The 115343-nt window shown below is 66.9% G+C and carries 110 protein-coding genes (2 of these 110 running past the window's edge); 56 read left to right on the top strand and 54 right to left on the bottom strand.

Features of this window, described 5'->3' with window-relative positions; all coding sequences use genetic code 11:
- On the top strand, window positions 1-119 hold the final stretch of the coding sequence (locus tag G154_RS19535; protein WP_019512920.1) for a cell wall metabolism sensor histidine kinase WalK. The gene continues 1285 nt to the left of window position 1, outside the view; the window shows 119 of its 1404 coding nt (coding positions 1286-1404); its start codon lies off the left edge, out of view; it ends in the stop codon at window positions 117-119.
- On the opposite strand, the gene G154_RS19540 is transcribed toward G154_RS19535, so the two are convergent.
- Window positions 92-769: a response regulator transcription factor gene (locus tag G154_RS19540; RefSeq protein WP_023985775.1), complete on the bottom strand. Its 678-nt coding sequence runs from the start codon at window positions 767-769 to the stop codon at window positions 92-94. The two genes, G154_RS19535 and G154_RS19540, sit on opposite strands and share 28 nt — an antisense overlap.
- A 501-nt stretch (window positions 770-1270) precedes the next feature.
- On the opposite strand from G154_RS19540, the gene ectA reads away from it, so the two are divergent.
- The 15 genes from ectA to G154_RS19615 all read left to right on the top strand — a co-directional run bounded on the left by ectA (window position 1271) and on the right by G154_RS19615 (window position 16323).
- Complete coding sequence (gene ectA, locus G154_RS19545; protein WP_019512923.1) at window positions 1271-1831, top strand: diaminobutyrate acetyltransferase; 561 nt, start codon at window positions 1271-1273, stop codon at window positions 1829-1831.
- 81 nt (window positions 1832-1912) lie between these two features.
- On the top strand, window positions 1913-3211 hold the full coding sequence (ectB, locus tag G154_RS19550) for a diaminobutyrate--2-oxoglutarate transaminase (protein WP_234713087.1): 1299 nt from the start codon (window positions 1913-1915) through the stop codon (window positions 3209-3211).
- Window positions 3212-3248: 37 nt separating this feature from the next.
- Window positions 3249-3647, top strand: coding sequence for an ectoine synthase (locus tag G154_RS19555; RefSeq protein ID WP_019512925.1), 399 nt, complete (start codon window positions 3249-3251; stop codon window positions 3645-3647).
- Window positions 3644-4552 carry an ectoine hydroxylase gene (gene thpD, locus G154_RS19560; RefSeq protein WP_019512926.1) on the top strand — a complete coding sequence of 303 codons (909 nt, stop codon included), beginning with the start codon at window positions 3644-3646 and terminating at the stop codon, window positions 4550-4552. Before G154_RS19555 ends, thpD begins: the two co-directional genes overlap by 4 nt.
- A gap of 43 nt (window positions 4553-4595) precedes the next feature.
- Complete coding sequence (dop, locus tag G154_RS19565) at window positions 4596-6104, top strand: depupylase/deamidase Dop (protein ID WP_019512927.1); 1509 nt, start codon at window positions 4596-4598, stop codon at window positions 6102-6104.
- An 84-nt stretch (window positions 6105-6188) separates the two neighbouring features.
- Entirely contained in the window at window positions 6189-6383 is a 195-nt protein-coding gene (locus G154_RS19570; RefSeq protein ID WP_019512928.1) for a ubiquitin-like protein Pup, read from the top strand.
- A gap of 53 nt (window positions 6384-6436) precedes the next feature.
- Entirely contained in the window at window positions 6437-7228 is a 792-nt protein-coding gene (gene prcB, locus G154_RS19575) for a proteasome subunit beta (RefSeq protein ID WP_023985778.1), read from the top strand.
- Window positions 7228-8001 (top strand): proteasome subunit alpha, encoded by a 774-nt coding sequence (gene prcA, locus G154_RS19580; RefSeq protein ID WP_019512930.1) that lies wholly within the window; start codon window positions 7228-7230, stop codon window positions 7999-8001. The genes prcB and prcA overlap by 1 nt, the downstream gene beginning before the upstream one ends.
- 93 nt (window positions 8002-8094) lie before the next feature.
- On the top strand, window positions 8095-9453 hold the full coding sequence (pafA, locus tag G154_RS19585) for a Pup--protein ligase (protein ID WP_019512931.1): 1359 nt from the start codon (window positions 8095-8097) through the stop codon (window positions 9451-9453).
- 51 nt (window positions 9454-9504) lie between these two features.
- On the top strand, window positions 9505-10509 hold the full coding sequence (locus tag G154_RS19590; protein WP_019512932.1) for a YafY family protein: 1005 nt from the start codon (window positions 9505-9507) through the stop codon (window positions 10507-10509).
- Window positions 10506-11456 (top strand): YafY family protein, encoded by a 951-nt coding sequence (locus G154_RS19595; RefSeq protein WP_019512933.1) that lies wholly within the window; start codon window positions 10506-10508, stop codon window positions 11454-11456. Before G154_RS19590 ends, G154_RS19595 begins: the two co-directional genes overlap by 4 nt.
- A gap of 30 nt (window positions 11457-11486) precedes the next feature.
- Window positions 11487-11741 (top strand): Sec-independent protein translocase subunit TatA, encoded by a 255-nt coding sequence (gene tatA / locus G154_RS19600; RefSeq protein WP_023985779.1) that lies wholly within the window; start codon window positions 11487-11489, stop codon window positions 11739-11741.
- A gap of 84 nt (window positions 11742-11825) precedes the next feature.
- Complete coding sequence (gene tatC, locus G154_RS19605) at window positions 11826-12782, top strand: twin-arginine translocase subunit TatC (RefSeq protein WP_019512935.1); 957 nt, start codon at window positions 11826-11828, stop codon at window positions 12780-12782.
- Window positions 12766-15510, top strand: a complete 2745-nt coding sequence (locus G154_RS19610; protein ID WP_019512936.1) for an RNA helicase — start codon at window positions 12766-12768, stop codon at window positions 15508-15510. The genes tatC and G154_RS19610 overlap by 17 nt, the downstream gene beginning before the upstream one ends.
- A 66-nt stretch (window positions 15511-15576) precedes the next feature.
- Complete coding sequence (locus G154_RS19615) at window positions 15577-16323, top strand: DUF4333 domain-containing protein (RefSeq protein WP_023985780.1); 747 nt, start codon at window positions 15577-15579, stop codon at window positions 16321-16323.
- A gap of 19 nt (window positions 16324-16342) precedes the next feature.
- Here G154_RS19615 and G154_RS19620 read toward each other — a convergent pair whose 3' ends face one another.
- On the bottom strand, window positions 16343-17341 hold the full coding sequence (locus tag G154_RS19620; protein ID WP_019512938.1) for a 5'-3' exonuclease: 999 nt from the start codon (window positions 17339-17341) through the stop codon (window positions 16343-16345).
- Between the two features lie 17 nt (window positions 17342-17358).
- Between G154_RS19620 and G154_RS19625 the strand changes: the two genes are divergently transcribed.
- Entirely contained in the window at window positions 17359-18513 is a 1155-nt protein-coding gene (locus tag G154_RS19625) for a Xaa-Pro peptidase family protein (protein ID WP_031601500.1), read from the top strand.
- A gap of 15 nt (window positions 18514-18528) precedes the next feature.
- Here G154_RS19625 and G154_RS19630 read toward each other — a convergent pair whose 3' ends face one another.
- Window positions 18529-18942, bottom strand: a complete 414-nt coding sequence (locus G154_RS19630; RefSeq protein ID WP_019512940.1) for a F420-dependent biliverdin reductase — start codon at window positions 18940-18942, stop codon at window positions 18529-18531.
- A gap of 35 nt (window positions 18943-18977) precedes the next feature.
- Here G154_RS19630 and G154_RS19635 point away from each other — a divergent pair, with 35 nt between their 5' ends.
- Genes G154_RS19635 through G154_RS19650 form a run of 4 tightly spaced genes read left to right on the top strand, consistent with a single transcriptional unit; the run spans window position 18978 to window position 22373 of the window.
- Window positions 18978-19721, top strand: coding sequence for an SDR family NAD(P)-dependent oxidoreductase (locus G154_RS19635; protein WP_019512941.1), 744 nt, complete (start codon window positions 18978-18980; stop codon window positions 19719-19721).
- The gene (gene cbiE / locus G154_RS19640; protein ID WP_019512942.1) at window positions 19718-20890 is read left to right on the top strand and encodes a precorrin-6y C5,15-methyltransferase (decarboxylating) subunit CbiE; all 1173 of its coding nucleotides are present in this window, start codon (window positions 19718-19720) and stop codon (window positions 20888-20890) included. The genes G154_RS19635 and cbiE overlap by 4 nt, the downstream gene beginning before the upstream one ends.
- Complete coding sequence (gene cobM / locus G154_RS19645; RefSeq protein WP_019512943.1) at window positions 20887-21648, top strand: precorrin-4 C(11)-methyltransferase; 762 nt, start codon at window positions 20887-20889, stop codon at window positions 21646-21648. Before cbiE ends, cobM begins: the two co-directional genes overlap by 4 nt.
- Window positions 21648-22373 (top strand): cobalt-precorrin-6A reductase, encoded by a 726-nt coding sequence (locus G154_RS19650; protein ID WP_019512944.1) that lies wholly within the window; start codon window positions 21648-21650, stop codon window positions 22371-22373. Before cobM ends, G154_RS19650 begins: the two co-directional genes overlap by 1 nt.
- On the opposite strand, the gene G154_RS19655 is transcribed toward G154_RS19650, so the two are convergent.
- The 5 genes from G154_RS19655 to G154_RS19675 are packed head-to-tail and all read right to left on the bottom strand — an operon-like array spanning window position 22370 to window position 27673.
- Window positions 22370-23410, bottom strand: a complete 1041-nt coding sequence (locus tag G154_RS19655; RefSeq protein ID WP_019512945.1) for a phosphotransferase family protein — start codon at window positions 23408-23410, stop codon at window positions 22370-22372. The genes G154_RS19650 and G154_RS19655 overlap by 4 nt on opposite strands.
- A gap of 31 nt (window positions 23411-23441) precedes the next feature.
- Complete coding sequence (locus G154_RS19660) at window positions 23442-24920, bottom strand: precorrin-2 C(20)-methyltransferase (protein ID WP_019512946.1); 1479 nt, start codon at window positions 24918-24920, stop codon at window positions 23442-23444.
- A complete protein-coding gene (locus G154_RS19665) occupies window positions 24917-25543 on the bottom strand; it encodes a precorrin-8X methylmutase (protein ID WP_019512947.1) in 627 nt (208 codons plus the stop codon). The genes G154_RS19660 and G154_RS19665 overlap by 4 nt, the downstream gene beginning before the upstream one ends.
- A gap of 9 nt (window positions 25544-25552) precedes the next feature.
- Window positions 25553-26686 carry a precorrin-3B synthase gene (gene cobG / locus G154_RS19670; RefSeq protein WP_019512948.1) on the bottom strand — a complete coding sequence of 378 codons (1134 nt, stop codon included), beginning with the start codon at window positions 26684-26686 and terminating at the stop codon, window positions 25553-25555.
- Between the two features lie 30 nt (window positions 26687-26716).
- Window positions 26717-27673, bottom strand: a complete 957-nt coding sequence (locus G154_RS19675; protein ID WP_019512949.1) for a TauD/TfdA family dioxygenase — start codon at window positions 27671-27673, stop codon at window positions 26717-26719.
- Between the two features lie 395 nt (window positions 27674-28068).
- On the opposite strand from G154_RS19675, the gene cobN reads away from it, so the two are divergent.
- The 4 genes from cobN to G154_RS19695 are packed head-to-tail and all read left to right on the top strand — an operon-like array spanning window position 28069 to window position 33443.
- Complete coding sequence (cobN, locus tag G154_RS19680) at window positions 28069-31671, top strand: cobaltochelatase subunit CobN (protein ID WP_019512951.1); 3603 nt, start codon at window positions 28069-28071, stop codon at window positions 31669-31671.
- A 51-nt stretch (window positions 31672-31722) separates the two neighbouring features.
- Window positions 31723-32109: a PPOX class F420-dependent oxidoreductase gene (locus tag G154_RS19685; protein ID WP_019512952.1), complete on the top strand. Its 387-nt coding sequence runs from the start codon at window positions 31723-31725 to the stop codon at window positions 32107-32109.
- Window positions 32109-33005, top strand: a complete 897-nt coding sequence (gene purU / locus G154_RS19690; RefSeq protein WP_019512953.1) for a formyltetrahydrofolate deformylase — start codon at window positions 32109-32111, stop codon at window positions 33003-33005. The genes G154_RS19685 and purU overlap by 1 nt, the downstream gene beginning before the upstream one ends.
- 51 nt (window positions 33006-33056) lie before the next feature.
- Window positions 33057-33443, top strand: coding sequence for a PPOX class F420-dependent oxidoreductase (locus G154_RS19695; RefSeq protein ID WP_019512954.1), 387 nt, complete (start codon window positions 33057-33059; stop codon window positions 33441-33443).
- Here G154_RS19695 and G154_RS19700 read toward each other — a convergent pair.
- Entirely contained in the window at window positions 33440-34090 is a 651-nt protein-coding gene (locus G154_RS19700; protein WP_019512955.1) for a TetR/AcrR family transcriptional regulator, read from the bottom strand. The two genes, G154_RS19695 and G154_RS19700, sit on opposite strands and share 4 nt — an antisense overlap.
- A gap of 102 nt (window positions 34091-34192) precedes the next feature.
- On the opposite strand from G154_RS19700, the gene G154_RS19705 reads away from it, so the two are divergent.
- The 5 genes from G154_RS19705 to G154_RS19725 all read left to right on the top strand — a co-directional run bounded on the left by G154_RS19705 (window position 34193) and on the right by G154_RS19725 (window position 40108).
- Window positions 34193-35365, top strand: coding sequence for an aromatic ring-hydroxylating dioxygenase subunit alpha (locus G154_RS19705; RefSeq protein ID WP_019512956.1), 1173 nt, complete (start codon window positions 34193-34195; stop codon window positions 35363-35365).
- Between the two features lie 66 nt (window positions 35366-35431).
- Window positions 35432-35950, top strand: coding sequence for an FxsA family protein (locus G154_RS19710; RefSeq protein ID WP_023985784.1), 519 nt, complete (start codon window positions 35432-35434; stop codon window positions 35948-35950).
- Window positions 35951-35962: 12 nt separating this feature from the next.
- Window positions 35963-37561 (top strand): amidohydrolase, encoded by a 1599-nt coding sequence (locus G154_RS19715; protein WP_019512958.1) that lies wholly within the window; start codon window positions 35963-35965, stop codon window positions 37559-37561.
- A complete protein-coding gene (gene lnt, locus G154_RS19720) occupies window positions 37554-39308 on the top strand; it encodes an apolipoprotein N-acyltransferase (protein WP_019512959.1) in 1755 nt (584 codons plus the stop codon). Before G154_RS19715 ends, lnt begins: the two co-directional genes overlap by 8 nt.
- Window positions 39305-40108: a polyprenol monophosphomannose synthase gene (locus G154_RS19725; RefSeq protein WP_023985785.1), complete on the top strand. Its 804-nt coding sequence runs from the start codon at window positions 39305-39307 to the stop codon at window positions 40106-40108. Before lnt ends, G154_RS19725 begins: the two co-directional genes overlap by 4 nt.
- Before the next feature lie 47 nt (window positions 40109-40155).
- On the opposite strand, the gene rbpA is transcribed toward G154_RS19725, so the two are convergent.
- Window positions 40156-40491 carry an RNA polymerase-binding protein RbpA gene (gene rbpA / locus G154_RS19730; protein ID WP_019512961.1) on the bottom strand — a complete coding sequence of 112 codons (336 nt, stop codon included), beginning with the start codon at window positions 40489-40491 and terminating at the stop codon, window positions 40156-40158.
- A 144-nt stretch (window positions 40492-40635) separates the two neighbouring features.
- On the opposite strand from rbpA, the gene G154_RS19735 reads away from it, so the two are divergent.
- Window positions 40636-40995, top strand: coding sequence for a hypothetical protein (locus G154_RS19735; RefSeq protein WP_045546509.1), 360 nt, complete (start codon window positions 40636-40638; stop codon window positions 40993-40995).
- 4 nt (window positions 40996-40999) lie between these two features.
- Here G154_RS19735 and G154_RS19740 read toward each other — a convergent pair whose 3' ends face one another.
- Complete coding sequence (locus G154_RS19740) at window positions 41000-41704, bottom strand: hypothetical protein (RefSeq protein WP_023985786.1); 705 nt, start codon at window positions 41702-41704, stop codon at window positions 41000-41002.
- Between the two features lie 77 nt (window positions 41705-41781).
- On the opposite strand from G154_RS19740, the gene G154_RS19745 reads away from it, so the two are divergent.
- The 4 genes from G154_RS19745 to G154_RS19760 all read left to right on the top strand — a co-directional run bounded on the left by G154_RS19745 (window position 41782) and on the right by G154_RS19760 (window position 47703).
- Window positions 41782-43293, top strand: coding sequence for a carboxylesterase/lipase family protein (locus tag G154_RS19745; RefSeq protein ID WP_023985787.1), 1512 nt, complete (start codon window positions 41782-41784; stop codon window positions 43291-43293).
- 52 nt (window positions 43294-43345) lie between these two features.
- Window positions 43346-45259 carry a primary-amine oxidase gene (locus G154_RS19750; RefSeq protein ID WP_019512690.1) on the top strand — a complete coding sequence of 638 codons (1914 nt, stop codon included), beginning with the start codon at window positions 43346-43348 and terminating at the stop codon, window positions 45257-45259.
- A gap of 42 nt (window positions 45260-45301) precedes the next feature.
- Window positions 45302-47293: a phosphotransferase gene (locus tag G154_RS19755; protein ID WP_019512691.1), complete on the top strand. Its 1992-nt coding sequence runs from the start codon at window positions 45302-45304 to the stop codon at window positions 47291-47293.
- Window positions 47294-47376: 83 nt separating this feature from the next.
- Entirely contained in the window at window positions 47377-47703 is a 327-nt protein-coding gene (locus G154_RS19760; RefSeq protein ID WP_023985788.1) for a YnfA family protein, read from the top strand.
- Window positions 47704-47713: 10 nt separating this feature from the next.
- Here the strand turns inward: G154_RS19760 and G154_RS19765 are convergent, their stop codons facing one another.
- Both G154_RS19765 and G154_RS19770 read right to left on the bottom strand, forming a co-directional pair.
- Entirely contained in the window at window positions 47714-48586 is an 873-nt protein-coding gene (locus G154_RS19765; protein ID WP_019512693.1) for a hypothetical protein, read from the bottom strand.
- 13 nt (window positions 48587-48599) lie between these two features.
- Window positions 48600-49319, bottom strand: coding sequence for a FadR/GntR family transcriptional regulator (locus tag G154_RS19770; RefSeq protein WP_031601502.1), 720 nt, complete (start codon window positions 49317-49319; stop codon window positions 48600-48602).
- A 124-nt stretch (window positions 49320-49443) separates the two neighbouring features.
- On the opposite strand from G154_RS19770, the gene G154_RS19775 reads away from it, so the two are divergent.
- Together G154_RS19775 and G154_RS19780 are read left to right on the top strand one after the other, a co-directional pair.
- Entirely contained in the window at window positions 49444-49944 is a 501-nt protein-coding gene (locus G154_RS19775; protein ID WP_019512695.1) for a gluconokinase, read from the top strand.
- Window positions 49944-51332, top strand: a complete 1389-nt coding sequence (locus G154_RS19780; RefSeq protein WP_019512696.1) for a GntP family permease — start codon at window positions 49944-49946, stop codon at window positions 51330-51332. The genes G154_RS19775 and G154_RS19780 overlap by 1 nt, the downstream gene beginning before the upstream one ends.
- A 55-nt stretch (window positions 51333-51387) precedes the next feature.
- Here the strand turns inward: G154_RS19780 and G154_RS19785 are convergent, their stop codons facing one another.
- Window positions 51388-51858, bottom strand: coding sequence for an RDD family protein (locus tag G154_RS19785; protein ID WP_019512697.1), 471 nt, complete (start codon window positions 51856-51858; stop codon window positions 51388-51390).
- Window positions 51859-51974: 116 nt separating this feature from the next.
- Here G154_RS19785 and G154_RS19790 point away from each other — a divergent pair, with 116 nt between their 5' ends.
- Window positions 51975-52634, top strand: a complete 660-nt coding sequence (locus tag G154_RS19790) for a nitroreductase family protein (RefSeq protein ID WP_019512698.1) — start codon at window positions 51975-51977, stop codon at window positions 52632-52634.
- Window positions 52635-52676: 42 nt separating this feature from the next.
- Entirely contained in the window at window positions 52677-53489 is an 813-nt protein-coding gene (locus G154_RS19795) for an acyl-CoA thioesterase domain-containing protein (protein WP_019512699.1), read from the top strand.
- A 30-nt stretch (window positions 53490-53519) separates the two neighbouring features.
- Here the strand turns inward: G154_RS19795 and G154_RS19800 are convergent, their stop codons facing one another.
- The 4 genes from G154_RS19800 to G154_RS19815 are packed head-to-tail and all read right to left on the bottom strand — an operon-like array spanning window position 53520 to window position 57622.
- A complete protein-coding gene (locus G154_RS19800; RefSeq protein ID WP_019512700.1) occupies window positions 53520-54371 on the bottom strand; it encodes an ABC transporter permease in 852 nt (283 codons plus the stop codon).
- Complete coding sequence (locus tag G154_RS19805; RefSeq protein ID WP_019512701.1) at window positions 54368-55243, bottom strand: ABC transporter permease; 876 nt, start codon at window positions 55241-55243, stop codon at window positions 54368-54370. The genes G154_RS19800 and G154_RS19805 overlap by 4 nt, the downstream gene beginning before the upstream one ends.
- 34 nt (window positions 55244-55277) lie before the next feature.
- Window positions 55278-56462, bottom strand: coding sequence for a spermidine/putrescine ABC transporter substrate-binding protein (locus G154_RS19810; RefSeq protein ID WP_019512702.1), 1185 nt, complete (start codon window positions 56460-56462; stop codon window positions 55278-55280).
- 44 nt (window positions 56463-56506) lie between these two features.
- The gene (locus G154_RS19815; RefSeq protein ID WP_019512703.1) at window positions 56507-57622 is read right to left on the bottom strand and encodes an ABC transporter ATP-binding protein; all 1116 of its coding nucleotides are present in this window, start codon (window positions 57620-57622) and stop codon (window positions 56507-56509) included.
- 308 nt (window positions 57623-57930) lie between these two features.
- Between G154_RS19815 and G154_RS19820 the strand changes: the two genes are divergently transcribed.
- A complete protein-coding gene (locus tag G154_RS19820; RefSeq protein ID WP_019512704.1) occupies window positions 57931-59340 on the top strand; it encodes a cytosine permease in 1410 nt (469 codons plus the stop codon).
- Here G154_RS19820 and G154_RS19825 read toward each other — a convergent pair.
- Window positions 59321-60448 (bottom strand): epoxide hydrolase family protein, encoded by a 1128-nt coding sequence (locus G154_RS19825; RefSeq protein ID WP_031601505.1) that lies wholly within the window; start codon window positions 60446-60448, stop codon window positions 59321-59323. The two genes, G154_RS19820 and G154_RS19825, sit on opposite strands and share 20 nt — an antisense overlap.
- 40 nt (window positions 60449-60488) lie before the next feature.
- Window positions 60489-61094 (bottom strand): hypothetical protein, encoded by a 606-nt coding sequence (locus tag G154_RS19830; RefSeq protein WP_234713086.1) that lies wholly within the window; start codon window positions 61092-61094, stop codon window positions 60489-60491.
- A 77-nt stretch (window positions 61095-61171) separates the two neighbouring features.
- On the opposite strand from G154_RS19830, the gene G154_RS19835 reads away from it, so the two are divergent.
- Window positions 61172-62623 (top strand): LLM class flavin-dependent oxidoreductase, encoded by a 1452-nt coding sequence (locus G154_RS19835; protein WP_023985791.1) that lies wholly within the window; start codon window positions 61172-61174, stop codon window positions 62621-62623.
- A gap of 33 nt (window positions 62624-62656) precedes the next feature.
- On the opposite strand, the gene G154_RS19840 is transcribed toward G154_RS19835, so the two are convergent.
- From G154_RS19840 to G154_RS19850, 3 genes are read right to left on the bottom strand one after another with little or no spacing between them, the layout of a single operon-like run.
- Window positions 62657-63208 carry a YaeQ family protein gene (locus G154_RS19840; RefSeq protein WP_019512708.1) on the bottom strand — a complete coding sequence of 184 codons (552 nt, stop codon included), beginning with the start codon at window positions 63206-63208 and terminating at the stop codon, window positions 62657-62659.
- Window positions 63209-63236: 28 nt separating this feature from the next.
- Window positions 63237-63947 carry a methionine ABC transporter permease gene (locus G154_RS19845; protein ID WP_019512709.1) on the bottom strand — a complete coding sequence of 237 codons (711 nt, stop codon included), beginning with the start codon at window positions 63945-63947 and terminating at the stop codon, window positions 63237-63239.
- Entirely contained in the window at window positions 63944-64954 is a 1011-nt protein-coding gene (locus G154_RS19850; protein WP_019512710.1) for a methionine ABC transporter ATP-binding protein, read from the bottom strand. The genes G154_RS19845 and G154_RS19850 overlap by 4 nt, the downstream gene beginning before the upstream one ends.
- Window positions 64955-65092: 138 nt before the next feature.
- Here G154_RS19850 and G154_RS19855 point away from each other — a divergent pair, with 138 nt between their 5' ends.
- Together G154_RS19855 and G154_RS19860 are read left to right on the top strand one after the other, a co-directional pair.
- Window positions 65093-66007 carry a MetQ/NlpA family ABC transporter substrate-binding protein gene (locus G154_RS19855; protein WP_019512711.1) on the top strand — a complete coding sequence of 305 codons (915 nt, stop codon included), beginning with the start codon at window positions 65093-65095 and terminating at the stop codon, window positions 66005-66007.
- Window positions 66004-67365: an LLM class flavin-dependent oxidoreductase gene (locus G154_RS19860; protein ID WP_019512712.1), complete on the top strand. Its 1362-nt coding sequence runs from the start codon at window positions 66004-66006 to the stop codon at window positions 67363-67365. The genes G154_RS19855 and G154_RS19860 overlap by 4 nt, the downstream gene beginning before the upstream one ends.
- 30 nt (window positions 67366-67395) lie before the next feature.
- Here G154_RS19860 and G154_RS19865 read toward each other — a convergent pair whose 3' ends face one another.
- Together G154_RS19865 and G154_RS19870 are read right to left on the bottom strand one after the other, a co-directional pair.
- The gene (locus G154_RS19865) at window positions 67396-67821 is read right to left on the bottom strand and encodes a tautomerase family protein (RefSeq protein ID WP_019512713.1); all 426 of its coding nucleotides are present in this window, start codon (window positions 67819-67821) and stop codon (window positions 67396-67398) included.
- A 28-nt stretch (window positions 67822-67849) separates the two neighbouring features.
- Complete coding sequence (locus tag G154_RS19870) at window positions 67850-68551, bottom strand: SDR family oxidoreductase (RefSeq protein WP_019512714.1); 702 nt, start codon at window positions 68549-68551, stop codon at window positions 67850-67852.
- Window positions 68552-68646: 95 nt separating this feature from the next.
- On the opposite strand from G154_RS19870, the gene G154_RS19875 reads away from it, so the two are divergent.
- Together G154_RS19875 and G154_RS19880 are read left to right on the top strand one after the other, a co-directional pair.
- Window positions 68647-69123 (top strand): helix-turn-helix domain-containing protein, encoded by a 477-nt coding sequence (locus G154_RS19875; RefSeq protein ID WP_023985792.1) that lies wholly within the window; start codon window positions 68647-68649, stop codon window positions 69121-69123.
- A gap of 126 nt (window positions 69124-69249) precedes the next feature.
- Window positions 69250-70770, top strand: a complete 1521-nt coding sequence (locus G154_RS19880) for a hypothetical protein (protein ID WP_019512716.1) — start codon at window positions 69250-69252, stop codon at window positions 70768-70770.
- Here the strand turns inward: G154_RS19880 and G154_RS19885 are convergent.
- From G154_RS19885 to G154_RS19925, 9 genes are all read right to left on the bottom strand, one after another.
- Complete coding sequence (locus G154_RS19885) at window positions 70755-71678, bottom strand: universal stress protein (RefSeq protein ID WP_019512717.1); 924 nt, start codon at window positions 71676-71678, stop codon at window positions 70755-70757. The two genes, G154_RS19880 and G154_RS19885, sit on opposite strands and share 16 nt — an antisense overlap.
- An 80-nt stretch (window positions 71679-71758) precedes the next feature.
- Window positions 71759-73441 carry a GAF domain-containing sensor histidine kinase gene (locus tag G154_RS19890; RefSeq protein ID WP_023985794.1) on the bottom strand — a complete coding sequence of 561 codons (1683 nt, stop codon included), beginning with the start codon at window positions 73439-73441 and terminating at the stop codon, window positions 71759-71761.
- Between the two features lie 98 nt (window positions 73442-73539).
- Window positions 73540-73932 (bottom strand): hypothetical protein, encoded by a 393-nt coding sequence (locus G154_RS19895; RefSeq protein ID WP_019512719.1) that lies wholly within the window; start codon window positions 73930-73932, stop codon window positions 73540-73542.
- 8 nt (window positions 73933-73940) lie between these two features.
- Window positions 73941-74981, bottom strand: a complete 1041-nt coding sequence (locus G154_RS19900; RefSeq protein ID WP_023985796.1) for a nitronate monooxygenase — start codon at window positions 74979-74981, stop codon at window positions 73941-73943.
- 141 nt (window positions 74982-75122) lie between these two features.
- Window positions 75123-75815: a cutinase family protein gene (locus G154_RS19905; protein WP_019512722.1), complete on the bottom strand. Its 693-nt coding sequence runs from the start codon at window positions 75813-75815 to the stop codon at window positions 75123-75125.
- Window positions 75816-75976: 161 nt separating this feature from the next.
- On the bottom strand, window positions 75977-77584 hold the full coding sequence (locus G154_RS19910) for an alkaline phosphatase D family protein (RefSeq protein WP_051154399.1): 1608 nt from the start codon (window positions 77582-77584) through the stop codon (window positions 75977-75979).
- Window positions 77585-77696: 112 nt separating this feature from the next.
- Entirely contained in the window at window positions 77697-78794 is a 1098-nt protein-coding gene (locus tag G154_RS19915; protein ID WP_019512724.1) for a PrpF domain-containing protein, read from the bottom strand.
- Between the two features lie 225 nt (window positions 78795-79019).
- The gene (locus G154_RS19920) at window positions 79020-80384 is read right to left on the bottom strand and encodes an SLC13 family permease (RefSeq protein WP_019512725.1); all 1365 of its coding nucleotides are present in this window, start codon (window positions 80382-80384) and stop codon (window positions 79020-79022) included.
- 198 nt (window positions 80385-80582) lie between these two features.
- Window positions 80583-81521 (bottom strand): LysR family transcriptional regulator, encoded by a 939-nt coding sequence (locus G154_RS19925; RefSeq protein ID WP_023985798.1) that lies wholly within the window; start codon window positions 81519-81521, stop codon window positions 80583-80585.
- A 145-nt stretch (window positions 81522-81666) separates the two neighbouring features.
- Here G154_RS19925 and G154_RS19930 point away from each other — a divergent pair, with 145 nt between their 5' ends.
- The 5 genes from G154_RS19930 to G154_RS19950 all read left to right on the top strand — a co-directional run bounded on the left by G154_RS19930 (window position 81667) and on the right by G154_RS19950 (window position 88297).
- Window positions 81667-82812 carry a PrpF domain-containing protein gene (locus G154_RS19930; protein WP_019512727.1) on the top strand — a complete coding sequence of 382 codons (1146 nt, stop codon included), beginning with the start codon at window positions 81667-81669 and terminating at the stop codon, window positions 82810-82812.
- A gap of 8 nt (window positions 82813-82820) precedes the next feature.
- The gene (locus G154_RS19935) at window positions 82821-83936 is read left to right on the top strand and encodes an ABC transporter ATP-binding protein (protein WP_019512728.1); all 1116 of its coding nucleotides are present in this window, start codon (window positions 82821-82823) and stop codon (window positions 83934-83936) included.
- On the top strand, window positions 83933-85699 hold the full coding sequence (locus G154_RS19940) for an iron ABC transporter permease (protein ID WP_023985799.1): 1767 nt from the start codon (window positions 83933-83935) through the stop codon (window positions 85697-85699). The genes G154_RS19935 and G154_RS19940 overlap by 4 nt, the downstream gene beginning before the upstream one ends.
- Window positions 85696-86805: an ABC transporter substrate-binding protein gene (locus G154_RS19945; protein ID WP_019512730.1), complete on the top strand. Its 1110-nt coding sequence runs from the start codon at window positions 85696-85698 to the stop codon at window positions 86803-86805. The genes G154_RS19940 and G154_RS19945 overlap by 4 nt, the downstream gene beginning before the upstream one ends.
- Before the next feature lie 202 nt (window positions 86806-87007).
- A complete protein-coding gene (locus G154_RS19950; RefSeq protein ID WP_019512731.1) occupies window positions 87008-88297 on the top strand; it encodes an EAL domain-containing protein in 1290 nt (429 codons plus the stop codon).
- Between the two features lie 6 nt (window positions 88298-88303).
- On the opposite strand, the gene allB is transcribed toward G154_RS19950, so the two are convergent.
- Window positions 88304-89680 carry an allantoinase AllB gene (allB, locus tag G154_RS19955; protein WP_019512732.1) on the bottom strand — a complete coding sequence of 459 codons (1377 nt, stop codon included), beginning with the start codon at window positions 89678-89680 and terminating at the stop codon, window positions 88304-88306.
- A gap of 240 nt (window positions 89681-89920) precedes the next feature.
- On the opposite strand from allB, the gene G154_RS19960 reads away from it, so the two are divergent.
- On the top strand, window positions 89921-91429 hold the full coding sequence (locus tag G154_RS19960; RefSeq protein WP_019512733.1) for an NCS1 family nucleobase:cation symporter-1: 1509 nt from the start codon (window positions 89921-89923) through the stop codon (window positions 91427-91429).
- 7 nt (window positions 91430-91436) lie between these two features.
- Complete coding sequence (locus G154_RS19965; protein ID WP_023985802.1) at window positions 91437-92159, top strand: aspartate/glutamate racemase family protein; 723 nt, start codon at window positions 91437-91439, stop codon at window positions 92157-92159.
- 54 nt (window positions 92160-92213) lie between these two features.
- Here the strand turns inward: G154_RS19965 and G154_RS19970 are convergent, their stop codons facing one another.
- Window positions 92214-93029 (bottom strand): bifunctional allantoicase/(S)-ureidoglycine aminohydrolase, encoded by an 816-nt coding sequence (locus tag G154_RS19970; protein ID WP_023985803.1) that lies wholly within the window; start codon window positions 93027-93029, stop codon window positions 92214-92216.
- Between the two features lie 8 nt (window positions 93030-93037).
- The gene (locus tag G154_RS19975; RefSeq protein ID WP_019512736.1) at window positions 93038-94315 is read right to left on the bottom strand and encodes an aldolase/citrate lyase family protein; all 1278 of its coding nucleotides are present in this window, start codon (window positions 94313-94315) and stop codon (window positions 93038-93040) included.
- Window positions 94316-94493: 178 nt separating this feature from the next.
- On the opposite strand from G154_RS19975, the gene G154_RS19980 reads away from it, so the two are divergent.
- On the top strand, window positions 94494-95255 hold the full coding sequence (locus G154_RS19980) for an IclR family transcriptional regulator (RefSeq protein ID WP_023985804.1): 762 nt from the start codon (window positions 94494-94496) through the stop codon (window positions 95253-95255).
- Between the two features lie 12 nt (window positions 95256-95267).
- On the opposite strand, the gene G154_RS19985 is transcribed toward G154_RS19980, so the two are convergent.
- The 3 genes from G154_RS19985 to G154_RS19995 form a co-directional block, all read right to left on the bottom strand.
- The gene (locus G154_RS19985) at window positions 95268-95501 is read right to left on the bottom strand and encodes a hypothetical protein (protein WP_019510834.1); all 234 of its coding nucleotides are present in this window, start codon (window positions 95499-95501) and stop codon (window positions 95268-95270) included.
- 71 nt (window positions 95502-95572) lie between these two features.
- Window positions 95573-96169, bottom strand: coding sequence for a TetR/AcrR family transcriptional regulator (locus G154_RS19990; RefSeq protein ID WP_019510833.1), 597 nt, complete (start codon window positions 96167-96169; stop codon window positions 95573-95575).
- 12 nt (window positions 96170-96181) lie between these two features.
- Window positions 96182-97414 carry an MFS transporter gene (locus tag G154_RS19995; protein ID WP_023985805.1) on the bottom strand — a complete coding sequence of 411 codons (1233 nt, stop codon included), beginning with the start codon at window positions 97412-97414 and terminating at the stop codon, window positions 96182-96184.
- Window positions 97415-97599: 185 nt separating this feature from the next.
- Here G154_RS19995 and G154_RS20000 point away from each other — a divergent pair, with 185 nt between their 5' ends.
- Window positions 97600-97914: a hypothetical protein gene (locus G154_RS20000; protein WP_019510830.1), complete on the top strand. Its 315-nt coding sequence runs from the start codon at window positions 97600-97602 to the stop codon at window positions 97912-97914.
- Window positions 97915-97947: 33 nt separating this feature from the next.
- On the opposite strand, the gene G154_RS20005 is transcribed toward G154_RS20000, so the two are convergent.
- Genes G154_RS20005 through G154_RS20020 form a run of 4 tightly spaced genes read right to left on the bottom strand, consistent with a single transcriptional unit; the run spans window position 97948 to window position 102858 of the window.
- Entirely contained in the window at window positions 97948-98532 is a 585-nt protein-coding gene (locus G154_RS20005; protein WP_157884751.1) for a carbonic anhydrase, read from the bottom strand.
- 26 nt (window positions 98533-98558) lie between these two features.
- Entirely contained in the window at window positions 98559-98879 is a 321-nt protein-coding gene (locus tag G154_RS20010; protein ID WP_019510828.1) for a nitrogen regulatory protein P-II, read from the bottom strand.
- Window positions 98876-101437 (bottom strand): DUF2309 domain-containing protein, encoded by a 2562-nt coding sequence (locus G154_RS20015; protein ID WP_019510827.1) that lies wholly within the window; start codon window positions 101435-101437, stop codon window positions 98876-98878. Before G154_RS20015 ends, G154_RS20010 begins: the two co-directional genes overlap by 4 nt.
- On the bottom strand, window positions 101434-102858 hold the full coding sequence (locus tag G154_RS20020; RefSeq protein WP_019510826.1) for a proton-conducting transporter membrane subunit: 1425 nt from the start codon (window positions 102856-102858) through the stop codon (window positions 101434-101436). Before G154_RS20020 ends, G154_RS20015 begins: the two co-directional genes overlap by 4 nt.
- Before the next feature lie 160 nt (window positions 102859-103018).
- Between G154_RS20020 and G154_RS20025 the strand changes: the two genes are divergently transcribed.
- Window positions 103019-103375 (top strand): hypothetical protein, encoded by a 357-nt coding sequence (locus tag G154_RS20025; protein ID WP_019510825.1) that lies wholly within the window; start codon window positions 103019-103021, stop codon window positions 103373-103375.
- A gap of 27 nt (window positions 103376-103402) precedes the next feature.
- Here the strand turns inward: G154_RS20025 and G154_RS20030 are convergent, their stop codons facing one another.
- Complete coding sequence (locus G154_RS20030) at window positions 103403-104299, bottom strand: alpha/beta hydrolase (RefSeq protein WP_019510824.1); 897 nt, start codon at window positions 104297-104299, stop codon at window positions 103403-103405.
- Window positions 104300-104337: 38 nt separating this feature from the next.
- Window positions 104338-104958 carry a GAP family protein gene (locus G154_RS20035; protein WP_157889244.1) on the bottom strand — a complete coding sequence of 207 codons (621 nt, stop codon included), beginning with the start codon at window positions 104956-104958 and terminating at the stop codon, window positions 104338-104340.
- Between the two features lie 101 nt (window positions 104959-105059).
- Between G154_RS20035 and G154_RS20040 the strand changes: the two genes are divergently transcribed.
- Window positions 105060-105764, top strand: a complete 705-nt coding sequence (locus G154_RS20040; protein WP_019510822.1) for a TetR/AcrR family transcriptional regulator — start codon at window positions 105060-105062, stop codon at window positions 105762-105764.
- Window positions 105765-105774: 10 nt separating this feature from the next.
- On the opposite strand, the gene G154_RS20045 is transcribed toward G154_RS20040, so the two are convergent.
- From G154_RS20045 to G154_RS20080, 8 genes are all read right to left on the bottom strand, one after another.
- Entirely contained in the window at window positions 105775-107982 is a 2208-nt protein-coding gene (locus G154_RS20045) for an arylsulfatase (protein WP_200879130.1), read from the bottom strand.
- 88 nt (window positions 107983-108070) lie between these two features.
- Complete coding sequence (locus G154_RS20050) at window positions 108071-109561, bottom strand: ABC transporter ATP-binding protein (protein ID WP_019510820.1); 1491 nt, start codon at window positions 109559-109561, stop codon at window positions 108071-108073.
- Window positions 109551-110315: an ABC transporter permease gene (locus G154_RS20055; RefSeq protein ID WP_234713084.1), complete on the bottom strand. Its 765-nt coding sequence runs from the start codon at window positions 110313-110315 to the stop codon at window positions 109551-109553. Before G154_RS20055 ends, G154_RS20050 begins: the two co-directional genes overlap by 11 nt.
- 65 nt (window positions 110316-110380) lie before the next feature.
- Window positions 110381-111316, bottom strand: a complete 936-nt coding sequence (locus G154_RS20060; RefSeq protein ID WP_031601511.1) for an ABC transporter permease — start codon at window positions 111314-111316, stop codon at window positions 110381-110383.
- Window positions 111313-112899, bottom strand: coding sequence for an ABC transporter substrate-binding protein (locus G154_RS20065; protein WP_019510817.1), 1587 nt, complete (start codon window positions 112897-112899; stop codon window positions 111313-111315). Before G154_RS20065 ends, G154_RS20060 begins: the two co-directional genes overlap by 4 nt.
- A complete protein-coding gene (locus G154_RS20070) occupies window positions 112896-114284 on the bottom strand; it encodes an MFS transporter (protein WP_019510816.1) in 1389 nt (462 codons plus the stop codon). Before G154_RS20070 ends, G154_RS20065 begins: the two co-directional genes overlap by 4 nt.
- Window positions 114281-114985, bottom strand: a complete 705-nt coding sequence (locus tag G154_RS20075) for a hypothetical protein (protein WP_019510815.1) — start codon at window positions 114983-114985, stop codon at window positions 114281-114283. Before G154_RS20075 ends, G154_RS20070 begins: the two co-directional genes overlap by 4 nt.
- A gap of 1 nt (window position 114986) precedes the next feature.
- A protein-coding gene (locus tag G154_RS20080; RefSeq protein ID WP_019510814.1) for a 2OG-Fe(II) oxygenase crosses the window boundary here: on the bottom strand, window positions 114987-115343 show its final stretch. The gene runs 456 nt beyond the window's last position; the window shows 357 of its 813 coding nt (coding positions 457-813); its start codon lies beyond the right edge, outside the window; its stop codon occupies window positions 114987-114989.

The raw sequence follows: 115343 nt of genomic DNA on the forward strand, positions 1-115343 counted from the left end.
TCGGGCTGGCCATCGTCGCCGAGATCGTCGCGGCGCACCGCGGTCGGGTGAGCATCGAGGACCGCCCCGGCGGCGGTACCCGCGCGGTGGTTCAGTTGTCGTCGGCGGTCAACCGGTAGCCGACGCCGCGGATGGTTTCGATGGTGCTGGTGCCGAAGGGGATGTCGATCTTCCGTCGGACATAACCGATGTAGACCTCGACGACATTGTCCGGACCGTCGTAATGCGCGTCCCAGACGTTGTGCAGGATATCGGCCTTCGTGACCGCGACGTTCTTGTTGCGCATCAGGTACTCCAGTAGGCCGAACTCGCGTGGGGTGAGCGAGAGCGCCTTGTCGCCGCGCTGCACCGTGCGCCGACCCGGGTCGACCGACAGTGTTCCGGCGGTCAGCACAGGTGGCTGGTGGGGTGCGGCACGCCGAACCAGGGCCTTCAGCCGGGCGACCAGCACGATGAAGGAGAACGGCTTGGTCAGGTAGTCGTCGGCGCCGAGGTCAAAGGCGTCGGTCTGGTCGTACTCACCATCCTTGGCGGTCAGCATCAGCACCGGGGTCCAGACCGATTTGGCGCGCATCCGGCGCAGCACCTCGTAGCCGTTGAGGCCGGGCAGCATGATGTCGAGCACCACGACGTCGAAATCGTTCTCGGTGGCCTGCCACAGACCGTCGACGCCATTGGCGGCCTCGACGACGACGAACCCCTCGGCCCGCAGACCGATGGCCAGGGTGGAACTCAGCCGAGGTTCGTCCTCGACGATCAGCACTCTCATAGACCTCTATGTCTACCGGCTTGGTGGTCGGCCCGGGATGCGCGGGGCGCACCGGTCGAGCGCGAGGTCGGCGCGTCACGTGTGCACCGGCCCCCACGCCCCGCTGTCAACGATGAGCATGACGGTGTGGCCACGCGTGGCGCGCCGACGGTCTGGCGCGTCATGCGACGTCTCGACCAGCTGCTTTCTGCTATGGCTGCAGTCGACGATAGCCGTCGGCCGCGGCATGGGCGGCGGAATCGAACATACTGCCGGCCGACATCATCGGTGCACGTGAGCGCGGTCACAGCATCGAAACCAAGGTCACAATTCGGTAACGACACCCTCTGGTGTGCGGCGCTGGGGATTGTCAGGCTTTCCCCAGGTTGGGGTGATGTCACGGTCGACGCTTCGTGGGTGGTGGTGGTTGATCGCCGCGCAGCCTTCTGATTACGTTCATCTCACCGAAGATACGAAACTCCCCAATGATCGATAACTGCTCGGTGGTGACTTTTACTGAAGATGAACGGCACGACCAAAACCCCTGTCCCGCAAGATGGAAACGGCGAGATCCCGGCGCCCGTGCTGCGCCGGCCGCGCGGTAGCGATGCGATCGCCATCCGGCGCCTGGTCGCCGAAACCGATGTGCTGGACCTCAATTCGACATACGCGTATCTCTTGTTCGCCACCGACTTCGCCGACACCTCGGTCGTTGCCGAGGTCGACGGTCGGGTGACGGGAGTCATCACCGGCTACTCGCCGCCGAACCGGCGCGCGGTGTTGTTCGTCTGGCAGGTCGCCGTCGCAACGGCCATGCAGGGCAGGGGGATCGCCGCCGCGATGCTCGACAACCTGGTGCACCGCGTCGCACGAGACGGTGGTGGCCGACCGCTCATGGTGGAAGCCACCGTCGCCCCCGACAACGCGCCGTCGCGGGCGTTCTTCGCGGCATTTGCCCGACGCCACGGTGTGCCGATGGCGGAGCAACCGCATTTCACCGCTGCGCAACTCGACCCCGATCTGACCCATGCCGACGAACCGCTGCTGCGCATCGGACCCGTCGTCGCTCCGGCAACCACCTGATCACGCGCTCTTCCCCCGCAAAAACACAGTGCACCAAACCATCTCGTTGAAGATGGTCGATATCCAATGGAGGATAGTTTCTTGCTGCTCGAACCAACCCTGCTTCACGGTGCCTCATCGCTGAGCGAGGCCGACCTTCCCGCGGTGTACGCGTCGGTGGAGTCCGAGGTCCGCAGCTACTGTCGGGCCTGGCCGACCACCCTGGCAACGGCCCGTGACTCCTGGGTCACCGATACCGAGGGGCGCACCTTCCTCGACATGTTCGCCGGAGCGGGTGCGCTGAACTACGGACACAACAATCCGATCCTCAAGCGCGCCTTGCTGGACTACCTCGCCGCGGACGGGATCGTGCACTCACTGGATATCGCGACGACCGCCAAGCAGCAGTTCCTGGAGACATTCGAGCGCTTGATCCTCACCCCGCGCGGACTCGACTACAAGGTGCAGTTCCCCGGTCCCACCGGTGCGAACTCGGTCGAGGCGGCCTTGAAGCTGGCCAGGAAGGTCACCGGTCGCGAGTCGATCATCAGCTTCACCAATGCCTTTCACGGGATGACCCTCGGCGCACTGTCGGTCACCGGCAACTCCATGAAGCGCGCTGGTGCGGGCATCCCGCTGGTACATGCCACCCCGATGCCCTATGACAACTATTTCGGCGGCGTCACCGAGGACTTCGGCTGGTTCGAGCGCGTGCTCGACGACTCCGGCAGCGGCCTGAATCGCCCCGCCGCCGTGATCGTCGAGACCGTCCAGGGGGAGGGCGGACTCAACGTGGCGCGCGTGGAATGGCTACGCGCCCTTGCCGACCTCTGTCGCGACCGCGACATCCTGCTGATCGTCGACGATGTGCAGATGGGGTGCGGTCGCACCGGGGAGTTCTTCTCCTTCGAGGCCGCAGGCATCGTGCCCGATATCGTCACGCTGTCGAAATCCATCAGCGGTTACGGACTGCCCATGGCGCTGACCCTGTTGCGTCGGGATCTGGACGTGTGGGCGCCCGGTGAACACAACGGCACGTTCCGCGGCCACAACCCGGCCTTCGTGACGGCCGCCAAGGCGCTCGAAACATATTGGTCGAGTCAACAATTCGCCACCGAGACGGCCCAGAAGGGCGCGATGATGCGCGATGGGCTCGACCGTATCGCGGCGAATCACCACGGTGTGTCGGCCCGCGGCCGCGGCATGGCGCAGGGACTGCGTTTCGAGGAGGCCGAGGCGGCCGGACGGGTCTGCCGGGCCGCCTTCGACCGCGGTGCCTTGATCGAGACCAGCGGGCCGTCCGATGAGGTCGTCAAACTGCTTCCGCCGCTGACGACTTCGCGTGACGATCTGGAATCGGGACTGCAGATCCTCGCCGAATCGGTCACCGCCGCCGTCTGAGAAGAATCCACCGCACCCGCAACGAGGAGTTGATTTCATGATCGTGCGCACCACCGCCGAGATCACCGGCACCGAACGCGACGTGGCAGCAGGCGCCTGGCGATCCAAGCGGATCATCCTGGCCGGCGACGGGGTCGGATTTTCCTTCCACGAGACCGTCATCGAATCCGATTCGGTCAGCGAATTCCACTATCAGCATCATGTCGAGGCGGTCTGGGTGACCGAGGGCCGCGGCACCCTGACCAATCTGGAGACCGGGGAGGACCATCAGCTGGGACCGGGAACCATGTATCTGCTGAACGGGCACGAACGGCATCGCGTCACCTGTGTCGAGCAGTTGCGGATGCTCTGTGTGTTCAATCCGCCGGTGACCGGCGCCGAGGTCCACGACGCCACCGGCGCCTACCCGGCGCCGCAGCAGGTGGAGACGGCATGAGTTCCGCTGTTCTGCACGCACTGCACGATCCGTACCCGAGCCGGTTGGACCACGCGATCTCACCGATCGAGCGCCGAGATCCCGCCGTGTGGTGTGACCGGACGGGCGCATCGGGACCGTTGAGCGCCGACGATCTCGATCGCTTCGATGAGCGTGGCTACCTTATCCGCCCCGACACCATCGGCACCGAGGCAGTGGGGCCGATCGGTACCGAGATCGAGCGGCTGGCCGCCGATCTGGCACCCGGTGACCGGCGGCTGATCCGCGAACCGGGTGGTGCGATCCGGTCGATCTTCGCGCCCCATCTACTGAGCGGGTTGATCGCCGATGTGGTGCGCTCGGACACCGTGCTACCGATCGCCCGGCAGCTGCTCGGCGGCGATGTCTACATCCATCAGGCCCGGATCAATCTGATGCCCGGGTTCACCGGGTCCGGTTTCTATTGGCATTCCGATTTCGAGACCTGGCATGCCGAGGACGGGATGCCCCGCATGCGCGCGGTGTCCTGCTCGATCGCGCTGACGCCCAACTACCCCTACAACGGCTCGTTGATGGTGATCCCGGGATCGCACCACACCTTCTATCCCTGCGTGGGCGCCACGCCCGACAACCACCACGAGAAATCGTTGGTGGCCCAGCAGTTCGGTGTTCCCGACCGCGACACGCTGACCAAGGCCGTCGATGCATACGGCATCGACCAGTTCACCGGCGCGGCGGGCAGCGCACTGTGGTTCGACTGCAATCTGCTGCACGGTTCGGGTTCCAACATCACCCCGCTGCCGAGGTCGAATGTGTTCCTGGTGTTCAACTCCGTGGAGAACCGGCTCGTGGCGCCGTACGCCGCGCAGCGGTGCAGGCCCGAACACCTGGCCGCACGCGCCGCGACCGCACCCATCCGCCGATAGACGCGCCGACGTCGCGACGGGGCACGTCGCCTAGGCTCTGGTCATGCAACGGATTATCGGGACCGAGGTCGAATACGGCATCTCCTCGCCGTCGGACCCCACGGCGAATCCGATCCTGACCTCGACCCAGGCGGTGCTGGCCTACGCCGCGGCCGCCGGGTTACAGCGGGCCAAGCGCACGCGGTGGGACTACGAGGTGGAATCGCCGCTGCGCGATGCCCGCGGCTTCGACCTGTCCCGCGGCACCGGCCCGGCGCCCATCGTCGACGCCGACGAGGTCGGTGCCGCCAACATGATCCTGACCAACGGCGCTCGGCTCTATGTCGATCACGCCCACCCGGAGTACTCCGCGCCGGAGGTGACCGATCCGCTGGACGCGGTCATCTGGGACAAGGCCGGCGAACGGGTCATGGAGGCGGCGGCGCGCCATGTGGCCAGCGTGCCCGGGGCGGTGAAACTGCAGCTCTACAAGAACAATGTGGACGGCAAGGGCGCGTCCTACGGCACGCACGAGAACTATCTGATGTCCCGGCAGACGCCGTTCTCCTCGGTGATCGCCGGATTCACCCCGTTCCTGGTGTCCCGTCAGGTCGTCACCGGCTCCGGCCGGGTGGGGATCGGACCCTCCGGTGACGAGCCTGGCTTCCAGCTGTCCCAGCGTGCGGACTACATCGAGGTCGAGGTCGGCTTGGAGACCACGCTCAAGCGCGGCATCATCAACACCCGCGACGAGCCGCACGCCGACGCGGACAAGTACCGCCGCCTGCACGTCATCATCGGCGACGCGAACCTGGCCGAGACGTCGACCTATCTCAAGGTCGGCACCAGCTCACTGGTTCTCGACCTCATCGAGGAGGGGCCGGCGCACGGTATCGACCTGTCCGATCTCGCGTTGGCCCGGCCGGTGCACGCGGTCCATGTCATCAGCCGCGATCCCTCGCTGCGGGCGACGGTCGCACTCGCCGACGGGCGGGAGTTGACAGCGCTTGCGCTGCAACGCATCTACCTCGACCGGGTGGCCAAACTGGTCGACGCCCGCGAGCCAGACGCACGGGCCAGCCACGTCATCGACACCTGGGCGCATGTGCTGGACCTGCTGGAGCGCGATCCGATGGAATGCGCCGAGATCCTGGACTGGCCCGCCAAGCTCAGACTGCTCGAAGGCTTCCGTAACCGCGAGAACCTGACGTGGTCCGCGCCGCGCCTGCAGCTGGTGGATCTGCAGTATTCCGATGTCCGCCTGGACAAGGGCCTGTACAACCGCCTGGTCGCCCGTGGATCGATGCAACGGCTGGTCAGCGAGCAACAGGTGCTCGATGCCGTGGACAATCCGCCCACCGACACCAGGGCGTACTTCCGCGGCGAATGTCTGCGCCGGTTCGGTGCCGATATCGCGGCGGCCAGCTGGGACTCGGTGATCTTCGACCTCGGCGGGGATTCGCTGGTGCGCATCCCGACCCTGGAGCCGCTGCGCGGCAGCAAGGCGCACGTGGGTGCACTGCTGGATTCGGTGGACAGCGCCGCCGAACTGGTCGAGCAGCTCACGACGTGACGGCCGTTAACTCCGGCTAACCCGAGTAATACCGGTGCCGACCGGTAATGTGAAAGAACCGGACAGAGCAATCAGGAGGCAGCGATGGCTCAGGAGCAGACCAAGCGTGGCGGTGGCGGCGGTGAGGACGATGACGTCGCCGGCGCATCCGCGGCCGGGCAGGAGCGTCGCGAGAAGCTTGCCGAGGACACCGACGATCTGCTCGACGAGATCGACGATGTCCTCGAGGAGAACGCCGAGGATTTCGTGCGTGCCTATGTCCAAAAGGGCGGCCAGTGACGGCGTGGTCGAATAAGCCGGTTCCCACCAGTCTCGATATCACCGCTACGCATCTGAACCTGTCGTCGTTCTCGGATTTTCTGAGTCGGCAGGCACCGCAGCTGCTCCCGAGTGGACGCGAGGTGCCCGGCGGACCCGGGACGGATCTGCCGCACGGCACGACGATCGTGGCGATCAAGTACCCCGGTGGAGTGTTGATCGCGGGTGACCGGCGTGCCACCCAGGGCCACATGATCGCCAGCCGCGATGTCCAAAAGGTGCATATCGCCGACGATTACGCGGCTACCGGGATCGCCGGTACCGCGGCCATCGCGGTGGAGTTCGCCCGGCTCTATGCCGTCGAACTTGAGCATTACGAGAAGGTCGAGGGTGTCCCACTGACCTTCCGCGGCAAGGTGAACCGGCTGGCCACCATGGTGCGTGGCAACCTGGGTGCCGCGCTGCAGGGTTTCGTGGCGCTGCCGCTGCTGGTCGCCTTTGATGTGGACGCCGTCGATCCGACCCACGCCGGGCGCATCGTCTCTTTCGATGCCGCCGGCGGGTGGAACATCGAGGAGGAGGGCTTCCAGTCGGTGGGCTCGGGTTCGCTGTTCGCGAAATCCTCGATCAAGAAGCTCTACCCGCAGGTCAGCGATGCCGACTCGGCGTTGATGGCCGCCATCGAGGCGCTCTACGACGCCGCCGACGACGATTCGGCCACCGGTGGTCCGGATCTGGTGCGCGGCATCTATCCGACCGCGGTGCTGATCGGCGCCGACGGAGCTGAGGAAGTGGCCGAGGCCCGGATCGCCGATCTGGCCCGACAGGTCATCGACAAGAGGACACGCGCGGGCGGTAACGGCTGATGAGTTTTCCGTATTTCATCTCGCCCGAACAGGCGATGCGTGAGCGTTCCGAGCTTGCGCGCAAAGGTATTTCACGCGGACGCAGCGTGGTGGTGCTGACCTACGACAGTGGCGTGCTCTTCGTCGCCGAGAACCCGTCCCGCTCACTGCAGAAGGTCAGCGAGCTCTACGACCGGGTCGGGTTCGCCGCGGTCGGCCGGTTCAACGAATTCGACAAGCTGCGGGTGGCGGGCATCCAGTTCGCCGATACCCGCGGCTATGCCTATGACCGGCGCGATGTGACCGGCAGGCAGCTGGCCAACGTCTACGCCCAGGCGCTGGGCACCATCTTCACCGAGCAGGCCAAACCCTTCGAGGTGGAGCTGTGCGTGGCCGAGGTGGCCCATTTCGGTGAGACGAAAGCTCCTGAGCTGTACCGCATCACCTACGACGGATCGATCGCCGACGAACCGCATTTCGTGGTCATGGGCGGCACCACCGAGCCGATCGCCACGGCGCTGGGGGAGTCCTACATCGAGAACGCCACCCTCGCCGAGGCCGTCACGATCGCGGTGAACGCGCTGCGGGGCGGTGGCAACGGGGCCGAACCGCGGGTGTTGGAGCCGTCGACCATGGAGGTCGCGATCCTCGACGCCAACCGGCCTCGCCGGGCGTTCCGGCGGATCACCGGTGCGGCGCTGGAGGCGTTGGTGCCCAGTATCGGCGAGGAGCCCGCAGGGGACGCCGGTGGGGGCGAGCCCGGTGACGGGCAATCCGAACAGCCGGTCGGCTAGGCCGCAACTCGCGGGTCGGGCACGCACACCGAAAACGAACCGCTGGCCAGCCTTGCCCACCGATACCCGGACCCACCCCGTAAGCTCGATCGTGTGCAGCGACGGATCATGGGAATCGAGACCGAATTCGGCGTGACCTGCACCTTTCATGGTCACCGCCGGCTCAGCCCCGACGAGGTGGCACGCTATCTCTTCCGGCGGGTGGTGTCCTGGGGCCGCAGTTCCAACGTCTTTCTCCGCAACGGAGCCCGGTTGTACCTCGATGTCGGGTCGCATCCGGAGTACGCCACCGCCGAGTGTGACAACCTCGCCCAGCTGGTCACCCACGACCGCGCCGGTGAACGGGTGCTCGAGGACCTGCTCATCGACGCCGAGCAGCGCTTGGCCGACGAGGGCATCGGCGGCGACATCTACCTGTTCAAGAACAACACCGACTCGGCCGGGAACTCCTACGGCTGCCACGAGAACTATCTGATCGTGCGCGCCGGCGAGTTCTCCCGCATCTCCGATGTGCTCTTGCCGTTCCTGGTGACCCGGCAGCTGATCTGCGGCGCAGGCAAGGTGCTCCAGACCCCCAAGTCGGCCACCTTCTGCCTGTCCCAGCGCGCCGAGCACATCTGGGAGGGCGTCTCGAGTGCGACGACCCGTTCCCGGCCCATCATCAACACCCGTGACGAGCCGCATGCCGACGCCGAGAAGTACCGCAGGCTGCATGTGATCGTCGGCGATTCCAACATGAGCGAGTCGACCACCATGTTGAAGGTCGGTACCGCGTCATTGGTGTTGGAGATGATCGAGGCGGGGGTGGCATTCCGCGACTTCTCGCTGGACAACCCGATCCGTGCCATCCGCGAGGTGAGCCACGATCTGACCGGGCGCCGCCCGGTGCGCCTCGCCGGCGGTAGGCAGGCCAGCGCCCTGGACATCCAGCGCGAGTACTACGGCCGGGCGGTGGAGTATCTGCAGACCCGCGAGCCCAATACCCAGATCGAGCAGGTCGTCGACCTGTGGGGCCGACAGCTCGATGCGGTCGAGAGCCAGGACTTCGCCAAGGTCGACACCGAGATCGATTGGGTGATCAAGCGCAAACTGTTCCAGCGCTACCAGGATCGCTACAACATGGAGCTTTCCGATCCGAAGATCGCACAGCTGGATCTGGCGTACCACGACATCAAGCGCGGACGCGGTGTGTTCGACCTGCTGCAGCGCAAGGGGCTGGCGGCACGGATCACCACCGACGAGGACATCGATGCCGCGGTCAACACCCCGCCGCAGACCACCCGCGCCAAGTTGCGTGGCGAATTCATCACCGCCGCACAGGAAGCGGGCCGCGACTTCACCGTCGACTGGGTGCACCTCAAACTCAACGACCAGGCGCAGCGCACCGTGCTGTGCAAGGACCCGTTCCGGTCTGTCGACGAACGGGTCAAGCGACTCATCGCCAGCATGTGATGGGCACGTCGCGCACCGTCGCGGCGGGCGGTACCCCCTAAGCTGCTTGAGGTGGCGACGTCCAAGGTCGAGAGACTGATGAACCTGGTGATCGCGCTGCTGTCGACCAGTTCGTATCTGACGGCGGAGAAGATCCGCAAGAACGTGGCCGGATACTCCGACAGCCCGTCGGACGAGGCGTTCTCCCGGATGTTCGAACGGGACAAGAACGAACTGCGTGATCTGGGCATCCCGCTGGAGACGGGCAAGGTGTCGTCCTTCGACGCCACCGAGGGGTACCGGATCAACCGGCAGGCCTACGCGCTGCCGCCGGTCGAGTTGACGGCGGAGGAGTCGGCCGCGGTGGCGGTCGCGACGCAGCTGTGGCAGTCCCCGGAGTTGGTCACGGCGACCCAGAGCGCGCTGCTGAAGCTGCGGGCGGCCGGCGTCGAGGTGGACTCCGAGGATGTCGGCGTGGCGATCAGCTCGACTGCGACGCTGCCCGGCCTGCGCGGTTCGGAGGAGGCGCTCGGTGTGCTGCTCTCGGCCACGAACTCGGGGCGGGTGGTGCAGTTCGAGCATCGGCAGAGCCGCAACGACCCCTACCGGACCCGCACGCTGGAACCCTGGGGCGTGGTGACCCACCGTGGCCGCTGGTACGTCGTCGGCCACGACCGGGATCGCGCCGATACCCGGACGTTCCGGCTGTCACGCATCGGACCCGGCGCCAAGGCTGTCGGCCCTGCGGGTGCGGTCACCGTCCCCGACGGGGCGAACCTGCGTGAGATCGTGGCGCGGGCGGTCGCCGATGTCCCGACCGGCGAGCGGGCACGGGTGTGGATCGCGCAGGGGCGGGCCACGGCGCTGCGCAGGCAGGCCACCGCCGCTCGCCCCATGGCGTGGCGCGGGCGGGCGGGCGAGGAGATCACCGTCGATATCGGGATGTTCGACCGCCTCGGCCGTGAGATCGCCAGTTACGGCACCGATGCCGTCGCACTCGACCCGGCCTCGCTGCGCGAGGATGTGCTGGCCCGGTTGCGCGCCCATGCGGGCGCGCCGAGCGGGGAGGCGGTATGACGACGCAGGTGTCCACCCGGCTGGTCCGGCTGTTGAACATGGTCCCGTATTTCAAGGCCAACCCGCGGGTCACCCGCGATGAGGCGGCGGCGGCGTTGGGTGTCACCCGCAAACAACTCGACGCCGATCTCGAGCAGCTCTGGCTGTGCGGGCTGCCCGGGTACGGCCCCGGTGACCTCATCGATTTCGACTTCACCGGGGACACCATCGAGGTGACCTTCGCCGCCGGTGTCGACCACCCGTTGCGGCTGACCTCGACCGAGGCGACCGGCGTGCTGGTCGCACTGCGTGCCCTGCTCGATGTGCCGGGAATGGTCGACCCCCAAGCGGCCCGCAGCGCCATCGCCAAGATCGAATCGGCGGCCGGCGCGGCAGCCGCGACGGATACCGTCGCCCCCGCCGAACCCGAGAGTGCATCGGCAGCGGCGGTCCGGGAGGCGACCCGCGCCGGTCGGGCGCTGCAACTGGAGTATCACTCGGCTTCCCACGACACGGTGTCCAGCCGCACGGTGGATCCGATCCGCGTCGTGCTGATCAGTGATCGCAGCTATCTGGAGGCCTGGTGCCGCAGCGCCGAGGGGGTGCGGCTGTTCCGCTTCGACCGGATCGTCTCGGCGCGGGTTCTCGACGAACCGTCCAGGCCGCCGGCCCCGGCCGTCGCCGCGGGCCCCGACACCGCATTGTTCGACGCCGATCCGGCGCTGCCCTCGGCGACGCTGCTGATCGACAGGTCGGCGGGGTGGATGTTCGACTACTACCCGCTGCGCGTGCTGACCGAGCTTGCCGACGGTGCCTGCGAAGCGGCCATGACCTACGCTTCGCTGGAATGGATGGCCCGTTTCGTACTGGGCTTCGGGTCCGCGGTGCGCGTGCTGCACCCGCCCGAGCTCGCCGACCGGGTACGCCAGACTGCCGCAGCGGCGGTGCTCGCGTACGAAGACGAGTAGACTCGACCACAATCTCTGGAGGTGTTTGAATTGGGCGGTCTTCAACCGTGGCACTGGCTCATCGTGATTGCAGCGTTCATCCTGCTTTTCGGTGCCAAGAAGCTCCCGGACGCGGCGCGCTCGCTGGGTAAGTCGATGCGCATCTTCAAGTCCGAGATCAAGGAGATGCAGTCGGACGGCGACAAGCCGAGCACCCCGCTGCCCGAGAGCAGCGGCCCGGCCACCCCGGTCAGCTCGGAGCGGGTCGACACCGCCGAGCAGTCCAGCGACAAACGACCGGCCTAGACAGCTGCAGTACGTCCCACCCGCGGCGCGACGTCGCCATGATGTCGCGGGCGGATCTCGCCTGCACCGACGTTAAGGCTGCCCGTGCCGACCCCCGGATTCTTCTCAAGGCTCAACCCGCGCAACGGCCGCATGCCGGGGCGCAAGCGCGCCAACCCCGACGGCACGATGTCGTTGGTCGACCATCTCGCCGAGCTGCGTAACAGGCTCCTGATCGCGGTGGTCGCGGTGCTGCTGACCACCATCATCGGCTTCTTCTGGTACACCCACGGCGTCTTCGGATTCCACAGCCTCGGTGAATGGCTGCGTGGACCGTACTGTTCTCTGCCCGAATCCGCCCGCGCCACGATTGCCCCCGACGGGCAGTGCCGGCTGCTGGCGACCGGCCCCTTCGACCAGTTCATGCTGCGGTTGAAGGTGGCCTTGACCGCAGGCATCGTGCTGGCCTGCCCGGTCTGGCTCTACCAACTCTGGGCGTTCATCACCCCTGGTCTGTACAAGAAGGAACGCCGGTTCGGGATCGCCTTCGTCACCGTCGGCGGTGTGCTGTTCATCGGCGGGGCCGTGCTGGCCTATGTCGTGCTCTCCACCGCGTTGAGCTTCCTGTTGACGGTCGGCAGCGATGTCCAGGTGACGGCGTTGTCCGGTGAGCAATACTTCGGGTTCCTGATCAACCTGCTGTTGGTGTTCGGGATCAGTTTCGAGTTCCCGCTGCTGATCATCATGCTGAACCTGATCGGTGTCCTGACCTATGCGCGTCTGAAGGAATGGCGGCGCGGTCTGATCTTCGCGCTGTTCGTGTTCGCCGCCTTCGCCACCCCCGGCTCGGATCCGTTCTCGATGTTGGCGCTGGCGTTGGCGCTGTCGCTGCTGCTGGAGTTCGCCATCCAGGTCGCCCGCGTCCACGACAAGCGCAAGGCCAGGCGGGAAGCACTGGCCGACGTGCCCGAGGACGAGGCGGCACCCATCCCCGCGGCCGAGCCGATCGATCGGCCCGCACCCGTATCGGCACAGACGCTGATCGATGACGACGCCACCTGAGGCGGGACCGGAGCTGCGGGCCTTCGCCGCGCAGCTCCCGTTCGGTCTCGACGGATTCCAGGTGCGGGGCTGTGCCGCGCTGGAGGGCGGACATGGGGTTCTGGTGTGCGCCCCCACCGGCGCCGGCAAGACGGTGGTCGGGGAGTTCGCCGTGCACCTGGCGCTGGCCGCCGGCCGCAAATGCTTCTACACCACCCCGATCAAGGCGCTGAGCAACCAGAAACACGCCGACCTGGTGCGTCGCTATGGCCCGGAGAAGATCGGTCTGCTGACCGGTGACCAGTCCGTCAACGGTGACGCCCCCGTCGTGGTGATGACCACCGAGGTGTTGCGCAATATGCTCTATGCCGATTCCGATGCCCTGCATGGTCTTTCGCATGTGGTCATGGATGAGGTGCACTTCCTTGCCGACCGGATGCGTGGCGCGGTGTGGGAGGAGGTGATCCTGCACCTTCCGGAGGAGGTCCGGCTGGTCAGTCTGTCGGCCACGGTGAGCAATGCCGAGGAGTTCGGTGGTTGGATCCAGACCGTGCGCGGCGACACCACGGTGGTGGTCGACGAGCACCGCCCGGTGCCGCTGTCCCAGCACATGATGGTGGGCAAGCGGTTGTTCGACCTGTTCGCAGGTTCGGATCACACCCTGGTCGACAAGGATCTGGTACGCCACATCGCCCACCGGCGCGAAGCCGACCGACTGACCGACTTCTCCCCGCGCGGCCGCGGTCGCGGTCAGGGCAGGCCGAGGTTGAACCGGCCACCGTCCCGGCCCGATGTCATCACCACGCTCGATGCCGAAGGTCTGCTACCCGCCATCACCTTCGTCTTCTCGCGGGCGGGTTGTGATGCCGCGGTCAAGCAGTGCCTGCGCTCACCGCTGCGGTTGACCACCGACGAAGACCGCGCCCGGATCGCCGAGGTCATCGACCGGCGCTGCGCCGATCTGCAGGACTCGGATCTGTCGGTGCTCGGCTACTACGAATGGCGCGAGGGTCTGTTGCGCGGGCTGGCCGCACATCACGCCGGCATGCTGCCGGTGTTCCGGCACACCGTGGAGGAGCTGTTCACCGCAGGCTTGACCAAGGCGGTCTTCGCCACCGAGACACTGGCGCTGGGCATCAACATGCCGGCCCGCACCGTGGTGCTCGAGCGCCTGGTCAAGTACAACGGCGAGCAGCATGCTCCGTTGACTCCGGGGGAGTACACCCAGCTGACCGGCCGCGCGGGCCGGCGCGGGATCGACGTCGAGGGCCATGCGGTGGTGCTGTGGCATCCCGACGACGCGGCCGCCGACCCCGCCGAGGTGGCCGGGCTGGCCTCGACGCGGACATTCCCGCTCAAGAGCTCGTTCACCCCCACCTACAACATGACCATCAACCTGGTCGGACAGCTGGGACCCGATCAGGCGCGCAGCCTGTTGCAGCGATCCTTCGCCCAGTTCCAGGCCAATCGGTCGGTCGTCGGTCTGGTGCGCGGCCTGTCGCGCGGGGAGAAGATGCTGACCGACCTGGCCGCCGAGATGGGGGCCCGGCCGGGAACGAAGACCGAACCGCCGGTGCTCGAGTACGCCCGCCTGCGCGCGGCGATCTCGGCGCGTGAGCGCGCCCAGTCGAGGGCCTCGAGGATGCAGCGTCGGCGCGCCGCCGATGACGCCCTGACCGCATTGCGGCGCGGCGACATCATCAACATCACCAACGGGCGCCGCGGCGGGCTGGCCGTCGTGCTGGAACCGGCGCGCGACGAGGAAGATCCCCGGCCGCTGGTGCTGACCGAGCACCGCTGGGCCGGGCGCATCTCGTCGGCGGATTACTCCGGTGGCTCCGCCCCCCTGGGGTCGATGCAGCTGCCCAAACGTGTCGAGCACCGCCAACCCCGGGTGCGCCGCGACCTGGCCTCGGCGCTGTTGTCGGCGGCAGCCGGACTCGATGTGCCGAGCCGGCACCGGGCCGGTCGTGGTGAACCCGATGTCGACCCCGAACTGGTGACGCTGCGCGATCAGCTGCGCAGGCACCCACTGCACGGTGCCGGCGACCGCGAGGACAAGGTTCGGTTGGCCGAACGCTATCTGCGTATCGAGCGGGACAACGAACAGATCCGCCAGAAGGTCGCGGCCGCCACCAACTCGCTGGCCCGCACCTTCGACAGGATCCTGGTGCTGCTCTGCGAACGCGGTTTCGTCGACCGCACCGGCGACACGCCGAAGGTGACCGAGGACGGTCGGCTGCTGGCGCGGATCTACAGCGAGAGCGACCTTTTGGTGGCCGAGTGTCTACGCCGCGGGGCGTGGGACGGGCTCGGCCCCGCGGAGTTGGCCGGAGTCCTCTCGGCCGTGCAGTTCGAATCCCGTGGTGACGGGGCCGGGCCGCAGGGCATGCGCATCCCGACCGCGAACCTGCGCAAGGCGCTGGCAGCGACCCGCCGGTTGTCGGCCGATATCCGCAGTGATGAACAGCGCCAACGCATCACAGCGAGCCGCGAGCCCGACGATGGCTTCGTCGCGGCGATCCACCAGTGGGCCACCACCGGTGATCTGGCCTCCGCGCTGGCCGCCTCCGATGTCAACGGCAACGGATCGGTGTTGTCCGCCGGCGATTTCGTGCGGTGGTGCCGTCAGGTGCTCGATCTGCTCGACCAGGTTCGGATCACCGCACCGGAACCGGCCCTGCGGGCATCGGCGAAACGCGCCATCAACGACATTCGACGCGGCGTCGTTGCAGTTGATGCAGGGTAGTGTGGCGGCGTGGATCCGCGGCGGCGGGCCACGCAGACCAGTACGAGCTCGGATCAAGGAGACACGATGAGCGGACCGCAGGGATCTGACCCCACGCAGGCGTGGTCGGGTCAGCCGCCGCAGTCCGGCGGAAACCCGCCCTCCGGTGACCAACCCGCCTGGCAGCCGCCTCCCACCCCGGAACAATCCGGCCAGGACGCGCCGGCCTGGGGCCAACCGCCGGCTTACCAGCCGCCGCAGGGTTATCCGCAGTATCAGCAGCCCGGCCAGCCCGCTTACGGTCAGCCGCAGCAGTACCCGCAGCCCGATCAGTACGGCCAGCAGCCGACGGCATACGCGCCGCAGGGCTACCCGCAGCAGTACGGTCAACCCGGTCAGCCCTACGGCCAGCAGCCCCAGTACGGGCAGCCCGGCCAGTACGACCCCCAGCAGCAGTACCCGCCCTACGGCCAGCCCGGTTCCGAGGAGGGGTCGAAGAAGTCGCTGGCCGTCATCGGCAGCGTCCTCGGCGGTCTTGCGCTGGTGGTCGTCATCGCCGTGTTGGTGCTCGGATTCTGGAAGCCCGGATTCTTCGTGACCACCACGCTGGATGTGGACGCCGCCCAGACCGGCGTGCAGCAGATCCTCACCGACGAGGCCAACGGGTACGGCGCCAAGAACGTCAAGGACGTCAACTGCAACGGTGGTGTCAGCCCCGAGGTGCGCAAGGGTGACACCTTCACCTGCCAGGTCAGCATCGACGGCACCAAGCGCCAGGTGACCGTGACCTTCCAGGACGACAACGGCACCTATGAGGTCGGCCGCCCGAAGTAGACCTTCGGGCGGGGGCGACTCAGGAGGGCAGCTTGTCCAGCGCCTTCTGCAACCGCGCGATCGAGGACTGCACACCGAACTCCTCGGCCAGCGCGACCACCCGCGCCGGGTCGGCTGCGGCCAGCGGCAGCGCATCACTGTCCCCGGACAGCGTCACCGGGGCATCGAGCGCCACCCGGACCACCGGCTCGGCAGCGACGATGTAGTCGGAGGCAGCCAACAGCTTCTTGCGTTGTGCCGTCGGCACACTCGACGACGGATCAGCCGCCGCCCTGATGATGGACTCCAGCGACCCGTGCTGGGCCAACAACGTCGCGGCGGTCTTCTCACCGATACCGGCCACACCGGGTAACCCGTCGGAGGGGTCACCACGCAGCAGTGCCAATTCGGCGTAGGCGGGCCCGGCCCGGTCGACCGGCACGTGATAGGTCTCGGCGACCTCGGCAGGCCCGAACAGCACCGCCTTGGCCAAGCCGCGACCGATATAGAAGACCCGCACCGGCACCGGTTCATCACGAACCAGCTGGAGCAGATCGCGGTCACCGCTGACCACCACCACCGGGTCCTGCTTCTCGGCGGCGGCCAGCGTGCCCAGCACATCGTCGGCCTCGTATCCCGGGGCGCCGGCGGTGGCGATCCCGAACGCGTCGAGCATCGCCATGATCATGTCGACCTGCGGTGTCAGATCGTCGGGAACTTCCTCGACGTCGGGGGTGCCCGCGGGCAGCGCCTCCTCGACGCGGTGCGCCTTGTACGACGGAATCCGGTCCACGCGCCACTGCGGACGCCAGTCGAGGTCCAGGCACACCACCAGCCGACCCGGCCGGTGCGTGCCGACCAGCGCGGCGATGTTGTCGATGAACCCGCGCAACGCGTTGACCGGGCGTCCGTCGGGGGCGGTGATCGAGGACGGCACCCCGAAGAAGGACCGGAACCACATGCTGGCACCGTCGAGGAGCAGGACGGGGCGGTCCCCCTGGGTGAGCGTCGCGGCACGGTGAGATCCGGAGGCGGGCATCGCACTAGCCTATGGGTATGGCCACCGCCGAGGACACCGCCCGTTTCAGCACCGATGTCTACGCCCACCGTCTGCGTGAAGCCGCCGCGGGCGCCGCCGCGGCCGGACTTTCCGGTCTGATCATCACACCCGGCTACGACCTGCGGTATCTGACCGGATCACGGGCGCAGACCTTCGAACGACTGACTGCGCTGGTACTGCCTGCCGACGGGTCGACGCCGACGGTGGTGGTGCCACGCCTGGAGCTGGCCGCGCTGCGCGAGTCCGCCGTTCCCGAACTCGGTGTGACGGTACGGGACTGGGTCGACGGTGAGGACCCTTACGCGTTGGTCGCCGCGGCTCTCGGGGCAGGCGCAGTGACGGGTGACCGACCGGCGACGGCGGTCACCGACTCGATGCCGGCCCTGCACCTGCTGCCGCTGGCCGATGTCCTCGGCCGGGTCCCGGTGCTGGCCACCGAGGTGTTGCGTCGGCTGCGGATGATCAAGGATGAGAGCGAGATGGACGCGCTGCGCAAGGCAGGCGCAGCCATCGACCGGGTGCATGCCCGTGTACCGGGCTTCCTGGTGCCCGGTCGGACCGAGGCCGAGGTGGCCGCCGATATCGCCGAAGCCATTGTCGCCGAGGGGCATTCGGAGGTGGCATTCATCATCGTCGGCTCCGGGCCCAACGGTGCCGACCCGCATCACGAATGTTCCGATCGGGTGCTGTGCGCCGGCGATATCGTCGTCGTCGACATCGGCGGGCCCTACGCGCCCGGCTACAACTCCGATTCCACTCGCACCTACAGCCTCGGTGAGCCGGATGCCGAGGTGGCCCGGCAGTACGCGGTGCTGCAGCGCGCGCAGGCCGCCGCGGTCGCTGCGGTGCGTCCGGGCATCAGTGCCGAGTCGGTCGACGCCGTCGCCCGCGATGTGCTGGCCGCCGAGGGCCTTGCCGAGGTGTTCGTGCACCGCACCGGTCACGGCATCGGCCTGTCGGTGCACGAGGAGCCCTATATCGTCACGGGCAACGAGATCACCCTGGAACCCGGTATGGCGTTTTCGGTGGAGCCTGGCGTCTACTTCGCAGGGAAGTGGGGAGCCCGCATCGAGGACATCGTGATCGTCACCGAGGACGGGGTCGAGTCGGTGAACAACCGGCCGCACGAGCTCGTCATCGTGCCGGTGTAGCTCCCGGCGCGGTGCTCAGCTCTCGCTGCGATCCAGCAGGGTCGACGAGCCGAGCACCCGTTCGATGCGCACCGTGATGACCACTCGGCGCGGATTCACCCGCGGGGTCCGGTAGCGCTGCGCGTACCGCAACTCGGCATCCCGGACATCGTCGGGATCACCGCTGACGGTGGCCGTACCCTCCAGCGACAACCAGCGTGCACCGTCGACCTGACTCAGCACGGCCACGCCGCGTTCCTTGGCGTTGACGGCCTTCTGGGATCCGCCGGTGGTGATGACACGCGCCAGATGGGTCGTCGGGTCGAAGGTGAACCCGACGGCCACCACATGCGGCGAGTTGTCGCTTCGCAGGGTGGTCAGCATGGCCAGATGACGCTCGGTCAGGAATGCCAGCGCGTCATTGGTCAGTCGTGTCGTTGCCTTGCCCATCGGGGTCCACGCTAGCGCAGGACATAATCACAGCCATGAAGGACACGGGGCTCGTCGTGATTTTCGGCGGGCGCAGCGAGATCGGCCTCGAGATCGCGACGCGGTTGGCACCTGCCAGGACGGTGGTGCTGGCCGCCCGGCGGTCGGCCACCCTGACCGTGGAGGCCGACGCGGTGCGGGCGGCCGGGGCGGCACAGGTGCATACCGTCGAGTTCGATGCCGACGATCTCGGTTCGCACCCCGGGCTCATCGCGGCATTGGTCGCCGAACACGGGCCCATCGACGTCGCGGTGCTGGCTTTCGGCATCCTCGGCGATCAGCGCCGCGCCGAACGCGATTCCGCGCACGCGGCACAGATCGCCCACACCGATTACGTCGCCCAGGTCGGTCTGTTGACCGAACTCGCCACCACCATGCGCGCGGCCGGTGCGGGGACCATCGTGACCTTTTCCTCGATCGCCGGTGTCCGGGTGCGTCGCGCGAACTACGTCTACGGCTCGGCCAAGGCCGGCCTGGACGGCTTCTGCTCCGGCCTGGCGCAGGCATTACGCGGTTCGGGAGTCCGGCTGCTGGTCATCCGTCCCGGATTCGTCATCGGCCGGATGACCGAGGGGATGGCGCCGGCACCGTTCTCCAGCACCCCGGCGCAGGTCGCCGATGCCGCGGTCCGCGCACTGTCCGGCCGGCGCCCGCGGGTCTGGGTGCCCTGGCAGGTGGGCGGTATCGCCGCGGTCTTCCGCCTTCTTCCCGGCCCGATCTGGCGGAGGCTGCCACGATGAGCGCGCGCATCGTGGTGGTCGGCATCGGTGCCGATGGCATGGCCGGGCTCTCGCCCGCATCGACGGCCGAGTTGCGCAGGGCCACAGTCGTTTTCGGATCCGGACGGCAGCTCGATATGTTGGATTCGAGCATCGGCGCCCAGCGCAGGCAGTGGCCCTCGCCCCTGTTGGACGCGTTGCCCACGATGTTCGACGGTCTGGGCATCGTGCACGTGATCGCCTCGGGTGACCCGATGCTGCACGGCATCGGGGCGACGTTGATCCGGGTGTTCGGCACCGATGCCGTCCGGGTTCTGCCCCACGTGTCGTCGGTGACGCTGGCCTGCGCCCGGCTCGGCTGGCCTGCGCACGAGACCGAGGTGATCAGTCTGGTCACCGCAGACCCGGTGACCGCGGTGCGCCGGGGTGGTCAGGCAGTGGTGCTCAGCCGCGACGCAGGCACACCCGCCGCACTGGCCCGGTTGTTGACCGAATCCGGCCGCGGCGACTCCGAATTCACCGTGCTGGAAAATCTCGGTGGCGCGGACGAACGCATCACCCGGAGCACGGCGGGCACCTTCTGCACGCGGGTCGGCGACCTCAATGTGATCGCCGTGCGTTACCTACCCGATGTGCGGCGCGCACACGCGCTGCCCGATGAATCGTTCGCCCACGATGGGCAGATCACCAAGCAGTCCATCCGGGCGGTCACGCTGGCCACGCTCGGGCCGCGGCCCGGTGAGCTGCTCTGGGACGTGGGGTCGGGATCGGGTAGCGTCGCGGTCGAATGGTGCCGCAGCTCGCCGGGGTGCCGGGCGGTGTCCTTCGAACGAGATGCCGACCGCCGCAACCGGATCGCGATGAACGCCCGCGCATTCGGGGTCCGGATCGATGTGCGGTCCGCGGCTCCGGAGCCCTTCGGCGACGTGGCGCCCCCGGCGGCGGTCTTCGTCGGCGGCGGCGTGACGCAGCCCGGGCTCATCGAGGCGTGTGTCGACCGATTACCGCGCCAGGGCAGGCTGGTGGTCAATGCCGTCACGGTGGAGTCCGAAGCGGCACTGGCACAGTGGTACGCACAGAAGGGTGGCGAGTTGCGACGTTTTCAGCACTATCAGGGCGGGCCGGTGGGCGGGTTCACCGCATGGCGCCCGGCGCTGCCGGTCACCCAGTGGGCGTGGGTGAAACCGTGACTGTGTACTTCATCGGGGCCGGCCCTGGGGCGGCCGACCTGATCACCGTGCGCGGGCAGCGACTGCTCGGCCAGAGCCCGGTATGCCTGTATGCCGGCTCGATCATGCCGCCGGACCTGCTGGCGTTCTGCCCCGCGGGTGCGCGGGTGATCGACACCGGGCCGTTGACGCTGGACCAGATCATCGACGAGATCGCCGCCGCCGACGGCGCCGGCCACGATGTGGCCCGGCTGCATTCTGGCGATCCGTCGCTGTACTCGGCCATGGCCGAACAGTGCCGCAGACTGGATGCGCTCGGCATCGGCTACGAGGTCGTGCCGGGGGTGCCCGCGTTCGCTGCCGCCGCCGCGGCGCTCGGGCGGGAGTTGACGGTGCCCGGGGTGGCGCAGACGGTCACCTTGAGCCGGGTCGCCACGCTGTCGACCGCCATGCCCGAGGGTGAGTCGCTGGCCGCGCTGTCGGCGCCCGGTGCCACCCTGGTGCTCCATCTGGCCGCCGCCCAGGCCGAGGCCATCGTCGCCGAGCTCACCGGCCCCGGTGCCGGGTACACCGCCGAAACGCCATGTGCGGTGGTGGCATACGCCAGCTGGCCGGCCGAGCAGGTGGTGCGTTGCGAGCTCGGGGAGTTGGCCGAGGAGTTGCGTGCGGCAGGCATCACCAAGACCGCGGTGATCATCGTCGGAGATGTCCTCGGTGCGCAGGGGTTCACCGACAGCTACCTGTACTCGACGGGGCGGCGGCGGGGGAGTCGGCACTAGTGCGGGTTCTGTTGCTCGGTGGGACCGGGGAGGCCAGGGACCTGGCTGCGCGACTGCATCCCGGGATCACGGTCATCAGCTCGTTGGCCGGCCGGGTGCCCGACCCCGCGTTACCGGTGGGCGAGGTGCGCATCGGCGGATTCGGCGGTGCGGACGGATTGGCCGATTGGCTGACCGCCAACGCCATCACCGCCGTCGTGGACGCCACCCATCCGTTCGCGGCCACCATCACCGCGAATGCCGCGCGCGCCGCGGCACGGGTGGGTGTGCCGCATGTGGTCCTGGCCCGCCCCGCGTGGCCGCACGGTGATGCCATCGTCGTGCCCACCGACACCGCGGCGGCGCAGACGGTGTCCTCGCACGGATACCGGCGGGTGTTCCTCACCACCGGACGGTCGGGGACCGCAGCGTTCCGCGGCGTCGACGCGTGGTTCCTGATCCGCGCGGTCACCCCGCCCGAACCCGAGCTGCTCCCGGACCGGCACCTGCTGGTGCTATCGCGCGGGCCCTACCATCTCGCCGATGAACTGAAGCTTTTGCGCGACAACGGGATCGACGCATTGGTCACCAAGAACAGCGGCGGTGCGATGACGCAGGCCAAACTCGATGCCGCCGGGCAGGAGGGAGTGCCGGTGATCATGGTGGACCGACCGGCCCTGCCCGACGGGGTGGCCAGTGTGCACACCGTCGACGCGGCGGTCGACTGGGTGCGGAGCCGGCGCTAGATCAGCTCCAGGGTGTCCAGTTCGCGGATGGCGCGGCAGGACCGCTGGGCCATGGCCAGCATCATCTCGTCGCCGCGGTCGGTGGTCGTGGCGAAGGCGACCCCGAACGCGATGATCAGCGGTGCCTGCAGCATGCCCAGACGGTAATCACGCCAACAGGTTTCGACGTCGTACTCGGTCACCCCGAGCCCGGTCAGTGCGGCGTGGTATTCGGCGACCAGATCCTGCTCGGACGCCGCGCGCACCTCGGGATCCAGGCTGGTTCCGGTGAAGTACGCCAGATCGCGGGCGGGCAGTCCCACCGCGAGGGTCTGCCAGTCGACGATCGTGACGGTCGTGCGGGCGGGGTCGAAGAGCATGTTGTCCAGCCGGTAGTCGCCGTGCAACAACCCGAACCTGTGCGGTTCGGTCAGCAGCCACGGCGTCACCATCGACAGCGCCGCCGCCATGGTGGCGCGATCATCGGCGGTCATCCGGTCCCCGAGCCGTTCCAGGGTGGCCTCGGCGGCCATCGTGGCGATATCGCCCATACCCGCGGCCATCGCGTCGTCGGGCTTGGGCATCGGGATTCCTGGCAACCCCGTCAGCTCGGGATTGCACCAGGTCGGTGCGTGCAGGCCGGCCAGCGCGCGCACCCCCAGTATGGCCTCGGCCGCGCTGCAGCCGGCGATCTGGTCGCCCTGTTCTGCCGGTGCCAGGTCCGCCAGCAGGAGGACGAAATCGCCGCCGTCGGGGCCGATTTCGCAGTGGTAGTGGCGCGGGACCGGCACCCGCACCCGGTCGGCGATCCCGGTGTAGAACGCGTGCTCGGATCGATAGCCAAGGGCCACCCGATCGCGGACGGCATCGTCCTGTGCGGACAACTTGACGGCAAAGGTGGCCGGCAGCTCGGCGGCATCGGCGTAGCCCAGTTGCACGCGGTAGGTCGCACCGGTCTGGCCCGTACCGATCGGGCTGATGTCGACACTGTCGACGGGGGTGCCGAGCACACCGGTCAGCCAGTCCGCCGTCACGTCATCGGGAGTACGCGGGATCACCAGCGAAAACTAGACGTGATGCCAGGGGCTGTCAACGATGCTCGGCCGAGGTCAGCTCCGGGTAGGTGCGCGGGGTGAACACGATGTCACCGTGCACCCGGGTCTGCGAGGATCCGATGATCAGCAGGCACCGCATGTCGACCTCGTCGGGGTTCAACTCCCCGAGTGTCACCACCCGCACGTTTTCCTGCGGTCCGGCCACATCCCGTCCGATCACCACGGGCGTGTCGGGGGATCGGTGCTCGAGCAGAAGATCTCGCATGGCGCCGACCTGCCACGTCCGCGTCTTCGACGCCGGGTTGTACACCGCGATGGCCAGATCGGCGGCGGCGGCCGCGCTGATCCGTTTGGCGATGATGTCCCACGGCTTGAGCCGGTCGGACAACGAGATCACGGCATAGTCGTGTCCGAGCGGCGCACCGACGCGGCTGGCCACCGCATTGGCCGCGGTCATCGCCGGGATCACCCGGACCGGGACGTCGGGCCAGTGCACGGCCTCTTCCAGGACCGCGGTGGCCATCGCGAAGACGCCGGGGTCTCCCGAGGACACCACGACCACCGAGCGGCCCTGGCTGGCGAGCTCACAGGCCAGCCGAGCCCGTGCGGGCTCGTCGGTGTTGTCGCTGGCGTGGCGGGTCTGTCCGGTGCGCACACCGACCCGGTCCAGATACGGGAAGTAGCCGATCAGGTCGGTGGCCGCGGCCAGCTCGCGGCGCGCCTGCGGAGTGATCCAGTCCAGGTCGCCGGGACCGAGTCCCACCACCGCCACGCTGCCGCCGCTGCGCGCCACCGCCGCCTCGCCGGGGAGCATCACGATGGAGAAATAGGGCACCGAGTCCGCGTCGACATCGGCGGCGGCGAGCACCCGCTCCTGGTCGGTGCTGGCACGCTCCACATAGAAGGCCCGCTCGAGTCGTCCGGTCTCCGAGAGTGCCTGCCGCACTTCGGGATAGGACTTGCCCAACTTCATGATCACCGCGGCGTCGGTATCGGCCAGCCGACGGGCCAGCTCGGCGCCCGGCAGGGTTCCCGGCAGGATGGTCAACACCTCGTCGCCCTGCACCAGCGGCATACCGTTGGCGGCCGAGGCCGCGCTGACCGAGGTGACACCGGGCACGATCACGGCACGGAACTGTTCGGTCAACCGGGTGTGCATGTGCATGTAGGAGCTGTAGAACAGCGGATCGCCCTCGGCAAGCAGGGCGACATCGCGACCCGCCCGCAGATGAGTGGCGATACGCTCGGCCGACTCGGCGTAGAAGTCCTCCATGGCGCCGTCGTAGCCACCGGGATGCTCGGTGGTCTCGGTGGTCACCGGATACACCAGGTGTTCTTCGATCTGCCCCGCACGCAGATAGGGCTCGGCGATCCGGCGCGCGATACTGCGGCCGTGCCTGGCGCTGTGATAGGCCACCACGTCGGCCTCGCCGATCACCCGGGCCGCCTTGACCGTCACCAGCTCGGGGTCACCGGGACCCAACCCCACACCGTAGAGCGTTCCTTGACTCATTCGCGTTCACTCGCAATCGCATTCACCGCTGCCGCCGCCATCGCACTCCCGCCACGACGGCCTGTCACCACCAAGTAGTCCATCCCGCGCGGACGGGCTATCAGCTCATCCTTGGACTGCGCGGACCCGACGAAGCCGACCGGTCCGCCGAGCACCGCCGCCGGGACGGCGGCGCCGTCGTCGAGAAGCTCGAGAAGCCGGAACAGGGCCGTCGGTGCGTTACCGATCGCGAGCACCGCACCATCGAGGCGGTCGGCCCAGATGTCCACGCCCGCGGCCGAGCGCGTGCTGCCCAGCTGCGCCGCCACCTCAGGGGCGCGGGGATCGGCGACCAGCGATATCACCTCGTTGTCGGCGGGCAGTCGAGACCGGGTGATACCGGCCGCCACCATCGACGAGTCGCACAGCACCGGCGCGCCCGCGGCGAGCGCCGCGCTCGCCCTGGCCACGACGTCGGGACTGAAGGCCACGTGATCGGTGACATCGGTCTGCCCGCAGGTGTGGATCAGGCGGACGACAACCCGGGCGACGTCGTCGGGAAAGCGCGCCAGATCGGCTTCGGCACGGATCGTCGCGAAGGACTCACGGTAGATCTCCGCGGCGTCGCGGATGTATTCGAGCACCCGCTCACCCTACGTGTGGCGCGGTCGGTATCCGTCTGCGGAGGCAACCAACACCTGGGCGCCCGCCGGCGCGCCGCATCCGCGCTCGCAGCCCACGAAGTGCCGATGGGCGCCCGACGGTGCCGCGGGACCGGAGTTGACCGCGGCGAGCGCATCTGCGCGGACATCGGTCCTGGAGCGCTCACAGCCGGGGCTACCTGCGCAGGCGCTCACGGTCAGCCACGGTGAGGCCTCGTCGAAGACCAGCCCCAGCGGCGCGAGCACGCGCAGCGCGGTGTCCGCGACCTCCTCCCGCAGATCGCAGACGAGAATCGAACGCCACGGCGTCACCACCAGCGGTGCGCTGATTGCCGCCACGAATTCCGCGGTGCGGGCGGGCAGCACGCCGAGGGGCACGACGGCCGCCAGCGTGACGCGTGGATCGGCCCCGGTCTGTTCGATCCAGCCCACCGGGCCGCGGGTGGTATCGCCGACGAGCAGTCGTTGCCCGGGCGGCACCGATACCTGATATCCAGCGGTCAACGCCGAGGAATCGGCGAGTTCGGCTACCCGCCAACGCTTTCCGCGATCCTGCTGGAATCGCGACGCGATCTCGATGACGGTGGCTATCGCGCCGTCGGGGGACAGCCGCACACCGGTGTCCGAACCGGCCAGCAACAGTGCGACGCCATCGTCGGTGACCTGCAGGCCCACATCGGTGCGCAGTCCACTGACATCGCCGCGGCCATCGTCGATGGAGAACCAGAACCGGCCGGGCAGCTGGGACAGTGCGGCATCGGCCTGCAAGGCGGCGTCGAGGTCGCGGACCCACTCGCGCACATCGGCCAGACCACCGGAGCGGCCGGACAGGGGGGAGGAGACGATATTGCGGACTCGCTCGTGCGTCGGCGCGGGCAACAGGCCGGCGCCGGCGATGGCATCGGCAACGCGCGCCGTGTCGCTGACCGCGCGGATCTGTACGCTGCCGCGCGACGTCAGCTCCAGCGCACCGTTGCCGCATTCGATGGCCAGATGCGCGAGCGTCTCCAGCGCCGCGGCCTCGAGGTAACCGCCGGGCAGGCGCACCCGAACCAGGGCGCCGTCGGCGGCCTGATGCACCTGCAGGGCGCCGGGACAGGCGTCCTGATCGCGGGTTCGGCTCACCCGTCCACCGTACTGCCCGGCGCCTGATGCTCAGCCGGCCAGCGGAACCGGGGCGATCACCGCCGAGTACTTCCCGGCGTCACCGGCGATGACCCGGCTGGACGCGCCGTTGACATCGACGGGCACATCCCCGGCCAGCGTGACCCGGCTCAGTCGGCGGAACTGGTCGTCGTAGTCGGCGACCGCGTAGTGCTGTGTTGCCCGGTTGTCCCAGATGGCCAGGTCGCCGGGAGCCCAGTTCCACCGGACGGTGTTCTCCAACTTGGTGATTCGCGCCTGCAGCAGATTGAACAGGGTTGCCGACTCCGTCGCGCCGAGGCCGACCAGTCGCTTGACGAAGTGACCGAGCAGCAGGACCCGCTCGCCGGTCTCCGGGTGCACGCGCACCACCGGGTGCTCGGTCTCGAAGTACTCGGACTCGAATTCGGCCCGGTGTTCGCGCACGGTATCGGCCAGCACGTCGTGCCGCTGGTCACCGGCCGGGTGGTCGGCGGTGTAGTCATAGCGATTGGTGTGCACCGCCCAGAGGTTCTCGGCCAGTATGCGCAGCGGCCCCGGTAGCTGGGCGTAGGCGGTGGCCGTATTGGCCCACACCGTCGTCCCGCCGTAGTCGGGCAGGGTGACGGCTCGCAGCAGCGAGGCCTTCGGGATGCGATCGACGAAGGTCACGTCGGTGTGCCAGCTGTTGGCCTTGTCGTAGCGCGAGTCGATGGGCAGCACCCTGGTGCCCCGCGACAACACCGTCGGATGCGCTGCGGTGGTGGTGCCCAACCGCTGCGCGAATGCCAGTTGACCCTCGTCGTCGAGATGGTCCTGACCGCGGAAGAAGATCACCTTGTGCTCCAGCAGCGCGGTGTTGATGGCCGTGAGGGCGGTGGCGTCGAGGTCATCGGCAAGGCGCACACCGTCCACGCGGGCGCCGATGTGCGCGCCGAGCTTGACGACACGTATCGGGCGCCGCGGGTGCGATGGGTCGGAAGGTGTCATAGGAGTATTGGGCCAGCTCGGCCCACAGCTGCCCACGGTTTTACCGACGGCGATCCAAAGGCCGATATGCGCAGTTCAGCGCCCCACAGCCAATTCGATTGTGTGATGGGTCACATCAAGATCGACGGTGTCGGCTCACGCACAGATCGCACTTTTGCCAATGCGGTGGGGTTACGTTCTCGGTACCAACTGGTACCAGCCGGTACCCCTACCGAAAGGAGGCGACACATGGCGTCATTGATTGCCATCGGACTGGGCGTTGCCCTCGTCGTCGCCGCCATCGCAACTCCCTACCGGGACTCCTGGTACGCCCGCTGGGGCGGCTGAGAGGCCACCGGGGGAGGAAACACCGGGCGCGCCCCACGCCGGGGGTGCGGTGGGGCAGGATTGAGCGGGTGCCGACCGTACTGCTGCTCTCCACGTCCGATACCGACCTGATCACCGCGCGCGCCAGCGGAGCCCAGTACCGCTGGGCCAACCCGTCCCGGCTGCTCCAGGACGAACTCGACCGGGAGCTGGCCGAGCTGCTGACGGGCGTCGACATCGTCGTGGTGCGAATCCTCGGCGGCTATCGCGCCTGGCAGGACGGCATCGATGTGCTGGTCGCCAGCGGCGTGCCGACCGTGGTGCTCTCCGGCGAACAGGCACCCGATGCCGAGCTCATGAGGTACTCGACGGTGCCGGCGGGGGTGGCACTGGAGGCGCATGTCTATCTGGCCCAGGGCGGCGTCGAGAATCTGCGCGGGCTGCACGCCTTCCTGTCCGACACGCTGCTGATGACGGGCCAGGGGTTCGACCCACCCGTGCAGATCCCGACCTGGGGTGTCCTGGAACGCGCCGAGGCGGCGCGGCCCGACGCTCCCACCGTTGCCGTGCTGTACTACCGGGCCCAGCACCTGGCGGGCAACACCGGTTATATCGATGCACTGTGTGCGGCCATCGAGACGGCCGGCGGCCGGGCGTTGCCGGTGTACTGCGCTTCCCTGCGCACCGCCGAGGCCGACCTGCTGGAACTGCTCGGGACCGCCGACACGCTGATCACCACGGTGCTCGCCGCGGGGGGTGCGACCCCGGCCACCGTCACCGCCGGCGGCGCCGATGACGGCTGGAACGTGGCCCATCTGGCGGCGTTGGACGTCCCGATCCTGCAGGGGTTGTGCCTGACGAGCTCGCGTGCCACCTGGTCGGCCAACGACGACGGACTCTCGCCGCTCGATGTCGCGACCCAGGTCGCCGTGCCCGAATTCGACGGGCGCATCATCACCGTGCCGTTCTCGTTCAAGGAGATCGATGACGAGGGCCTGATCACCTACAACGCCGATCCCGAACGGTGCGCCCGGGTAGCAGGCCTTGCCGTGCGCCACGCCCGCCTGCGCCGCATCCCCGCCGCGGAGAAACAGGTCGCCCTGGTCTTCTCGGCCTATCCGACCAAACACGCCAGGATCGGCAACGCCGTGGGGCTGGACACTCCGGCCAGTGCGATCGCGCTGCTGCGTGCGCTGCGTGACCATGGCGTCGACATCGGCGAGGTGCCCGGCGTCGACGCCGGAGATGGTGACGCCCTGATCCACGCGCTGATCGAACGCGGTGGCCAGGACCCCGACTGGCTCACCGAAGAGACGCTGGCGCTCAACCCGATCCGGGTCAGTGCGGCCGAGTACCGGCGCTGGTTTGCGACCCTGCCCAGCGAACTCGCCGACGCCATGGTCGAACACTGGGGTCCACCCCCGGGAGAACTGTTCGTCGACCGCACCCACAACCCGGACGGCGATATCGTCATCGCGGCCATGCGCTCGGGCAATGTGGTGATCCTGGTTCAGCCGCCGCGCGGGTTCGGCGAGAACCCGGTGGCGATCTACCATGACCCCGACCTGCCGCCGAGCCACCACTACCTGGCCGCCTACCGCTGGCTCGACGGCCAATTCTCTACCGGACCCTCGTCATTCAAGGCCGATGTGGTCATCCACCTCGGCAAGCACGGCAACCTCGAATGGCTTCCCGGTAAGACGCTGGGGATGAGCAGCGCATGCGGGACCGACGCGGCGCTCGGCGATCTGCCGTTGATCTACCCGTTCCTGGTCAACGACCCTGGCGAGGGCACCCAGGCCAAGCGACGGGCGCATGCCACCCTGGTCGACCATCTGATCCCGCCGATGGCGCGCGCCGAAACGTATGGAGACATCGCGCGTCTGGAACAGCTGCTCGACGAGCACTCCAATGTGTCCGCGCTGGACCCGGCCAAGCTGCCCGCCATCCGCCAGCAGATCTGGACCCTGATGCGCGCGGCGAAGATGGATCACGACCTGGGTCTGGAGGATCGGCCCGACGAGGACTCCTTCGACGACATGCTGCTGCACGTCGACGGCTGGCTGTGCGAGATCAAGGACGTCCAGATTCGCGACGGTCTGCACATCCTGGGCCTCGCGCCCGAGGGGGACTCCGAACTGGACCTGGTGCTGGCGATCCTGCGGGCCCGCCAGCTGTTCGGTGGTGAGCAGACCGTACCCGGCCTGCGCCAGGCACTCGGGCTCGCCGAGGACGGCGCCGACGAACGCCACGCCGTCGATGCCGCCGAGGACGCGGCGCGGCAGTTGGTCGCCGGGCTGCAGAAGACCGGCTGGGACGCCGGCGCCGTCGACGAGCTGACCGACGACCCCGTGGTGGCCCAGATCCTGCGGTTCGCGGCCATCGAGGTGGTACCGCGCCTGCGCGCCACCTCCGGTGAAATCGACGCGGTGCTCAGGGCGATCGACGGCCATTACATCCCGGCAGGCCCCTCGGGATCCCCGCTGCGCGGTCTGGTGAACGTGCTGCCCACCGGACGCAACTTCTACTCGGTCGATCCCAAGGCCGTGCCGTCTCGGCTTGCCTGGGAAACCGGTGTGGCGCTGGCCGATTCACTGGTCGAGCGGTACCGCACCGATCACGGCGAGTGGCCGAAGTCGGTCGGGCTCTCGGTGTGGGGCACCTCGGCGATGCGCACCTCCGGCGACGATATCGCCGAGGTCCTCGCGCTGCTCGGCGTGCGGCCGATCTGGGACGACGCATCGCGGCGCGTCGTCGACCTGGAGGTCATCACACCGGCGGAGCTCGGCAGGCCCCGCATCGATGTGACGGTGCGCATCTCGGGATTCTTCCGCGATGCCTTTCCGCATGTGGTGACGATGCTCGACGACGCGGTGGCGCTGGTGGCCGCGCTGGACGAGGACCCGCAGGACAACTATGTGCGTGCCCACGCGCTGGCCGACCTGGCCGAGCACGGTGACCAGCGGCGCAGCACAACAAGGATTTTCGGATCCAAGCCGGGAACCTACGGGGCGGGCCTGTTGCAGCTTATCGACAGCCGCAACTGGCGCGACGACGCCGATCTCGCCGAGGTGTACACCGCCTGGGGCGGGTTCGCCTACGGCCGCGGCCTCGACGGCGCCCCGGCGTCGGAGGACATGAACCGCGCCTACCGCCGGATCGTGGTGGCGGCCAAGAACACCGACACCCGCGAACACGATATCGCCGACTCTGACGACTACTTCCAGTACCACGGCGGCATGATCGCCACCGTACGGTCGCTGACCGGCAAGGACCCGGCCGCCTATATCGGCGACAACACCCGGCCCGACGCCGTGCGCACCCGCACGCTCTCCGAAGAGACCACCCGCGTGTTCCGCGCGCGCGTGGTCAATCCGCGCTGGATCAACGCGATGCGCAGGCATGGCTACAAGGGTGCGTTCGAGATGGCGGCGACCGTCGATTACCTGTTCGGATACGACGCGACCGCGCACGTGATGTCGGACTGGATGTACGAGCAGCTCAGCCAGACCTACGTGCTGGACGCCGAGAACCGGAAATTCATGAACGAGTCCAATCCCTGGGCGCTGCACGGGATGGCCGAACGCCTGCTGGAGGCGGCGGGCCGGGGCATGTGGGCCCAGCCCGAGACGGCGACCCTCGACGGACTCAAGCAGGTGCTGCTGGAGACCGAGGGCGAGCTGGAGGGCTGAGCCGGCCGGCGTCGGACGGCGCAATCCGTACCGCGCACTAGGATTGCGCGCATGGCTCTCACCTTCGCCGATGTCGCCAAGGCCGACTATGTGCTGCTGACCACCTTCACCAAGGACGGGCGGGGAAAGCCCACCGCGATCTGGGCGGTGCCCGACGGGGATCGACTGCTGGTGGTGACCCAGGCAGGTTCGTGGAAGGTCAAGCGGATCCGCAACACCCCGCGGGTGACGGTGGCCGTATGCGACCGTCGTGGCAATCCGAAGAGTGAACCGGTCGAGGCGGTGGCGGCCATCCTGGACGAGGCGGCACTGCGCCGCACCTATGACGGGATCGGACGGCGCTACGGCATCGTGGGCAAGCTGTTCGGCCTGTTATCCAAACTCCGTGGCGGGATGAAGAACAACGTCGCGCTGGAGTTGCGCGCGGCCGACTCCTGATGACGTCGAATTATCCGACGGGCACATCGAAGTCCGCCCGGCACAAGGACATCGGCAGGCTCGTGTTGAGATGCCCGGATCGGGCCGGAATCGTGGCCGCGGTCTCGACCTTTCTCACCGAGGCCGGCGCGAACATCATTTCTCTCGACCAGCATTCCACCGAGGCCGAGGGCGGCACCTTCCTGCAGCGCACCGTGTTCCACCTCCCGGGACTTGCCGCTGCCCGGCCGGAACTGGAGGCCCGGTTCGCCGAGCGGATCGCGCCCGAGTTCGATATCGATCACCGGTTCACCGATGCCGCCACCCCCAAGCGGGTGGCCATCTTCGCCTCGACGGCCGACCACTGCCTGCTCGACCTGCTCTGGCGCAATCGTCGCGGTGAACTCGACATGTCGGTGGTCATGGTCATCGCCAATCACCCCGACCTCGCCGACCAGGTCCGCCCGTTCGGGGTGCCCTTCGTCTACATTCCTGCGACGCGTGACACACGCGCCGAGGCCGAGGCGCGCCAGCTGGAACTGCTGAAGGGCAACGTCGACCTCGTCGTACTGGCGCGCTATATGCAGATCGTCACGCCTGGGTTCCTGAATCAGATCGGCTGCCCGCTGATCAACATCCACCACTCGTTCCTGCCCGCGTTCATCGGCGCAAACACCTATCGACGGGCTAAGGAGCGCGGTGTGAAACTGGTCGGCGCCACCGCCCACTACGTGACCGAGGACCTCGACGAAGGCCCCATCATCGAGCAGGACGTGGTGCGCGTCGACCACACCCACACCGTCGAGGACCTGGTGCGCCTCGGGGCAGATGTCGAGCGCGCGGTGCTGTCCAGGGCGGTGCTGTGGCATTGCCAGGACCGGGTCGTCCGCCACCACGGTGAGACCGTCATCTTCTGAGTGCCCGTCATCTTCTGAGTGCCCGGCGTCCCGGCGTGGTGAACTGTTGCCATGGCTCCGACATTCGATGATGTCTACCGCGAGAAATACCTGCTACTGACCACGTTCACCAAGGACGGCAGGCCCAAGCCGACGCCGGTGTGGGGTGTACCGCATGAGGGCAAGTTGTTGATCAGCACCGATGACGGATCGTGGAAGACCAAGCGGATCAACAACACGCCGCGGGTGACCATCCAGAAGTGCGGAGTCCTCGGCAAGATCAAGGGTGAGCCCGTCGAGGCCGTTGCCCGCAACCTGCCGAAATCCGAGACCCGCCGGGTGTTCGACATGGTGACCCGGCGGTACTGGTGGCACGCCTGGTGGTGGATTCCGCAGGCGCTCATCCGCGGCGGGGTGGACAAGGTGCATGCCGCCATCGAGGTCAGCCCGGTGGGCTAGCGTCGCGGTGTCATCGGGCTCAGGTGTCTACGGGCTGGGCTGCGATCCGTACTCGATGCCGCGAGCACGGCGGGGGCGACCCACCGGTGCAGAAATCCGCGAAGTTCGGCCCCGCGCCGGCTCTGCCCCTCAGGATCGAGGATGAACGACTGAAGTACGCGCAGCATGAACTCGATGAGTTCATCGAAGCTCTCTGCGGTGAAACCCGAAGCGGCCCAGTCGACGTCGAAACGCTCGAGGATCGACCGCCCGAATGCGATCGCCACGTCGGCGGTGACGCCCACGGCGAACGCGCTGGCCCGCCCGGGATGCATGACCAGCCCGAGGTACCGATCGTGGGGTAGGTGTTCGAGGGTGTAGGCGATACCCTCCACGACCGCGACGGTCGGGTCGTCGATCGCGTGCAGATCCGCGGCGAGGCGGTCGAGGAAACCGCCGACGGAGGCCAAGGCGGTCGCCTGCAGCAGCGAATCCTGGGTCGCGAAATAGCGGTAGACCGTCTGGCGTGTGATTCCCAGGGCGGTCGCCACATCGGAGATGGTGACCGACCCGCGCTCATCGATGCAGGCGCGGGCGGCGTCGATGATCCGGCGGGCGGCCTCGTCGTCGTCGGCGGGGATGTCACCGCCCCATCCGTGTCTGCGCATGCAGGCATCGTGCCATCCCGACGCGCACAGGGAAGAGCTTCATCGTGGAATCAGATGTGGAATCAGAACATACAAATGGTCTCTGATGTATGTTCTGAATTCATGACCGCATCGATCGGAACACCGGTGAACAACCGGGACGAGGAACTGACTCGCCGCGCCCTCGCACACGCCATCGGCAAGACCACCGATATGGCCGAGCGTGAGCTGCGGGTGCCGCTGCACTACTACCGCGACCCCAAGGTCACCGAGGTCGAGGAGTCCCAGATCTTGCGCAGGGTGCCGCTGGCCATCGTGCCGAGCGCGCAGGTCGCGGGCGTCAATGACTACGTCGTACGGTCCGTGCTGGGTGATTCGCTGCTGGTCACCCGTGACCGGCACGGCCACAGCCACGTCTTGCTCAACTACTGCAGGCACCGCGGGGCGATGCCGGCGTGCGGGTCGGGCAAAGCGTCGCGTTTCGTCTGCCCGTACCACGCCTGGAGCTACCGCAACACCGGCGAGCTGTTCGTCGTCCCCGGCCAGGCCGGATTCGATTCGATGGACAAGGCCGACTACGGATTGGTCGAACTGCCCAGCCAGGAGCGGCACGGCTTCATCTGGGCCGTGCTGACCGCGGACGCCGATATCGATGTCGACACCCACCTCGGCACGCTCGGCCCCGAGCTCGAACTGCTGGACTACGCCTCCTACGGCTATCACGGCGAGAAGGAATTCCAATCCCAGGTGTCCTGGAAGGGCGCGCTGGAGGCCTTCGCCGAGGGGTATCACTTCCCGTTCGTGCACGGCGAGAGCGTCATCGGCCAGAACACACTGGCCAACACCGGTGTCTACGACGAGTTCGGTAGGCACCATCGAATCGGCTTCCCGTTCAACTGGATTCGCAACCTCGCCGAGGATCCTTCGGGGTCGTGGGATCCGCACATGAACATGGGGGTGATCTACTGGATCTATCCGAACCTGATTCTGGCCAACAGCCCGGTCGGCGTCGAGATCATCGATATGCTGCCCGCTGGTGAACCGACCCGGTGCACCGTGCGGCACAGCTGGATGAGCCGCGTGCCCGCCGAGAACGACGAGATGCGCGCCAACTACGACCTGATCTTCGAGGGCGTGCACGCGGCCGTGCGTGACGAGGATTTCGTCATGCTCCCGCAGTGCGGTGAGGGCGTTCGCCGCGCACAGCACGATCACATGATCATCGGCCGCAACGAGATCGGTGTGCAGCACATGATCACGGTGTTCGCCGCCGAGCTGGGCATCGCTTTGACCTGATCGCCTTGACCTGACCGCACAGTGGCGAACCAGGAACCCGCACGGCACCCCATACGTTGACCGGACATGGCAATGCGGATGTTCCTGATCTACGTCCTGGTCGAACTGGCCGTGGTGGTCGGGCTGGTCTCCGCCGTCGGGTTCGGCTGGACGGTACTGGCGATCATGGTCACCTTCGTGGTCGGTCTGGCGCTGGCCGGCTCCCAGGTCGCCCGCCACCTCGCCCGACTGCAATCCGCGCTGAACTCGCGTTCGGCCTCGGGTGCGCTGGCCACCGACAGCGCACTGGTGGCGCTCGGGGCGGTGCTTGTCGTGATCCCCGGCCTGGCCAGCTCGCTGCTCGGCGCGCTGCTGTTGCTGCCGCCGACCCGCCGCATCGCCCGGCCGGTCGCCATCGGGCTCGTCGGTCGTAAGCTTGCCGCGACCCCGGTCGTGACGGTCTACCCGGGCGGTTTCGGCCGCGGGCAGCGGCCCGCTCCCGACTACGTCGAGGGCGAGGTCATCGATGTCGTCGACGTCGACGGATCGCCGTCGATGCGTCCCGATCCGACCGCACTGGAGCATCGGGTCATCCGTAACGATTAACGTGTCACCTTCGTGACGACACTGTTGATCAACGGCCGGGTGCACAGTCCCGCCGCACCCGATGCCACCGCGATCGCCTTCGGCGACGGACCGGACGGTGCGGTGATGTGGCTGGGTGCCGACGACACCGCGCGTGCGGAGTTTCCCGACGCCGTGGTGGTCGATCTGGAGGGCGCCTTCGTCGCCCCGGCATTCGTCGACAGTCACGTCCACCTGACCGCGACCGGCCTGAGTCTGACCGGGCTGGATCTGCGCCAGGCCACGTCGCGGGCACACTGCCTGGCCCTGCTCGCCGAGCATGCCGCGGCGCATCCCGACGGCATAATCTGGGGTTCCGGCTGGGACGAGTCGGGATGGCCCGATCGCACGCCGCCGAGCACCGCCGAGATCGACGGCATCGTCGGTAACCGCCCCGCCTACCTCAGCCGTGTCGATGTGCACTCCGCGGTGACCTCCAGCGCGCTGCGGTCTGCCGCCACCGACCTCGGCTCGGCCGCGGGCTTCGATCCGCAGCGTCCGCTGACCGCCGCCGCCCACCACCTCGTCCGAGCCGTCGCGCGTCAGATGCTGACACCCCGGCAGCGGCGCGACGCCCAGCATGCCGCGCTCGACGCGGCCGCTGCGCGCGGCATCGCCGCCGTCCACGAGTGCGGTGGCCCCGATATCGGCGGTCGCGAGGACTGGGATTCGGTGCGCTCACTCGAGCACGGCGTGCAGATCACCGGCTACTGGGGCGAGGCGGTGGACAGCGCGGCCGCCGCCCGCGAGCTGATGGCGTCCACCGGCGCCGCGGGGTTGGCGGGCGACCTGTTCGTCGACGGCGCGCTGGGATCGCGCACGGCATGGCTGCACCAGCCCTACACCGATGCCGGTCATACCTGCGGTAATCGCTACCTCGACAGCGACCAGATCGCAGCCCACCTGCATGCCTGCACCGAGGCCGGCATCCCGGCGGGGTTCCACGTCATCGGTGACGCGGCGGTGAGCGCGGTCACCGCCGCGGTGCGGCAGACCGCCGAGCGGTTCGGCGGACCCGCCGTGGCCCGCTGCGGCCATCGGCTCGAGCATCTGGAGATGGTCACCGCCGAGCAGGCAGCCGACCTCGGGCGCTGGGGGGTGATCGCCAGTGTCCAGCCCGCCTTCGATGCGCTCTGGGGTGGTCCCGAGGGCATGTACGCGCAGCGCCTCGGCGCCGAACGCGCGGCGTTGCTGAATCCGTTCGCGCTGTTAGCATCCCAAGGCGTGCCCCTCGCCTTCGGCTCCGACAGTCCGGTGACTGGCCTGGATCCGTGGGAGACCGTCCGCGCGGCAGTCCGGCACCGCACGCCGGGTAGCGGAATCTCCGCCCGCGCGGCGTTCTCGGCGGCCACCCGCGGAGCATGGCGGGCCGGGGGAGCGCGGGACGGTGTCACCGGAACACTGGTTCCGGGTGCCCCTGCCAGCTACGCCATCTGGGAGACGGGCCCACTGGAGATCAGCACCCCCGCCAACGATGCCGCCGCTCGGTGGTCGACCGATCCGCGTTCCCGGGTGCCCGCGCTGCCGAACCTGGACGGCGCACTGCCCCGCTGCCTGCGGACGGTGCATCGAGGCGCGGTGCTGCATGGGTGACGGCGCCCCCGGCCGGTTCGCGCGCCACGCCGACACCATGCGGCGAGCGCTGATCGCGCGCTGGGCCCGATTGCTGGCGTCGGTGGCCGGCGGTGTGTTGCTGTATCTGAGTTTTCCACCCGTCGGCTGGTGGTGGACCGCGTTCCCGGCGCTGGCACTGCTCGGTTGGGTACTGACCCGCGCCCAGACGACGCGCGCCGGCGGGTTCGGCTACGGACTGGTGTTCGGACTCGCCTTTTCCCTGCCGCTGCTGCCGTGGATAGGGCTTTTCGTGGGCACCGGGCCGTGGCTGGCGCTGGCGCTGTTGGAGTCGCTGTTCCCGGCACTGTTCGGTCTGCTGGCGGTGCTGGTGCGCGGACTGCCCGGTTGGCCGGTGTGGTTCGCCGCGGAGTGGGCCGTCGGGGAGTGGCTCAAATCGACGGTGCCCTTCGGCGGGTTTCCGTGGGGTGTTGTCGGTTTCGGGCAGACCGACGGCCCGCTGCTACCGCTCGCGCAGGTGGGCGGGGCGCCGCTGGTGTCGGTGGCCACCGCGCTCGTCGGGTTCGGCCTCACGGCGCTGACGCTGGAGATCGTGCTCTGGTGGCGTCACGGCCATCCGAACCGACCACGGCGCGCCGGCAAAGTCGATGCCGCCCGTCCGGAAGCGGTGCTGCCAGGCATGTGCATCTGCGTGGTGCTGCTGGCCACCGCGCTGGTCTGGCCATCGGTCCGGCAGTCCGGTGTCGGCGCGGGCGATCACCCCGCGGTGACCGTCGCCGCGATCCAGGGCAATGTGCCTCGTCTCGGTCTGGACTTCAACGCCCAGCGACGCGCGGTGCTGGACAATCACGTGGCCGAGACACTGCGACTGGCCGACGAGGTGCGCGCCGGCCGGGCACCCCGGCCCATGGTCGTCATCTGGCCGGAGAACTCCTCCGATATCGACCCGCTGCGCAACACCGACGCCTCGGCGGCGATCTCGGAGGCCGCCCGTGCGATCGGGGCTCCGATCCTGGTCGGCACCGTCCTCGCCGCGCCCGATTACACGCCCACCCAGCCGGTGACCACCAACTCCGTCCTGGTCTGGGATCAGGACAATGGGCCGCAGGACCGCCACGACAAGCGCATCGTGCAACCCTTCGGCGAGTACCTGCCCTGGCGCGGCTTCTTCCGCAAGTTCTCGTCCTATGCCGACCGCGCCGGCTACTTCGTCCCCGGTACCGACAACGGCGTCGTGCAGGCGGCCGGAATACCGATCGGTGTCGCCACCTGCTGGGAGGTGATCTTCGACCGAGCGGTCCGCGAATCCGTCCTCGGCGGCGCGCAGTTCCTCGCGGTGCCGAGCAACAACGCGACCTTCGACGAGACCATGAGCCGCCAACAGTTGGCGTTCGCCCGGCTGCGGGCAGTCGAACACGACCGCTATGTGGTCGTCGCGGGAACCACTGGTATCAGTGCCGTGATAGCACCGGATGGTCAGGTGGTGGCACGCACGGAGTGGTTCGAACCCGCGTATCTGGATTCCGTGGTGAAGCTGCGGTCCGACATCACCTTCGCCACCCGCTGGGGCCCAGTGGTGCAGGCGGTGCTGGTGGGCATCGGCCTGGCCGCTGTGCTCGCCGCGATGCTGCATAATCGGAGATTCGCAAGCGGGAGACAGCCCGCTGCCGGCAACACCGGAAGCCGACGGCGGGAAGCCGACGCCGACGCATCCGGGCAGGTACGGGAGCAATCCGCCCAGAGCAGTGAGGATGAGAAGAGAGCATGAGCACGACCGATAACCAGGAGCAGGACTCCGGCTATCCCGCTTCTCCCAGTCGGCGGACGCTGGTGATCATCCCCACCTACAACGAGCGCGAGAACCTGCCGCTGATCGCGGCCAGGGTGCGCGCCGCCACACCGCACGTCCACATCCTCGTCGTCGACGACGGCAGCCCCGACGGCACCGGCCAGCTCGCCGATGAACTGGCCCTGGCCGATCCGGATCGGGTGCACGTGATGCACCGCGTCAGCAAGGACGGACTCGGTGCGGCCTACCTTGCGGGATTCGCCTGGGGCCTTGGCCGTGGATACTCGGTCCTTGTCGAGATGGACGCCGACGGCAGCCACGCACCGGAAGAACTCGGCACGCTGCTGGACGCGGTGGACGCCGGTGCGGACCTGGTGATCGGTTCGCGCTACGTGCCCGGCGGCGCCATCCGCAACTGGCCGCGGCGGCGGTTCGTGCTGTCCAAGACCGCCAACACCTATGCCAGGGTGCTGCTCGGGGTGAACATCAACGACATCACGGCCGGCTACCGCGCCTACCGCCGTGAGGTACTGGAGAAGATCGACCTCTCGGCCGTCGACTCCAAGGGCTATTGCTTCCAGATCGACCTGAGCTGGCGCGCCATCAACGCCGGATTCAAGGTCGTCGAGGTCCCGATCACGTTCACCGAGCGCGAGCTCGGGGTGTCGAAGATGAGCGGATCCAATATCCGCGAGGCCATGGTCAAGGTGGCCGAATGGGGTTTGCGCGGGCGGATCGACCGGGCCCGCGGTGTCACCAGCAAGCCGGCGCAGCTCTAGCGGACCGGCGCAGCTCTGGCGGAACTGTGCCGGCCCCTCCGGGCCGTCTAGCCGCGACGCTTGGTCTTGATGATGTCGAGGCGCTCCTTGAGCAGTTCCTCGAGTTCTTCGACCGAACGGCGCTCCAACAGCATGTCCCAGTGCGTACGCGGAGGCTTGACCTTCTTGGGCTCCGGGACGTCACCCTCGATCAGGGTGCCTTCCAGCCCGTTCCGGCACAGCCAGGTGCCCGGGATCTCGGCGTCATCGGCGAACGGAACGTCGAATTCCTCACCATTGTCGGTCCGGTAGCGCGCGACCTGACGCGGTGCCAGGTCGTGGTTGCGATCGGTTTCGTAGCTCACGGCACCGAGGCGGCTGCCCCGCAGGACTCGATCAGCCATCGTCAACTCTCCTTAGACACGCGCAATTGTTCCGCAGGATCAACGCAGCAGATACCTGATTGGTTCCCCGGCGTCCTCCGACTCGACTGACCAGGATACGGCAGATACTGCGATCACCCGGCCAGGCCGTCTACAGTCGCCCCCGTGACTTCAGCTACGCCGGGCAGTTCGGCCACCCGCCGGCGGGCGCGGCCCCAACCGTGCCGCTGGTGTGGCCGTGAGGTGCCCGACGCCGGGATGGGCCGACGCCGCCAGTACTGCAGGCAATCCTGTCGCCAGCGTGCCTATGAACAACGCGCGCAGGTCAAGGGCACCTCGGTGGCTCCGGACGCGGTGGTGCTGTCGGCAGAGGAAGCGGCCGATCTCTCCGACCGGCTCTACCAACTGCGATGTGCCGCCGAAGATGTCACCACCGCGGTCGAGGAGGGTGCCACGGCCGCCGAGCTGCTGGCGCTGTGCCAGGACCTGCTCGGAGCGGCGAAGGCGGCCGACGGCTGGCGCTGACCGGTCAGCAGGACAACCGGATACCGATGCCCGGCGGCGGGCGATCCTGGGCTAGGCAACCGAAGCCGGTGATGCCATCGGCGGCCATCCGCACCGCCGAACGCTGGGCGTAGTTCACGCACACCAGCGCTGCTGTGTCGGCGCGACACCGCATATCGCCGAATGTCAACGAGTCCCCGACGGGTAGGGCGGCACCCGCGCCGTCCCGGAAGGGACCGGGGTCGCCCCGAACCGATCCGATCTCCACCGCCGAGCCGTCGAAGTCGACCCAATCGCCCCGCCACACCGTGATCGCGTCGGGTGGTCGTGGCGGCGGGTCGTCGAGGTCGACGAGGCACGCGAGGGCCCCGGCTCGATACCGGGAGGTGCTGACGCAGTTGGTGACCGCGGTGGTGAACGCCACCCCGTCGACAGCCGCGGTGACCCCGGCACGGGCCATCGTGGCGTACCGGTCGGCGGGTGCGGCGGTACCCGCTTCGATCCAACCGATGACCTCGGTGAGGTCGGCGCCGGCCGATGGAACGCCCCGCTTCGTCGACGTGGTGGTCGTCGGCTTGGTGATCGTCGGTGTGGTGGTTCGCGGCGAGGATTGGGCGGATCCGGTGGTCTTCGGTGCGACGGTCAGCGGGGTTCGGCCGGTATCCGCACCGTGCCCCGCCGAACACCCCGCCACCAGCACAGATGTCGCCGCCACCAACATCCATCGCATGCGGTCAGGGTAGCTGGCGGCGTGGCGTGGGCCCGCAAGATGCGGAACGCACCCGTTTTTTCGATAACGTCGGCATCATGCACCAGCAGACGATCCGGGCCCGTATCAGCACGGGCACCGTCGAGGGGTTCACCAAAGACGGTGTGCACCGCTGGCGGTCCATCCCCTATGCCAAGGCCCCGGTGGGCCCGTTGCGATTCCGAGCGCCCGTACCTGCCGACCCCTGGCCCGGGGTGCGGTACTGCCACGGTTTCACCTATTGCGCGCCGCAACAGAAGATGTACACCCTGCTCGGCGTCGGCAAGTACCAGCCGATGAGCGAGGATTGCCTGACGCTGAACGTGGTGGCACCCGAGAATCCGGACAGCGACGAACCGCTGCCGGTGATGTTCTTCATCCACGGCGGCGGCTACATCCTCGGCAGCTCGGCCACACCGATCTACGACGGAGTCGCGCTGGCCAAACGGGGCTGCGTCTACGTCTCGGTGAACTACCGGCTCGGCCCGCTGGGGTGTCTGGATCTCTCGTCGCTGTCCACCCCGGAGCATCCGATCGACGACAATCTCTTCCTGCGCGATCTGGTGCTGGCCCTGCAGTGGGTGCGGGACAACGCCGCGGTGTTCGGCGGCGATCCCGACAACGTCACGATCTTCGGCGAGAGCGCCGGGGCGCACGCCGTCGCAACGCTGATGGCCACACCGGCGGCCGCCGGACTGTTCCGTCAGGCCATCGCCGAGAGCCCCGCCAGTGGCATGGCGGGCAGCGCCGAGGTGGCTGCGGCGTTCGCCGACGATTACGCGGCCCTGCTCGGTGTACGCCCGTCCGAGGGGGCGGCCGCGGTGATGGCGGCCAAGCCGGCACAGCTGATCGACGCCCTGGACCGGCTGATGGTCGACGGGATGAAGGCCATGCGGGGCGCGTTCCCGGTGGGGCCGACATATGGCACCAAGATGCTGCCGAAGGACCCGGTGGTGGCGATGCGCGACGGTGACGCGCATCAGGTGCCGCTCATCGTGGGTACCAATGCCGACGAGGGCAAGCTGTTCACCCGCTTCCTGCAATTGCTGCCGACCACCGAGCCGGCGATCGAGATGTTGCTCGCCGACAGCGATATCGAGGTCCGCGAGCGGATCACCGGTGCTTATCCCGGATATCCGAGCCCGTCGGCGTGTGTGCGGTTGGGCGGGGACTTCGCGTTCGGCACCGCGGCCTGGCAGATCGCCGCGGCGCACGGTGCACACAGCCCGACCTACGTCTACCGCTACGACTATGCACCGCGCACCTTTCGGTGGTCTGGTCTCGGCGCGACGCATGCCACCGAGCTGTTCGCCGTATTCGACATCTACCGAACGCGTTTCGGGTCGCTGCTGACAGCGGCCGGGGACCGCGTGTCGGCCGCCCGGGTGAGCAGGGATGTCCAACGGCGATGGGGCGAGTTCAGCCGCACCGGCAGACCTGGTGAGGGCTGGCCGCGCTATGACGAGGGCATGCGGGCCGTTCTGGTGTTCGACCGCCAGACCAGGCTCGAGTACGACCCGCACTCCGGCCGCCGCCAGGCGTGGGAGGGTTTCACGCTCGCCGCTCAGTAGCGATTGGCGACAACTGCGTGCGCGGCGGCGCCGGGTGTGATTGCGTGTGCCGATGACACATCCGCTTGACCCGCTGGGCCACGACGAATTCAATGCTGTCGCCGCGATCTTGGGGCGCGTTCACGGTGTCGGGGAGGGCTGGCGATTCGCGTCGATCGAGCTGGTCGAACCCGGCAAGGCCGAGTTGCGCGATTTCGAAGCCGGGGGAGCGCGACCCGCGCGTCGGGCGCAGGCGGTATGTCTGAATCGGGCCGCCAACAGCACTCATCGGGCCGTCGTCGCACTCGATGAGGACCGGGTGGAATCCTTCGACCTGGTTCCCGGCGTGCAGCCGAACTTCACCGTCGACGAGTTCAACGAATGCGACGAGCTGCTGCGCACCAACCCCGAACTGCTCGCGGCGTTGGCCCGCCGGGGCATCCACGACATCGACCTGGTGTTCTTCGATACCTGGACCTACGGAGAGGCCGTCGCCCCGGCGGAGTTCGCAGACCGCCGGTTGGGTTGGTCGGACACCTGGCTCAAGGACGGGCCCGGCATGAATCCGTATGCCCACCTGATCAGCGGGCTGCACTGCGTGATCGACGTCAACGCGATGGAGGTGCTGCGCGTCGAGGACGGCGAGCACATCGAGATCCCGGCGGTGATGGGTGAGTACGCCCCGCGGCACATCCCGGAACGACTTCGCGCAGCACAGCACCGGGAGCCGTTGGCGCCCTTGCACATCACCCAGCCCGACGGACCGTCCTTCAGTCTGGACGGAAACCTCTTGCGGTGGCAGAACTGGTCACTGCGCGTCGGGTTCAACTATCGCGAGGGCATGGTGCTGCACGCGGTGCGCTACCGCGACGGGGACCGCGAACGTTCGGTGGCCCACCGGTTGTCCTTTGCCGAGATGGTGGTGCCCTACCGGGATCCCTCGCCCGATCACTACCGGCGCACGGCATTCGACATCGGCGAGTGGGGACTGGGTTTCATGACCACCTCGCTGACACTGGGCTGCGACTGCCTCGGCGAGATCAGATATCTGGACGCAGTCCTGCACAACAGCAAGGGCGAGCCGTACACCATCGATAACGCCATCTGTATCCACGAGGAAGACAATGCGGTGCTGTGGAAGCACGTCGATCACCACGCCGGTGCCGAGGTGCGCCGCATGCGCAGGCTGACGATCTCGTTCCACGTCACCGTCGCGAACTACGAGTACCTCGTGTATTGGCGGTTGTATCAGGACGGCAACATCGAATGCGAGGTGCGTGCCACCGGCATCATGGTGACCACACCGTTGCCCGCCGGTGCGACGAGCCCCAACGGAACCCTCGTCGACGAGCGCACCTATGCGCCGTTCCACCAGCATTTCCTGGTGGCACGGCTCGACCTGGACGTCGACGGACCGGAAAACACGGTCTACATGTCCGAGTCCTTCGCCGAACCCATCGGTCCGGGCAACCCGCACGGGTTGTCGCTGGTGGCCCGAAATGTCGCGTTGCGCACCGAGGAGGAAGGCAAGCAGGACGTCGACTTCGGAACCCAGCGCGGCTGGAAGGTCGTCAACACCAACGTCCGCAACGGGCTGGGCACCCATCCTTCCTACAAGCTGGTGCCGACCGGGGCGATACCGGCGATGTTCGCCCCGTCCGCGCCGGTGTTACAGCGGGCCAATGTCATCGGGCACGCATTGTGGGTGACACCCAACCGCGCCGACGAGCGTTGGCCGGCAGGTGAATTCGTCAATCAGTCGGCAACCGATACCGGGCTGGGTGAATGGACCAAGGCAAACCGTTCGATCGAGAACACCGATGTGGTGCTGTGGTATGTCTTCGGTATCCATCACATCACCCGGCCGGAGGACTGGCCGGTCATGCCGGTGGACGTCGTGTCGTTCTGGCTGAAGCCGTTCGGTTTCTTCGATCGCAACCCGGCCTTGGATGTGCCCCCGACGCCGGCCGAATGTCATAACAGTTGACACCTGTCATATGTGATCGGGGCCACTGCTAGGTTCAGCTGTGTGCAGAGTCAACTCATCGAGCGCCCGACCGATCTGACCGACGAATGGCTCACCGACACCCTCGGTGTCGGCACCGTGACCGGACACGAATTCGAGCGCATCGGTACCGGACAGATGAGCGAGTGCTACCGCGTCACGCTGCGCTACGCCGACGGTGTTCGGGGGCCGGCCAGCGTGATACTCAAGGTCGCCGCAGCGGACCCGAACAGCAGGCAGACCGGGCTGGCGCTGGGCCTCTACGAGCGTGAGGTGCGGTTCTACGCGGAGATCGCGCCAGGTCTGATCGAGGATGGGACCGGCCCGTTCGCGCCGTGTCACCACCACGCCTACGACGCCGGAACCGGTGCCTTCGACCTGCTGTTGGGCGACGCGTCCCCGGCGACGGTGGGCGACGAGATCCGCGGCGCGACAGTCGAGCAGGCGATGCGGGCGCTCTCCGAGCTGGGCCGCGTGCACGGCCCGCTGCTCGGTGATGACGGCCTGGCCGGTGCCGAATGGCTCAACCGGGACGCGCCGGTGACGCAGGCGCTGCTGGCCACGCTGTGGGCCGGATTCGCCGAACGGTTCGCCGATCGCATCGACCCGCAGCACCGGATGGTGTGTGAACGTCTGGTCGCCGCGTTCGACAGTTACCTCGCCGACGAGGCGTCCACGCTGCAGGGTTTCGTGCACGGTGACTATCGGCTGGACAACATGCTCTTCGGCGGACCGGGTTCCGAGCGTCCCTTGACGGTGGTGGACTGGCAGACCGTCACCAGGGGACCGGCGCAGACCGATGTGGCCTACTTCCTGGGTTGCGCGCTGCCCAATGATCGACGCCGCGCACACTACGACGAGCTGCTGCGCGCCTATCACGAGGCGTTGGGCGCCGATCCTGTGCTGTCGCTGGACGAGGTCCGCGCCGGCGTCCGGCGGTCCAGTTTCTTCGGGGTGATGATGGCCATCGTCTCCTCGATGCTCGTGGAGCGCACCGAGCGCGGTGACGAGATGTTCATGACGATGCTCGACCGGCATTGCACCCATGTCCTGGACACCGGCGCGCTGGACCTGCTGCCCAGCGCAGAGCCCGCCGAACCGCTGCGTCCCGAGCCGGCCGACGAGGGGCCGCACCCACCTGCAGAGGATCCCCTGTGGAGCGAGAGCTGGTACTTCGATTTCGTCGATGCCGCACAGGGATTGGGTGGCTGGGTGCGGTTGGGCCTGATACCCAATCAGCAGACGGCCTGGATCCAGGCGTTCTTGTGCGGGCCGGGCCTGCCCACCATCGTGATCGACGACCAGGCTGCCGCCCTGCCCGCCGATCCCGGCGCGGTGCATACCGATCAGGTGACGCTGGAGCTGTCGGCGACGGTGCCGCTGCAGACCTATCGGCTCACCCTGCACGGACGTGCGCAGGCCTACGACGACCCGGCGGTGCTGTTGCAACCCGGGCACGGTCCCGGGCGTGCGGTGGACATCGCATTCGACCTCGAGTTCGCGTCGCTCAGCACGCCCTACCGGTACCGGATCACGCCCCGGTACGAGATCGCCTGCGCGGTATCGGGTTCGGTGTCCGCCGACGGTCGAATCCATGATCTGACCGGTGTGCCCGGCCAGCGCGATCACTCCTGGGGCGTACGGGACTGGTGGACGATGGACTGGGTGTGGAGTGCGGTGCATCTCGACGACGGCACCCACATTCACGGGCTGGATCTGCGGGTGCCCGGCATGGGACCGATCGGCATCGGGTACATCCAGCGCGAAGGCGAGCCGTTGATCGAGCTCGGTGGCGTGGTCGCCACCGAGGAGTTCGGCGCGGACGATCTGCCGATCTCGACCACCCTGGCGCTGTCGCCGACGGGAATCGAGGCGGCGGCCACGATCGTGGGGCAGGCACCGGTGCTGTTGACCGCCGCCGATGGCCGGATCAGCAGGTTCCCGCGGGCCTGGGCGTCGGTGCGGACGGCCGACGGCCGCACCGGTGTCGGCTGGTTGGAGTGGAACCGCAACTGAACCCGGCGAGCGTGCGTGCGTGTGGGGGACACGCCGACGGGCTACCGCATTTCGCGCACGTTCACGGCAGGGTGGTGGCCGTGTTGGTGCTCAAATCGATGGTGTTGTTCGTGCTCGCCGCGGTCCTGGAGATCGGTGGCGCGTGGTTGGTGTGGCAGGGAGTGCGCGAGCATCGCGGCTGGCTGTTCGTCGGCGCGGGGGTGATCGCGCTGGGCGCATACGGTTTTGTCGCCGCGTTCCAACCCGACGCCAACTTCGGGCGGGTGCTGGCGGCCTACGGCGGGGTGTTCGTCGCGGGATCGTTGGTGTGGGGCATGGTCGCCGACGGTTTCCGGCCGGATCGCTGGGACATCTCGGGCGCGCTGGTATGCCTGCTCGGGGTCGGCCTGATCATGTACGCGCCGCGCTGACCGATCCGGGTCAGTAGGCGTCGTTGTCCAGATCGGCGCGGTCGAGTCCCATCGGCGTCGCGGCGGGGACATCGCCGCCGTCGATCACCAGCCTGGTCAACGGGGTCAGCGCGCGAAAGAGCGTGTCGAGGTCGGTCTCGCCGAGGACGTCGAAGGCGGGCAGCGTCAACCGGTCGGTGGCGTCCTCGATCTCTGCCTTGAGATCACGCCCGGCGACCGTGAGCGCGCCGGTGCTGTCCAGCAGACCGCGCGCAGCGAGCCGGTCGACCTGCTCCTGCCAGAGTGCCTCGTCGTAATCGCGGCTGCGCTTGATCATGTCGGCCGGAACGCGGCCCGCCGCCGCGTGCAGCACGTTGGATTCGCGCCCGCTGATCCCGAGAACCTGGAGCACTGCGATGTGTCCGTCCCCGCGGTGTTCCCGCAGCAAGGTCGCGGCGTGCCACAACTGGGCCAGCGGTTCCTCCGGCCAGGGCAGCGCCAGGTTCGCCGCGAACAACGGCCGGCCCTCCGGAGCGGCGCTGCGCGCCGCGGCGCCCAGCAGCTCTGCCGCGGTGTCGATCCCGTCGGCGAGGCCATACCTGCGCAGCGCCGCGACCGCGGCGTTCTCCCGGGCGGCCAGGACCGCGTGCGGTGTCGCGACCTCCCAGGCTGCCGGCAGCGCCTTGGCCACCCGGTGTGCGGCGAAGTTGTAGAAGACCGCGGTGACGACCTCGGGGGACACCGGCCCCAGCGGGGCGGATCGGGCGGCGAAGTAGCCGCTCCAGAATCCGCGGAAGCCGAGGCCGTCGAGGGCGGTGCGGGCCTCCGGTGCGAAGTAGGTGACGGCGTGCACGGGCTCGAGGCGGTCGAACAGTCGGCGGGCGACGGTCGTGGATCTGCTCACCCTTGAGAGTCAATCACCTCACCGGATCGTCGGCGACGGCCGCACTGGCCTCGTCGATGATGGCGCGCATGGCGCGTTCGGCGCCGTCGGCGTCGCGTAATCGGATGGCGCGGGCGACCTCGTCGTGCAGTGCGATGGCTTCGGGCTCGGGTGCCGCAGGCATCATGCCGTGGTGGGTGCGCCCGGTGAGGACCTCGGCGACCACCGCGTTGAGTGCCCGGAACATCTCGTTTCCACTGGCTTCCAGCAGTGTCCGGTGAAATACCTTGTCCGCCTGGAGATATGAATCCAGGTCACCGGACCGGCCGTGCATCACCATGTCCGAGACCGCCGCGGCCATGATGCGGCAGTGGTGTGGATCGGCGCGCTGGGCGGCCAGCGCGGCGGCGGCGGGTTCGAACCCACGGCGCAGCTCCGACAGTGACACCAGCTGTGCGGCTCGATCGCCGGAGTCCAGCCGCCAGCGGATCAACCTGGGATCGAAGACGTTCCAGTGTTCGGGGGGCTGGATGGTGATGCCCACCCGGCGCCGGGAGGCGACCATTCCCATGGACTCGAGCACGCGGACGGCCTCGCGCGCCACGCTGCGAGACACGGCGTGCTCGGCACTGACTCGTTCGAGATTGATCACCTGTCCGGCGGGGTATGCGCCCGACACCACGGCGGTGCCGAGCGCGGTCAGCACGTTCTCGTGCAAAGCGCTGACTGCGCTGACCTTGGACGAGGTAACCACCTATACATCCTGTCATAGGCCCATGGCGGGACATAAGAACGGATTCTTCTCGTTATTTGCTTGCAATAATCAGACGATTGGTGCACGCTATGTGAGGCCAGACACAGCGAGATCGGTAGGGGACATGACGGCACCAATCGTGGTGATGGGCGTTTCGGGATCGGGTAAATCGACGGTCGGCGCCGCACTCGCGCAGCGCCTGCGGGTGCCCTTCGCCGACGCGGACGATTTCCATCCGCCGGCGAACATCGCCAAGATGACCGCCGGTGAGCCCCTCGACGACGCCGACCGCCATCCCTGGCTGGAGGCGATCGGTGACTGGCTGGAAGAGCGGTGCGGCACCGGTGGGGTGATGAGCTGCTCGGCGCTCAAGCATCGCTACCGCGACCAACTGCGCAACCACTGCCCAAGCCTGCGGTTCCTCCACCTCAGTGGCACACCGGAGGTCATCGGAGCCCGACAGGCCAGCAGGCCCGGACACTTCATGCCGGCATCGCTGTTGGCCTCCCAGTTCGACACCCTGGAACCACTCACCGCGGCTGAGCGCGGGGAGACCATCGACGTCGGCCAGAGCATCGATTCCATCGTCGACGAATACGTTTCCCGCACCGGACTGGAGGCCTGATGAACACCCTGTTGGCGGACGCGCCCAAACTCGTCGAACCCGTCGCCTCCACCCCACACCTGATGCTGGCCTTCCTTGCCGGTATCGCGGTCATCGTCGTGCTCATCACCGTGGTGAAGCTGAATCCGTTCTTGGGCCTGATCTTCGGCGCGGTGACGGTCGGGGTGGTGGCCGGCGAGGAATTCGCCACGGTGCTGACCTCGTTCTCCAACGGGTTCGGCAAGACAGCGGCCAGTGTCGGCATCCTCATCGCCCTCGGTGCCATGTTCGCCAAGCTGCTCGCCGACTCCGGTGGCGCCGACCAGATCGTCGACACCATCATCGGCCGGTCGTCACCGCGCATGTTGCCATGGGCGATGGCCCTGGTCGGCGCCATCATCGGGCTGCCGATGTTCTTCGAGATCGGCCTGGTGCTGCTGATGCCGGTCATCTATCTGGTGGCCCGCAGGTCCGGGCTGTCGCTGATCACCGTCGGAATCCCGGCGCTGGCCGGGCTTTCGGCCATGCACGGATTCGTTCCCCCGCACCCCGGCCCACTGGCGGCCATCGGCTACCTCGGCGCCGACCTCGGTCTGACCCTGGCCCTCGGCGTCGCTGTGGCCATCCCGACGATCGTCGTCGCGGGTCCGCTGTTCGGCAAGATCGCCGGCAAGTGGGTCGTGGTCGGCGCACCGGATACCTTCGATGCCGACGAATCCGCCGATCGCGATCAGAGTCGCCGGCCGTCCTTCGCGGTCACGCTGTTCAGCGTGCTGTTGCCGGTCGTGTTGATGTTGGGCAAGGCGTTGGTGGACATCTTCATCGCCGATGAGGGCCAGTGGTTCCGGCAGATCTTCGACACCCTCGGTACCCCGCTGATCGCATTGTTGATCGCGGTCATCGTCGGGATGGTGACGCTGGGGCGCGGTGGCGGGATGAGCCGGGCCGAGATCACCAAGTGCGTCGAATCCGGGCTGCCGCCGGTCGCCGGCATCATCCTCATCGTGGCCGCCGGCGGCGGCTTCAAGGAAGTGTTGGTCGATACCGGAATCGGTACCGCCCTGAAAAATCTCGCCGAGGGCACCAACATCTCGGTGGTGCTGCTGGCCTGGGGTCTCGCTGTGGCGATCAGGCTTGCCACCGGATCGGCAACGGTCGCCACGATCACCGCATCGTCGTTGATGATCGGATTGATCGAGGGAATGAGCTCGGGCGAGGTGTCTCTGGTCGTGCTGGCCGTCGGCGCAGGCTCGCTGTTCTTCTCGCACGTCAACGACGCCGGCTTCTGGCTGGTGAAGGAGTACTTCAAACTCAGCGTGGGACAGACCATCAAGTCCTGGTCGATCATGGAGACCGTGCTGTCGGTCTCCGGCCTGGCGGTGGTCTTGATCCTCGACCTGTTCATCTGACGCCGGTACGACGAAAGCGCCCGAATCCGACTGGATTCGGGCGCTTTCGTCGTTGTCAGTTCTTGACGACCTGGGTGCCGCCGGCGAGCTCGTCGTGCTTGCCCTGCTTGGTGGCGCTGCTGTTGATGGTCACCGCGATCACCAGAATGGCTATCACGCCGAGCAGTCCACCGATCAGCGGGATGATCGGCAGCAACGTGAACGCGTTGCGAATGGCCGATTGCCGCAAGGTCGGCTTGCCGCCGTCACCTGCGCCGTGCACGCTCAGGCCGAGCACCTTCTTGCCCGGCGTCCAGCCCTGGGTCACCTCGAAGGCGACGCAATAGACGAAGGTCAGCAGACCGGTGAACAGACCGGTTACCCAGATGCTGTCCAGTGAGTCGGTGACGAAGGCCAGCAGAACCGAGACGATGGCGATCAGGATGCCGTCGATGACCCGCGCGAGCCATCGAGCGAGCAGGCCGCCGGGAACGCGACCGGACGCGGCGTAATTGGTCGATAGGGGGTCGAATCCACCTGTGGTCATGTCGGTGAACCTACTCGGGTCCGCCCTCGTATGTGCCGCGCGGGCACATCAGCCGCGCCTGCGCCCGACCGCCGTACACCACCCTCCGGTAGGCGAGAGCAGGCTAGGGTGCGCAGATGGCCACAGCGAGCAGTGACGTCTGGGAGGTGCTCTCGACCGCGCGGACGATCCGCAGGTTCACCGACGAACCGGTCGACGACACCACCCTGACCCGGTGCCTGGAGGCCGCCACCTGGGCTCCGTCGGGTGCCAACGCCCAGGCCTGGCGGTTCATCGTATTGCGCTCGCCCGAGCAGCGGTCGGCGGTGGCCGATGCCGCGCGCCACGTCCTGGAAGTGATCGAGCCGGTCTACGGGATGACCCGCCCCACCGATCAGGAGACCGATCTGGTCGCCCGCAACAACAGGGCGACCTACGAGTTGCACGATCGTGCTGCAGAATTCACGTCGATCTTGTTCGCGCAGAAGCGTTTTCCGACCGCATCCGAATTGCTGCTCGGCGGATCGATCTTTCCGGCCATCCAGAACTTTCTGCTCGCCGCGCGGGCGCAGGGCCTGGGTGCCTGCCTGACGAGCTGGGCATCCCACGGCGGCGAGAAGATCCTGCGTGATGCCGTTGGCGTACCCAACGACTGGATGTTGGGTGGGCACGTCGTGGTGGGTTGGCCGAAAGGCCGGCACGGCAGGTTGCGGCGACGTCCACTCGCCCATGCGGTCAACCTGGACCACTGGGATGAACCGGCCGATCACGTCCTGGCCACGCGGACGACCCACTGAGCCGCTCGGTGGCGGTCGCAGCCGTCGTGCGACGATGCGAAAGTGACCGAACGACCGTTTCATTTCAGCAGGCGTGACCACGAGGCCTTCGTGCCCACCAGGTATGCGCAGAGCCATTGGGGCGACGACCACCTGAATGGGCCCGCTCTGGTCGGACTGGCGGCCGGGTGCCTGGAAACGCAGTTCGGTGACCCCGATTTCCTGCCCACCCGTCTGACGGTGGACCTGTTCAAGGCGGCCCGTGGGGTACCCACCGTCGTCAAGCTGGCCATGGTGCGCGACGGCAGGCGGGTGCGCAACGCCGAGTGCGAGCTGATCCAGGACGGCGTCACGGTGGTACGCGCGACGCTGGTCCAGTACCGGCTGTCCGCACCGCCGCACGGCCAGGAGTGGGTGGGCACGGCCGACTTCGAGATGCCCGTCGTGCGCGACGAGGAACGGGGCATCGGGGTGGGCAGCGATGCGTTGGGATGGACCGGCGCCATCGCCGATCACCAGAACACCTCGCGTAAACGGATGCTGAACAGGCCGATCGACGTCGTCGAGGGCGTCCGCAATTCGCCGTTCGTGCGGGCCGCGATGGTCTCGGAAGGGACGAGCCTGGTCACCAACCTCGGCACCGCCGGCGTCGGCTACATCAACGGTGATCTCACCGTGGCGTTGGCACGCTTACCGCGCGACGAGTGGATCGGTGTCCAGGCCGATTCGCATTGGGCCGCAGACGGAATAGCGGTCGGCACCTCGACGCTCTTCGACAGCCACGGGCCGTTCGGCTCCGGAATGGTCACCGCGATCAGCAACGCCGCAGCCCAGATCGACTTCCGCAATGATCGGTTTCCGGAGCGCACCCGCTGATCGGCGGGTGCCGACCGCGCTCGGTGGTGTCTACACCTTGACCTTGCGGCGATACAGCGTGCCGACGGCCAGCAGGACCAAGCTGATCACCAGAATCGCGGTGGCCAGCACGTTGATCTGCGGTGGCACGGCGGCCTTCACCGCGGCGTTGACGTAGAGCGGGTAGGTGACGGTCGACCCGCTGACGAAGTAGGTGACGATGAAATCGTCGAGGGACAGGGCGAACGACAGCATGCCCGCGGCGACGATACCTGGCACGATCAGCGGCAGGGTGACCTTGAAGAAGGTCCGCAACGGACCGGCACCGAGGTCCAGTGACGCGTCTTCGAGCGTCCAGTCGAAGCCGCGGACCCGCGCCCGAACCGTCATCGCGATGAAGCTCACCTCGAAGGCCACATGGGCGATCAGGATCGTCGTATAGCCGGCCGCCCACCCAAGGTCCAGGAACAGCGTCAACAGCGAGGCGCCCATCACGACCTCGGGGGCGGTCAGCGGCAGGATCACGAAGGTGTCCACCGCCCGGTACCCGCGAAAACGTTGCCGCACCAACGCAATCGCCAGCAGCGAACCGAGGACGAGGGCGATCAGCGTGGAGATGAGCGCAATCTCCAGGCTGAGCTTGAGCGCATCGGTGAGGGCGGGGTACTTGAACGGGTCGAGCCAATTGTCCAGGGTGAAACCCTGCCAGGTGTAGTTGAACTTTCCTGCCGGCTTGTTGAACGAGAAGGCCACGATGACCGCGATCGGCAGGAAGAGGTACACCAGCACCAGTCCGGCGACGATCCGCAGCGAGTAGTCACCCCACTTCGGGCGCGGCCGAACGGTTTTCGGTGGGTGCGCGTGGCCGGCTTCGGACGCCGACGGTCGCTGCACGGCGGTCATACCAGGTCCTCCGTTCCCAGCGCCCTCGTGTAGAGAATCACCCCGACCAGGATCAGGCCCATCAGACCCAGACTCAGCGCCGCGGCCGCCGGATAGTCCTTGACCACCAGGAACTGCTTCTGGATCACGTTGCCGATCATCGTGGTCTGGGTACTGCCCAGATAATCGGCGTTGATGAAGTCACCCACCGCGGGAATGAACACCAGCATGCTGCCGGCCAGCACACCCGGCAGTGACAGCGGCAGGATCACCTTCCGGAAGCTGCGTGTGCCACCGGAATACAGATCTCTGGATGCCTCGAGCAATCGTGGATCGATCTTCTCCAGGCTGACGTACAGCGGCAGGATCATGAAGATGATCCAGTTGTAGGTCAGGCCACCGATCACCGCCCAGCTGGTGGAGAGCAATCGCCCCTCATCGGGCAGCAGACCGATGGTCCCCAGCGCACTGACCACCCAGCCCTCGTCGGCCAGGATCGTCTTCCAGGCGATGGTGCGGATCAGGAACGTCACGAAGAACGGCAGGATGACCAGACCGAGGATCAGGTTCTTGAACCGGCCCGCCTTGAACGCGATGACATAGGCCAATGGGAAGGCCAGCAGCAGGCACAGCACGGTGGCTGCCGCCGCGTATCCGAAGGACCGCAGGATCGGGTCCTTGTAGAGCGTGAACGCGTCGACGAAATTGCCGAAATTCCAGTCGAAGGTCAGCGTCGGCAGATACACCGACCCACCGGACGAGGACAACGAGGTGCGGGCCAGGGTAACGAACGGCACCACGAAGAAGATGGCGAGATAGGCCAACGCCGGCAAGATCATCAGATACGGGGCGATCTTGCTGCGCTGCCTGCTGCTGGCGGCGACTCCTGCCATCTATGCTCCTCGCGTCCGCCGTGTCGTGGGGTGGTCAGCCACCGGTGACCGCGGCGTAGAGGGTGTTGAATTCCTGGGTCTGCTCGTCGGTCAATGCGGCCCACGACTTCAGGTTGGCCTGCACCTCGGGCGACGGGTTGATCAAGGGGTTCTTCGCCGCCGCCGGATCGACCTTCGCCAGCTCGTCGGTCATGTCCGAAAGCGCAGGCACGAACTGGGTGAAGGCGACCAGCTTCGCGTAGTTGGCCCGGTCGTAGACGTAGTTGATCCAGGCCTCGGCACCCTTCTGGTTCTGGGTGGTGTACGGAACGACCATGGTGTCGATGAACCAGTCACCGCCGGACTCCGGGACGATGAACTGGAGGTCCGGGTTGTCGGCCTGCAACTGCACGACGTCACCGGAATACGCCTGCGCCACGGCGATGTTGCCGGCCGCGAGGTCATCGGCGTAATCGTTGCCGGTGAAGCGGCGGATCTGTCCGCGGTCCTTCTGCTCCCGGACCAGGTCGACGGCCTTGGTGATCGATTCGGTGCTGGGATTCTCCGGCGAGTTGCCTTGGGAGAGCATGATCATCCCGAGGCCGTCCTGCACATCGGAGAACAGGCTGACCCGACCCTTGAAGGCGGGGTCCCACAGGTCGTCGATCGAGCGGATGTCGCGCCCGGTGGCGGCCCGGTTGTAGGCCAGGCCCACCATGCCGGTCATGTAGGGGGCGGTGAACTTTCGGCCCGGATCCACCTTGGAGTCCAGCAGGTCCTGACGCAGGTTCTTGCGATTGGGAACGCCGGCATCGCTGATCTCGTTGAGCCAGTTCAACCCCTTGACCCGGGCGGCCATGAACTCGGTCGGCACCACCAGGTCGGCACCGATGTCCTGTTTGCGCGACAACGGCTCCTTGACCTTGGCGAACCACTGCTCGTTGTCGTTGAAATCCTCTTTGTAGTCGACGGTCAGGCCGGAGGCGGTCTGGAAGGCCGCGATGAACCCGTCGGCCATGTACAAGGGCCAGTTCGAGATCCGCAGCGTATCGCTGGATGTCTCACCGGTATCCGATGATCCCGAGGACGAGCTGCCGCTGTCGGATCCGCACGCCGCCAGGAACGACGAGCCGAGGATCGCCGCCGCCGCGGTGGCAGCACTGCCACCGATGAACCGCCGCCGGCTGGTGCGGTTGGCCGCCAGTCGGGACAGCAGTCGGGGATCGATCTCGTTGGACATGCTTGGCCTTTCGTCGGGGAGGGGAGGACGGTGAACCCGCAGGTTCAGGATTCGTCGAGCATCTCTTCGAGATCCTCGGTGGTGGGGATGTCGGCCGCGGGCAGAACCAGGGACGCTTCCGGGGACCAGCTGACATACACCGGGTCTCCAGGGCGCAGCATCGGCAGATCCTGTTCGGGACCGACGTGCGCGACGATGGTCGAGTCATCGGGTGCGGCGACGGCCAATCGCACCACGGGCCCCTGGAACGTCAGATCGCGCACGGTGCCCCGGACGACGGCGAGGTCACCGGTGGGTTCGTCGGTGGATACCCGTACCCGTTCCGGACGGATCATCAGCGTGGCGTGACCGCCGGATTCGATGGTGGTCTCGCCTGGCCGTGATTTCAGTCGGGTGCCGAGCACCTCGATCTCGACGTGGTCGCGGTTGACCCGACCGGTCTGGCGGCCTGCCCACAGGTTGGCCTGCCCGATGAAACCTGCGACGAACACCGTGGCGGGACGGTCGTAGATGTCGGCGGGTGTCCCGATCTGCTCGACGTTTCCGGCGTTCATGACTGCGATGCGGTCACTCATCGTCAGGGCCTCCTCCTGGTCATGGGTGACGTAGATGAAGGTGATCCCGATTTCACGCTGGATGCGTTTGAGCTCGAATTGCATGGCGTGGCGCAGCTTGAGGTCCAGCGCACCGAGGGGCTCGTCGAGCAACAGGGCGCTCGGATAGTTGACCAGCGCACGGGCCAGCGCGACGCGCTGTTGCTGACCGCCGGAAAGCTGGGCCGGTTTGCGTTTGGCGAAATCGGTGAGCCGGACGATCTCGATGATCTCGTCGACGCGGCGGGCGATCTCCCCTTTGCCCTTGGTCTTGTCCAGTTTCATGCTGCGCGGCCCGTAGGCGATGTTGTCCCAGACGGTCATGTGCGGGAACAGGGCGTAATGCTGGAAGACGGTGTTGACGTTGCGTTTGTGCGGCGGAACCTTCGAGACGTCGACGCCCTCGAGCCGGATCGCGCCCGCGGTGGGGGTCTCGAAGCCGGCGATCATGCGCAGCGTCGTGGTCTTTCCGCAACCCGACGGGCCCAGCATCGAGAAGAACTCGCCGGAGGCGATCGTGAAGTCCGCGTCGGCGACGGCGACGTAGTCATCGAAGCGCTTGACCACATGGTCGATCTCGATGACGGGGTCGCCCTTGCGCAGCGTTGCTCCGCCCTCGCCAGTGTCAGGGTCCGCGGCGGTGGTGTCTGTACCGGACAGGACTGGGCCTCCTCAGCATTGCGGTCGGTAGGTCAACAATCGCCCATCACACTGACCTTCGCAAGCGATTCCGCAACGAATTTACATTCCGACAATGGATTCCATAGGTTCCATGGCGCAAGAGGCCAGATTCCGCTGCGCTGATGGCTTGACGGCCATCGGTGTCGGAATCGGGCCGTCGCCTCTTGGCGGACGCGGCGTGGTCGAATACTGCCATGACCGGCAACAGCGCGGGGGCCACTCCGACCACGAATCGATCGCTGACCTCACCCTCATTCAGCGGTCGGTCGCCCAGTGGTGTCGGGGATCTGTCGGTGGAGACGCACGGCATCGCCCCGGTGGCGCCGGACAAACGATACGGTTCGCCGGCCCGCCTCTTCACGGTGTGGTTCGCCCCGCAGGTGAACATGACCGGCGTCTTCACCGGGACCCTGGCGATCCTGCTCGGCCTCGGGTTCTGGTTGGGTCTGCTGGCGATGGTCATCGGCACCGTGCTCGGCGGTCTCGTGGTGGCCTATCTGTCGACCTGGGGTCCGCGCACCGGCACCGCCCAGCTACCCAGCGCCCGGTTGGCGTTCGGGTCCGGGGTGGCCGTGCCCGCCGCGCTGCAGTGGCTGTCCTCGATCGCCTGGGACGCCCTGGTGGGATTGTTCGGCGGCCAGGCACTGGCTCTGCTGCTGGACATCCCGTTCTGGATCGCCGTACTGATCGTGCTGGCCGTGCAGGGCGCCGTCGGATTCATCGGCTACGAGCTGATCCACCGGCTGCAGGCGGTGTTGACCGTGGTGTTGTTCGCCATGTTCGTCGTCTTCGCGATCAACCTGGTGCACGGACACCAGGTCGTCACTCCGACGGCGCTGTCGGGTGCCGATCTCGCCGGCGCGTTCGTCATGGAAGTGACCATCGCGCTCAGCCTGACCATCTCATGGGCGAGCTATGCGGCGGACTTCAGCCGTTACCTGCCGGTCGAGTCGTCGAGGAAGCGGGTGTTCGGCTACACCTTCGCCGGAATGGTGCTCGCCTATGTCTTCGTGCAGGGCATCGGTATCGCCGCGGCCGGCGTACTCGGCGATCACACCGCCGAGGGCGTGCGCGATGTCATGGGCGGTGGCGCGTTGGGCGCGGTGGCCCTGCTCGTCATCGCGCTGGCGTCGGTGGGCTCCGGGGTCATGAACGACTACTCCGGATCGCTCGCGCTGCAGACCCTCGGGGTCCGGGTACGGCGTCCCATCTCTGCGGTCCTGGTCACCGTGTGTGCGTTCTTCTTGATCCTGTGGCTGCAGGCCGCCGATACGGCCACTCGATTTCTCGACGTGTTGCTGCTGATCGGCTACTGGATCCCGGCCTTCGTTGCGGTGATCGTCATCGATTGGGTTCTGCGGACACGGTCGGCGGGCGACTTTGTCGACGTGGCCGCCGCCCGGACCACGCGCAGTGACGCGATCGCCGCGGTGGTTGTCTTCGTGGTCTCCTACGCCGCCGCAGTTCCCTTCATGAACACCACCTTGATCGCCGGCCCGGTCGCGACCGCCTGGCATGGCGCCGATATCGCCTACTTCGTCAACTTCGCGGTCGCGGCGGTGCTGTACGGCGGCTACCGGTACGTCAGCCGCGCACGGTCCTGAAGAAGGCGCGGACGTCCTCGACGAGCAGTTCGGGTTGTTCGAACGCGGCGAAATGGCCGCCGCGCGGCATCGTGGTCCAGCGGGTGATGTTGTAGTGCGCCTCGCACCAGGCCCGCGGTGAGCGCAGGATCTCCTTGGGGAACTCGGCGACACCGGTGGGCACCCTGACCGGTTCGCGAGGGCCGAACGCGGCGAAGCTCTCCCAGTACAGCCGGGCTGCCGAGGCGCCGGCGCCGCCGATCCAGTACAGCATCACGTTGTCGAGCAGTTCGTCACGACTGAAGACGTTCTCGGGGTGGCCGTCGCAATCGCTCCAGGACCAGAACTTCTCCACGATCCAGGCGAGCAGCGCCACCGGTGAGTCGACGAGGCCGTAGCCGATGGTCTGCGGGCGGGTCGACTGTTGCTTGGAGTACCCGGATTCCCACTTCCGGTAGTGCTTCATGGCGGCGAAGGCCCGTCGATCTTCCTCGGACGGGTTGTTCAAGCTGGCCTCGGTCGGCTTGCCGATGGCCATATTGGTGTGGATCGCGCTGCAGCCCAGCCCGTTTCGACCGATCTGGGTGGTAACCGCCGCGCCCCAATCACCGCCCTGGGCCACGTAGCTCGGATAGCCGAGGCGCCGCATCAGGGCATCCCAAGCCAGCGCGATGCGCTCGACTCCCCATCCGGTGGTGGTGGGCTTACCGGAGAATCCGTAACCCGGCAGCGACGGGCACACCACGTGGAAGGCGTCCTCGGCGCGGCCGCCGTGAGCGGTGGGATCGGTCAGCGGTTCGATGATCTTGGCGAACTCGACGACCGATCCGGGCCACCCGTGGGTGATGATCAGCGGCAGCGCGTCGTCGTGGGGCGAGCGCTGGTGGATGAAATGGATGTCCAGGCCGTCGATGACGCTGCGGAACTGAGTGAAGCGGTTCAGCGCCCGTTCGCGCTCCCGCCAGTCGTAACCCTCGGCCCAGTAGGCGGCCAGTTCGCGGGTGTAGGCCAACGGGATGCCCTGGCTCCAGTCGTCGACGCATTCGGCGTCGGGCCACCGCGTATCGGCCAGTCGCCGACGCAGATCCTGCAGGGCCTCGTCGCTGACGTCGATCCGGAACGGGTGCACATCGGTCATGCCGGTCATCGTGACACGGCGAGCTCAGGGCTCAGTGGGCGACATCGGTGTACACCGGCAGGTAACCCTCGGCCGAGAACGTGAATCCCCGGGCACTGGTCTCGCTGCCGCAGGAGATACCGGTCGTCTCCTGCACGTTGCAGCGGAATCCCGCGACCATGAGCACCCGTCCGAACGGCAGCGTCGCCGCCGGGCCCGGGGTGACGGCGTAGGAGGCCGGGTCGGCCGTCACGAACTGGACATCACCGTGTCTGTCGATCAGGACGGTGTTGGGCGCAGTCACCTCGCCGTCGGGTCCGGCGACCTCGTCGGGCGCGCCGGTGATCGACAGCGCCGACCCGCCGGTCGGCTGGCACCCTGCCGATGCGTGCGGCATGATCGCGCATTGCCACCGTCCGCTCGGAGTGGTGAAGTGATAGGCCTTCTGTCCCGGCCCGGCAACATAGAACTCGGCGGCATCGGCGAGTTGGTCGTTGGTGCGATGCGCAGGCAATTCCGGTGTCGGCGAAGCCTTTTGCGCAGGCGTCCAGGGTTCGCCGGTATCGATCACGGTGGGGGAGCCGCATCCGGCAACTGCCAGCGTCACGCCGCAGGCGATCACAAAAGACCACGCCAGATGGTTGTTCTCACATGCCACCGGCTCAGGGTACGGCCTTGAGAATCGCGCTGAACACAACCGCTGACAGAGCGGGGTATCGCCGACAGGCTGATCAGGTGACACGTGTGATCCGCTTCAATGCCTTCGACATGAACTGCGTCGCCCACCAGTCCCCGGGACTGTGGAAGCACCCCGAGGACCAGTCATGGCGATACAAGGACCTCCGGTACTGGACCGAACTGGCCGCGCTGCTCGAGCGGGGCCGCTTCGACGGTCTGTTCCTTGCCGACGTGCTGGGCACCTATGACGTCTACGGCGCCGGCGACGAGGCGGCCTTGCGCCAGGCCGCCCAGGTACCGGTCAACGATCCACTGCTCCTGGTGTCGGCCATGGCGCTGGTCACCGAGAACTTGGGCTTCGGGGTGACCACGGGCACCGGCTTCGAACACCCGTATCCGTTCGCGCGGCGCATCAGCACCTTGGACCACCTCACCGGGGGACGGGTCGGCTGGAACGTCGTCACCGGTTACCTGCCGGCAGCGGCACGCAACATGGGCCAGACCGATCAGCCCGCCCACGATGCCCGCTACGACCACGCCGACGAGTACCTGGAGGTGCTCTACAAGCTCTGGGAGGGTTCTTGGGAAGATGACGCCGTCGTCCGCGACACGGTCAACGGTGTGTTCACCGATCCCGACAAGGTGCACCACATCGGTCATGACGGAACACATTTCAGCGTCCCTGGTATCCATCTCTGCGAACCGTCACCGCAGCGCACCCCGGTCATCTTCCAGGCCGGCGCGTCCCCGCGCGGTGTCCGCTTCGCCGCCGAGAACGCCGAGGCCATCTTCACCGCGGCGCCCACCAAGGCGATCCTGCGTGAGAACGTCACGACCATTCGCCGCGAGCTCGAACTCGCGGGCCGAGATCCCTACGGGGTGAAGATCTTCAACCTCTCGACCGTCATCACCGCGGCCACCGACGAGGAGGCGCACGCGAAACATGCCGAGTACCTGTCCTATGCCGATGCCGAGGGGGCGCTGACCTTCATGTCGGGATGGATGGGCGTGGACCTCGCGCGTTACGGCCTCGACGAACCCGTCGGCAACGTCGACTCCAACGCCATCCTGTCCGCGGTGGCCGCGTTCCAGTCCGCCGATCCGGATGGCGGCGAGTGGGCGGTCCGGGACATCGCCGAGTGGGGAAAGATCGGTGGTATCGGTCCCCGATTCGTGGGATCCGGTGAGCGGGTGGCCGACGCGCTACAGGAGTGGGTGCAGGAGACCGACGTCGACGGGTTCAATCTCGCCTACGCCGTGACCCCGGGTTCGTTCGCCGATTTCATCGACCATGTGGTGCCGGTGTTGACCGCCAGGGGTGCCTACCAGGACGCCTATACCCCAGGGACGTTGCGACACAAGCTGCTCGGCCGGGGTGATCGGTTGCCCGACGAGCACCGGGGCGCCGGTTACCGGGTGGGCGGACCGAATTCGACGGTCATCGATCGCCCGTCGACGGTGCCGTCGTCGTCGGCATCGGTCGCTGCGCAGCCGACCAGGGGCCGGTAGTCGGCCCGGGGACTGTCTTATGGGCTGCGAGCGTCACTGCAGCGGCACGGGGGTGAAGGTGGCGTCGACACCGCCGACGGTCATCGTCACCTCACCTTCCATCACCATCACCTGCGCGGCGACCCGCCGCTCGACGGTCTGGGCCAGCTGCTGCACCGGTGCGTGCGGAATCTGCACCACCGACAGGTTCGACAGGCCCGCCACCTTGGCCCCCACGGTGCGCCACCAGGTGGCCACGCCGGCGGCGAACGGGAACAGCATTACCTCGTCGGCCTGGCCGGCGGCCTTGCCGAGGACTCGTTCGTCGGGCTGGCCGACATTGATCCACTCCACGATCCGGCCCGTGTAGTCCGCCAGCCGTAGGTCCGGTACGCCGGGGGTGGACAGGCCCGGACCGAATGCCAGTTCACCGTCGATATCGGCGAGGCGGTGTGCGCGTAGCCCGAACGCCAACAGGCGCACCACCATCCGTTCATCGTTCTCACTGGGATGGCGGGCCACGGTCAGCGTGTGATCGGCGTAGTAACCGTGATCGACGTCGGAGACGCCGAGTTCGACCTTGAACACCGTTGCGGAAAGGGCCACACCGTAGTGTCCACCATTGTGTGGCCGATCAGTACACCGACGCCCGGGCGCGCTGGTGCGGGGTGGTGTACCGCACCAGCGCGTCGCCGGTGAGTTGCACCACGGCAACGGTGATCACCAGGATGACGATGGTGGCCAGCATGACTCCCTGATCGAAGCGCTGGTAGCCATAGGTGACGGCGACGTAGCCGATACCGCCGGCGCCGATCGTCCCGGCGATCGCCGAGTACTCGATCATCGCGATGATGTTGATGGTCAACCCGCCGATGATGGACGGCACCGCCTCACCGAGTTGCGCTGAGCGGATGACCTGCAGCCGTGAGCCGCCCGAGGCTCGCGCCACCTGTACCACCGCCGGCGGAACCGAGCGCAGCGAGTTCTCCACGATGCGGGTGAAGAAGGCGATACCGGCCAACGACATCGGGACCACCGCGGCGGCGATGCCGATGTTGGTGCCGGTGATCAATCGGGTTACCGGCATGATCGCCGCCATCAGGATCAGGAACGGCAGTGACCGGCCGATGCTGATGACCCAGCTCAGCGTCGTGTGCAGGGATGGATTCTCGAGCAGCCCGCCCGGGGCCAGGTTATGGATGAGTGCGCCCACGGGGATACCGACGGCTACCACGATCGACATCACGATGCCAACCATGATCAAGGTGTCCAGCAACGCCGGAAACAGCAGTGCGGGAAGCTCGTTGAGCGGCACCTTCGAACTGGCGAGCAGCGATCCGCTCATGCCACGCCCTCCAGGGTCCGTTCGACATCGGTGTCGGTGGTGGCCGACAGGCCGTGCCGGCCCAACACGTCGACCACCTCGCCGCTCACCTCGGCGGGGATACCCAGGGTCGCGGTGCCGATGGTCACCCCGCCCACCACCTGGACGGATGCGCCGAGCACGGCCAACGGGACGCCCAGATCGGCGGTGGCCCGGTTGATCCAGTCCGCGGGCACATCAGGCCGGTCGTAGACGACGCGCCAGACATACTGATCTGCGCCGGGGGAGGCGGCCACCCCGCTCGGCCGCAGGTCAGCGCCGAGCCGGGACTCCGGATCGGTCAAAAGGTCGACGAGGGATCCGGTTTCGGTGATCCGGCCCCGCTCGAGCCGAGCTGCCGAGTCCGCGACCTTGAGCACCGTGTCCATTTCGTGGGTGATGAAGACGATCGACAGGTTGAGGTCGTCGCGCAGCTCGCGAAGCAGTTCCACCACCGATTGCGTGGTTGTCGGGTCCAGACCTGCGGTGGCCTCATCCGACAGCAGCACCGTCGGGCGCAGCGCCAGCGCACGGGCGATGCCGACACGCTGACGTTGCCCACCCGAGAGCTGGAACGGGTAGTGCTGGGCCCGTTCGGAAAGGCCGACCCGGTCGAGCAGCTCAGCTACCCGCTGTTTGGATTCAGCCGGGGTGACGCCCAGGTAGTCCAGCGGTAGTGAGACGTTCTCGGCCGCGGTGCGGCGCTCCAGCAGTCCGGACGACTGGAAGATCGTGCCGATCCGGCGTCGCGCCACCCGCAGCTTGCCCGCCGACAGGGTGGTCAGATCCTCACCGTTGACGACGACGGACCCCGAGCTGGGCGGTGTGAGCAGGTTGATGCATTGCGCGAGGGTGCTTTTCCCGGCGCCGCTGGGGCCCACCACGGCGAGGATCTCTCCGGCGCCGACACGAAAGTTGATCCGATCCAGAACCACCGTATGTTGCTCGCCGCGTCCGTACACCTTGGTCACATCGGTGAGTTCGATCATGGGTGTCCACCCTGCCAGCCGTCCGCGTGATCGGATACCTTTGCGCTCATCATGAGCCTGTGCGGCGAATGTCCTTTGCCGCCAGCGTGATCGCAATCATTGCCGCGGGCTTGGCCGGGTCGCACACTGACGCACACTATGAGCATCGACCAGTCCGAAAGCGCCGCAGCGGATTCGCACGGCTTCACCCTGCAGTCCCGTCGCAAGTGGCCTTACATTGCGGGGGCCGTCGTCGCGATCATCGCGGTGGCGGTCTACTTCATCGCGTTCCGCGGTGGCAATGCGACGTCGGCGAACGAGACGGCCGGCGCCACATTGGAGGTCGTGTACCTGGATTCCAACCCGGCGGAGAAGCGCATCATCGAGTACATCGGTGAACAGATCGCCCCCGACTACGGGGTGAAGGTCGCCGCCGTCGGGTTGGGGGACAGCACGCAGATCAACAGCGCCATCAACGACGGTCGCTACGCGGGCACCATCTTCCAGCATCGGCACTGGTTGCAGCAGGTGCTAGATGCCAACCCCACCTTCAAGGAGGAGGCCGGCACCGGGCCGTTCTTCCACTGGGTCTTCGGTATCTGGTCGGACAAGTACAAATCCGTCGATGACCTCCCGGACGGAGCCTCGGTGTCGCTGCTGGCCGATCCGGCGAACAACTCCCAGGGCATCTGGTATCTGGCGCAGGCTGGGCTGATCACCATCCGACCCGATGCCGACATCACGGCCCTGACCCAGAAGGACATCATCGCGAACCCGAAGAATTTGAAGTTCACCCTGCTCGACTTCGGTGCCCAACCGCGGGCGTTGGCCGATCTGGATGCCATCGTGGGATACGCGGAATCGTTTCTGGCTGCCGGCGTTTCGGAGGACAAGCTCATCTTCGCCCCGAAATCCCCGGACGAGTTCGCCTCGGTTCTCACCGTGGGCAGCAACTATGTCGACACCGAGAACATCCAGAACCTGATCAAGGCTTTCAAGGATCCGCGGGTGCAGACCTTCATAGCCGATGATCCCGAGGTGAAGAAGCTGGCGTTGCCCGGCGCACCGGGATGACCGCACGCGAATTGCACTTCGGGGTGAACGTCCTCTCCGACGGGATGCATCCGGCGGCATGGCGGCATCCCTCGGCGGACCCGAACTGGTTCACCGATCCCGCGTACTGGATCGAAATCGCCCGGATCTCCGAGCGTGGCACACTGGATGCGTTGTTCCTGGCCGATACGCCGTCGCTATCGGTCTCGGGCGATGCGCCGCTCGCTGCGCCCCCGCTGGCACTCGACCCCATCGTGTTGTTGTCGACGCTGGCATCGGTGACCACGCACCTGGGGCTGATCGGCACGGTATCGACGTCGTTCGAAGAACCGTTCAACGTCGCGCGTCGGTTCGCGACGCTTGATCACCTCAGCCGGGGTCGGGCGGCGTGGAACGTCGTGACCACCAGCGATCCCAATACATGGCGCAATTTCGGTCGGGTCGGGCAGCTCAACACGCAGCCGGATCGTGATGAACGGTACCGGCGCGCAGCCGAACTCGTCGATGTGGTGCGCACCCTGTGGGACTCCTGGGACGACGATGCCGTGCTGGGGGACAAGCGTACCGGAGCCTTCAGCAGGCCCGGATCGATCAACACGATCGGGCACCGGGGCGACTACTTCGACGTCGACGGGCCGTTGACGCTGCCCAGGTCACCGCACGGACACCCGGTGCTGTTCCAGGCCGGCGGCTCGGCGGGCGGGCTGGACCTCGCGGCCCGGTACGCCGATGGTGTGTTCGCCGCGCAGGCCTCGTTACCGGACGCATTGCGTAACGCCGACGAACTGCGTTCCCGTACCGCCGCATACGGCCGGCCGCGTGACGCCGTCCGGATCATGCCCGGGCTGTCCTTCGTGCTCGGCAGCACCGAGGCTGAAGCCCACCGGCGCAACGATGAACTCAACGAGCTCGCGGGCGAGCGCCGGCTGGCCCATCTGGCCTGGCAGTTGGGCGTGGACGCCGCCGATCTGGACTGGGATGAACCGCTGCCGCAGTGGTTGATCGACGGGGCCGAGGCAACCGGCAGCTCGCAGGGCGCCCGCGACATCGTGGTGAATCTGGCCCGCCGGGAGCGGTTGACGGTCCGCCAACTACTCGACCGGGTGATCACCTGGCATCGATTGGTGGTCGGTTCGCCCGAGCGGATCGCCGATGCCATCGAGGAGTGGTTCGTCGCGGGTGCGGTCGACGGGTTCAATCTGATGCCAGATGTGTTCCCGTCGGGCCTCGAGCTGTTCGTCGACCACGTGATCCCCATTCTGCGCGACCGGGGACTGTTCCGCCGCGAGTACCGGCACGCGACCCTGCGCGGCCATCTGGGGCTGGAACGAGTGCCAGACGCCCGCAGCAATCGCAGCCGTCGTTGCGTGCCGGCGTGATGATGGCACGTTTACATCTCGAGGGGAAGATCAGTACACCGAGGCGGTGTTGGTGCGTGCCCATTCGCGTTCGACGTCCGATCCCGCCGATGGTGGAATCAGTCCGTTGATCATCCACAGCTCCTCGCTGGTCTCGTCCACATGGAATTCCCAGTGCACACCGTCGTGTTTGTCCACGAACGGTTGCAGGATCTCCTTGATCTTGGCGGTGATCCGGCGCCGGCCCGCGGTGTCGGCACTGTGGCGGGCAATGTGTTCGATGACCACGCGGACACCCGCGGTTGATTGTTCACCGCCGACGTAGAAGTCCTCGGGGCGGGTTTCGTCGAACACCACGACCACATAGAACCGGGGTAATCCGATGAATTCGTAGAGTTCGGTGATGCGGCCGGCGAGCACACCCTTGTCCTCGGCGGTGAAGATTCCGGGTGAGTGGTGAATGGTCCAGAGCGGCATGACGATTCCTTTGCGTATCGGGTGGGTATCAGTGCGCGAGATCGAAGGCGAGATCCTCCACCGGACCCGAGAGCTTCGACTTGACGTCGGCCGTCACATCGTCGACGAGCACCTCCTGCGCACCCGCCTCCAGGGCGTCGAGCACACGGCTGGCCACGTCGGCGGGTGATGTCTTGGGCAGTGCGATATCGGCAACCATCTCGGTGTCGATGAACCCGACGTGGACGCCCAGTACCTGGGTCTGTTGCCCGCGAAGTTCCACGCGCAGCGAGTTCGTCAGCGACCAGATGGCGGCCTTGGAGGCGCCGTAGGCCCCGCTGCCTGCCAGCCACGACAAGACGGAATGGACATTGACCACCGCACCGCCCCCGTTGCGGGCCAAGGCCGGCGCCAGCGTGCGGACCACGCGCAGCGGACCGAAGGCGTTGATGTCGAAAGTTGTTACGATATCGTCGAAGTCACCGGTCAGCAGCGATCCGGGAAGCAGGATCCCCGCGTTGTTGATCACGATGTCGACGTCGGCGGCCACCGTTTCCAGCGCGGCGACCGAGGCGTCGTCGCGCACCTCGAGCTCAACGCCGATGACACCCGGGCGCGGGTCTGTGTACTGCTCGCGTGCGGTCGAGTAGATCTTCGCGGCTCCACGCGTGAGCAACTCGTCCACCAGCGCCGAACCGAGACCGCGCCGGCCCCCGGTCACCAGAACCACCTTGCCGTCGATCGCCACCATGGCGCACCTTCCTTTCTGAATAACGATTACGTTACTCAGACCGTAGACGCACTACCTGAGTAATGCAAGTGTTAGTTAAAATGGAGTGCATGGTGATGACCTTCGAGGACCGACTCCGCGACCGCAGCCGCTGGACCATCGGTGACAACTGCTCGGTGGTGAAGGTTCTCGACCTGCTCAACACCAAGACGGCGTTTCTGGCGATCCGCGAATGCTTTTACGGCACTACGCGATTCGAGGACTTCGTCGAACGGATCGGCGCGTCGGCCCCCGCCGTCTCCCGGGCGCTGCGGCAGCTCGAGAGCGCCGGCGTGGTCAGTAGGGTGCCGTATCGAGAGCCCGGGCAGCGCGCCCGCGATGAGTACCGCCTCACCGAGGCGGGGGAGGACCTGCTGCCGGTGCTGCTCTCGATCGTCCAATGGGGTGATACCCACCTGCAGGAGAACGGACCGCCGTTCACCTTCCGCGATGAGGCGGGACGCCCGCTCGCGGTACGCGTGACGCCGGCCGACAGCGAACCGGCGATCAGTGCCGATGACATCGAGATCCATTACAACGGCGGCCGCGGTTAGGCTGCTCGGGTGCAGGTCGCCGCGCGGTGTCACGTCCCGTCGCTTCGCTCGCCCAGGTGTCACGTCCCGTCGCTTCGCTCGCCAAGGGGCCCGTTCTCGACATTCGCGACGCTCTACACCGTCGCCATGGTCCTGGAGTTCTCAGAGCGCTGGCCCACACCCTGGTTCACCGGCACATTCCTGACCGCGGCGACGCTCGCCGTCGCCACCGGGATGACGCGGATCGCCTTCCTGGGCTTGTTGGTCGCGGCCACCGGTTACGTCGCCTTCTTCCAATTCCCCGAGGTGGCCAACCACGTCAACCTCATGATCTGCCTGAACATCGCGATGATCGGAGTCCTGGCTGTCTCGCTGCTGCGGCGAGCGCGCAGCGCCGATGATGACTATGCCGTGATCGCACCGGTTCTGCGGATGAGCCTGATGCTGATCTATGTGTTGGCCGGCTTCCACAAACTCAACAGCGACTACTTCGACACCGCCGCATCCTGTGCGGCCGGCATCCTCACGTCGGTCATCCACGCGCTGCGGACCGACCTACTCGGCATCCCGGTCGTCGTACCGATCGCCCTCGGCGCGGTATTCCTGGGCTACCGGCTGGTGCGCCGCGGCAGGTTCGGCGTCGTCGGGAACCGGCTTTTCACCGCAGTGACCGCGGCCATGGGACTGGCCGGGCTCACGGTGGTCGCCGTCGTCGTGTTCTACACACACCTGGGCCCCCTGCTCACCGCCATCGGACTCACCGCGGCCATCGCGGTGCTCGGTTGGGAACTGGTGGGCGGACTGCTGCTGGCGGTGCCGCGCCTGCAAGCGGCCATCGTGGCGTTCGCCCTGACCATGCACGCCGCCCTTGCGCTCATCGGCTTCGTCGATTTCGGGTCCATGGCGGCGGCGTTGCTGTTCGCCTTCCTGCCCACCTCCTACCGGCAGGTGCTGATCGACGGGGCCATCCGGTTACGCGGACGCACGGTCTCACGCATCGGCGTCTACGTCGGCATCGCGATCGCTATAGCACTGGTTTCGGGAGTCGACGCGCACCTCGACCGAATTCCCCAGTGGACACTGATCTCGGGCATGGCGTTCGACGCGGCGGTCCTCATCGTCATCTGGCCGATCCTGGCCGCCGTGTTCTCACCTTCACCGCGTCCCGAGTGGGGCGGCGTGCGCATCATCGACGCGCGCACGCCCGTGGTGCTGTATCTGGTGCCCGCTGTGCTGGTCGGCATCGCGGCGACGCCCTACCTCGGGTTGCGGACGGCAGGCAACTTCTCCATGTTCAGCAATCTGCGCACCGAGGGAGAGCGCTCCAATCATCTTCTGCTGGGCGGCAATCCACTCAAGATATGGGGGTATCAGGACGATATCGTCTGGATCATCGATATCGACGATCGCTACGGTGACGTCATCCACCACTACGATGCGGGGGCGCGGGGGTATGCGCTTCCGGTCGTGGAATTCCGCAAGTGGGTCCACGAATGGGACGAAGCGGGATACCGCGTTCCGCTCACCTATGGCTACCGCGGGATTCGGTACACCACCGACGATATCGTGACCGATCCGATCTGGCGCACACCGAATCGAACCCTGCCGATGGTGCTGTTGGATTTCCGGCTCATCCAGCCGGGAGAACCCAACTACTGCCGCTGGTGATCGGTCCCGCGCACCACGATGACCGGCACGGTCGACAATTGCGCGACGGTCGAGGCGACCGAGCCCAGCACCAGTCCGGCGAATCCGCCCCGTCCGCGGCTACCGACGACGACCAACTGCGCGTTGCGTGCTTCTTCGGTGATCCAGTGGGCGGGTCGGTCCTGTACCAACCGGACCTGCACGCGGACATCGGGAAAACGCCGCTGCCAGTCGGCGAGCCGATCGGCCAACGCAGACCGCGCCTGATCCTCGAAGATCTGCCAATCGGTGCCGTAGAGCGGCAGCAAGCCGACATCGCTCCACGCGTGCACCGCGATCAACTCCACGCCGCGCAACGCCGCCTCCTCGAAGGCAAGCTCGGTGGCGGCATCCGATGATGTCGATCCGTCGACGCCGAGGACGACGGGCGCGCTGCTGTCTGCCGCATCGCCGGGATGCACGACAACCACCGGGCAACGCGCATGGTGGAGCAAACCGGCCGCCACGGAACCGAGCGGCAACCGCGAGTGACCACCGGTACCCCTGTTACCGACCACCAGCAGCAACGCCTGTCGGGAGGCCTCGGCCAGCGTGCCGACCACCGGGGAGGGCCGGCTCTCGGAGCGCACACCGGGGGCGTGGGTGCCGCCCACCGCGGCGGCGAAGGTCTGCTCGGCGTGCCCGAGTATGTCGTGCGACGAATCCTGTTGAGCCTTGGCAATTGTCGATGCGTCATTCGGTGTCGACCAGGTGGCGATGACCGGAGCCGAAACACTCATCAAGGTCACCGGCACGGCGCGCCGCACTGCCTCGGACGCAGCCCAGGTGACGGCGGCGTCCGAACCGGGTGACCCGTCGACGGCGACGACGATGCCGAGATGGTGTTGCGGGCTGGACTCTTCCGGGATGGACTTTTCCGGACTGGACATGGTGTCGTTCCTCCTTGATCGACCGCCATCCACCGTAGTCGCTGACGAGGGCCTCGGGCAGGGGCTTAGGTCCTCGCTGCCTACGGTAGCGGGGCGGACCACCGCAGCACCGTGCCGCCCTGCGGACCAACCCCGATGTCGAACGAGCCGGTCATCTCCTCGGCGCGATGTCGCAGATTGCCCAGCCCGCTCTCGGTCACCGCGTCGGTGGCAATACCGCGTCCGTCATCGGTGACGGTGATGCTCAGGTCGTCGTCGACGCGTACGACGACAGTCAGTTCGGTTGCACCGGAATGCCGTACCGCGTTGCTGACCGCCTCTCGCACCACGGCTTCGGCGTGCTCGGCCAACTCCGCGTCGACCACCGAGAGCGGTCCGACGAACTGCACTCTGATACGCATGGTGTCCGATCCGAACTGGTCCACCGCATCCTGCAACCGCTGTCGCAATCGGGTCGAGTCGGCATGTGCGCCGTGCAGATCGAAGATGGCGGTGCGGATCTCCTGGATGACCTCCTGCAGATCGTCGACCGATGACGAGAGGCGTTGTCGCACTTCATCGGACTGGGTGCGGGCGGTCGTGCCCTGCAGGGCGAGGCCGACCGCGAAGAGACGTTGGATGACATGGTCGTGCAGATCTCGGGCGATACGGTCGCGATCGGCCAGCACATCGAGCTCCCGCATCCGCCGCTGGGTCATGGCCAACTGCCATGCCAGTGCGGCCTGCCCGGCGAAAGAAGCGGCCATATCGAGTTGTTCGACCGTGAAAGGCCGCGCCTCGGCGCCGCGCACGGCGACCAGGACGCCGGCCACCGCGCTGGTCGCCCCGAGCGGGACGATCAGCGCAGGCCCGGGTTCCGGTAGTACCGACGAGGCGAGCTCGAGGTTGTCGCAACGGTGGGGCACCCGATCGAGCAGCGTTCGTCCGACGATATTGTCCACCAGCGGAATTGCCGGCAATGCGTCGATATCGGCGGCGGTCGGGCCGGCGACCTCGGTGATCACCATCTCGGTCGCCTCGTCCGGGTCGCCGACCGGGACAGCGATGAAGGCCGCGTCGGCAACCGTGAGCGAGCAGGCCAGTTCGGCGATGCGTCGAAATGCCTGCGCCGGATCGGTCCCGGACAGCAATTCGGTCGCGATATCGCGGGTTGCCTCGATCCAGGACTGTCTGGCTCGGGCCTGCTCGTACAGCCGCGCATTGTCGATGGCGATACCGGCTGCGGCGGCGAGCGCCTGGGCCAGCACCTCATCGTCCTCGCTGAACGGGCCACCGGAGTTCTTCTCGGTGAGGTAGAGGTTGCCGAACACCTCGTCGCGGATCCGCACGGGCACCCCGAGGAAGCTGCGCATCGGTGGATGATTCGTCGGGAAACCGACCGATGCCGGATGGTCGGTGATGTTGTCCAACCTGATCGGCGCGGGCTCGTCGATCAACAGCCCGAGCACGCCGCGCCCCTGCGGCAGCCTGCCGATCATGGCACGGGTGTCCTCGTCGATACCCTCGTAGACGAACTCGATCAGATCATGTCCGTCGTCGTCCCGGCCGCGCACACCGAGCGCGCCGTAGCGGGCATCCATCAGTTCGATCGCCGTGTGCACGATCGTGCGCAACGTGACATCGAGGTCCAGTCCGGAGGTGACCGCAAGCATGGCCTCGACCAAGCCGTCCACCCGATTGCCGCTCTCGACAATCTGCTCCACCCGGTCCTGGACCTCACCGAGCAGTTCACGCAGTCGCAGCTGGGACAGTGTCTCGCGCAACGGGATCTCGCCCCGTCGCTCGGCTCGCCGCGCGCGGCCGCCGTCGGCCCCATCCCCGTCGGTCACCGGCCCATTGTGCCATCGCCGAAGCAGCGCGCCTACGCTCCCACATACTTGCTCAGGGCAGCCGCCTGGCGTCGCAGTTGTTCAGCGGCCTCCGGACGGTTGAGCGCGCCGTAGCGGTCCGCTTCGGTGACGTACTCGGCCATCAGATCACTGATCACAGCGCGGACATCGGCGCTCGAGAGATCGCGTCGGGATACCTCACTGGATCCCAGACCTGTTGTGGCACCCGCGATCACGGACTCCGGTCCGGGCGGGATTAGCGCGCCGGTGCGGTCGGGGATGTCGACTGCTTCGGCATTGTCGATGGCCGCCAGGCCCGCGCGCAGCGCCGCCACTGTTTCGGCGGCGCGGGCCTTCATCGCGGTGCTGAGGTCCGCGCGCATGGCATCACGCAGCGCCGTGGCGGCGTGGGTGTCATCCACCATGTTCGACCTCAGCCGTTGCGAGCCAACCCCGCCAGGATCGTTGCGGTCGATTCATCACGGACGCGACGGTACCCGGTCCCTGCCCACAGGTGAACGAGGTCGTCGACGCCGGCTGCCGCCGCGGCCTTGCGCAGGGCACTGGTCAGGTGGTGGATCGCGGGATACCCCAATGGCGCGTCGGCCTCGAAACGATCGATGAAAGCATTGCGCAGCCCACGGGCGGGCCGCCCGGTGAACGCGCGCGTCAGCACGGTGTCCTTGCATACCGGATCGAGCAGTGCGGCCTTGTGGGTGGGCGACGCGGCGCTCTCGTCAGCGCGCAACAGCGCGGTACCCACCGCCGCCGCCACCGCCCCGGCGCCGAGCACCTGCGATACCTCCTCGGCGCTCGCCAGCCCGCCGGCCGCGATCACCGGGATGTCCACCGCGGCGCTCACCTCGGCCACCAGATCGGTGACCGCGATGCCGGCGGGCGGCCGGTCGGGGGTGAAGGTGCCCGAGTGTCCGCCTGCTGCGCCGGCCTGCGCCACCACCAGATCGGCCCCCGCCGCGGCGGCAGCGGTCGCCTCGACCGAATTCGTGACCGTCTGCACCACGATGGTGCCCACCTTCTGCAGTCTGGCGATGACATCGCCACCGGGGAGACCGAAGGTGAAGCTGACCACCGGGACCGGATCGGTCAGCAGCAGGTCGATCTTGGCGCCGAACGCGTCGTCATCCTCGATCGGATCGCGAGGCAACTCGAGCTCGAACCGGTCGGCCACCTGCTGGACCAGGTATGCGTACTGCCGGTACGACACGGCATCGATGGGCACGGGGTTCGGTGCGAAAATGTTGACGCCGAACGGGATCGACGCCTTTCGCACCGCAGCGATCTCCGCGAGCAGCACCTGCGGGGTCTTGTAGCCGGCGGCCAGAAATCCAAGGCCGCCGGCTTCGGCGGCGGCGATCACCATCGCCGCGGTGGTGGCACCCCCGGCCATCGGTGCGGCGACCAGCGGAATGTCGAGCCCGAGTGGGTCACGGGCAGCCTTGGTGCGTGCGGTCATCGTCATTCCTCGGGTGCGGAGTTCTCGGTCTTCGTCTGCAGTCGATTCTGCGTGTCCGCCCCGTCCCGGTATAGGACACGCTGGCTCTCAGCCGCAAGGCCCAACCTCGCACCCTGCGCAACCGGGGCCCGGGCCGCCACCTCAGGCCGGGACCGCCAACTTACCGACAGTGAAGGCCGCGGCCTGATCGGCCATGCCGTTGACGGCGTACTGCTGATGCGGCGCACTGGATCCGGACGGCGGTGAACCCGCGCACACGGTGTCGCCGGGAGCACAGAGCTCAAGCGCCTTGGCGGTGTAGGCGGGCCCGACGTCGATCACCGGGGTTCCGTACTTCACCGCCGACCAACCGGAGGGCATCCCGAACAAGACCACCGCCGCCACATTGTCGATGACGTCATTGGGCAGCGGCGGCGGGCCGGCCACCCCGGCGGGCACCACACCCGAGGTGGACAGTGCCGTCACGACCGCACCCTGCGAGTAGCCACCGAGCACCATCCGGGTGTTCGGGCACACCGAGGTGACACCGCGGACATGATCGGTCTCATCGCGAACGCCATCGACGACATTCTGCGTGAACAGGGCGCCGCCGGTGAAGTTGTTGCTGGCCGGATAGTTGACGGCGTGAACCCCGACCGTCCGCGGAAAGGCCTGGGCACGAAGTGAATCGACGAAACGCTGCCCCACACCGCCGACGCCCGGTGGCTCGGCGGTACCCCTGGCGAAGACCACGCCGATATCGGGACAGGGCTGCGGCTGGGACGCCGCCGTGGGAATCAGGACCGGTAGCGCGGCCAGCGCCAGTCCGCTTGCCGCCACCGTCCGGGCGAGCACTCGCAACCCCCGCAAAGCCCGTGAAGCTTCAGCCAATTCCTACCCCCAGAGACGCTCGTACCCAGACTGTGACAGACCCCCGGCTCGTGTGCCGTCATTTCCGCCGCCACCGCCACCGCCGTAGTCATCGAGAGCCTCCGCCGCTGCGTTACAGCGCCTGGTCAGTCGGTCAGGCCGATGCTGCTCACCGCACTCAGCCCACCCTCATCGTCGGGCTGTTCGAACACCACGCCGGCGTGTCGCTCCGTGATCTCAAGGGTTGCGATCGTGTTCCCGAACAACGGCCCGCTCAGGTTGCGCCAGGACATCGGCAGATCAGGTGCACCGTGCCTGCGCGCCCAGCGGCGGGCGCGTCGAGCAACCCAGGACGACCAGCCCAACCGGAACACCGGCTTGACGTAGAACGGCACGTAGTTGTGCACGGGGGAGCAGACCAGTTGGTGCACTCGGGCTTCATGGTCGTCGGATTCATCAGAATCGTCGGGGACGTCGGGTCTTCCACCGAATCGGGCCCGGGCGGCGTAGGAATGGTGCACATCACCGGACAGCACGCTGACGGTCGCCGGCCCTCGCGGTGCATGGCCCGCCGCCGCCTCGATCAGCTCGCTGAACCGTAGGAAGGATGTCGAGAACGCGGGCCAATGCTCGAAATCCGCGGCCTGCCGGATCTTCTCGGCCATCACGCCACGAATCCCCGACCGGTCGGCGGCGATCTCGTTCACGGTTTGCATATCGCCGATCGCAGGCGGCAGCAACCACGGCAGTGAGGTCGCCAGGATCAGATGGTCCAACGACTCCAGATCGTCGTCCACGTGACGTTGCACCCAGCCGAACTCACGGTCACCCAACATCTTGCGGCTGCCGTCGTCCAAGATGCGCGCGTTGCGTGAATCGACCATCAACAGCCGACTGCGGCCCAGATCCCAGCGGAAGCTGAAGCGCAGGCCTTTCTCACCGTCGACTTCGCGGTCGGCCCGGTCGGCAAGATCGGCAAGCAGCGGCCACCGATCACCGCCGGCCGACAGGATCTGCTGGTAGTCGACGTCCTCGTCCAGCTGTTGGGGACTGAGATTGCCGATGTGCTGATACACCCAGTAGGACGCCAGTCCCGCGCGGATCCGATCGCGCCACCACGGCTTCTTGTTGACCGCCACCCGCCATGCCGCCGAGGTGTTCCAGTCATCACGGATATCGTGGTCGTCGAAGATCATCGCGGTGGGCAGAGTCGACATCACCCAGCGGATCTCAGGATCCCCCCAGGTGTGGCGATAGAGACCCACGTATTCGTCGAAGCTGACCACCTCGTCGGGTGGCCGCTTCTTGTTCGTGCGACGTCCGGTGAGCCGTTGGCGCGCATCGGGTGTGAGCTCATCGGCGTACACCTGGTCGCCGAGCAGGATCAACACATCGGGCCAGCGCTCGGATGGCTGGGTCGTCATCCGCTCCGCGTAGCAGTCCAGCGCGTCGCGGCCGAGCTTGGCGTCGATCCGGTCGTCACCGGTCTTGGGATAGCGGCAGGAGCCGAAGATCACCCGCAGCCGCTGCCCGGTCGCCGGCCCGCGCGTCCGGATGACACTGGGCGGGAACCGTGAATCCGGCTCCGGCCAGACCTGCTCGCCGTCGAGGTGCACCTGGTACTCGGTGGTGCTGTCGGGCGTGAGTCCCTGCACCGCCACCAGCGCGTAATGGTGGCCTTGTACCTCGAACGTGCGAGCTGTGGAACCCAATACGGTGACCTCGGCGGGTGCGTCGGTCTGCACCCACACCATCGCCGTGGTTTCTGCCACGTGGCGCAGGACGGGGCCGAGCAGGAGAGTCACCGAGACAGCCTATGGGCTGCCGCCGCGGGTTGGCCTCGATTCGGCGCTGCAGGCCCCCGGGTCAGGCTCCGATCGGTTGGCGGGCGACCTCGGAGACGAAGAGTTCGGCCGAGGCGATCCGCCGCGTCGCGCGGTGCAGCGTCACCGTCGCCAGCCTGCCGTCGGGCGAGTACCCGAGGTCGACCGGTAGCACGCCGGCCGCCGTCCCGATCCGCAGCGGTGCTCCCTGGTGCAGTTTCAGTCCGGATAGCACACCATCGCGCACCGTGGCGGCAGCAGCGACTGCGACGGCCGATGTCAGACCGATCGCGGGGTGCGGGGCGAGCATGGACAGCATCCGCACCGAGACGTCATAGGCGTCGGCGCCGATCAAGGCACCGGCAGTCGTGCGGTAATCCCGTGCTGCGCCGACGATCCCGACCTTGGGGATGGAGTTGCTCACCGGATCGCCGAACCGGCGCAGCCCCATCTGCAATGACGCGTTCTTGCGCAGTTCCATCAACAGGGTTGTCTGGTGGGCGAATTCGGCGTTGCTCTCGGTGCCGTCCAGTCCCAGATCTGAGGCGTCGAACAATGCCGCGGGGGCGCCGGTAGCGACCAGGGTCGCGCGGTACGTGCGATCACCGGCATCGACGGAGTCCACGGGACGGCCGGTCGGCAGAACCGGTGCCGCATCGAGACCGGTGAAGGAGAGTCCGACCGGCACGCCCAGCGCGGTGGTGCCCGGTACCGCGGCCGTGCCTTCGGTGGGCACCTTTCCACCCGGAGTGGAGATGGTCGCCGTCAGGACTGCGCCCGAGACCTGATGCCGCAACCGCACCGCGGTCACCTCGTCGTCGACCGGGACCAGCCCCGACTGCAGTGCGTAGAGCCCTATCGCGGTGGCGCAGTTCCCGCAGTTGCTGGCCCATTCGACCCTGCGGTCGGCGATGGCGATCTGGGCGAATTGGTAGTCGATGTCGATGTCGGGGTGGCTCGATCGGCGCACGATCGCCGCTTTGGATGTCGTCGAGCTACCGCCCCCGACGCCGTCGAGCTGGCGGGGGTCACCCGAGCCGAACGCGGACGTCAGCAGCGCGTCGAGCCCGCCTGCGCGATCGACGATCGGGTCGACATCGACGGCGTTGAACAGCCAGCACTTGCTGGTTCCGCCCCGCATCCATGTACCTCGTAGCACGAGCATGAGTGTCGGTACCTTTCCACGCTGGACGCTCATCGGCGGTTCTGGTCGGCGGTGACCGACGCTGGATGAGCAACCCTCCACCGTCGATTCTCGGCGGCGTCAGGGTGAAGGACAATCTCGGATAGTTGGATAGGGGTCGACTTTTACTTAAGGTGTCTGGGCTCTATCGGTCGGCTGCCGACCAAGCCGCTACCCGCAGCGTCAGGCGAAGCCGGGGACCAGGACCAACAGCAGCCAGCACAGCGCCGGGGCGACCGCGACCACGATGCCTGCGTTGAGCAGCAGCTGTCGGTAGAAGCGGGGCCGGTCGATGCCCTGGGCGTTGGCAAGGACCAGGGCGCCGTTGGTCGAAAACGGCGACACGTCGACGACGGTGGCAGCGATCGCCAACGCGGCCACGACGCCGACCACCGGAAGGGTGCCCATCTGCAGCAGCGGGAGCGCCAACGGGATGATCGCGGCCAACAATGCCGTCGACGAGGCGAACGCCGATGTCACGCCGATGACGTAGCAGAGCACCAGTGCCACCAGCAGCGGCGCACCCACCGTGATGGCCATCTGGGCCAGGTGATCGATGGTGCCGACCTCTTCGACGATCGATATATAGGTCACCATCCCGGCGACCAGCAGGACGGTCGGCCAGCTGATGCCGGCGATGGCCTCACTCTGCTTGGACAGGTCGGTGAACGCCAGCACCGCCCCTGCCGCGATCGCCACGAAGCTGATCGGCATGTGCAGCACGAGAACCAGCACCAGCACCGTGGCGATCAGAAACAGGGTCAGTTTCTGTACCCCGGTAACGGAGGGCTGGACCGCCGTGGCGGCCTCGGTACGTGCCGGACGGGTCAGAACTCCCACACCGCCGGCAGGCTCGCGTGCCGGTCCCGCCGCAGACCCGGCACCGCCGAGATCGTCCGGCGCCGTCGGCTGCGAACCGAGCGCGGTGTACTCGAGGTCGCGGACGCGGGACAAGGCGGCATACCCGACGATGGTGAGCACCGAGAGGAGCAGGTTGATGGCGTAGCTCGCGAAGAAGAGGAGCCAGGGGTTGACCGTCAGGCCGCTCTTCTCGACCAGGTCGACCACGAGTACGCCGGACACCGAGATCGGCGAAAAGGCCCCGGCATGCGCGCCGTTGATGGTCATGATGCCCATCACCAGCGGGCTCATCCTCGTGCGTGCTGCAAACGTCATGGCGGCCGGCACGATCAGCGCGACGGCGGCCGGACTGAAGGTGCCCAGCGCGGTCAGCACCGATGCGCAGAAGAAGAACACCCAGGGCACCACGGTCACACGTCCGCGAACTCCGCGGATACATGCGTTGACCAGCAGGTCGATGGTTCCGTTCTGCTTGGCCATCCCGAAGAAGTAGGTGACACCGATGATCGTCAGGACGATCGAGCTGGGGAACTCGGCGAGGATCTCTTTGTCGTCATAGCCGAGGAGGAAGGCTCCGACGGCGAATGCGCCGATGAAGCCCAGGATGCCGATATTGATCGGGCAGATCGTGGCGATGACGAACATCGCGACCAGCGCGATCAGCGGCAGTATCTCTACATAACTCATGGGCGTTCTCTCAGTTCCAGGCGCGGCGTCGTCGCCGTGGCGGCGCCGAACGTCTGCGGCGGCAGCTCGGTCGGTGAGGACCGCTCTGCGTCACATACGACGATTCTTCATTACCCAGATCACACTAGAAATGGAGTTCGTTCATCACAATCGATGATTACCGGACCCACTGGTAGAAAAACTTAAGGCGGAAAATCCTCAGTTCGGCCTGATGCGACGCACCGCGGGGGTCGTCTTGCCGTCGTGCTTGTAGGCGACCTCTTCGAATGTGTCGACCAGGGTGGCCTCGGCCGGGGTCAAACGGTGTTCGGACAGATGGGCCAGCAGGATCCGGCGTGATGGAGCGCCCCGCAGTGGGATGACCTTGACGTCCTCGCGGAGGTTGGACAGCGCCAATCGGGGCGCCATCGACACCCCGAGGTCGACGGCGACCATCGCCTGGGCCTCCTGGTAGTCGTTGGCGGCGAAGGCGACAGTGGGGGTGAAACCTGCGTTTTGGCAGGCCTTTTCGAGCGCGGCGCCGACCGGGTGATGATCCTCCCTGGTGATCCACTGCTCATCGGCGAGCTCGGCCATGTCCAGATACTCGCGATGGGCGAGGCGGTGGTTGACCGAGACCACCAGCGTCGGCGGATCCACCAACAGCTCGCGTACGACCAGTTCGCGATCGGTCACCGGCGCCCATTCGTAGTCCCACAGCAATGACAGTTCGACCTCGCCGTTGTCGAGCATGGCGCGCAGTGCCGCGAATCGGGAACTGCGCACCGTGAGCTTCACGGCCGGATGTCTGGCCTTGTACAGCTTGACAACCTGGGGTAGCAGACTCGATCCGACAGTGGGGAAGGTACCGAGGCGGACGGTCCCGGATCGCAGACCGGCGATCTCGTCGAGCTCGCTGCGGGCCGCCTGCAGTTGGGTTTCGATCCGCTCGGCACGCCGCGCCAGCGCCGCACCCGCTTCGGTCAATCGCACACCCCGGGCATGGCGTTCCAGCAGTGGCTGACCGGCCTCGGCTTCCAGCTTCGCGATCTGCTGCGAAATCGCCGAGGTGGTGTAGCTCAGGCGGTTGGCGGCGGCTGTCAACGAGCCGGCTCGCACCACGTCGACCAGCAATAACAACCGGCGAGGATCGAGCATCCCCAGCTCCATTCAGTTCATCTAAAGGGTAATCGAGATTTTCGTAATTGTACTCGACTCTGATGTGAGCCACGCTGAAGTCACAGCCAGGACGTGAGCGGCATCACCCTCTGCTCTGGCGCGTCGGCAGCGAGGAGAAAACGCCATGACCAGTCTGTGGGGCACGTGGATGCGCGGCGGGACCAGCAAGTGCTGGCTCTTCAACGCCGTGGATGTGGATCCGTTGCTGCGGATTATCGATCTCGACGCGGTCCTGATCGCGGCATTCGGTTCCGAGGACCCCCGCCAACTCGACGGCGTCGGCGGGGGGACCTCGACGACCTCCAAGGCCGCGATCGTGCGACGCTCCCGCCTCGACGACGTCGATGTCGACTACCTGTTCGCGCAGGTGGCCATCGGCCGTCGCGCCGTCGAATGGGGAAGCAACTGCGGGAACTGTGCCACCGCGATCGGCCTGTACGCCCTGCAGACCGGGATGGTGGCCGCCGCCCCGGAGACGACCGTCGTGCGGATGCGCAACCAGAACACCGGTGCCCGGCTGACCGCCCGGATCGCCACACCGGGCGGGATCATCCCCGCCGACGGTGATGCCGCGGTGCCGGGCACCAATGCACTCGGAGTCCCGGTATCGCTCACGTTCACCGATGTCGCGGCCAACCCGGACAGCGTGCTGCCCACCGGCTCGGTGACCGATGTCATCGACGTCGGCGGTCACCGCTACCGCGGCACATTCGTCAATGCCGGCGCCCCGGCCGCGCTCTTTCGTGCCGCGGACTTCGACCTGACCGGCGCCGAGGGCAATGATCAGCTGGCCGAACGGCTACCGGTGCTCATCGAACTACGCCGGAAGGCCGCGCTGGCAATGGGTTTGGCCAAGCCAGGAGATCCCGTGCAGCACGCCGTGCCGAAGGTCGGCATCATCGGCGCCGCGGGTGACTACGTCACCACCGACGGCACATTCATCCCCGCCGGCGCCTATGACGTGGCCGTCCGCATGGTGTCCATGCTCGCGCCGCACCCGGCGATCGGTCTCACCTCGGCCGTCGCCGTGTCCGCCGCGGCCGCGGTCCGCGGCAGCGTGGTGGCCGAGCAGCTCGCCGCCCACGTCGGCGGGACGCTGCGCCTGGGAACCGCGGCGGGGATCATCCCGGCCACGGTGACCACGACCGACATCGGTCTGCCCCGCGACGTATCCCTGCATCGGGCGGCCCGCCGGATCGCCAGGGCCGAATTGTTCCTCGCGGAATCGACACCCGCCTACGCCATGTCCGCACACCGCCCCAACCACTGAAGGAAATCATGAAAGTCACCATCGAGAACCTGACGTTGGCCTATCACGGCAACACCGTGGTCAAAGACCTGGACCTGGAGATCGCCGATGGCGAATCCCTGGTGCTGCTGGGGCAATCCGGTTGCGGTAAGACCAGCACCATGCGGTGTGTAGCCGGGCTGGAGACGCCGAGTATCGGCCGCATCAGCATCGGTGACCGCATTGTCCACGACAGCACGACGGGGCGATCTGTTCCGCCGCACAAGCGCAACGTCGGGATGGTCTTCCAGTCCTACGCGGTATGGCCGCATCGCACGGTCGCGCAGAATGTCGGGTTCGCGCTGAAGATGCAAAAGGTCGCGAAAAGCGAACTGGTGCAACGCGTCGACGAGGCGTTGCACCTGGTCGGTCTGGGCCACCTGGCCGACCGCGGCGCCAGCCAGCTCTCCGGTGGCCAGATGCAGCGTGTCGCGCTGGCCCGCAGCCTGGTCATGCGTCCAAGTGTGCTGATGCTCGACGAACCGCTGTCCAACCTCGACGCGCGGTTGCGGGAGCGGTTGCGGATGGAACTTCGCGAGCTGCAGTTGCGGCTCGGGCTGACCACGGTCTACGTCACACATGACCAGGTCGAGGCCTTCGCCCTCGCCGACCGCATCGCGTTGATGCAGCAGGGGCGCATAGTCCAGATCGGTTCCCCAGAACAGATATACAAGAGCCCATCGTGTGCGTCGATCGCCGAATTCCTCGGTATCGGTAACATTTTCAATGTCACGGCCGCACCCGGTGCGCTGGACTGCACGCTGACCGAACATCCCGCAATCTCGGTGGTCGTCGACTCGGCACGCCAGTTCGACGGCCCCGCGATCGTCTGCCTGCGCCCGGAAGATCTGCTGGTCACCGGTCCCGCCGAACCGGCACCCGCCGGCCAGCACTGGCTCGGTCGCGTCGAGGTCGCCAGCTACCAGGGCGCGTCGATTCGCTACCGGGTGACCCTGGACAACGGACCCGAGATCGAGGCGGTCGCCACGGGTAACGGCAGCCCGGTCCTGGGTATCGGCGAACCGGCCGTGGTGACCGCGCGACCCGGTGCGGCCCAGCTACTGGTCGACGACCGCACCGAGACACCCACGGCGGTGCCGGCATGAGCGCGCCGACTACGAAGCGACCGCCCGCCACGACAGCCCCGGCGGCGCTCCGCGGCGCCGAGCCCCGCCGCCGCAAGCGGTCGGCGCGCCGTTCGCTTCCGGTGCTGGTGCAGCTCGCCGTCCTCACGGTCATCGTCCTGTGCCCGATGTTCTTCATCCTCGCCGGTGCGTTCAGCGCGAATACCGAGCGGGACAATCTCTTCGACTTCGGTCGCTTCACCCTCGACAATTTCGCGGTGCTGGGGTCGGGAACCGCGCGGACGGCCCTGCTGAACTCGGCGGCCGTCGGGGTCGGGTCCTCCGTGGTCGCCCTGGTGATCGGCTGCCTGCTCGCCTTCCTGGCTGCCCGCACCGACATCCCTGGCCGCAAACTCATCTACGGCATCGCCATCATGCCGTTGTTCCTGCCGGCCCTGGTCGGAGCCCTGGCGTGGGCGCTGCTGGCCGGTCCGGCGACCGGCTACCTCAACCTTGCCTTCGGCGCCGTCGGTCTTCCACACCTGATGGACATCTACAGCTTCACCGGAATGATCTTCGTCCTGGGCCTGTACTACGCGCCGTATCCGTTTCTGATGGTGCACTCGGCGCTGTCGCTGATGAACCCCGATCTGGAGGATGCGGCCAGCCTCCATGGTGCGCCGGTACGGAAGATGCTGCGGGAGATCACGTTTCCCTTGGTGATGCCTGCCGTGCTCGGCTCGGCCATCCTGGTCTTCGCGCTCACGGTCGAGAACTTCCCGGTTGCCCAGGTGATCGGCGTGCCGGGGGGAGTGGACACCTTGCCCACCCTGATCTACCGGCTCATGAACGCATCCCCGGCGCGATCCAACGATGCCGCTGCGGTGGCCGTCGTGCTGACCGTGCTGTTGGTCGTCGTGGTGGCGATGCAACAGCGTGCCATGGGCGGCAAGGAGTTCACGACGGTCAGCGGTAAAGGAGTCCGGGCGCGGCAGGTGTCTCTTCGACGCTGGCGACTGCCCGCCGCGATGTTCGCGTGGAGCTATTTCGTCCTGGCTGTACTGCTGCCCGTCGGCGCCTTGATCATCGCTGCCATGCAGACCAGTCCGTACGTCGCCGATCTCGGTCAGCTCGCCCGCCCGGGTGCGTTGTCGCTGTGGAACATGGGCCAGACCCTGCAGAGCACCGATTTCCACCAGGTTGTGGTCAACAGCGTGGTGGTCGGGGTGGCCACCGCGGCGATCGGCACCGCGCTGTGCTTCGCGCTGGCGTACACGCGCTATCGGACCCAGGCGCCGGGCCGCAAACTGCTGGAGTACGTGGCGATGCTGCCACTGGCGGTCCCGGCGATCGTGTTGGGCCTCGGTCTGTTGTGGACGTGGCTGGCACTACCGGTACCCGTGTACGGCACGCTGGCGGTGCTCGTCATCGCGTTCGTGGCGGTGTTCCTGCCACAGGGCTATCGGGGGGTTTCCGCCTCGATCATCCAGTTGGACAAGGACCTCGAGGACAGTGCCGTGATGCTCGGCGCGCGTCGGCACCGCGCCATCACCTTCGTCACCGCTCCGCTGCTGAGGGTGGGCCTTTCTTCGACCTTCCTCCTGCTGATGATGCTGGCCATGCGCGAGCTGACCGCGGCGCTGTTCCTGTTCACCTCCGATACCCGGTTGTTGTCCATCGCGATCTTCGACGCCTACGACAACGGGTCATTTCAGTCAGCGGCGGAGCTCAGCCTGCTCTACTGCGCCGTCATCGGTGTGCTCGCAGTCCTGGCGCGCCGCTTCGGATCCAAGGAGATCTCATGAGATCGATCATCCGTCTCGTCATCGGACTCGTCTCCGCGACAACGGTATTGGCGGCCTGTACACCGCCGCCGCCCGCTCCGGACCTGACCAGGCCTGCCGCGTCGGTCTCGCGCGATTCGGCGTTGGTGATCGACGGTGAGCAGATCGCCGATCCGGATCTCTGGGCCGCTGCACAGAAGGATGGTCAGATCACCCTGTACAGCGGGTGGACGGCCGACAGCGAGGCCGCATTGCTCGATCAGTTCGAGGCGGATACCGGCCTTGAGGTGAAATTGATCCGGCTCACCCCGAATCGCCTGTACGAGCGGATCGTTGCCGAACATGGTGCTGGCAAGTTCAATGCAGATGTGGTGCGCATCTCCGATGCCGGCTTTGTCTCCGGACTCAGCCGACGCGGTGTGTTCCAGCCGTACACGCCACCCACCGCGACGAATCTGCGCCCCGACGTCGTCTTCGACGACGGCAGCTACTACCGCACGTTCAACCCGATCTATACCTTCGGCTACAACACCGCGCTGGTGGATCCGGCTGACGCGCCGACGAGTTGGAAGGATCTTCTCAACGACCGATGGAACGGCAAGCTCGGCATCGCCCAAGCCGGTGCCGGTGGCAGCGCTCTGGCGTTGACCCGTTTTCAGCGTGATGTGCTCGGCGATCAGTATCTGCGCGAGTATGCCGGGGAAACAAGGGTGTTCGATTCCCTCGGCGCCGAGCTGGACAGCCTGGCCCGCGGGGAGATCGATGCGGGCACCGTCGTGGTCAGCAGTGTGAACATCGCCGCCAACGAGAATGCCCCGGTCACCTTCGTCGTCCCCGACGAGGGGGTTACCGCCTACGACTACTACACCGGGGTGGCCTCGACCGCGACGCACCTGGCCGCGGCGAAGGTGTTCCTGAACTGGAATCTTTCCCAGCGCGGCCAGAACGTGTTGCGCGACATCGGTGAATACTCCGTCCGCGACGACGTGGCGGCCCCCAATGTGCGAGGTGTCCAGCTGCCGGACTTCGATGATCCGCGCGTGCACCGCATCACCCCGGCAGAGGCGACCGCGTGGTCTGAGCAGGACCAGCGGGCGTGGAATGCCATCTTCGGATACAACGAATAGAACGGCGGCGAGTCGCCGCAGTTTTGCTCCTGAGCAGGTCCCCAACCCGTAGTGTGACAACCCGGGTCCGCCGCGTGGGCGGACCCGGGCAGAGTTTGATCGCGATGCCACCTGTTCGGGGGGTGAGGGGTTTCACGATGTATGTCCCACGCCCGTTCGAGGCGATCAGGTGGCAATCACGTGTCGGGCACGGAATCGCGCGATGCGCAATCTGATCGCGGCGATCAATGCGTCCATTGATCCGGCGGCGTTGACCCGCCGGATCACCGAACAGATGTGCCTGTTCACCCCGAAAGCCGATGGCGCGGCCGTCAGCATCCTGGCGCCCAGCGACGAGTTCGTCGTGGTATCGGCCTTCGGTGTCGTGGAATCGTTGCTCGGCCTGCGCCTGCCGGTGGCCGGGACATTCCAGGGAATGGCGGTGGCCACCGGACGACCACAGCTCAGTGACGACGCACCCAACGATCCCGCCGTGACCGCCGAGGTGCGCGCCATCGGAGCGCGGCTGGGATTGCGCACCCTCGCCGTCTTTCCGCTGCGCCATCGCGATACCGCCATCGGCGCGCTGTCGATGACCTCCACACAACCGGGCCGATTCGACGAGCGTGATATCGCGGCGATGGCCGCGGCGAGCACGTTCATCTCGGGACTGATCAGCGCCCACACCGAGCTCTCTGCGCTGCTGGACGCGTTTCTGGTGGACCCGAACCTGCCGGACGACTCCACCACACGGTTCCTGGCCTCGGTATTGCTTCCCGATATGGCGCGCGAGGACCGATTGCATCAGCGACTGGACGCCGTGCTGGCAGATCCGGCCAACCTGGACATCGTGTTCCAGCCGATCGTCGATCTGAACACCGGGGGCGTCACCGGCTTCGAAGGATTGTGCCGATTCCCGACCGACGGCGAGTTGACCCCGAAACAGTGGTTCGATGTCGCACGCCGCCTCGGCCGGAGTCTCAGTTTGGAACTGGCGGCGCTGCGACGCCTGCTGGTCAACGCCGAGGATCTTCCACCGGCGTCCTTCGTGGCCGCCAATCTCAGTCCGGTGACGGCGATGAACCCTACGGTGCAAGAACTCCTGGTCTCGGTGCCGCGGCCGCTGGTTGTCGAGATCACCGAACACGAGCCGTTCCCGGACGACCTCGCCGAAGCGCTGAAACCGTTGCGGGAAGCAGGGATCCGCCTCGCCATCGACGACGCGGGTGCGGGTTTCGCGAGCTTCAACCAGTTGTTGCGCCTCCGTCCGGACATCATCAAGATCGACGGAGATCTCACCTCGGGCATCGCCACCGACCCGGTCCGGCGTGCGCTGGCATCGTCGATCGTGCGGCTGGGCAATGAATTGAACGCCGTGACGGTCTCCGAAGCGGTCGAGGATCCCCAGCAGTTGGGCACCCTTCGCGACCTCGGGGTGGACCTGGGCCAGGGGTACCTGTTCGGGCGTCCGGTCGCCTACCGTGCCGGCGGACCCGTGACGATGTCGGGATGAACCGTGCTACACCCCGCCGCGGCGCAGCATCCGGCCGTGTGGGTTCGTGAAGTCGATCTTCTTGCCGCGCAGCCAGGTGCTCGTGACGACCCCGGCGAGTGCCCGCCCGTCATAGGGGCTGACCGGATTCTTGTGGTGCAGCTTGTGGACGTCGACAACCTGCGCGGAGTCCGGTTCGAAAATGGCGAAGTCGGCGTCGTAACCGAGTGCGATCTTGCCCTTGGTGTTCAGTCCCGCCAATGCGGCGGGTTTGGCGGCCATCCAGTCCAGGACCTGGGTCAGCTCGATACCGCGGCGCTTGGCCTCGGTCCAGATGAGCGACAGGCCGAGCTGCAGTGAGGCGACCCCGCCCCACGCGATACCGAAGTCGCCGTTCTCGACATCCTTCAGATCGATCGTCGACGGCGAATGGTCGGAGACGATGCAGTCGATCGTGCCGTCGAGCAGCCCCTGCCACAGCAGTTCCCTATTCGACGCCTCGCGGATCGGTGGGCAGCACTTGAAGGCCGTCGCGCCGTTCGGGATCTCCTCGGCCAGCAGTGTCAGATAGTGAGGGCAGGTCTCCACCGTGATCTTGACGCCGTCCCGCTTCGCTGTCGCGAGCATCGGCAGCGCGTCGGAGGAGGACAGATGCAGGATATGGGCGCGCACACCGGTCCAGCGGGCGCGTTCGATCACCTCGGCGATCGCGACGTTCTCGGCGCCACGGGGACGGGAGGCGAGGAACCTTTCGTACTTGTTGCCCTCGGCAGACGGGGCGCGATCGATGGCGCGGGAGTCTTCGGCGTGCACGATCATCATGGAGTCGAAACCGGCCAGCACGGCCATGTCCTTTTCCATCTCATCGGCGTCGAGGTGGGGGAACTCATCGACACCCGAGTGCAGCAGGAAGCATTTGAAGCCGAAGACACCGTCGTCGTGCAGACCCCGCAGGTCGTCGGTGTTACCGGGGATGGCGCCACCCCAGAATCCGACGTCGATGTGGGTCTTTCCGGAAGCCGCCGCCCGCTTGGCGTTGAGCGCCTCTACATTGACCGTCGGCGGAATCGAGTTCAGCGGCATATCGATCAAGGTGGTCACGCCACCGGCCGCGGCGGCGCGGGTCGCGGAGTCGAAGCCCTCCCACTCGGTGCGACCCGGCTCGTTGACGTGCACGTGGGTATCGACCAAGCCGGGGATCATCACCTGCTCGTCGGTCAGTTCGATGATCTCGGTGGCGGTGAGGCCGCTGCCCAGCGGTTCGATCGCGACGATACGGCCGTCGCGGATACCGATCTCGCGCGCCACGATGCCCGCGGTCGTCAAGGTGCGTTCACCACGGACCACCAGGTCGTATTCGGGCCGATCCGACGGTGGGGGCGTGTCGTCAGCGATCGAAGTCATCGGCAGCTCTCCATAGCGAGGAACATACGTCCTCGATCAAATTCCTCATTGTGGAAGTAAGGCTCCATCGTAGTGCGAGGTTAGATGTGAGCGCCGACACAGTCAATTGCGACCGAAGGCTTGACACACGGTGTCCACATACGCGTTACTTATGAAATCTGTGGAATCTTTTTTCCGCACAGTGGAATTCTGGCGGCGACGTCCCAGGCGTCGGCGCTCCTACCGTGACAGGCGTATCCCATGAGCACAGAGTCCACCGGCCTCCTCGGCGGCTCCGATCGCAATGATGCGGCAGCACTCGCCGATGTGAGTCCGCAGCTGTACAACGCCGATCTCGCACCCACCAAACGTGCCGGCCGACGCTGGGGTGCGTACAACATCTTCACCCTGTGGGCCAACGACGTGCACAGTCTGGGCAACTACTCGTTCGCCATCGGGCTGTTCGCCCTCGGCCTGGGCGGGTGGCAGATCCTGCTGGCGCTCGGCCTCGGCGGGATGTTCCTGTTCCTGCTTCTCAATCTGTCCGGGTTCATGGGGGAGAAGACCGGCGTCCCGTTCCCGGTGATGAGCCGCATCGCCTTCGGTATCCGGGGCGCGCAGATCCCCGCCTTGATCCGCGGTGCGGTGGCGATCGCCTGGTTCGGCATCCAGACCTATTTGGCCTCGGTGGTGTTGCGCATCATGATCATCGCGCTCGCGCCGTCGGCGGCGACTTTGGACTCGAACAGCTTCCTGGGACTGTCGACGCTGGGCTGGATCTCGTTCGTCTCGCTGTGGGTGATCCAGGTGATCATCGTCAGCTACGGCATGGAAATGATCCGCAAGTACGAGGCGTTCGCCGGCCCGGTCATCCTGTTCACCATGATTGCGCTGGCGATCTGGATGGTCAGTAACGCCGACTGGAGCATTGCGTGGTCGACGCCCGATTCGCTGACCGGCGTCGACATGTGGCTGAAGATCATCGGCGGCGCGAGCCTGTGGGTCGCGATCTACGGCACGTTCGTGCTCAACTTCTGCGACTTCACCCGTAACGCGACATCAAAAGGCGCCATCGTGCGCGGCAACTTCTGGGGCATCCCGTTGAACATGCTGGTGTTCGGCGGCATCGTGATCACGCTTGCCGGTGCACAGTTCCGCATCGACGGACGCATCATCGAAGCGCCGGCCGATATCGTCCAGGAGGTGCCGAACACGCTGCTGCTGGTGCTCGCGGCACTCGCGTTGCTGATCCTCACCATCGCTGTCAACCTCATGGCGAACTTCGTCGCCCCGATCTATGCGCTGAACAACCTTTTCCCCGAGCACCTCAACTTCCGCCGTGCGGCGTTCATCTCGGCGGTCATCGGCCTGGTGATCCTGCCGTGGAACCTGTACAACTCGCCTGCGGTCATCAACTACTTCCTTGGCGGTCTCGGCGCCATCCTCGGGCCCCTGTTCGGCATCATCATGGTCGACTACTGGCTGGTGCGGCGATCGAAGATCAACGTGCTGGCCCTGTTCACCGTCGACGCGGCCGGGGAGTATCACTACGCGAAGGGCGTGAACATGCGTGCCGTCGCCGCCCTTGCCATCACAGCGGTCGCTGCACTGCTGATGGCCTTCGTCCCGGCGTTCAAGATCGTCTCGGAGTTCTCCTGGTTCATCGGGGCCGGACTCGGCGCGATCGTCTACTGGATGCTCGCGGACCGTCGGGGCCCCTTCAACGATGTGTCCGGAGAGCCCATCGCCGTGACCAGCACGCACCACTAGGGACCTCATGAGAATTCTGGTAGCCAACGTCAACACGACCGTTTCGATGACCGAGGCGATCGCGGTGTCCGCGCGCGGTGTCGCCTCGCCGGGCACGGAGATCATCGGCATCACACCGCGTTTCGGCGCCGACTCGTGCGAGGGAAACTTCGAGAGCTATCTCGCCGCCATCGCCGTGATGGACGCGATCACTTCGTATGCTGATCCGTTCGACGCGGTGATCCAGGCAGGCTACGGCGAGCACGGCCGCGAGGGCTTGCAGGAGTTGCTCGACGTGCCGGTCGTCGACATCACCGAGGCGGCGGCGTCGACGGCGATGTATCTGGGCCACAAGTACTCGGTGGTCACCTCACTCGACCGCACGGTGCCGCTGATCGAAGACCGCCTGAAGCTGGCCGGCCTGGACGCCCGATGTGCTTCGGTGCGAGCATCGGGCCTCGGTGTGCTGGAACTGGAATCCGATCCCGAGCGTGCCGTGCAGGCGATCGTTTCGCAGGCGCGTGAGGCCGTCGAGAAGGATCACGCCGAGGTGATCTGCCTCGGGTGCGGCGGTATGGCCGAATTGGAGGCGAAGGTCTCGGCCGCCACCGGTGTGCCGATCGTCGATGGCGTCCGCTCGGCGGTGACCATCGCCGAAGGGCTTGTCCGGATGGGACTGTCCACCTCGAAGGTGCGTACCTATGCCACTCCGCGGCAGAAGAAGGTCACGGGCTGGCCATTCCAGTTGTAGGCCAAGAACTCTCAGACGACACCGGGCACCCATCGGGTGCCCGGTGTCGTTTCGTCAGAGCATGATCTGGCGGTTGACGTCCTTGTACAACAGGTAGCGGAAATTCGATGGACCACCGGCGTAGCACGCCTGCGGGCAGAAGGCGCGCAGCGAGAGGAAGTCGCCTTCCTGAACTTCCACCCAGTCTCCGTTGAGGTGGTAGACGGCCTTGCCTTCGAGCATCAGCAGCCCGTGCTCCATCACATGGGTCTCGGCGAAGGGAATGCTCGCGCCCGGCTCGAACGTCACGATGTTGACATGCATGTCGTAGGCCAGATCCTGCGGATCGAGCATGCGGGTCGTACGCCATTTCCCATCGGTTCCCGGCATCGCCGACGGTTCGATATCCCGCTCGTTGCCGAACTTCACCGACGGCGAGTGGCCCTGGATCACCTCGTAGCGCTTGCGAATCCACACGAACGTCGCATCGGCATCACCGGCGTTGTGCGCCGACCACTCGGTGCCGGCCGGCAGGTAGGCGAAGCCGCCCTCCGACAGTGTCTGCGACTGCCCCGCCGCGTCGACCGTCAGTGCCCCCGAGGTGACGAACAGAAAGCTCTGGACCTCCGGTTGAGGTTCTGGCCGCTGTGCGCCACCGCCCGGCTTCACCTCGACGATCGCCTGGAAGTACGTCGTCGCACCACCGGCCACGGGTCGATTGATGATCCACGCGCGGGTGTCCGTCCACTCCGGGAACACCGAGGTGACGATGTCGGAGAGAACCCCGCGGGGGATGACGGTGTACGCCTCGGTGACGATGGCCCGATCGGTCAACAGGTCGGTCTGCGGCGGCAGTCCGCCACGGGGCGTGTAGTAGGACGCTGCGGTCACGGGTTGGGTCACGGGGTGCTCCTGATTGTGCGGCCGAGCGCGATATCACGCACGGTGGACGTGGAAAGGTCGGTGGCGGTTTCGATCTCGTCGCCGGTGAGCGCGCCGCATACGCTGCCGCGGTGGATCACACTCGCCAGTGCCCGAGCGGTGGCCGGCTCGTCCATGACCGTGGAGTCGAGTCGGTGTACGTAGTTGCGCAGGCGCGTCGCAGCGGGGGTGAAGGCGCGGCGGTAGAACGCGTAGGTCGAGAGGTATCGGGTGACGAGTTGGGCGGGGTGCATGTCCCAGCCCTGATAGATCCCCCGTTCGAGATGCCGGCGGACCAGGCGTGCGTGCAGGGTCCACGCCATCGCGATGTTGTCGGGGTCGCCGACGGGCAGGATGTTGGTGGAGCCGTCGGACATGTGGACACCGGTTCCGGCGACGGCGAGTTGCATGACGTTCTTGGCATGGTCGGCAGCCGGATGCTCCATCGACTGATAGGCGGCGGCGATGCCGAGGGACGCCGAGTAGTCATAGGTGCCGTAGTGCAACGAGCTGACGCGCCCCTGTCCTGCGTGGATGAATTGGGCGACCGGGGCGCGACCGTCGGCGCCGAGGATGGCCTGCGGCGTTTCGACCTGTACTTCGAAGCGGATGCGGCCCGCGGGAAGTCCGTTGGCCGCCTCGAGGGCGCGCGCCACCGCAACCATCGCCTCGACCTGATCGACCGAGGTCACCTTGGGCAGGGTGAGGGCCAAACCGTCGGGCAGTCTGCCGGATTCGACGAGCCCGCTGACGAACATGTCGAGCGTCCGCAATCCGCGGGCCCGGTTGCCTGCTTCGAGGCACTTGAAGCGGATACCGACGAACGGCGTCGAGCTGCCTGCATCGATCGCGCTGCGCAGTGCCGTCAGTGCCCGTTCGACATCGGCATCCTCGGTGGCGTCGTCGAACGTGCCGTAGCCGTCCTCGAAGTCGATGCGAAGGTCCTCGATCGGTTCGGTGCGCAGCTTGTGGTCCACCAGCGCGGCCAGCGTGTCGGGCGCACAGTCGGTTCCTTCGTCGGCTCCGACGAGTGCCGCCACCGCGTCGAGTCCGCCGGCCGAGCCGGCCGCGGCCAGGGCAGCGGTGCCCCAATCGGTGGGCGTCGTGGCTGCGTACCGATTGGCCGGGACATAGACGGTGTGCACCGGCTGCCGACGGCCGTCGTCACCGGGATAGCGGGCGGCCAGATGCGCGTCGGCGGCCGCCAGCCGATGGTCGACGTCGGCCAGCACCGCATCGTCGAGGCGTCGTGTCACTGGTATTCCTTTCGGGCGTGGAAATGCCGATCAAACTGAAATTCCACAATGTGGAGTTTAGCGTGGGGACGGGTCGCAGCACGAAGAAGTCCGAGATAACCCCGTAGAGATTCCGTATTGCGGAATCATTTCATCGGATGTTGGATGAAACGCACATCGTCTACCGAAAGTGGGTCGCATGACGGAACGGTCAGGCGGGGTCCAGTCGGTGGAACGCGCCTTCGAGTTGATGGAGTTGATCGGGCGGGCGGGAGGGGAGTGCTCGCTCACCGAGTTGTCGTCAGAGTCGCCATTGCCGCCACCCACGATTCACCGCCTGTTGCGCACACTGGTCAATCTGGGTTATGTACGGCAGCTGCCCAACCGTCGCTATGCGTTGGGGCCGAGACTGATTCGACTCGGTGAGGTGGCCAATCGCCAGTTGGGTGCGGTGGCCATGCCGGTACTGCAGGCGCTGGTCGACGAACTGTCGGAAACCGCGAGCCTGGCCGTGCTCGACGGCGACATGGTGATCTACACGGGTCAGGTGCTGCCGTCGACGCTGATGCGCAACGGCACCGAGGTGGGCAAGCGCGTCGGCCTGCATACCTCGGGTGTCGGCAAAGCCGTCCTCGGCGAACTGGAGGACGCGCGCATCCTGAAACTGGTCACCCAGTCCGGGCTCCCGGCACCGACCGAGAACAGTGCCTCGACGCTTTCGGCGGTGTTCGCCAAGGTCGAGCGTGTTCGCGCCGATGGTTACGCGATCGATGACGAGGAATGCGAAATGGGGATCCGGTCGGTGGCGATGGCGGTTCCCGGCGCACCCACACCCATGGCGATCGGCATCTCCGGCCCGGCCGCGCGCATGCACAAGGACGCCATCACTCGGGCTGTGCCTGCGCTGAAGAGGGCGACCGGGGTGATCTCCGAGGCGCTGATCGGATCGCGGGAACCGTAGGTCCGCTCAGGATCAGAGCACACCCAGCGGACGACAGACGTTGGACAGGGCGTTCCAGTACTGACCCGGCGCGCAATTCTCCGCCGGACGCGGCGTCTGGCAGGTGTTCGTGATGGGGTCCCAGAATTGTCCGTTGACGCAGTTCAGCGGTTCAGCCGAGGCGGACCCGACGGTGAACAGCGACGCGGCGGCGATCGGCGCTGCGGCAAGAACGGCGATGGTCGAACGGCCGAGTATGTTTCGCATGGATTGATCTTGCCCCACGCCGCGGGTCGTGAAACCCCGGATATCCGCGCCTCAGGTGCCGTCGCCGACTATCAAGATCGGCATCGATCGACGAATCGAGACGCCCTTTCCCGCAGCTGCGTCTTCGTCGGCGCCTTCGCGCCGGTGAGGATCGGGAAGACCATCGGCCCCAGGAGGTCTGCGATCAGTTCCTCGTCCACCACGGCGGCCGGGACGGTGCCATCGCCGAGCACATGAGCGATGACCGGCACGGCGCTGGTCACCAGGGCATCGTCACCGCGCAGCAATTCGGCGACGGCGTTGTCGTGCTGAGCTTCTCCGAGCAGCGCCCGATAGGCGCCGCCGGCGGCAGATCGCGTGAGGAAGTGCACGACGGCCGCCAGGTAGTTCGACACCACAGCGACCGGGTTGGCCGTGAGCGGCACGGCCAACTCGGTCGCCGCGTCCTGCGCGCACGCCTCGTGCAGGATCTCGGCCTTGGTGGACCACCAGCGGTAGATCGTCTGGCGGCCGACACCGGCCCGCTCGGCGATGCCCTTCATCGTCAAGGCCGCATAGCCCTGTTCGACGAGCATGTCGTCGACAGCGTTCAGGACCGCCCGGCGGGCGCTCTCGCTGCGCGGCCTGCCGAGTACGGGTTCCACCGTGCGGTTGGACGTTTCGGACATGGCTCGATCTTCTCAGTTGTCGGTGTCCTCGGTCGCTCGAACCCGACGCACCAGCACCAACTCGGCGATGACCACGATTGCGGGCACCACCGACACCAGCCCGGCGAACACCACACCAGCGGTGACGAGATCGGTTGCCCGGGTCAGTGCGCCGACACCGATCGCGGGCACCGCCAGCATCGTGTAGAGCCCGGCGAAGAACGCCGACGAAACCCCGCCGCGGTGCGCGACATCGGTGCGCTCGACGGTCATCGCAAGTCCTGCCAACAAGCACATCCCGCCCCCGATGCCGACGGTGGCGGCGGCGGCCAGCAGGGCAGGAAGCGACCGGGTAGTCAACGCGAGCACGATCAAACCCGCCGCGACCACCATGCCCAGGCAGCCGACGATCTGCGCATGGATGGGTGCGATCCGCCGTGCCCACAGCTGACCGGCAGCCATACCCGCGAAGGCGACGAAGACGACGCCGCCGGCGACGGAATGGCTGTGCACGTGCAGGCTGCCCGCCAAGAGCAGACCGCTGACTGCCGTCAGTACGCCGGTGACAGCGAACCCGGAGCCCGCTGCCAGCACCGCCCGCACAAATGCCCCGCGGATGGCGGAGGGAATGTGCGGGCGCTGTCGCCATCCGGACGTGGTGCTCGTGCGTGGTGCCGAGGGAAGGCCGCACCCAAGTGCGAGAATGGCCACCCCGGACAGCATGAGATGAGCCAGGTAAGGCGCGCTCAACGCGGAGGTGCTCAGGTCGGCGATGACGCCTGACAGCAGGGTGCCGACCGCGAGACCGCCGGTGTTCACCGCGACCGCGACGGTCCCCGCCAAGGCTTTACGCTCTGATCCGAAGAGGTCGATGATGGCTGCCGTTCCAGCCCCGCTCATCAGGCCCGCCCCGATCCCGGAGACCAGCCGGGCAAGGATCAGCAGCGGCAGCGATGGCGGCAACAGGAACAGCACGGCACTTGCCGCCGCAAGCGCCACCGCGGCGAGGAGCACCGGTTTGCGACCGATGTGGTCGGAAAGTCGGCCTAACAAGAGCAGGGTGGCGACCACGCCGATCGCATACACCGCGAAGAGCACCGTCACCGTCAACGCCGTGAACGTCAACTCACTGGCATAGATCGGATACAGCGGCGTCGGGAGTGTGGTGCCCATCATCGTCACAATGAAGGCAAAACCAATGGCAAATAACGGTTTTCGCGAGACTCGGCTCATCGCCGCCGAGCCGTCGAGGGTGGTGTTCGTCACGATGGTCCTTTCGCAGCAATTTCTCATATACGAGGCATGATGCCTCGTATATGAGATTAGCACTATCGAGTCATAGTGTCTCGTTTTGCCGATCGGGCCCGGGCGCTCCCGCCGTCAGCGCCTGTGCAACTCTTGATCCGAGGCCCTGCAAGCAGTTCGATGCCGACCTGAGGAGACGCACGCGAATGAGACGCCGCAGTGCTCTGCACCTGTTGTGGACACTGCCGCTTGCGACGGCGCTGTCCGCCGTTCCGCTCTACTGGGGCACATTGGCCGTATGCGGTGTCAGCGGTTGCAGCGGAGGTGGCTACGGGCCTTCATACAGCCCGGATCATCATTGGATCATCGCGTTTGTCGTGGTCGGCCTCCTGTATGCGACGGCGATCATTGCGGTGCCGCGGGGGCGGTTCGGCCTCCGACTCGTGATCGGACTGGCTCTGGGCGTCATGGTCGCCGGCTATCTGATCGTCCACGCGTGGACCATGAAGTACCGACCATGAAGTACCCGCTCGTCTGACACCGCGGACTCCTGCTCAGATGCGCTCCAGGACGGAATCGTCGGTCCGCACCGCACCGAGGGTGGCGTGCACCGTGATGTCATGGGTGCCGGGGGAGACGGTGGCGCAGACGATCCCGACCTCGTGGCGATCGACCTTGCGAGCGAGAGCGGGTAGGCGCTGCACCAACGACGTTGCGGTGTCGATGATGTGGGCCGAGGTCACCGACGCCACACAATCGGCTGCCGCGCCCCGCCGCACCACCGACAGCAGCGCGTTCTCCACGGCACTGCGCATCGCGCCGTCAGGCAGTTGCGCGTTCTTCCAGGCCTGCAGCGCGGCCCGCATGGCGGGACAGTCGTCATGGCCGAGGACCACCACCAGAGCGACCCCGAGAGCATCGACCGCGTACTCGATGCTGGCCAGCACGCTCGTATCCACGGTGTGGCCCCAGGTGCTGATATCGACGAGCGATCCGGCAGATTGCCCGAAAACGGTCTCGCTGCTGATGCCGGCATCGGCACAGCGGAACACCGCTGCCACGGGTCCCTCGACTGGCCACGGCCGGCCGGACCGCAGCTCCTGCCAGATCGCCGTCGCAGTGGTCACGTCACTGGTCATCTCGGTCATTCCTTTCGTGGTGGTTTTCAGCTGAAGTACTCGGGGCGGCTGACGTAGGTCTCGGTCACGAACAGCACGCCGGGTGAGGCATCGAGGAGCCGGCGCAGACCGGCGAGCAGTGCCTCGGCCTTGTCGTCGGGCACCACGGTGATGATCAGTTCGAGCGTCGCCTGCTGGTTGAACAGCAGGCGACCCTGGTGATAGCCGTGGTGGCCGAGGCCGGACACACCGGACACGCTGGTGAAACCGGTGGCACCGACGCCGGTGATCACGTCGCGCACCGCGGCGGCGTCCTGACCGGAGACGACAACCTCGACTTTCGTCATCCGGGTGAGGGCGGTGGTCATCGAATCATCTCCTTGTCGAAAGCGGTTGTCGGAAGGGCGTCGTCATACCAGTCCCGCCAGCCGTTGCGGGTCCGGCGGTGCCAGCTGCGGTGGGCCTGCTCGCGGGCGGCGATGCTCACCCAGTCGTTGTCGAACAGCTGCTTCAGCAGCGGGTTGCGGTCGATCACGGTGTCGATGCGCGCCAACGGCGCCTGGACGACGGCGAGCAGTCGTTGCGGTTCATGTATCAGTCGGTCGGCGAACTGCACCGACTGCTGCGGTAGTCCCAAGCGCAGGTCGCCTGCGTGTCCGGTCAGCACTCCGGCATCACCCACCACGTTATGGATCGTCTTGCTCCCCGCCCCGAACGTGTCGGGGGCCACGGTGGAGAAGTAGTATTGGCAGTTGATCCACTGCGCCACCACCAATGGCGCAGTCATGATGTTCTCCAGCGCGGTTCCGTCTGCGTCGACCTCAGCCTCGTAGGAATGCAGGAATACCCTGCGCTGCAGGTCTACTCCGGCAGTGACTTCCCGTGGGGCGATGATGAATGCGGAATTGTTGGCAAGTCCCCATTCTGGATACACCTGCGCCCAGTCCAGCGAGCGCTTGACGACGTGGCGGGCAGCCCTGGTAGCTGAGCGCCGCCGGGGTGCGCCGGGCAGACCGTTGCACCGTTCGGCTGCAAGGTGCGCGCCGGCGTGCGCGAGATGTGTCGTGAGCCGGTCGATGTCGGCCCGGTGCCCGGCCGGGACCAGATGTTGGTCGAGTACCGTCACGCGGTCGGTGGTGGTGTCGTGCACCGCAGCGACGACGAGAGTGTCGTCGGGGATGGCGATTCCCGACATGCGCAGCTCGGCACGAACCTCGGGATCGTTGAGGATCAGCGCGGCGGTGCGTGCATTCGGCCCGCCGCCCTGCCCACCGCAGGCCCCGCAGTCCAGCGACGCCTGGTAGGGGTTGTTCTCGGTGGTGCTGTGGTGACCACAGAGCACCAGCAACCGGGCGAAGTCACCGGTCAGCCCGATCGACTGGAAGATGGCTTGCGCGAACAGGACCCGCTCGGACAGTGGCATACCACTCACCGCCAGCACTGTTGTCGGCGTCGGCGCAATCCACTCGTGCAGTCGCTTCCGGATCGAGCCGCTGGCGGCCGGGGCGGCGGTTTTGGCCGCAGCAAGCGGACCGGCGAGAAAACCGGCCGCTTCGGCGAGGGTGAACGACCCGGTATACGACTGTTTTGCGGTGTGAAAGGAGGATTCGGCCGCAGCCAGGCCGGTGGCACCGGCAACGTGCCGACGTGCATCGCCTACCGGCTTCTCGGATACCTGGTGACTGGGTGAGATCAGCACCGGACAAAGATCCATCGGTTCACCGCCGAGCAGACCGGTGAACCGGATCGCGACGGCGAAGAAGCCGGCGAAGCCGAAGGTTTGATAGCCTTCGCGACTCTCCAGATGCCTGCGCAACCCTTCCGAACGGGTGTCGATGCACGTGACCATCTGGGTGTGTACGGGCACGGCATCGGCATCGGCATCGGCATCGGCGTTGCTGTCGTCCTTTGTCAAAGCGCTCAGTAGCTGATCCTGGTAGTGGCCTTCGAAAGCCTGCTGCCACAGCATCTCCCGGGCGCCCACCGGCATCGTGGCAAGAACCCTGGCCACGGTGGCCTGCTCGGCCTCGTCGATCGTCCCCGCGTGCCAGACCGCCAGCAGATGCGCCGCGCGCTCGCGCGCGGTGGGTGTCGACGAGCGAGGTGCGTCGGTCATGGGGGGTCTCGGGGCGTCCTGCGCCAATGCGGCTTCCACGGACAGCCGGACGGCCAGATACTGCAGCAGATCGATGCCCGCCGCGCGGTCGGCGCCCCATTGGATGTGGGCCGCCCATCCCGGCAACCGGGTCAGATGCGCCTGCAGATAGACGACGCGATCCTCATCGCCGATACGCAGACGCTCGAGCGCCTTCAGTACGGCATCGTCGGGCCGTTCCGGCGCCGCGCGCAGCTTCCGCCGTGCCGCGCGAGGCAGGGTCCGGTCGTGCCGCACCGAATTCCGCCAAGCGGTGTAGAAACCGTGCGCATGGTCTGGCACGGACCAACTGCCGCCACCGAGGAAGGCCGCGCACCAGGTGGCGGCGTGCGCGTCGATATCGGCAGCCAGCTCACCGGAGATCTGCTCGGCACGAGTGGTGAACCGGCGCCGGGGTTCCGGGGCGACGTGGCCGTGCAGCAGGTCCGCCCGCAGGATGTCGATGGCCGCGACGTTACGGTCGGCCAACGAAATGTCGGGTTCGTCCCCCAGGTTGGGGTACCGCCTGCACAGGACGACCTCGAGGTCGGCGTCGGTGATCCGGCCCTGCCGGTACAGAGCCCGAAAGACGCTCTCTGGCAGGGTTCCCCGCATCCCGTACACGTCGCTCGCGCGCCGGATGGCCTGTTCGAAGGGCATGTTCTGCAGACCGGCGAGTGGATTGACCGCGATGAAGGTGCCAAGGGGAAAGTGAGTGGGCAGTGCCCGCGCGGCGATCCGGATGTCACTGCGGAGCTGGGCCCGCCGCGCGGCGGTATCGGTCGGTGTCATCGGTGTGCTCCTGTCGGGTGAAGGGTTCCGGCGCTGATCGCGTGGGTGTAAAGGGCGCGCTGCAGGCCGCGCGCCGCAGGCCGGTTCCGCACGGACGCCAGACCGCCGAGCAGCGCCAGGCCTGCGGCGATCACCGCCCAGACCGTCAGCGGTGATGCCGTCGACTCCGGTAATGCGGGCCCCAGATATCTGCTGACCATGCTGATCATCGCCACGTAGGCGACCGCTGCGGGGAACAGCACCGCCGTGGCGCCGAGCACACCGTGCGTGGTGGGTTGCCTGTGCAGCCAACCCCACGTGGCGGCGGCTGCGGCCAGCCAGGCGAAGACCAGCAGCGCGAGTTCGGCGGCATGACCTTCCTGCCAAGTCGGTACCAGCGCGACCCCGGTGGTCAACGCGCTCAGCGGAAGCAGCGCAGCAGCCGCGGCGACACCCCATGTGGCGTTGCGGGAGATTTGTGCCGGGCCGGCGAGCAGGTGGTGCCGTCGGTGCCTGGCGATCGCAGTGCCGGAGGACAGGAACAGGGCGGCTTTGTAGAACCCGTGTCCGATCAGGTGGATCACCGCCGCCGCCCAGAGGCCCAGCCCACAGGTGAGCATCATGAATCCCATCTGGGCCATCGTCGAATAGGTAAGCGCGCCCTTGATATCCGGCCTCGCCAGCATCATCAGGACGCCGTAGGCCATGGACGCGACGCCGGCGGCGATGATGATCCCTGCGGCCAGTGGGGTCGAGAAGGCGGCGAGTTTGACAAGCAGGACGCCGCCGCCGTTGACCACCCCGGCATGCAGAAGAGCCGACACCGGTGTGGGCGCCGCGAGTGTGGCGGGCAGCCAGCGGTGAAAGGGTATCTGCGCCGTGCGGGAGAGGGCGGCAACCGCGATCAGTATCGCGATCGCGGGTGCGAATACATCGGCGTCGAGATGATGCAGTCCGACGGCGACCCAGAGCGCGCCGTCTCCGAGGGCGAATGCCAGCGCTGTGCGACGAACACCGTCGCGTGCGGCGGGAAGCTCTCGGTAGGTGGCCAACAGCAGGCACAGTGCGAGCCCGACCGAGGTCCAACCGATGGCGAGGGCAACCAGCGTGGTGGCCGTCGCCATCAGCATCGACGCCGCTGTGAGAAGTGTTGCACCACAGGTGAACCAGTGTGATCGCCGGTCACCGGCAAGGTAGCGCACGGCGTATCCCTGGGCGGTGGCGCTCACTCCGAAGATCAGCACCAGCAGTGCTGCAGCGAGGCGGTCAGGTGCTGATACCACTCCCACGATCGCGACCAGCGCACCGACGACGGTCACCGATGTGCCCACGCGTGCAACGGCGGCCGGCATGCGCCGGCCGACGGTGGCGGCCAGTGCGGCCACTGCCAGCAGTGCGATGAGCAGTACCAGAAGAGGTGGCTTCGAGACGAGCTCCAACATGCGAAGCAAATTACGTGTATTACGTCTCGCGTGTCAAGGTTCGTAATACAAAGGCGACGTGTACCCCTCCGATCGCCGTCGCCGTCAGCAGTGGATATGGGCCGACACGAAACATGCCGATTACCGAAGTGCGTTACACGAATCACATATGCTTTCCGGGATGCCCGCGTCCCGGAAGAGCTCAGAGAAGGTGGCGGCCCCGCGCAAGGCGCTCGGCCGGGCCACCGCGCAACCCGCGGTGGCGCCGCAGCGTACCTGGACGTTTCTGACCAACCACGCCCATGTGCTGCTCTGCCTGGCGCAAGGGGAGTCGCTGACGGCGCGGGAACTGAGCGTGCTGATCGGCATCACCGAGCGTTCGGTGCAGGCAATCCTGGCCGATCTGATCGCCGACGGCTATCTGAAGAAGTCCAAGGTAGGACGACGCAATCGCTATACGGTCAATCGGGCCGGGCGCCTGCGTCACCCGCTGGAATCGGCGCACAGCGTCGGTCAGCTGATCGATGCCCTCAGCTGAGTCCTGCTCAGCGGGTGCTGGTCACCGTCAGTGATCGGCGAGAGCCGTCTTCACAAAGGACGAGATGCGTTGCCTGGCTGCGTCGGCTTCCGGAACCGGTAGCAGGATGAATCCGTGGAATCCGCCGGACACCTCCACGAGCGTGGTGTCGACGCCGGCCGCGCGCATGCGGGCAGCGGTATTGCGTGAATCATCGAGCAGACAATCGTGCGTGCCGACGATGATGAGCGTGGGCGGAAAGCCGGCGAATGAGCCGTACAGCGGTGAGACCAGGGGTGCCGTCAGCTCGTGATCGCCCGCATACGCTCCCGCACTGTGGTTCAGTCCGGCGCGGGACAAAAGATCGCGGTGTTCGTTGGACAGGAAGCTGTCGGAGATGTTGGTCAGATCGGCCCAGGGAAAAAGGGTTACCACCGACCTGGGCGGCTCGGCGCCCTCGTCGAGTAGTCGTCGCGTCAGCGACAAGGCGAGTCCACCCCCGGCGGACTCGCCGATGATGACCGTGGGTCGGCCGCGCGCCACCTGCAAGTAGACCGCCCACAGGTCATCGAGTGCGGCCGGGAACGGATGCTCCGGCGCGAGCCGGTAATCGACACTGACCAGGTCTGCTTTGTTGGAAAGGGCCAACCGGCTGTGAGACCGCGCCGCCACGGAGCTGCCGGCGACGAAGGCCCCGCCGTGAACATGGAAGATCAACGCTGGGCCGGCGCCAACCGGCCGAAACCAGCGAACGGGAACGTCGGCCACCGTGGCGGTGTGTTCCTCGACGCCGCGCGCACGGCGCTGGCGCATCTCCATCGAACGGGTGATCGTGCGTGTTCTGTCGACGTCGTGGGGGCCTCGTGCCCTCGATGCCGCCAGCAGAGCGAGTTTCTGGAAAGTGGCCAGCCGACGGCTGGGACGGTGCGGCGTGGATTCGGACATGGGCGCTCTCCTCGGTATCGGTATCGGCAGCGGCGGGATCAGGCGGCATGCAGGAACAACATCGACCCGACGGCGACGAGGACCACCGCAAGGATCGCGGCGTTGTGTCGCTCAAGGATGACCCGGAGACGGTGCAAGGGCCCTTCCATGCGTTCGCGCCAGATCGCATAACTCAGCACCGGCATGATCACGGTCAGACTTGCCATCACGGCGAAGGCGGCCATTTCCGCCAACGCGTGCATGCCATCGGTTGATCCGATACTGAAACCTGCTGCGGCGCAGACGGACAACACTTTGGGGTTCATGATCGCCAGAATGGGGGCCGCCGCAAGCGCCCGCCACGCGGTGACGGAATCCAATCCGCGTAGCCAGGCCGGTGCCCGAGTGCTCCGCCCACGACGAACCCAGGTGACGGCGCCGGCGAGGACGAGGAGTACTGCCAACGCCATGATGGCGGGTCGTACCCACGCGGGCGCGGGACCTCCTGCCGTGGGCAGGCTCCCGGATAGTTCCACGAACAGACCTGTTGCCACGATCAGGGACAGCACCCATCCTGCGGCGAACGACCACCCGGCTGCCAGTGGCCGCGGCGTGTTCAGCATCAGGATCGCGGGAATCACCGACGCGGGGGATACGGCGATGACTACGGCCAGCGACATCAGCTCAGCCCACATCGGACACCCTGACCGCCAGGAGGTCGACCAACAAACAAGCAATCCTCATTCATGTACCCCTCGCCGTTGATAAGTACGATCAGTCAATGCCCACGGAGTCGGACCGCATCGGGGAGCCGGCGCGCAGACGCGGCCGCAACAGCAGCGGAGAAGCGACGCGCATCAAGCTCATCACTGTTGCGGAAACGCTGTTCGCCGATCGAGGGATCGCGGCCGTGAGCCTCAACGAGATCAGACTTGCTGCCGGACAAAGCAACGCCGCGGCGGTGAACTATCACTTCGGATCCAAGGATGACCTCATCAAGGCGATTCTGGAGTACCGTCTCGAACGCATCGACCGAGATCGTGGACGGATTCTCGACGACGCTCTCTCGGCGCGTCGACCGCCCGAACTCAGGAGCGTGCTCCAGGCCTTGGTCCTTCCGCAGATCGACAGCATCAACCGAGGGGAGCGGCATGTCGAGCTGGTAACCCAGTTGATGTTCCACGGATATGCCCAACCGGGCGGGCCTGCGTGGATTCTTGCCGATCCCGCCATGACCGGGCATGGTCAACGGCTCAACCAGATTCTCTGGCAGCATCTTTCGGACCTCCCTGACGTCGTCGCAGCGGCGCGTCTTCGTTTCGTCTACACCAGTTGTCTGAACGCAGTCGCCGACCATCAGCGCCAACGCGCAACCGTGGCCGGTGCGCCGCCGACCGCCGTGTTCGCGGCCGACCTCATCGATTCGCTGACCGCGGTCATCTGCGCACCGGCATCGACACACACCGTCGGTGCTTTGCAACCTTGACGACGCCGCATCACTCTGACTTGAGCGCAGCCTCGAGAAGTTCCCTGCCTGGTAGCGAGTCCAGATCCGATTCGACTGTCACCGAATACAATCGGCCATTCCACTCGAACGGTGGCCGGTAGTCGGCGCAGACCGGTAAGCCGCGGTCCCGCCCGAGGGTCAGTGCTGTCCCGCCATGCTGCCAGACGTGGGGCAGTGTCAACGTTGTGAACACCGATCCTGCGACAGCATCGTCGATCACCGCTTCCACCCGCGTCCCGTTGTGGAGACGATGTAGCCGACAGCCCGCGCTGTGCCGACCGGCCATCAGCACTCGGTCCGATTGCACGCGAATGTCGCCGCCGGGTGCGGCGATGGCGATATGCAGTCTGGAGTCGATCACGTATGCCGCGAGTCCGCCGGTCCAGTTGCCGATCGCGAACAGCACCCCGTGGGCGGCGGCTTCGGGAGGAACCTCGATGTCGGCGGATATGCGGCTGTACAACAGGGGGAGCGCCTCATCGACGACGGGTCCGCCCGCGGGTCGCAACACCACACGCTGGCCGGGTGGGAAGTCGGGCCACACCATGTCTGCTGCTCGGGCGACCAATGAGTCGGTCAGCGGAAGCACGTCATGGCGGGCGGCTTCACGGTCCCAGAGAGCGCTCAAACGCGAGACCTCGCCAGGGTGTGTCGCGGCGATATCGTGGGCTTCCGAGAAGTCGTCGGGGTGAAACAACGACCACCGATCGGCGGCGAAGTCACGGCTGCCATCGACCAGTCTCTCCTCGTCCATGACGCCTTGGCTCACGTGGTCGGTTGTTGCCTTCCAGCCGTCGGCGATGATGGAGCGAGAACCGACGACCTCGAAGTATTGAGTGGATCGGGGCGCCGGCGCCGCCGCATCGTCGAAGGTCGCCAGGAAGCTTGCGCCGTGCATCGCGCTGTCAGCCGCGGTCGAACCGAGTATCGGCGGTCGGATTCCACAGGCCTCCAATACCGTTGGCATGATGTCTATGGCGTGTGCGAACTGTGGGCGGACCGCGCCGCCGCCGCGGATGCCACGAGGCCAATGTGCGATGAGTGGTACACGCGTCCCGCCGAGCCATGCGTACCGCTTCCACAGCCGAAACGGTGCGTTACCGGCCCATGCCCAGCCCCACGCATAGTGGGGGTATCCCGCTACTCCGCCCCAGTCGGTCAGCTGGTCGAGGTTATCGGCCGGTGATTCCGGCACCCGGTGAGTGAATCGGTGTTCGTTGCTGGTTCCCGCGGCACCGCCCTCTGCACTGGCCCCGTTATCGCTCATGATGAGGACGAGGGTGTCATCGAGGACGTCGAGTTGTTCCAGGGCCGTGAGCAATCGGTCGATCTGGCTGTCGGTATGGCTGAGAAATCCCGCGTAGACCTCGTGCATCCGCGCGTACGCGGTGCGTTCGTCGTCGCTGAGTTTGCTCCAGTCGGGGACCCAGCCGGGCCGCTCGGTGAGGGTGGTGCCTGCCGGCACGACGCCCTCGGCGAGCTGGCGTTCGAATACTTCGTGTCGCCAGGCTTCCCAACCGATGTCGAACTGCCCTGCGTAGCTGTCCGCCCAGTCCTTGTGTACATGATGCGGCGAGTGCATGGCCCCGGTGGCGAAGTAGAGAAAGAACGGCTTGCCCGGCGCGGACTGTTGCTGGCTCACCACCATTGAAATCGCTTCATCGGTGAGGTCTTCGGTCAAGTGGTAACCCGCTGGTCGCACATCGGGCCCATCGATATAGCTGTTGTCGCGTACCAGTTGCGGGTCCCAATGGTTGGCGTCGCCGAGCAGGAAACCGTAGTAACGCTCGAACCCGAGTCCCAACGGCCAACGGCTGAACGGACCGGCGCTCGTCCGCTCGCCACGAGGCGCCAGATGCCATTTTCCGACGGCCATTGTGCTCCAGCCGGAATCCCGGAGCATGCGCGGCAAGGTCGGCGTCGAGTCCGGGATCTTCCCGGTGTAACCCGCCTGGGCGGTCGGGATGTCGGCGAGGAAGCCCATCCCGACCGAGTGGTGGTTTCGGCCGGTGAGCAACGCGGCCCGTGTCGGCGAACACAGGCCGGTGACGTGAAAACGGTTGTATCGGAGACCATTTCTGGCCAAGCGATCGATGGCCGGAGTGCGGATGTCGGAGCCGTAACAGCCCAGCTGGGCGAAGCCGAGGTCGTCCAGGACGATCATCACCACATTGGGACGTTCAGATCGTGTGTTCACGCCGTACTCGCCCATGCGCCACCTCTGCTCACCGTGATCTAATTAAAGAGACCTCATTACTATCACGGAATCGCTTCGCTGGCACATGTCAGCTCCCGATCACAGCGCGGCGGTTGTGCGACACCTCGGCGAGGCGGCCCGCTCGACATTCCACGATTCGATGGCCGATATCCCTGGCGACGTCGAGGTCATGGGTGATGAACACCATCGCCGTGCCGTAGCGCTCCTGCAGCGCGACCAACGTGTCCAGTACCGCCGCCTGTGCGACCACGTCCAGCGCCGAGACGGCTTCGTCGAGCACCACAATGTCCGGCCCGGGAGCCAGCGCGCGGGCGATCGCCACGCGTTGACTCTGTCCGCCGGAGAGCTGACCCGGCTTTCGCGTCAGGAACTGCTCTCCGAGCCCGACCTCGGAGAGCACCTCCCGAACGCGTTCCCGCCGGGTGCGGTCGTCCATGTCGACCGTGCGCAGCAGCGATTCGGAGACGATCCGCCCGACGGTCCACCGCGGGTCGAGTGCGGTGAAAGGATTCTGAGCAACCAGTTGAATCCGGCCCGGACGTACCGACCCACCATCGGCGCCCGCCAGCGTGAGCCTGCCGTCGTCGGGGGTGGCGAGACCCACCAGAACACGGGCCAGAGTGGACTTCCCGGAGCCCGACTCACCCACGACCGCGACAGTTTCACCACGGCGCACCGTCAGCTCTGCGTCGGCCAATGCGTGGACTACTCCGAAACGTTTGGTCAGTCTGTCGGCGCGCAGCGCGATATCGGCGTCGGACGCCACCGGGGAACGGCGTCGCCTGCCGGGCAGGGCCGCGGCCAGTTCCTGTGCCGCATCGCTGCGCGGCGACTCCAGCACCGTGTCCGCACCGCCATCCTCCACCACGCGACCACCGTCGAGGACCACGATGCGGTCGGCCCTGCTGGCTGCCACGGCGAGGTCGTGCGTGATCAGCAGCAACCCGGCGCCGTCGCGGCTACGTGCGACGAGGGTATCCAGGACCCGCGTCGCGACAGCCGCATCGAGCGCGCTCGTCGGCTCATCGGCCACGATCAGGGCCGGCCGGCCGGCCAAGGCGATCGCGATCAACACCCGCTGGCGCTGTCCACCGGAGAGCTCGTGTGGATAGCGCTGAGCCAGCGAGGCGGCCGGTGTTCGGTCGGTGCCGAGCCCGACCTCGAGCAGCCTTTGCACGATCAGATCGTGGTGCGGACGGATGCCGTGCGCCCGCAATGCCTCGGCCAACTGAGTGCCCACCCGGTAGACCGGGTTCAGCGAGTTCCCGGGATCCTGTGGCACGTATCCCACCCGGGGCCCGTCCGGGCGCCGGCGCCATCCGCGGCGCCGTAGGGGTTCGCCGGCGACCTCGAGCCGGTCGGCATCGACCCGGATGTGATGTCGATGCAGACCTACCAGCGTCCGCGCGAGGGTGGTCTTCCCGCTGCCCGAACTGCCGACCACCGCGACGGTCTCACCCGCCCGCACGACCAGCGACACCTCATGCAAGACCTCGGTACCGGCGATCGTGACCCGCAGTCCCTCGATCCGCAGACTGTCGTGGTGTTCAACCGACATCGTCGCCTCCCGTGCCGAACTGGTGTGAAATCCGGTACGCCGCGATCACCACGACCGTCACCACTGCCGCCGGAATCAACGTCAGCCACCACGAGTCGGCCAGATAGCCGCGGCCGTCGGCGATCATCGCTCCCCATTCCGGGGCCGGTGGCGGCGGGCCGAAACCGAGGAATCCCAGTGCGGCGACGGCCAGTACGGCCTGCCCGAACTCCACCGCAGCCACCGCGGCGGCCGTTGGCCACAGGTGCGGGACGAGGTGGCGGGTCACGACCAGCAGCGCGGGCAGTCCGCTGATCGTCGCGGCCTCCACGAACGGGCTGGATCGCAGTTGCAGAGTCCTGGCGCGTATGACCCGCGCAACCCCTGCGATTCCCGCGATCCCCACGGCGACACCGACTTCGACGACACCCCCGCCGGTAGCGGCGATCACCGTCAAGGACAGCAAGAGACTCGGAACGGCAAGCAGCATGTCGACCAACCGCATGCCTGCCTGGTCCACCCATCGTCCGCAGTAGCCCGTTGCGACACCGAGGAGGACACCGACGAACAGTGCGACGACAACTGCGATACCGGCCGATGTCATCGATGCCGCGGTCGCGTGGACCACCCGGGTATACACATCACGGCCGAGGTTGTCGGTACCGAAGGGGTGGGCCAGACCGGGCGCCTGCAATCGCAGCGACGGTGAGACGGCGGACGGGTCACGGGAGGTCAGCGCAGAAGGGGTTGTCGCGGCGACGAGAACCACTGCCACGATGACAGCGCTGGGCCACGGTCTCGACCGTCCTACCCAGAGTCGGGACGGGGCGTCGAGGACGCTCACGAGATCTGCTGCCGCGCACGAGGATCCAGCAGCGGGCCCAGCACGTCCACGGCCAGTGTCAGGATCACGAAGATCGTCGCCGACCCGACAACGGCCGCCAGCAGCACCGGACCGTCGTGGGCGGCGACGGCCTGCTGGGTCAACCGCCCCAATCCGCTGCGGGAGAACACCGTCTCCACGACAACCGCCCCGGCCAGCGCGGACCCGACGAGAACACCGGCGGCCGAGAACGCCGGCAGGGCCGCGGCACGGGTGACGTGACGCAGGTGCACCGCGGCGTCAGACAGACCCTTTGCCCGCGCAACATCGACGTAGGGCGCCACGGCCGCATCGCGCATCCCGGTGGCCAGCACCTGCGCGAGGTAGCCGGCGATGGGAACGGCCAACGTGATCGCGGGCAGGATCGCCGCTTGGGGTGAGCGGTCGCCGAAACCCGGCACGAGGTGCAGCGTGAACGCGAAGACCTGCAGCAGAAACAGACCGATGGCGAAGGTCGGAATCGATACCAGCAGAGACGGAGCGGTGCTCAGTAGTCGAGCGGTCCGGCTTCCCGGGCGCAGGGTGGCCGCGAACGCGATGCCGAATGCGGCGGGGATGCCGATCGCGAGGGCCAGCCCGGCCAGCGCCGCGGTCGACGGTACCGCCTGCCACAGCGTCGTGGTGACCGGTTGCCCCGTGACCAACGACGTTCCCCAGTGGCCTGTGACGAGGTCGCCAAGGGTCGAGAGATATTGTCGCCACAACGGGTCGTCCAACCGATACTGAGCGCGCAACGCGGCGATCGTGGCCGGTGAGGGCGGTGCACCACCGCTGTCGGCGTTGGCCGCCAACGCGACGGGATCGCCGGGCAGCACCCGAAGAATCCCGAACACCACGGTGAACACCGCCCAGACCACGACGGCCCCGGCGCCAACCCGTCGGACAGCGTTCATCGGGCAGCCTCCTCGCTGAACTGAAGCCGCAGCACCCCTGACGCGTCGAATCCGACACCTGGATAACCCGGTGCGACCGCCGCGACCTGTGAGAGCTCTACGATCGGGATGGCGTAATCGACGCTCAGCAGCCGTGATTGGATCCGATCGACGAGCGCGAAGCGCTCGCTCCGGTCCGCGATCCCGGCCTGCGCCTGAAGTAGTGGGTCCGTCTCCGGGTCGTCGGCGCGCCGCGAGTAGTTGGTCCCTTGCACACCGATGCGTGAGCGCAGGATGTCCGGATCGGCACGAGTGACGTTGTAGTAGACCGCGTCGAATCGACCATCGGCGCGACGGGTCAGGAAGTCGTCGTTGGACAGCGCCGTGATGGTCATGTCGATACCGGAGTCACGCAACTGTTGTTGTGCGAGTTCCAGAATCGGCTTGTTCGCGTAGAATTCGGGTGAATAGATCACGTCGAACGACAGACGCTGACCGGCTCTGGTCCGGATACCGTCGGGTCCCACCTGCCACCCGGCTCGATCGAGGCCCGCGCGGGCAGCACCGGGATCGAACGCGAGCCCTGGGTCCGCACGGTATCCCGGGGTGGTCGAAGCCAGGATGCTGGTGGCCGGGCGGAAACCTGCACCGAGGGTGGTGTCGACCAAGACCTGCCGGTTCAGCGATGAGGAGACCGCCTGTCGGACCGCTGGATCCGCGAGCACCCCGCGGGACAGGTTGGCCTGCAGGACGTAGGGCAGACCGGGATTGGGGCGGGAAACGAACCGTGCCCCGACGGACTCCAGCGCGGCCCGGTCCTGCGGTTGCGGGTCGGCTATCGCGTCGAGTTGGCCACCGCTGATGCTGCCGGACCGTACTCCGGACTCTGGCACCACACTGAATTCGACCGTACGGTAGCGCACTTCGGGCGACAATCCGATCTCTGGTGCCCACCGATAGCCCTGCCGGGCTGCCAACGTGATGGACCGGTTTTGGTCCCAGGCCTGGTAGGTGTAGGGGCCGCTCCCGATCACGGTTTCGCCCCGGCATCGTTCATCGAAGGTCTTCGACACGGTCGTGGGTGCGAGGATGCCCAGCTGTGTGGTGGCGGCTGCCTGCAGGAACTGCACGTTGGGCTGTCGGAAGCGCACGACAGCGGTGTGCGGATCCGGGGTGTCGGTGCGGTCGTATCCGAGCAGGAATCCAGAGGCCTGCAGTGTGCGCGTCGATGACGCCTGCGCCGTCAGTGCGTCGAAATTCTGCTTGACCACTGTCGCCGTCAAGGGCGTACCGTCGCTGAACGTGACGTCCGGTCGCAACAGGAACGTGAAGCTGCGGCCATCGGCGGAGATCGCGAACCGCTGCGCTAACCACCCGGTGATCTCACCGTTGTCCGGGTTCTGATCGACCAACGAATCCACCACTTGCCGCGCCACGTTCACTGTTTGATTGGTGCTCGCCTGCGCGGGATCGGCGCAACTGGGTGCCGAGGACAGGCCGTAGCGCAGTGTGTCGAACGCCTGTGTCCCGGAGCTACAGGCGGTGAGCGACACGGTGACCGCGGCAACCATTGCCATCACGGCCACGCCCGGGTGCCGGGTCATCGTTCGGCCCCGCGCGCGATCAACGCGTTGGCGATCAACCCCACGGCCGCCGACATCACCAGCAGAACCGATACCCGCAACAGTCCGGTCTGCGGGTCGGTCGTGGCGAAGAGCCCGGCAGCCACCGCCGCACCGAGGGCGCCGCCGAGGTTGTGGAAGGTCCACGACGCGCCGACGGCGAAGCCTGCTTCCTGCGGATCCACCGCCGACAGCGCAGCCAGCGTGGCCGGGGCCAGGATCAGCGCCCACCCCAACCCGAAGGTCACCAGGCCGACGAGCAGAACCGGCAGCGACCCCAGGACAGTACCGACTATCACCAGCACGGCGGTACCGGTGAATGCGGTGAACCCCGTCAGCAGCGGTCGCACCGGTCCGGAGCGGTCCACCCAGCGCCCCACCCGCGACGAGGTGAGCGCCATGGTGGCACTCACCAGCAGCAGTACCCAACCGGTCGTGCGGACATCGAGACCATGCCGGAAGGCCAGATAGGGCGGCAGCACCAACAGCGCCGAGGCGTAGAACACGGCCAGTAGGAAATCTGAGGTCAACGCCGCGCGGAAACGCGGGTGACGGAAGAGATCCAACCGAATGAGCGGGGCTGCGGCGCGGCGTTCGACGAACACGGTGCCGGCCACCCCGATGATCACCGCGAGCACGGCCACCGCGACGGGCACGCTGAGCCACCCCGTCGTCTCGGGCAGCGACGCCGCGGCTGCCAGACCACCGACTGCCAGTGCGAGAAATGCCTGACCGGGAAGATCGAGGGGTAGACCGCGACTGCGCGCGGGCGAGGGAACCGCAGCCAAGATTGCCAGCAACGCAACGATTCCGAACGGCACGTTGATCCAGAAGATGGCCGGCCACCCGAAGGCGGGGACGAGCAGACCACCCAGCACAGGTCCCAGTGCCAAGCCCACGCCGTTGACCGCGTACAACAATCCGACGGCGCGGCCGCGGCTGCCTTCGGGGAACAGTGTTTCGACCAGCGTCGTGGTACCCGTGTAGAGGATCGCGCATGCGGCGCCCTGCACGAACCGCGCGACCACCAGCCAGCTGATCGACGGCGCCAGCGCGGCCCCCACGGACGCAAGAACGAACACCGTGATCCCCAGTACGAGTACGGTTTTGCGTCCCAGTAAGTCGCCAAGCCTTCCCGCGGTCACCATGAATACGGCCAGTGCTGTGAGGAACGCACTCAAGACCAATTGCGAGACGACCAGTGACGAGTCCAGGCTGCCGGTGATCGACGGCAGCGCGGTGGTGACGATGGTGAGATCGACGCACCCGAGGAACGAGGCGATGGCAAGTCCGGCGAAACCGACAGTCCTGCGCCTCGGGCCGGCCGTCGCCCCCGTCGTGGCCGAACGTTCGGTGACGGCGCTCATCGGGCCGACTTCCGCTTCTTGAAACGCAGCGGAAGCCAGGCCACGTGATCGTCGTCGACGAAAAGATCCCGAGTGGCCTGCATCGCGGTCGAAATCTGCTGGGGATAGATGACGAAGTCGTAACCCTGACCGGCCCAGAGAGGTTGGATGATGGGGCACTCTTCCAGCAGGTAGGTAAGGCACCCGTGGCGCACGGCCGCTGGGTCCTCGAGCGGCCCGTCACCTTCGCGCCGCGCCATGAATCTGTCGATGGTGCTGTCGATGGCCGTCCGATAGGCCGGGTCCCCGTCATAGGCCGCTTGCACCTGGTACAGGAAGCCGGGATAGTCGGCGTGGCTGAGCGCGTCGTCCCAGCGCAGGATGTCGACATCAGAGCTGATGAGGTCCAGCAGCGGCCGGTTGCGGTCGATCCATTGATCGCCGCGCCGTCGCGACACTTCGTAGGCGCGGCCGGCGGGCAGATCCAGATTGTGCCGCTGGAGCGTGTCGGCTACCGCGACGGTGACCTGTCCGAAGTTGTTTCGGTTGATCAGATCGACGGTGGCACCGAACTTTTCACCTTCATGATAGTCGGCGCCGACACTGACGAGCAGAATCGCCGACGTGCCGGCCAGATCGTACTGCAGGCCCTTGAGGTCGAAGGCGGCCTTGTGCGACCGCGACGCAAGCGCGATGTCGGGGGACAGGAGTGTCGTAGTCATGTCAGCTCCACACCGCCAACGGCTCGTTGGTCCGCACGCCGATGAACAGGCCGACGGTGACACGGGGACGGTCGGTTGAAGGACGCACCGCGTGAACCCGGCGGGGATCGATCACGATGGCCTCGCCGACCTCGGGGGACAGAGTCAACGTGGGTTCGCCCACCAGGTGGCGATCGATACCCCACGTCCGATCACCCGAGAGTTCCTGGTAGTCGGTCTCGTCCGGGTAGGCATCCCACAGCTCGAGTTCGCCCCCGCTGTCGGGCAGGTCGAGGTAGACGTTGACCGAGAGCTGGCGAGCGATGCCTAGGGTCTGGCCCGCCGGCAGATTCCGGCCGACGTTGTCGGTGTGGGGTTC

Source organism: Mycobacterium sp. VKM Ac-1816D, assembly GCF_000416385.1.
GTDB lineage: Bacteria > Actinomycetota > Actinomycetes > Mycobacteriales > Mycobacteriaceae > Mycobacterium > Mycobacterium neoaurum_A.

Excerpts from the sequence above, each read along its gene's own strand:
- G154_RS19540 (WP_023985775.1), bottom strand. The coding sequence starts at position 769 with ATGAGAGTGCTGATCGTCGAGGACGAACCTCGGCTGAGTTCCACCCTG.
- ectA (WP_019512923.1), top strand. The coding sequence starts at position 1,271 with ATGAACGGCACGACCAAAACCCCTGTCCCGCAAGATGGAAACGGCGAG.
- G154_RS19555 (WP_019512925.1), top strand. The coding sequence starts at position 3,249 with ATGATCGTGCGCACCACCGCCGAGATCACCGGCACCGAACGCGACGTG.
- thpD (WP_019512926.1), top strand. The coding sequence starts at position 3,644 with ATGAGTTCCGCTGTTCTGCACGCACTGCACGATCCGTACCCGAGCCGG.
- dop (WP_019512927.1), top strand. The coding sequence starts at position 4,596 with ATGCAACGGATTATCGGGACCGAGGTCGAATACGGCATCTCCTCGCCG.
- G154_RS19570 (WP_019512928.1), top strand. The coding sequence starts at position 6,189 with ATGGCTCAGGAGCAGACCAAGCGTGGCGGTGGCGGCGGTGAGGACGAT.
- prcA (WP_019512930.1), top strand. The coding sequence starts at position 7,228 with ATGAGTTTTCCGTATTTCATCTCGCCCGAACAGGCGATGCGTGAGCGT.
- G154_RS19595 (WP_019512933.1), top strand. The coding sequence starts at position 10,506 with ATGACGACGCAGGTGTCCACCCGGCTGGTCCGGCTGTTGAACATGGTC.
- G154_RS19610 (WP_019512936.1), top strand. The coding sequence starts at position 12,766 with ATGACGACGCCACCTGAGGCGGGACCGGAGCTGCGGGCCTTCGCCGCG.
- G154_RS19615 (WP_023985780.1), top strand. The coding sequence starts at position 15,577 with ATGAGCGGACCGCAGGGATCTGACCCCACGCAGGCGTGGTCGGGTCAG.
- G154_RS19620 (WP_019512938.1), bottom strand. The coding sequence starts at position 17,341 with ATGCCCGCCTCCGGATCTCACCGTGCCGCGACGCTCACCCAGGGGGAC.
- G154_RS19625 (WP_031601500.1), top strand. The coding sequence starts at position 17,359 with ATGGCCACCGCCGAGGACACCGCCCGTTTCAGCACCGATGTCTACGCC.
- G154_RS19630 (WP_019512940.1), bottom strand. The coding sequence starts at position 18,942 with ATGGGCAAGGCAACGACACGACTGACCAATGACGCGCTGGCATTCCTG.
- G154_RS19635 (WP_019512941.1), top strand. The coding sequence starts at position 18,978 with ATGAAGGACACGGGGCTCGTCGTGATTTTCGGCGGGCGCAGCGAGATC.
- cbiE (WP_019512942.1), top strand. The coding sequence starts at position 19,718 with ATGAGCGCGCGCATCGTGGTGGTCGGCATCGGTGCCGATGGCATGGCC.
- G154_RS19660 (WP_019512946.1), bottom strand. The coding sequence starts at position 24,920 with ATGAGTCAAGGAACGCTCTACGGTGTGGGGTTGGGTCCCGGTGACCCC.
- G154_RS19675 (WP_019512949.1), bottom strand. The coding sequence starts at position 27,673 with ATGACACCTTCCGACCCATCGCACCCGCGGCGCCCGATACGTGTCGTC.
- G154_RS19685 (WP_019512952.1), top strand. The coding sequence starts at position 31,723 with ATGGCTCTCACCTTCGCCGATGTCGCCAAGGCCGACTATGTGCTGCTG.
- purU (WP_019512953.1), top strand. The coding sequence starts at position 32,109 with ATGACGTCGAATTATCCGACGGGCACATCGAAGTCCGCCCGGCACAAG.
- G154_RS19695 (WP_019512954.1), top strand. The coding sequence starts at position 33,057 with ATGGCTCCGACATTCGATGATGTCTACCGCGAGAAATACCTGCTACTG.
- G154_RS19700 (WP_019512955.1), bottom strand. The coding sequence starts at position 34,090 with ATGCGCAGACACGGATGGGGCGGTGACATCCCCGCCGACGACGACGAG.
- G154_RS19705 (WP_019512956.1), top strand. The coding sequence starts at position 34,193 with ATGACCGCATCGATCGGAACACCGGTGAACAACCGGGACGAGGAACTG.
- G154_RS19710 (WP_023985784.1), top strand. The coding sequence starts at position 35,432 with ATGGCAATGCGGATGTTCCTGATCTACGTCCTGGTCGAACTGGCCGTG.
- lnt (WP_019512959.1), top strand. The coding sequence starts at position 37,554 with ATGGGTGACGGCGCCCCCGGCCGGTTCGCGCGCCACGCCGACACCATG.
- G154_RS19725 (WP_023985785.1), top strand. The coding sequence starts at position 39,305 with ATGAGCACGACCGATAACCAGGAGCAGGACTCCGGCTATCCCGCTTCT.
- rbpA (WP_019512961.1), bottom strand. The coding sequence starts at position 40,491 with ATGGCTGATCGAGTCCTGCGGGGCAGCCGCCTCGGTGCCGTGAGCTAC.
- G154_RS19740 (WP_023985786.1), bottom strand. The coding sequence starts at position 41,704 with ATGCGATGGATGTTGGTGGCGGCGACATCTGTGCTGGTGGCGGGGTGT.
- G154_RS19745 (WP_023985787.1), top strand. The coding sequence starts at position 41,782 with ATGCACCAGCAGACGATCCGGGCCCGTATCAGCACGGGCACCGTCGAG.
- G154_RS19750 (WP_019512690.1), top strand. The coding sequence starts at position 43,346 with ATGACACATCCGCTTGACCCGCTGGGCCACGACGAATTCAATGCTGTC.
- G154_RS19775 (WP_019512695.1), top strand. The coding sequence starts at position 49,444 with ATGACGGCACCAATCGTGGTGATGGGCGTTTCGGGATCGGGTAAATCG.
- G154_RS19780 (WP_019512696.1), top strand. The coding sequence starts at position 49,944 with ATGAACACCCTGTTGGCGGACGCGCCCAAACTCGTCGAACCCGTCGCC.
- G154_RS19785 (WP_019512697.1), bottom strand. The coding sequence starts at position 51,858 with ATGACCACAGGTGGATTCGACCCCCTATCGACCAATTACGCCGCGTCC.
- G154_RS19790 (WP_019512698.1), top strand. The coding sequence starts at position 51,975 with ATGGCCACAGCGAGCAGTGACGTCTGGGAGGTGCTCTCGACCGCGCGG.
- G154_RS19800 (WP_019512700.1), bottom strand. The coding sequence starts at position 54,371 with ATGACCGCCGTGCAGCGACCGTCGGCGTCCGAAGCCGGCCACGCGCAC.
- G154_RS19805 (WP_019512701.1), bottom strand. The coding sequence starts at position 55,243 with ATGGCAGGAGTCGCCGCCAGCAGCAGGCAGCGCAGCAAGATCGCCCCG.
- G154_RS19810 (WP_019512702.1), bottom strand. The coding sequence starts at position 56,462 with ATGTCCAACGAGATCGATCCCCGACTGCTGTCCCGACTGGCGGCCAAC.
- G154_RS19820 (WP_019512704.1), top strand. The coding sequence starts at position 57,931 with ATGACCGGCAACAGCGCGGGGGCCACTCCGACCACGAATCGATCGCTG.
- G154_RS19845 (WP_019512709.1), bottom strand. The coding sequence starts at position 63,947 with ATGAGCGGATCGCTGCTCGCCAGTTCGAAGGTGCCGCTCAACGAGCTT.
- G154_RS19850 (WP_019512710.1), bottom strand. The coding sequence starts at position 64,954 with ATGATCGAACTCACCGATGTGACCAAGGTGTACGGACGCGGCGAGCAA.
- G154_RS19855 (WP_019512711.1), top strand. The coding sequence starts at position 65,093 with ATGAGCATCGACCAGTCCGAAAGCGCCGCAGCGGATTCGCACGGCTTC.
- G154_RS19860 (WP_019512712.1), top strand. The coding sequence starts at position 66,004 with ATGACCGCACGCGAATTGCACTTCGGGGTGAACGTCCTCTCCGACGGG.
- G154_RS19865 (WP_019512713.1), bottom strand. The coding sequence starts at position 67,821 with ATGCCGCTCTGGACCATTCACCACTCACCCGGAATCTTCACCGCCGAG.
- G154_RS19870 (WP_019512714.1), bottom strand. The coding sequence starts at position 68,551 with ATGGTGGCGATCGACGGCAAGGTGGTTCTGGTGACCGGGGGCCGGCGC.
- G154_RS19875 (WP_023985792.1), top strand. The coding sequence starts at position 68,647 with ATGACCTTCGAGGACCGACTCCGCGACCGCAGCCGCTGGACCATCGGT.
- G154_RS19880 (WP_019512716.1), top strand. The coding sequence starts at position 69,250 with ATGGTCCTGGAGTTCTCAGAGCGCTGGCCCACACCCTGGTTCACCGGC.
- G154_RS19885 (WP_019512717.1), bottom strand. The coding sequence starts at position 71,678 with ATGTCCAGTCCGGAAAAGTCCATCCCGGAAGAGTCCAGCCCGCAACAC.
- G154_RS19895 (WP_019512719.1), bottom strand. The coding sequence starts at position 73,932 with ATGGTGGATGACACCCACGCCGCCACGGCGCTGCGTGATGCCATGCGC.
- G154_RS19900 (WP_023985796.1), bottom strand. The coding sequence starts at position 74,981 with ATGACCGCACGCACCAAGGCTGCCCGTGACCCACTCGGGCTCGACATT.
- G154_RS19910 (WP_051154399.1), bottom strand. The coding sequence starts at position 77,584 with ATGGTGTGGGTGCAGACCGACGCACCCGCCGAGGTCACCGTATTGGGT.
- G154_RS19915 (WP_019512724.1), bottom strand. The coding sequence starts at position 78,794 with ATGCGGGGCGGAACCAGCAAGTGCTGGCTGTTCAACGCCGTCGATGTC.
- G154_RS19920 (WP_019512725.1), bottom strand. The coding sequence starts at position 80,384 with ATGAGTTATGTAGAGATACTGCCGCTGATCGCGCTGGTCGCGATGTTC.
- G154_RS19925 (WP_023985798.1), bottom strand. The coding sequence starts at position 81,521 with ATGCTCGATCCTCGCCGGTTGTTATTGCTGGTCGACGTGGTGCGAGCC.
- G154_RS19930 (WP_019512727.1), top strand. The coding sequence starts at position 81,667 with ATGACCAGTCTGTGGGGCACGTGGATGCGCGGCGGGACCAGCAAGTGC.
- G154_RS19935 (WP_019512728.1), top strand. The coding sequence starts at position 82,821 with ATGAAAGTCACCATCGAGAACCTGACGTTGGCCTATCACGGCAACACC.
- G154_RS19940 (WP_023985799.1), top strand. The coding sequence starts at position 83,933 with ATGAGCGCGCCGACTACGAAGCGACCGCCCGCCACGACAGCCCCGGCG.
- G154_RS19945 (WP_019512730.1), top strand. The coding sequence starts at position 85,696 with ATGAGATCGATCATCCGTCTCGTCATCGGACTCGTCTCCGCGACAACG.
- G154_RS19950 (WP_019512731.1), top strand. The coding sequence starts at position 87,008 with ATGCGCAATCTGATCGCGGCGATCAATGCGTCCATTGATCCGGCGGCG.
- allB (WP_019512732.1), bottom strand. The coding sequence starts at position 89,680 with ATGACTTCGATCGCTGACGACACGCCCCCACCGTCGGATCGGCCCGAA.
- G154_RS19960 (WP_019512733.1), top strand. The coding sequence starts at position 89,921 with ATGAGCACAGAGTCCACCGGCCTCCTCGGCGGCTCCGATCGCAATGAT.
- G154_RS19965 (WP_023985802.1), top strand. The coding sequence starts at position 91,437 with ATGAGAATTCTGGTAGCCAACGTCAACACGACCGTTTCGATGACCGAG.
- G154_RS19980 (WP_023985804.1), top strand. The coding sequence starts at position 94,494 with ATGACGGAACGGTCAGGCGGGGTCCAGTCGGTGGAACGCGCCTTCGAG.
- G154_RS19985 (WP_019510834.1), bottom strand. The coding sequence starts at position 95,501 with ATGCGAAACATACTCGGCCGTTCGACCATCGCCGTTCTTGCCGCAGCG.
- G154_RS19990 (WP_019510833.1), bottom strand. The coding sequence starts at position 96,169 with ATGTCCGAAACGTCCAACCGCACGGTGGAACCCGTACTCGGCAGGCCG.
- G154_RS20000 (WP_019510830.1), top strand. The coding sequence starts at position 97,600 with ATGAGACGCCGCAGTGCTCTGCACCTGTTGTGGACACTGCCGCTTGCG.
- G154_RS20005 (WP_157884751.1), bottom strand. The coding sequence starts at position 98,532 with ATGACCAGTGACGTGACCACTGCGACGGCGATCTGGCAGGAGCTGCGG.
- G154_RS20010 (WP_019510828.1), bottom strand. The coding sequence starts at position 98,879 with ATGACCACCGCCCTCACCCGGATGACGAAAGTCGAGGTTGTCGTCTCC.
- G154_RS20015 (WP_019510827.1), bottom strand. The coding sequence starts at position 101,437 with ATGACACCGACCGATACCGCCGCGCGGCGGGCCCAGCTCCGCAGTGAC.
- G154_RS20020 (WP_019510826.1), bottom strand. The coding sequence starts at position 102,858 with ATGTTGGAGCTCGTCTCGAAGCCACCTCTTCTGGTACTGCTCATCGCA.
- G154_RS20025 (WP_019510825.1), top strand. The coding sequence starts at position 103,019 with ATGCCCGCGTCCCGGAAGAGCTCAGAGAAGGTGGCGGCCCCGCGCAAG.
- G154_RS20030 (WP_019510824.1), bottom strand. The coding sequence starts at position 104,299 with ATGTCCGAATCCACGCCGCACCGTCCCAGCCGTCGGCTGGCCACTTTC.
- G154_RS20035 (WP_157889244.1), bottom strand. The coding sequence starts at position 104,958 with ATGTCGCTGGCCGTAGTCATCGCCGTATCCCCCGCGTCGGTGATTCCC.
- G154_RS20040 (WP_019510822.1), top strand. The coding sequence starts at position 105,060 with ATGCCCACGGAGTCGGACCGCATCGGGGAGCCGGCGCGCAGACGCGGC.
- G154_RS20050 (WP_019510820.1), bottom strand. The coding sequence starts at position 109,561 with ATGTCGGTTGAACACCACGACAGTCTGCGGATCGAGGGACTGCGGGTC.
- G154_RS20060 (WP_031601511.1), bottom strand. The coding sequence starts at position 111,316 with ATGAACGCTGTCCGACGGGTTGGCGCCGGGGCCGTCGTGGTCTGGGCG.
- G154_RS20065 (WP_019510817.1), bottom strand. The coding sequence starts at position 112,899 with ATGACCCGGCACCCGGGCGTGGCCGTGATGGCAATGGTTGCCGCGGTC.
- G154_RS20070 (WP_019510816.1), bottom strand. The coding sequence starts at position 114,284 with ATGAGCGCCGTCACCGAACGTTCGGCCACGACGGGGGCGACGGCCGGC.
- G154_RS20075 (WP_019510815.1), bottom strand. The coding sequence starts at position 114,985 with ATGACTACGACACTCCTGTCCCCCGACATCGCGCTTGCGTCGCGGTCG.